This is a genomic window from Rubellimicrobium aerolatum, from assembly GCF_017872975.1.
Classification (GTDB): domain Bacteria; phylum Pseudomonadota; class Alphaproteobacteria; order Rhodobacterales; family Rhodobacteraceae; genus Rubellimicrobium; species Rubellimicrobium aerolatum.
Genome location: NZ_JAGGJP010000006.1, coordinates 1 through 109,763 on the forward strand (window position 1 = coordinate 1; position 109,763 = coordinate 109,763).

110 protein-coding genes, 3 tRNA genes and 2 pseudogenes (1 of these 115 running past the window's edge) are annotated in these 109,763 nt (G+C 71.2%); 69 read left to right on the plus strand and 46 right to left on the minus strand.

The features are described from left to right. Positions 1–416: 416 nt before the first annotated feature. Positions 417–1,670, minus strand: coding sequence for a DUF6538 domain-containing protein (locus tag J2Z33_RS08450; RefSeq protein WP_209839869.1), 1,254 nt, complete (start codon positions 1,668–1,670; stop codon positions 417–419). Positions 1,671–2,018: 348 nt separating this feature from the next. On the opposite strand from J2Z33_RS08450, the gene J2Z33_RS08455 reads away from it, so the two are divergent. Both J2Z33_RS08455 and J2Z33_RS08460 read left to right on the plus strand, forming a co-directional pair. Further along, positions 2,019–2,252, plus strand: a complete 234-nt coding sequence (locus J2Z33_RS08455; protein WP_209839870.1) for a helix-turn-helix transcriptional regulator — start codon at positions 2,019–2,021, stop codon at positions 2,250–2,252. 147 nt (positions 2,253–2,399) lie between these two features. After that, positions 2,400–3,191: a helix-turn-helix domain-containing protein gene (locus J2Z33_RS08460; protein ID WP_209839871.1), complete on the plus strand. Its 792-nt coding sequence runs from the start codon at positions 2,400–2,402 to the stop codon at positions 3,189–3,191. Positions 3,192–3,798: 607 nt separating this feature from the next. Here J2Z33_RS08460 and J2Z33_RS08465 read toward each other — a convergent pair. Genes J2Z33_RS08465 through J2Z33_RS08475 form a run of 3 tightly spaced genes read right to left on the minus strand, consistent with a single transcriptional unit; the run spans position 3,799 to position 9,510 of the window. After that, positions 3,799–7,134, minus strand: coding sequence for an error-prone DNA polymerase (locus J2Z33_RS08465; protein WP_209839872.1), 3,336 nt, complete (start codon positions 7,132–7,134; stop codon positions 3,799–3,801). 5 nt (positions 7,135–7,139) lie between these two features. Beyond that, positions 7,140–8,840 (minus strand): Y-family DNA polymerase, encoded by a 1,701-nt coding sequence (locus J2Z33_RS08470; protein ID WP_209839873.1) that lies wholly within the window; start codon positions 8,838–8,840, stop codon positions 7,140–7,142. A 4-nt stretch (positions 8,841–8,844) separates the two neighbouring features. After that, entirely contained in the window at positions 8,845–9,510 is a 666-nt protein-coding gene (locus tag J2Z33_RS08475) for a hypothetical protein (RefSeq protein WP_209839875.1), read from the minus strand. A 726-nt stretch (positions 9,511–10,236) separates the two neighbouring features. On the opposite strand from J2Z33_RS08475, the gene J2Z33_RS18680 reads away from it, so the two are divergent. Continuing rightward, positions 10,237–10,365 carry a hypothetical protein gene (locus J2Z33_RS18680; RefSeq protein WP_280922890.1) on the plus strand — a complete coding sequence of 43 codons (129 nt, stop codon included), beginning with the start codon at positions 10,237–10,239 and terminating at the stop codon, positions 10,363–10,365. Then, positions 10,346–10,609: a hypothetical protein gene (locus J2Z33_RS08480; protein WP_209839876.1), complete on the plus strand. Its 264-nt coding sequence runs from the start codon at positions 10,346–10,348 to the stop codon at positions 10,607–10,609. The genes J2Z33_RS18680 and J2Z33_RS08480 overlap by 20 nt, the downstream gene beginning before the upstream one ends. Before the next feature lie 196 nt (positions 10,610–10,805). Here J2Z33_RS08480 and J2Z33_RS08485 read toward each other — a convergent pair whose 3' ends face one another. Then, positions 10,806–11,273: a CreA family protein gene (locus J2Z33_RS08485; RefSeq protein ID WP_209839877.1), complete on the minus strand. Its 468-nt coding sequence runs from the start codon at positions 11,271–11,273 to the stop codon at positions 10,806–10,808. Between the two features lie 201 nt (positions 11,274–11,474). On the opposite strand from J2Z33_RS08485, the gene J2Z33_RS08490 reads away from it, so the two are divergent. The 13 genes from J2Z33_RS08490 to J2Z33_RS08550 all read left to right on the plus strand — a co-directional run bounded on the left by J2Z33_RS08490 (position 11,475) and on the right by J2Z33_RS08550 (position 19,946). Further along, positions 11,475–11,870 carry a hypothetical protein gene (locus J2Z33_RS08490; protein ID WP_209839878.1) on the plus strand — a complete coding sequence of 132 codons (396 nt, stop codon included), beginning with the start codon at positions 11,475–11,477 and terminating at the stop codon, positions 11,868–11,870. Between the two features lie 54 nt (positions 11,871–11,924). Then, complete coding sequence (locus tag J2Z33_RS08495; RefSeq protein WP_209839879.1) at positions 11,925–12,344, plus strand: VOC family protein; 420 nt, start codon at positions 11,925–11,927, stop codon at positions 12,342–12,344. Beyond that, positions 12,344–12,757 carry a DUF1622 domain-containing protein gene (locus J2Z33_RS08500; protein ID WP_209839880.1) on the plus strand — a complete coding sequence of 138 codons (414 nt, stop codon included), beginning with the start codon at positions 12,344–12,346 and terminating at the stop codon, positions 12,755–12,757. The genes J2Z33_RS08495 and J2Z33_RS08500 overlap by 1 nt, the downstream gene beginning before the upstream one ends. Before the next feature lie 115 nt (positions 12,758–12,872). Further along, positions 12,873–13,241 carry an NADH-quinone oxidoreductase subunit A gene (locus J2Z33_RS08505; protein ID WP_342454153.1) on the plus strand — a complete coding sequence of 123 codons (369 nt, stop codon included), beginning with the start codon at positions 12,873–12,875 and terminating at the stop codon, positions 13,239–13,241. 158 nt (positions 13,242–13,399) lie between these two features. Continuing rightward, complete coding sequence (locus tag J2Z33_RS08510; protein WP_209840176.1) at positions 13,400–13,873, plus strand: NuoB/complex I 20 kDa subunit family protein; 474 nt, start codon at positions 13,400–13,402, stop codon at positions 13,871–13,873. Positions 13,874–13,884: 11 nt separating this feature from the next. Continuing rightward, complete coding sequence (locus J2Z33_RS08515; protein WP_209839882.1) at positions 13,885–14,580, plus strand: NADH-quinone oxidoreductase subunit C; 696 nt, start codon at positions 13,885–13,887, stop codon at positions 14,578–14,580. Positions 14,581–14,594: 14 nt separating this feature from the next. Beyond that, on the plus strand, positions 14,595–15,878 hold the full coding sequence (locus J2Z33_RS08520) for an NADH-quinone oxidoreductase subunit D (RefSeq protein ID WP_245218719.1): 1,284 nt from the start codon (positions 14,595–14,597) through the stop codon (positions 15,876–15,878). A 38-nt stretch (positions 15,879–15,916) separates the two neighbouring features. After that, positions 15,917–16,222, plus strand: a complete 306-nt coding sequence (locus J2Z33_RS08525) for a hypothetical protein (RefSeq protein ID WP_209839883.1) — start codon at positions 15,917–15,919, stop codon at positions 16,220–16,222. Between the two features lie 85 nt (positions 16,223–16,307). Continuing rightward, positions 16,308–17,513 carry an NADH-quinone oxidoreductase subunit E gene (locus J2Z33_RS08530; RefSeq protein WP_209839884.1) on the plus strand — a complete coding sequence of 402 codons (1,206 nt, stop codon included), beginning with the start codon at positions 16,308–16,310 and terminating at the stop codon, positions 17,511–17,513. A gap of 5 nt (positions 17,514–17,518) precedes the next feature. After that, positions 17,519–17,857 carry a DUF5337 domain-containing protein gene (locus tag J2Z33_RS18295; RefSeq protein WP_209839886.1) on the plus strand — a complete coding sequence of 113 codons (339 nt, stop codon included), beginning with the start codon at positions 17,519–17,521 and terminating at the stop codon, positions 17,855–17,857. A 4-nt stretch (positions 17,858–17,861) separates the two neighbouring features. Then, positions 17,862–19,157: an NADH-quinone oxidoreductase subunit NuoF gene (gene nuoF / locus J2Z33_RS08540; RefSeq protein ID WP_209839888.1), complete on the plus strand. Its 1,296-nt coding sequence runs from the start codon at positions 17,862–17,864 to the stop codon at positions 19,155–19,157. Then, entirely contained in the window at positions 19,154–19,543 is a 390-nt protein-coding gene (locus J2Z33_RS08545; RefSeq protein ID WP_209839890.1) for a hypothetical protein, read from the plus strand. Before nuoF ends, J2Z33_RS08545 begins: the two co-directional genes overlap by 4 nt. Before the next feature lie 64 nt (positions 19,544–19,607). Then, entirely contained in the window at positions 19,608–19,946 is a 339-nt protein-coding gene (locus J2Z33_RS08550; RefSeq protein ID WP_209839892.1) for a hypothetical protein, read from the plus strand. Here J2Z33_RS08550 and J2Z33_RS08555 read toward each other — a convergent pair. Further along, on the minus strand, positions 19,940–20,164 hold the full coding sequence (locus tag J2Z33_RS08555) for a hypothetical protein (protein WP_209839894.1): 225 nt from the start codon (positions 20,162–20,164) through the stop codon (positions 19,940–19,942). The two genes, J2Z33_RS08550 and J2Z33_RS08555, sit on opposite strands and share 7 nt — an antisense overlap. Positions 20,165–20,449: 285 nt before the next feature. Between J2Z33_RS08555 and J2Z33_RS08560 the strand changes: the two genes are divergently transcribed. From J2Z33_RS08560 to J2Z33_RS08625, 14 genes are all read left to right on the plus strand, one after another. Further along, positions 20,450–20,863, plus strand: a complete 414-nt coding sequence (locus J2Z33_RS08560) for a DUF5333 domain-containing protein (protein ID WP_209839896.1) — start codon at positions 20,450–20,452, stop codon at positions 20,861–20,863. Between the two features lie 143 nt (positions 20,864–21,006). After that, positions 21,007–23,031, plus strand: coding sequence for an NADH-quinone oxidoreductase subunit NuoG (nuoG, locus tag J2Z33_RS08565; RefSeq protein WP_209839898.1), 2,025 nt, complete (start codon positions 21,007–21,009; stop codon positions 23,029–23,031). 149 nt (positions 23,032–23,180) lie between these two features. Then, entirely contained in the window at positions 23,181–24,221 is a 1,041-nt protein-coding gene (gene nuoH, locus J2Z33_RS08570) for an NADH-quinone oxidoreductase subunit NuoH (RefSeq protein ID WP_209839900.1), read from the plus strand. 91 nt (positions 24,222–24,312) lie between these two features. Continuing rightward, entirely contained in the window at positions 24,313–24,810 is a 498-nt protein-coding gene (gene nuoI, locus J2Z33_RS08575) for an NADH-quinone oxidoreductase subunit NuoI (RefSeq protein ID WP_209839902.1), read from the plus strand. Between the two features lie 4 nt (positions 24,811–24,814). Further along, positions 24,815–25,216, plus strand: a complete 402-nt coding sequence (locus J2Z33_RS08580; protein ID WP_209839904.1) for a carboxymuconolactone decarboxylase family protein — start codon at positions 24,815–24,817, stop codon at positions 25,214–25,216. Then, a complete protein-coding gene (locus J2Z33_RS08585; RefSeq protein WP_209839906.1) occupies positions 25,209–25,433 on the plus strand; it encodes a hypothetical protein in 225 nt (74 codons plus the stop codon). Before J2Z33_RS08580 ends, J2Z33_RS08585 begins: the two co-directional genes overlap by 8 nt. Beyond that, positions 25,430–26,062, plus strand: coding sequence for an NADH-quinone oxidoreductase subunit J (locus J2Z33_RS08590; RefSeq protein ID WP_209839908.1), 633 nt, complete (start codon positions 25,430–25,432; stop codon positions 26,060–26,062). Before J2Z33_RS08585 ends, J2Z33_RS08590 begins: the two co-directional genes overlap by 4 nt. Further along, on the plus strand, positions 26,059–26,364 hold the full coding sequence (gene nuoK / locus J2Z33_RS08595) for an NADH-quinone oxidoreductase subunit NuoK (RefSeq protein WP_209839910.1): 306 nt from the start codon (positions 26,059–26,061) through the stop codon (positions 26,362–26,364). The genes J2Z33_RS08590 and nuoK overlap by 4 nt, the downstream gene beginning before the upstream one ends. A gap of 4 nt (positions 26,365–26,368) precedes the next feature. Continuing rightward, a complete protein-coding gene (gene nuoL, locus J2Z33_RS08600; protein WP_209839912.1) occupies positions 26,369–28,627 on the plus strand; it encodes an NADH-quinone oxidoreductase subunit L in 2,259 nt (752 codons plus the stop codon). Further along, positions 28,627–30,177, plus strand: coding sequence for an NADH-quinone oxidoreductase subunit M (locus J2Z33_RS08605; RefSeq protein ID WP_209839914.1), 1,551 nt, complete (start codon positions 28,627–28,629; stop codon positions 30,175–30,177). The genes nuoL and J2Z33_RS08605 overlap by 1 nt, the downstream gene beginning before the upstream one ends. Further along, complete coding sequence (gene nuoN / locus J2Z33_RS08610; protein ID WP_209839916.1) at positions 30,174–31,604, plus strand: NADH-quinone oxidoreductase subunit NuoN; 1,431 nt, start codon at positions 30,174–30,176, stop codon at positions 31,602–31,604. Before J2Z33_RS08605 ends, nuoN begins: the two co-directional genes overlap by 4 nt. Further along, complete coding sequence (locus J2Z33_RS08615) at positions 31,594–32,358, plus strand: biotin--[acetyl-CoA-carboxylase] ligase (protein WP_280922891.1); 765 nt, start codon at positions 31,594–31,596, stop codon at positions 32,356–32,358. The genes nuoN and J2Z33_RS08615 overlap by 11 nt, the downstream gene beginning before the upstream one ends. Further along, entirely contained in the window at positions 32,358–33,131 is a 774-nt protein-coding gene (locus tag J2Z33_RS08620) for a type III pantothenate kinase (protein WP_209839918.1), read from the plus strand. Before J2Z33_RS08615 ends, J2Z33_RS08620 begins: the two co-directional genes overlap by 1 nt. Positions 33,132–33,162: 31 nt before the next feature. Then, on the plus strand, positions 33,163–34,833 hold the full coding sequence (locus tag J2Z33_RS08625) for a ribonuclease J (RefSeq protein ID WP_209839920.1): 1,671 nt from the start codon (positions 33,163–33,165) through the stop codon (positions 34,831–34,833). Positions 34,834–35,022: 189 nt separating this feature from the next. Here J2Z33_RS08625 and J2Z33_RS08630 read toward each other — a convergent pair whose 3' ends face one another. Both J2Z33_RS08630 and J2Z33_RS08635 read right to left on the minus strand, forming a co-directional pair. Continuing rightward, positions 35,023–35,643, minus strand: a complete 621-nt coding sequence (locus J2Z33_RS08630) for a hypothetical protein (protein WP_209839922.1) — start codon at positions 35,641–35,643, stop codon at positions 35,023–35,025. Beyond that, positions 35,640–37,127 carry a DEAD/DEAH box helicase gene (locus J2Z33_RS08635; RefSeq protein WP_209839924.1) on the minus strand — a complete coding sequence of 496 codons (1,488 nt, stop codon included), beginning with the start codon at positions 37,125–37,127 and terminating at the stop codon, positions 35,640–35,642. Before J2Z33_RS08635 ends, J2Z33_RS08630 begins: the two co-directional genes overlap by 4 nt. A 197-nt stretch (positions 37,128–37,324) precedes the next feature. Here J2Z33_RS08635 and J2Z33_RS08640 point away from each other — a divergent pair, with 197 nt between their 5' ends. Beyond that, a complete protein-coding gene (locus tag J2Z33_RS08640) occupies positions 37,325–37,756 on the plus strand; it encodes an OsmC family protein (protein ID WP_209839926.1) in 432 nt (143 codons plus the stop codon). Positions 37,757–38,278: 522 nt separating this feature from the next. Here the strand turns inward: J2Z33_RS08640 and J2Z33_RS08645 are convergent. Continuing rightward, entirely contained in the window at positions 38,279–39,265 is a 987-nt protein-coding gene (locus J2Z33_RS08645; protein ID WP_209839928.1) for a sialate O-acetylesterase, read from the minus strand. 473 nt (positions 39,266–39,738) lie between these two features. After that, positions 39,739–41,340, minus strand: coding sequence for a peptide chain release factor 3 (locus tag J2Z33_RS08650; RefSeq protein WP_209839930.1), 1,602 nt, complete (start codon positions 41,338–41,340; stop codon positions 39,739–39,741). 134 nt (positions 41,341–41,474) lie between these two features. Here J2Z33_RS08650 and J2Z33_RS08655 point away from each other — a divergent pair, with 134 nt between their 5' ends. Continuing rightward, positions 41,475–42,566, plus strand: coding sequence for an ABC transporter ATP-binding protein (locus tag J2Z33_RS08655; RefSeq protein WP_209839931.1), 1,092 nt, complete (start codon positions 41,475–41,477; stop codon positions 42,564–42,566). Here the strand turns inward: J2Z33_RS08655 and J2Z33_RS08660 are convergent. After that, positions 42,548–43,219, minus strand: coding sequence for a helix-turn-helix transcriptional regulator (locus J2Z33_RS08660; RefSeq protein ID WP_209839932.1), 672 nt, complete (start codon positions 43,217–43,219; stop codon positions 42,548–42,550). The two genes, J2Z33_RS08655 and J2Z33_RS08660, sit on opposite strands and share 19 nt — an antisense overlap. Before the next feature lie 128 nt (positions 43,220–43,347). Here J2Z33_RS08660 and J2Z33_RS08665 point away from each other — a divergent pair, with 128 nt between their 5' ends. Genes J2Z33_RS08665 through J2Z33_RS08680 form a run of 4 tightly spaced genes read left to right on the plus strand, consistent with a single transcriptional unit; the run spans position 43,348 to position 45,852 of the window. Next, on the plus strand, positions 43,348–43,563 hold the full coding sequence (locus J2Z33_RS08665) for a twin-arginine translocase TatA/TatE family subunit (protein ID WP_209839933.1): 216 nt from the start codon (positions 43,348–43,350) through the stop codon (positions 43,561–43,563). Positions 43,564–43,601: 38 nt separating this feature from the next. Continuing rightward, positions 43,602–44,102: a Sec-independent protein translocase protein TatB gene (gene tatB / locus J2Z33_RS08670; protein WP_209839934.1), complete on the plus strand. Its 501-nt coding sequence runs from the start codon at positions 43,602–43,604 to the stop codon at positions 44,100–44,102. Further along, positions 44,099–44,989 carry a twin-arginine translocase subunit TatC gene (gene tatC, locus J2Z33_RS08675; RefSeq protein WP_209839935.1) on the plus strand — a complete coding sequence of 297 codons (891 nt, stop codon included), beginning with the start codon at positions 44,099–44,101 and terminating at the stop codon, positions 44,987–44,989. The genes tatB and tatC overlap by 4 nt, the downstream gene beginning before the upstream one ends. Next, on the plus strand, positions 44,986–45,852 hold the full coding sequence (locus J2Z33_RS08680) for an ATP-binding protein (RefSeq protein WP_209839936.1): 867 nt from the start codon (positions 44,986–44,988) through the stop codon (positions 45,850–45,852). Before tatC ends, J2Z33_RS08680 begins: the two co-directional genes overlap by 4 nt. 130 nt (positions 45,853–45,982) lie before the next feature. Here J2Z33_RS08680 and J2Z33_RS08685 read toward each other — a convergent pair whose 3' ends face one another. The 12 genes and pseudogenes from J2Z33_RS08685 to alr form a co-directional block, all read right to left on the minus strand. Continuing rightward, the gene (locus J2Z33_RS08685) at positions 45,983–47,155 is read right to left on the minus strand and encodes a LysM peptidoglycan-binding domain-containing M23 family metallopeptidase (protein WP_209839937.1); all 1,173 of its coding nucleotides are present in this window, start codon (positions 47,153–47,155) and stop codon (positions 45,983–45,985) included. 51 nt (positions 47,156–47,206) lie between these two features. Beyond that, positions 47,207–47,851, minus strand: coding sequence for a protein-L-isoaspartate(D-aspartate) O-methyltransferase (locus J2Z33_RS08690; protein ID WP_209839938.1), 645 nt, complete (start codon positions 47,849–47,851; stop codon positions 47,207–47,209). Further along, positions 47,848–48,633 carry a 5'/3'-nucleotidase SurE gene (gene surE / locus J2Z33_RS08695; RefSeq protein WP_209839939.1) on the minus strand — a complete coding sequence of 262 codons (786 nt, stop codon included), beginning with the start codon at positions 48,631–48,633 and terminating at the stop codon, positions 47,848–47,850. Before surE ends, J2Z33_RS08690 begins: the two co-directional genes overlap by 4 nt. Positions 48,634–48,698: 65 nt before the next feature. After that, the gene (locus J2Z33_RS08700; protein ID WP_209839941.1) at positions 48,699–49,337 is read right to left on the minus strand and encodes an SDR family NAD(P)-dependent oxidoreductase; all 639 of its coding nucleotides are present in this window, start codon (positions 49,335–49,337) and stop codon (positions 48,699–48,701) included. A gap of 78 nt (positions 49,338–49,415) precedes the next feature. Further along, positions 49,416–49,784 (minus strand): hypothetical protein, encoded by a 369-nt coding sequence (locus tag J2Z33_RS08705; RefSeq protein WP_209839943.1) that lies wholly within the window; start codon positions 49,782–49,784, stop codon positions 49,416–49,418. A gap of 162 nt (positions 49,785–49,946) precedes the next feature. Continuing rightward, positions 49,947–51,419, minus strand: a complete 1,473-nt coding sequence (gene purF, locus J2Z33_RS08710; protein ID WP_209839945.1) for an amidophosphoribosyltransferase — start codon at positions 51,417–51,419, stop codon at positions 49,947–49,949. 146 nt (positions 51,420–51,565) lie between these two features. Then, positions 51,566–52,138, minus strand: coding sequence for a CvpA family protein (locus J2Z33_RS08715; RefSeq protein WP_209839947.1), 573 nt, complete (start codon positions 52,136–52,138; stop codon positions 51,566–51,568). Between the two features lie 18 nt (positions 52,139–52,156). Then, positions 52,157–53,512, minus strand: a complete 1,356-nt coding sequence (radA, locus tag J2Z33_RS08720; protein ID WP_209839949.1) for a DNA repair protein RadA — start codon at positions 53,510–53,512, stop codon at positions 52,157–52,159. A 66-nt stretch (positions 53,513–53,578) separates the two neighbouring features. Continuing rightward, positions 53,579–54,364 (minus strand): DNA repair protein, encoded by a 786-nt coding sequence (locus tag J2Z33_RS08725; RefSeq protein WP_209839951.1) that lies wholly within the window; start codon positions 54,362–54,364, stop codon positions 53,579–53,581. A gap of 153 nt (positions 54,365–54,517) precedes the next feature. Next, positions 54,518–54,865 (minus strand): annotated as a pseudogene (locus tag J2Z33_RS08730) (ATP-binding cassette domain-containing protein); the annotation flags it as partial. 46 nt (positions 54,866–54,911) lie between these two features. Further along, positions 54,912–55,420 (minus strand): annotated as a pseudogene (locus J2Z33_RS08735) (MlaE family ABC transporter permease); the annotation flags it as partial. Further along, complete coding sequence (alr, locus tag J2Z33_RS08740; protein ID WP_209839955.1) at positions 55,417–56,451, minus strand: alanine racemase; 1,035 nt, start codon at positions 56,449–56,451, stop codon at positions 55,417–55,419. The gene alr and the pseudogene J2Z33_RS08735, both read right to left, overlap by 4 nt. Positions 56,452–56,609: 158 nt before the next feature. Here alr and J2Z33_RS08745 point away from each other — a divergent pair, with 158 nt between their 5' ends. After that, entirely contained in the window at positions 56,610–57,137 is a 528-nt protein-coding gene (locus J2Z33_RS08745; RefSeq protein ID WP_209839957.1) for a YcnI family protein, read from the plus strand. 17 nt (positions 57,138–57,154) lie between these two features. On the opposite strand, the gene J2Z33_RS08750 is transcribed toward J2Z33_RS08745, so the two are convergent. From J2Z33_RS08750 to pyrC, 4 genes are all read right to left on the minus strand, one after another. Beyond that, positions 57,155–57,307 (minus strand): hypothetical protein, encoded by a 153-nt coding sequence (locus J2Z33_RS08750; RefSeq protein ID WP_209839959.1) that lies wholly within the window; start codon positions 57,305–57,307, stop codon positions 57,155–57,157. A gap of 137 nt (positions 57,308–57,444) precedes the next feature. Continuing rightward, entirely contained in the window at positions 57,445–58,932 is a 1,488-nt protein-coding gene (locus J2Z33_RS08755) for a replicative DNA helicase (RefSeq protein ID WP_245218720.1), read from the minus strand. Between the two features lie 588 nt (positions 58,933–59,520). Beyond that, entirely contained in the window at positions 59,521–60,189 is a 669-nt protein-coding gene (locus J2Z33_RS08760; RefSeq protein WP_209839961.1) for an orotate phosphoribosyltransferase, read from the minus strand. Between the two features lie 197 nt (positions 60,190–60,386). Beyond that, a complete protein-coding gene (gene pyrC / locus J2Z33_RS08765; protein WP_209839963.1) occupies positions 60,387–61,445 on the minus strand; it encodes a dihydroorotase in 1,059 nt (352 codons plus the stop codon). Between the two features lie 112 nt (positions 61,446–61,557). On the opposite strand from pyrC, the gene J2Z33_RS08770 reads away from it, so the two are divergent. Both J2Z33_RS08770 and J2Z33_RS08775 read left to right on the plus strand, forming a co-directional pair. After that, positions 61,558–62,163, plus strand: a complete 606-nt coding sequence (locus tag J2Z33_RS08770; RefSeq protein ID WP_209839965.1) for a hypothetical protein — start codon at positions 61,558–61,560, stop codon at positions 62,161–62,163. A 1-nt stretch (position 62,164) separates the two neighbouring features. Then, positions 62,165–63,010: a class I SAM-dependent methyltransferase gene (locus J2Z33_RS08775; RefSeq protein WP_209839967.1), complete on the plus strand. Its 846-nt coding sequence runs from the start codon at positions 62,165–62,167 to the stop codon at positions 63,008–63,010. Between the two features lies 1 nt (position 63,011). Here the strand turns inward: J2Z33_RS08775 and J2Z33_RS08780 are convergent, their stop codons facing one another. Continuing rightward, entirely contained in the window at positions 63,012–64,262 is a 1,251-nt protein-coding gene (locus J2Z33_RS08780; protein WP_209839969.1) for an acyl-CoA dehydrogenase, read from the minus strand. Between the two features lie 199 nt (positions 64,263–64,461). Between J2Z33_RS08780 and J2Z33_RS08785 the strand changes: the two genes are divergently transcribed. The 4 genes from J2Z33_RS08785 to J2Z33_RS08800 all read left to right on the plus strand — a co-directional run bounded on the left by J2Z33_RS08785 (position 64,462) and on the right by J2Z33_RS08800 (position 69,006). Next, the gene (locus J2Z33_RS08785) at positions 64,462–66,567 is read left to right on the plus strand and encodes an OmpA family protein (RefSeq protein WP_209839971.1); all 2,106 of its coding nucleotides are present in this window, start codon (positions 64,462–64,464) and stop codon (positions 66,565–66,567) included. 83 nt (positions 66,568–66,650) lie between these two features. Next, positions 66,651–67,010, plus strand: coding sequence for a HesB/IscA family protein (locus J2Z33_RS08790; RefSeq protein WP_209839973.1), 360 nt, complete (start codon positions 66,651–66,653; stop codon positions 67,008–67,010). 59 nt (positions 67,011–67,069) lie between these two features. Further along, a complete protein-coding gene (tpiA, locus tag J2Z33_RS08795; RefSeq protein ID WP_209839975.1) occupies positions 67,070–67,834 on the plus strand; it encodes a triose-phosphate isomerase in 765 nt (254 codons plus the stop codon). Beyond that, positions 67,834–69,006, plus strand: a complete 1,173-nt coding sequence (locus J2Z33_RS08800; protein WP_209839977.1) for a cytochrome P450 — start codon at positions 67,834–67,836, stop codon at positions 69,004–69,006. Before tpiA ends, J2Z33_RS08800 begins: the two co-directional genes overlap by 1 nt. A 152-nt stretch (positions 69,007–69,158) precedes the next feature. Here the strand turns inward: J2Z33_RS08800 and J2Z33_RS08805 are convergent, their stop codons facing one another. Then, positions 69,159–69,620 (minus strand): Lrp/AsnC family transcriptional regulator, encoded by a 462-nt coding sequence (locus J2Z33_RS08805; protein ID WP_209839979.1) that lies wholly within the window; start codon positions 69,618–69,620, stop codon positions 69,159–69,161. A gap of 143 nt (positions 69,621–69,763) precedes the next feature. Between J2Z33_RS08805 and cysG the strand changes: the two genes are divergently transcribed. The 6 genes from cysG to J2Z33_RS08835 all read left to right on the plus strand — a co-directional run bounded on the left by cysG (position 69,764) and on the right by J2Z33_RS08835 (position 75,264). After that, positions 69,764–71,161 (plus strand): siroheme synthase CysG, encoded by a 1,398-nt coding sequence (cysG, locus tag J2Z33_RS08810; RefSeq protein WP_209839981.1) that lies wholly within the window; start codon positions 69,764–69,766, stop codon positions 71,159–71,161. Beyond that, the gene (locus J2Z33_RS08815) at positions 71,158–71,505 is read left to right on the plus strand and encodes a DUF2849 domain-containing protein (RefSeq protein WP_209839983.1); all 348 of its coding nucleotides are present in this window, start codon (positions 71,158–71,160) and stop codon (positions 71,503–71,505) included. Before cysG ends, J2Z33_RS08815 begins: the two co-directional genes overlap by 4 nt. Further along, on the plus strand, positions 71,498–73,168 hold the full coding sequence (locus tag J2Z33_RS08820) for a nitrite/sulfite reductase (RefSeq protein WP_209839985.1): 1,671 nt from the start codon (positions 71,498–71,500) through the stop codon (positions 73,166–73,168). The genes J2Z33_RS08815 and J2Z33_RS08820 overlap by 8 nt, the downstream gene beginning before the upstream one ends. After that, positions 73,158–73,940, plus strand: coding sequence for a phosphoadenylyl-sulfate reductase (locus J2Z33_RS08825; protein ID WP_209839987.1), 783 nt, complete (start codon positions 73,158–73,160; stop codon positions 73,938–73,940). The genes J2Z33_RS08820 and J2Z33_RS08825 overlap by 11 nt, the downstream gene beginning before the upstream one ends. 10 nt (positions 73,941–73,950) lie before the next feature. Then, positions 73,951–74,364, plus strand: a complete 414-nt coding sequence (locus J2Z33_RS08830; protein WP_209839989.1) for a DUF934 domain-containing protein — start codon at positions 73,951–73,953, stop codon at positions 74,362–74,364. Between the two features lie 75 nt (positions 74,365–74,439). Further along, positions 74,440–75,264, plus strand: coding sequence for a ferredoxin--NADP reductase (locus tag J2Z33_RS08835; RefSeq protein WP_209839991.1), 825 nt, complete (start codon positions 74,440–74,442; stop codon positions 75,262–75,264). Between the two features lie 67 nt (positions 75,265–75,331). On the opposite strand, the gene J2Z33_RS08840 is transcribed toward J2Z33_RS08835, so the two are convergent. Continuing rightward, the gene (locus J2Z33_RS08840; protein WP_209839992.1) at positions 75,332–76,336 is read right to left on the minus strand and encodes a hypothetical protein; all 1,005 of its coding nucleotides are present in this window, start codon (positions 76,334–76,336) and stop codon (positions 75,332–75,334) included. 218 nt (positions 76,337–76,554) lie between these two features. On the opposite strand from J2Z33_RS08840, the gene infC reads away from it, so the two are divergent. Further along, complete coding sequence (gene infC, locus J2Z33_RS08845) at positions 76,555–77,070, plus strand: translation initiation factor IF-3 (protein ID WP_342454154.1); 516 nt, start codon at positions 76,555–76,557, stop codon at positions 77,068–77,070. Between the two features lie 66 nt (positions 77,071–77,136). On the opposite strand, the gene J2Z33_RS08850 is transcribed toward infC, so the two are convergent. The 3 genes from J2Z33_RS08850 to J2Z33_RS08860 all read right to left on the minus strand — a co-directional run bounded on the left by J2Z33_RS08850 (position 77,137) and on the right by J2Z33_RS08860 (position 78,454). Then, the gene (locus J2Z33_RS08850; RefSeq protein ID WP_209839993.1) at positions 77,137–77,523 is read right to left on the minus strand and encodes a hypothetical protein; all 387 of its coding nucleotides are present in this window, start codon (positions 77,521–77,523) and stop codon (positions 77,137–77,139) included. An 81-nt stretch (positions 77,524–77,604) separates the two neighbouring features. Beyond that, on the minus strand, positions 77,605–77,967 hold the full coding sequence (locus tag J2Z33_RS08855; protein ID WP_209839994.1) for an SUF system Fe-S cluster assembly protein: 363 nt from the start codon (positions 77,965–77,967) through the stop codon (positions 77,605–77,607). A gap of 76 nt (positions 77,968–78,043) precedes the next feature. Beyond that, positions 78,044–78,454, minus strand: coding sequence for a hypothetical protein (locus J2Z33_RS08860; RefSeq protein WP_209839995.1), 411 nt, complete (start codon positions 78,452–78,454; stop codon positions 78,044–78,046). A gap of 110 nt (positions 78,455–78,564) precedes the next feature. Between J2Z33_RS08860 and tgt the strand changes: the two genes are divergently transcribed. Next, entirely contained in the window at positions 78,565–79,713 is a 1,149-nt protein-coding gene (gene tgt / locus J2Z33_RS08865) for a tRNA guanosine(34) transglycosylase Tgt (protein WP_209839996.1), read from the plus strand. A gap of 18 nt (positions 79,714–79,731) precedes the next feature. Here tgt and J2Z33_RS08870 read toward each other — a convergent pair whose 3' ends face one another. Next, positions 79,732–80,298: an Npun_F0296 family exosortase-dependent surface protein gene (locus J2Z33_RS08870; RefSeq protein ID WP_209839997.1), complete on the minus strand. Its 567-nt coding sequence runs from the start codon at positions 80,296–80,298 to the stop codon at positions 79,732–79,734. Between the two features lie 279 nt (positions 80,299–80,577). Here J2Z33_RS08870 and lon point away from each other — a divergent pair, with 279 nt between their 5' ends. Continuing rightward, complete coding sequence (gene lon / locus J2Z33_RS08875; RefSeq protein ID WP_209839998.1) at positions 80,578–82,986, plus strand: endopeptidase La; 2,409 nt, start codon at positions 80,578–80,580, stop codon at positions 82,984–82,986. A 47-nt stretch (positions 82,987–83,033) separates the two neighbouring features. On the opposite strand, the gene J2Z33_RS08880 is transcribed toward lon, so the two are convergent. Beyond that, entirely contained in the window at positions 83,034–83,939 is a 906-nt protein-coding gene (locus J2Z33_RS08880) for a 5'-methylthioadenosine/S-adenosylhomocysteine nucleosidase (RefSeq protein WP_209840000.1), read from the minus strand. A 117-nt stretch (positions 83,940–84,056) separates the two neighbouring features. Between J2Z33_RS08880 and J2Z33_RS08885 the strand changes: the two genes are divergently transcribed. From J2Z33_RS08885 to J2Z33_RS08900, 4 genes are all read left to right on the plus strand, one after another. Next, positions 84,057–84,131: transfer RNA gene (locus tag J2Z33_RS08885), tRNA-Val, on the plus strand. Positions 84,132–84,144: 13 nt separating this feature from the next. Continuing rightward, complete coding sequence (locus J2Z33_RS08890; protein ID WP_209840002.1) at positions 84,145–84,786, plus strand: histidine phosphatase family protein; 642 nt, start codon at positions 84,145–84,147, stop codon at positions 84,784–84,786. After that, positions 84,777–84,852: transfer RNA gene (locus tag J2Z33_RS08895), tRNA-Val, on the plus strand. Before J2Z33_RS08890 ends, J2Z33_RS08895 begins: the two co-directional genes overlap by 10 nt. A gap of 18 nt (positions 84,853–84,870) precedes the next feature. Continuing rightward, positions 84,871–85,623, plus strand: a complete 753-nt coding sequence (locus tag J2Z33_RS08900) for a glycosyltransferase family 2 protein (RefSeq protein WP_209840004.1) — start codon at positions 84,871–84,873, stop codon at positions 85,621–85,623. Here J2Z33_RS08900 and J2Z33_RS08905 read toward each other — a convergent pair. The 3 genes from J2Z33_RS08905 to J2Z33_RS08915 are packed head-to-tail and all read right to left on the minus strand — an operon-like array spanning position 85,620 to position 88,505. Beyond that, a complete protein-coding gene (locus J2Z33_RS08905) occupies positions 85,620–86,477 on the minus strand; it encodes a glycosyltransferase family 2 protein (protein ID WP_209840006.1) in 858 nt (285 codons plus the stop codon). The genes J2Z33_RS08900 and J2Z33_RS08905 overlap by 4 nt on opposite strands. Next, the gene (locus J2Z33_RS08910; protein WP_209840009.1) at positions 86,470–87,597 is read right to left on the minus strand and encodes a glycosyltransferase; all 1,128 of its coding nucleotides are present in this window, start codon (positions 87,595–87,597) and stop codon (positions 86,470–86,472) included. The genes J2Z33_RS08905 and J2Z33_RS08910 overlap by 8 nt, the downstream gene beginning before the upstream one ends. Then, positions 87,594–88,505, minus strand: a complete 912-nt coding sequence (locus tag J2Z33_RS08915; protein ID WP_209840011.1) for a glycosyltransferase family 2 protein — start codon at positions 88,503–88,505, stop codon at positions 87,594–87,596. The genes J2Z33_RS08910 and J2Z33_RS08915 overlap by 4 nt, the downstream gene beginning before the upstream one ends. A 257-nt stretch (positions 88,506–88,762) precedes the next feature. On the opposite strand from J2Z33_RS08915, the gene J2Z33_RS08920 reads away from it, so the two are divergent. Together J2Z33_RS08920 and J2Z33_RS08925 are read left to right on the plus strand one after the other, a co-directional pair. Next, complete coding sequence (locus J2Z33_RS08920) at positions 88,763–89,812, plus strand: histidine kinase dimerization/phosphoacceptor domain -containing protein (RefSeq protein ID WP_209840013.1); 1,050 nt, start codon at positions 88,763–88,765, stop codon at positions 89,810–89,812. A gap of 138 nt (positions 89,813–89,950) precedes the next feature. Then, positions 89,951–90,027: transfer RNA gene (locus J2Z33_RS08925), tRNA-Asp, on the plus strand. A 788-nt stretch (positions 90,028–90,815) separates the two neighbouring features. On the opposite strand, the gene J2Z33_RS08930 is transcribed toward J2Z33_RS08925, so the two are convergent. Then, the gene (locus tag J2Z33_RS08930; RefSeq protein WP_209840015.1) at positions 90,816–92,183 is read right to left on the minus strand and encodes a M20/M25/M40 family metallo-hydrolase; all 1,368 of its coding nucleotides are present in this window, start codon (positions 92,181–92,183) and stop codon (positions 90,816–90,818) included. A gap of 217 nt (positions 92,184–92,400) precedes the next feature. Between J2Z33_RS08930 and hemA the strand changes: the two genes are divergently transcribed. The 3 genes from hemA to ispG all read left to right on the plus strand — a co-directional run bounded on the left by hemA (position 92,401) and on the right by ispG (position 96,273). Further along, entirely contained in the window at positions 92,401–93,624 is a 1,224-nt protein-coding gene (gene hemA, locus J2Z33_RS08935) for a 5-aminolevulinate synthase (RefSeq protein WP_209840017.1), read from the plus strand. A gap of 118 nt (positions 93,625–93,742) precedes the next feature. Next, entirely contained in the window at positions 93,743–95,059 is a 1,317-nt protein-coding gene (locus tag J2Z33_RS08940) for a helix-turn-helix domain-containing protein (protein WP_209840019.1), read from the plus strand. Between the two features lie 77 nt (positions 95,060–95,136). After that, the gene (gene ispG / locus J2Z33_RS08945) at positions 95,137–96,273 is read left to right on the plus strand and encodes a flavodoxin-dependent (E)-4-hydroxy-3-methylbut-2-enyl-diphosphate synthase (protein WP_209840020.1); all 1,137 of its coding nucleotides are present in this window, start codon (positions 95,137–95,139) and stop codon (positions 96,271–96,273) included. Positions 96,274–96,296: 23 nt separating this feature from the next. Here ispG and J2Z33_RS08950 read toward each other — a convergent pair whose 3' ends face one another. Both J2Z33_RS08950 and J2Z33_RS08955 read right to left on the minus strand, forming a co-directional pair. After that, complete coding sequence (locus J2Z33_RS08950) at positions 96,297–96,827, minus strand: rhodanese-like domain-containing protein (RefSeq protein WP_209840022.1); 531 nt, start codon at positions 96,825–96,827, stop codon at positions 96,297–96,299. Between the two features lie 197 nt (positions 96,828–97,024). Continuing rightward, positions 97,025–97,777, minus strand: a complete 753-nt coding sequence (locus tag J2Z33_RS08955) for a DsbA family protein (RefSeq protein WP_209840024.1) — start codon at positions 97,775–97,777, stop codon at positions 97,025–97,027. Between the two features lie 122 nt (positions 97,778–97,899). Here J2Z33_RS08955 and J2Z33_RS08960 point away from each other — a divergent pair, with 122 nt between their 5' ends. Then, a complete protein-coding gene (locus tag J2Z33_RS08960) occupies positions 97,900–99,075 on the plus strand; it encodes an N-acetylmuramoyl-L-alanine amidase family protein (protein WP_209840025.1) in 1,176 nt (391 codons plus the stop codon). Between the two features lie 31 nt (positions 99,076–99,106). Here J2Z33_RS08960 and J2Z33_RS08965 read toward each other — a convergent pair whose 3' ends face one another. Continuing rightward, a complete protein-coding gene (locus J2Z33_RS08965; RefSeq protein WP_209840028.1) occupies positions 99,107–99,991 on the minus strand; it encodes a hypothetical protein in 885 nt (294 codons plus the stop codon). A gap of 205 nt (positions 99,992–100,196) precedes the next feature. Continuing rightward, positions 100,197–100,802 carry a class I SAM-dependent methyltransferase gene (locus tag J2Z33_RS08970; RefSeq protein ID WP_209840030.1) on the minus strand — a complete coding sequence of 202 codons (606 nt, stop codon included), beginning with the start codon at positions 100,800–100,802 and terminating at the stop codon, positions 100,197–100,199. Positions 100,803–100,952: 150 nt separating this feature from the next. On the opposite strand from J2Z33_RS08970, the gene J2Z33_RS08975 reads away from it, so the two are divergent. The 5 genes from J2Z33_RS08975 to J2Z33_RS08995 all read left to right on the plus strand — a co-directional run bounded on the left by J2Z33_RS08975 (position 100,953) and on the right by J2Z33_RS08995 (position 106,273). Next, positions 100,953–103,454, plus strand: a complete 2,502-nt coding sequence (locus J2Z33_RS08975) for a penicillin-binding protein 1A (RefSeq protein WP_209840031.1) — start codon at positions 100,953–100,955, stop codon at positions 103,452–103,454. 66 nt (positions 103,455–103,520) lie between these two features. Next, positions 103,521–104,648, plus strand: a complete 1,128-nt coding sequence (gene prfB, locus J2Z33_RS08980) for a peptide chain release factor 2 (RefSeq protein ID WP_209840033.1) — start codon at positions 103,521–103,523, stop codon at positions 104,646–104,648. A gap of 51 nt (positions 104,649–104,699) precedes the next feature. Then, entirely contained in the window at positions 104,700–104,924 is a 225-nt protein-coding gene (locus tag J2Z33_RS08985) for a hypothetical protein (RefSeq protein WP_209840035.1), read from the plus strand. A gap of 135 nt (positions 104,925–105,059) precedes the next feature. Continuing rightward, positions 105,060–105,335, plus strand: a complete 276-nt coding sequence (locus tag J2Z33_RS08990) for a hypothetical protein (RefSeq protein WP_209840037.1) — start codon at positions 105,060–105,062, stop codon at positions 105,333–105,335. A gap of 140 nt (positions 105,336–105,475) precedes the next feature. After that, positions 105,476–106,273, plus strand: a complete 798-nt coding sequence (locus J2Z33_RS08995; RefSeq protein ID WP_209840039.1) for a DUF2189 domain-containing protein — start codon at positions 105,476–105,478, stop codon at positions 106,271–106,273. A gap of 53 nt (positions 106,274–106,326) precedes the next feature. Here J2Z33_RS08995 and J2Z33_RS09000 read toward each other — a convergent pair whose 3' ends face one another. From J2Z33_RS09000 to J2Z33_RS09010, 3 genes are all read right to left on the minus strand, one after another. Continuing rightward, positions 106,327–106,821: a bactofilin family protein gene (locus J2Z33_RS09000; protein ID WP_209840041.1), complete on the minus strand. Its 495-nt coding sequence runs from the start codon at positions 106,819–106,821 to the stop codon at positions 106,327–106,329. Beyond that, complete coding sequence (locus J2Z33_RS09005; protein ID WP_209840043.1) at positions 106,811–108,115, minus strand: M23 family metallopeptidase; 1,305 nt, start codon at positions 108,113–108,115, stop codon at positions 106,811–106,813. Before J2Z33_RS09005 ends, J2Z33_RS09000 begins: the two co-directional genes overlap by 11 nt. 267 nt (positions 108,116–108,382) lie before the next feature. Beyond that, on the minus strand, positions 108,383–108,859 hold the full coding sequence (locus tag J2Z33_RS09010; RefSeq protein ID WP_209840045.1) for a peroxiredoxin: 477 nt from the start codon (positions 108,857–108,859) through the stop codon (positions 108,383–108,385). A gap of 92 nt (positions 108,860–108,951) precedes the next feature. On the opposite strand from J2Z33_RS09010, the gene J2Z33_RS09015 reads away from it, so the two are divergent. After that, on the plus strand, positions 108,952–109,763 hold the 5' end (the start) of the coding sequence (locus J2Z33_RS09015) for an AsmA-like C-terminal region-containing protein (protein WP_209840047.1). The gene runs 2,554 nt beyond the window's last position; 812 of the gene's 3,366 nt are visible here — the first part of the coding sequence; it begins with the start codon at positions 108,952–108,954; the stop codon falls past the right edge of the window.

Sequence of the window (109,763 nt, forward strand, 5' to 3'; positions counted from 1 at the left end):
CACCCCCACCGGGCGCTCGGATACAGATCACCCCGCGAGTTCATCGCGGATCAGACAACAACCTGATCCTGTCCGGTCATTCAGGGGCAACAACAAGTCCCCTGAGCCCCCCGCTGATGGACGCTTGAGCCAATCCAATCGGAGGGGGAGCTACACGATCCCTCAGTATAGGGTGCAGAGGCTTAGGAGGGCCGCTGAGGGGAGGTGTGTAGCTTGGCTGCGGCAAGGGGGCGGCTAGACCGATAGGGCGCTGTGTGGGGCTCTCTAAGGCATGGAGCGAGGGGCGGAGGCTGTCGCAGAGGGGCGTAACTCTCTTCGGCCACCTTCCCCTGTCCCCACCCATGAAGATCGCTGTATGGCCCGCTCCGGGGCTGGAAACGGCTACTATGCTGCGGGATGGTTGGTGCCCTTGTGGGTCATGTCGTCCAGCTTACCTTCTCCATCGTCTCTTGTAGGCGTTTGAAGCTCAATTTCCCTGAGTAGTGACCATACGACATCGTAGCTATCCTGTGCCCAAGTAATCTAGCAGAGAAGTTCTCAAGCACTTCTGCATCCTCTAGTTGTTGCGCAACGCTCTTCCTGAATGAGTGGAATACATGGGAACGCCCGAACCCTAGGCTCTCCTTCAAACGTCCGAACTTCTTGCCAATGGCATTTGATCTGTCTCCATACTTGTTGAAGGTCAGACCTGACATGAGAAAACCGTCTTTGCTCTCTTCTTTCAATTTGGCTACAAGCTGCTTGATTTCTGAATGAATGGGTATTTCACGAACGCCCTCTTCAGTTTTTGACTCTACGATCTTGAGGCGATCCTTCGTGACGTTCTCAGTTGTGAGGCTACAAAGCTCCTCTATTCTTGCTCCTGTGTGGGCACCAAGGACAATCAAATCGCGTAGAGCGTCGTCATTCTCTGGGACGGCATTGAGAAGCTTATGATAGTCTTCCACCGAAAACTCAGCTCTCTTGTTTCCCGCTGTCCGTCTATCTTTGCTTGCATATTTCTTAGGCACCACCTCAGAAGTGAACGGGGAGGCAACCTTGAGGCTTTTGTAGCGAGCTAGCCACTTCCAATAATCCCGACAGGCAGACATGATGCGACGGCAAGTGGCGGGAGCAAGTCCATCCTTATCAATCAGGGTTTCTTCCACCCAAAGCATGACGGAATGTTCTGTGGCCTTGAATGCATCCGGGAAAGTTTTAACAAATCGTTGAACATCGGCCTTCTTCATTTCTTTGGTTTTGGCTTCATTCTTCAGGGAGGAATACCAATCTTCTATGTAGGTTTCGAGGGGAAAGACTTCTTGGATGGCTACAAGAAACTTCTTCTCATCCTCTTCTGTGGTAAAGCCTGACTGTCCCTGATCGTTGATTGTGACCAGAGCATCATAAGCAATGTCCATAATATCTTCGTTTGTGATTCCTTGGCGTCTGAATTTATCGGCCTCTCTATGTGCATCTTGAATGCTATTCGCAGGGAAGCCCTTTCGGACGCGATCAATCTCTCGTTGCCATTGAACGATAAGGGGCAGAACTCGCTTCTCAGCTACAGTAAGACTGTCGGTTTTCAGGGTTTCCTTGAACCGGCTCTTCCTGAAGTGCTTGTGGAGGTCTTTGGGTATCTCCAACACAGCATACCACCCCCGACGACGCTGGATCAGGTATCTCGGCATCAGAGCCCCCCGCAGAGCGATTCCACCCACGTCTACCACCCACGCTAGGGCTGCTACAACCCAATATTCCAATGGTTATGGCTAGTTGTCCTCCTTAAGCAGAGAATCCCACCTCCTCCGCCATCATCCCATTGGAATGACAATGGAAAACATAACTCCTTGGGCGCTCCCCACGCATCACCCTATCATCAGAGGTGCTGGTTGTTTGTCGACGGGTCCTGCTTGCCAGTTGCTAGGTCGCCCAAGGGCCCGGTCATTCACGACGCCGTGAACTCCGGGGCGTCCCGTGAAGATCTTGCTACAAGAGGTGGTCGGCAGGATCGCCACCACTCCAAGCGGGATCGCACGGTGACGAACACCCTCTACCTCTCCGACAAGCAGGCCGCCGAGCGCTACGGCGTGGCGCGCGAGGCCATCTGGCGCTGGAAGCGCGACGGCGACTTCCCCAAGGCGGTGAAGCTCAGCCGGGGCATGACGCGCTGGCAGGTCCCCGACCTAGGGGAATGGGAGCGCTCGCGGGAGATGCACTTCGCCATCATGTTGCCGGTCGGGTCCGGCAACCTCTTCGGCCGCATGACCTGACGCACGCGGAACGCATCGACGGGGACCCAAGGGGACAAGACATGACGGCCGGCTCGCCGCCGGGTTCGCCAGCATCACCCCGTCGTCGTGTCGCTATAACTCAAGTGCAGCGACGAGATCGCTGCGCTTCAGCATCAGGACACGACCATGACCAACAAGCTGGGCCACCACGGCCACGGCCGCCTCGCCACGTTCCTTCGCGCCCGCCTCGCGGAGCTCGCGCCCACCAAGACCCAGACGGAGGTCGCCCGCGAGGCGGGCTTCCCCAATCCCAACATGATCTCGATGCTCAAGAACGGGCAGACCAAGCTCGCCCTCGACCGCGTGGCGGCGCTGGCGCGGGCGCTCGAGGTGGACCCGCGCCGGCTTTACTTGTTGGCGCTCGACCAGGAGGGCCACGCCACCACGGCGCGCGAGATCGAGGAGATCTTCAACGCCATCGTGACCCGCAACGAGGCCGAGTGGCTGGAGGCCCTGCGCGAGGCGTCCGACCATCGGGGGCCGGCAGTCTGCCCCGGACCCCACCACGAGGACGGTCGTCGCGGGCTTCCGCGTCCCCGACGACCGCCCGCTGACCAGGAACGAGTGGGGCTGGGTCGAGTGCCTGCGCGCCATCGTCGGCGACCGGGATCCGCCACCGACGCTCCTTGCGGTCCAGGCGCTCCGCCGGGCGCTGACGGACGGGTAGACCCACCACGACGCGCCCATCGACCAGCTCGTGCCCGTCCAGACGCAGACCTCGACCGCCGCGAGCACGTCGCGCCGGTGGAGCGCTCCTTGATGAGCTGCGCGTCCAGCAAGGGCGGCCCGAACAGGGCGATCCATGCGCCCGGAAGCCCGCCCTGCCGATCGCCGGATCGAGCCCTGCGCGCCGGTGTCGTCGAGCATCTCCGCCGCCGCGAAGGACAACGTCTCCGCCAATATGGACAGCATGACTGACATAGATGGGACCTGCGTGTTGACGCACTGGAGGGCCTCACCTGACCGATCCCGGTCAGGTCCTGCTCCACCAGCGGATCCGGGGGAACAGGATCATGACCGCCTGCGCCGGAAACGGATCATCTGCTCGGGGTCGGGCCGCAGCTCGCCCGAGTGCGCCACCCACCGCGCGCACCGGACCTCCGGATCCGGGAACGCGCCCACGCAAAGCCGCCACTTCGGGCAGGAGGCAAAGACCCCTGAAGAGCGCCAAAGCGCAAGCCGCCGACCTGCAGGGGGATGGAAGCATGGCGCGAGAAGCCCGTCCACGGGGGGCCTGACGCCGCCGGGGGCACGCCACCAAGCCCAGCAGCGCCGTGGGGAACCATCCGGGCGCCGGATCCCGAACCATGTCGAGGGGAACGGGAACGGCGCGATGCTGATGGCGGGACTCGTCGTTGGTCGGAAAGATCGGTGTCGTCGTAGATCCGGTGCTCGGGTCTGATGCACCGCCTGGAGGAGCATCGAAGTCCTAGACGGCCCCGTGCTGCTCGATCCGGATCCGTCCAGTGCCCGGTCAGTCCCGGGGATGGATCCCTCCAGATCCGTGCCTGCCGGTCCAGCCGATCTAGCGGAAATCCCGGCTCCCCGGCACGACTCGGACATCCCTCGGGTGCCCCGGCTGGGGGCTGCGCGCGCTGCCCTGGACGGGTCGGACCACCTCGTCGGCGTGGGACAGCGTGGGGGCGAGGCCTTCGGGGGCGAGGCGCAGCAGCGCGTCGGTGCGGTCGACGAGCCGCTCGGCCACGACGTGGACGATCTCGACCTCGCGCTGGACGTGGCCTTCGACGGCCAGGAGGCGGGCCTGCATGACGACCTTGCGGTAAGTCTCCATGACCTTGGGCCAGATCACGAGGTTCATGGTGCCGGTCTCGTCCTCCAGCGTGATGAAGCAGGTGCCCTTGGCCGAGCCGGGGCGCTGGCGGACGAGGACGAGGCCCGCGAGCCGGACCTTCTGGCGGTCGCGGGCGGTGGCGAGGTCCTGCGCCGTAAGGTAGCCCTGGGCGTCGAGCGAGCGGCGCAGGAAGCTCAGGGGATGCGCCTTCAGCGACAGCCGGAGCGTCTGGTAGTCGGCGACGACCTGCTCGGGCAGGGCCATGGGCGGCAGGGCCACGGCGGGTTCCTCGCCCTCGTCGGGGCCGCCCTGGAACAGCGGCAGGTCGGGGGCGTCGCGCAGGCCGCCCACTGCCCACAGGGCCTGCCGGCGGTCGAGGCCGAGCGAGCGCAGCGCGTCGGCCTCGGCCAGGCGGCGCAGGACGGCGACCGGGAGGCCTGCGAGAGCCCGGAGGTCGGCGAGGTCGCGGAAGGGCTCATCGCGGGCGGCCAGGAGGCGGGTGGCAACGCCCTCGGCGAGGCCGCCGATCTGGCGCAGGCCCAGCCGCACCACTACGCCGCCCCGCCCGTCGGAGACGAGCGTCGTGTCCCAGTCTGAGTGGTTGATGTCGGGCGGGCGCATCTCGACCCCGTGCTCCTGCATGTCGCGCACGATCTGGGCGGGGGCGTAGAAGCCCATGGGCTGGGAGTTGAGGAGCGCCGCGCCGAAGGCTGCAGGATGGTGGCACTTGAGCCAGGCCGAGGCGTAGACGAGGAGCGCGAAGCTCGCGGCGTGGGACTCGGGGAAGCCATACTCGCCGAACCCTTGGATCTGGTCGAAGCAGCGCTTGGCGAAGGCGGGATCGTAGCCGCGCTCCACCATGCGGCCCACCATCTTCGCCTCGAGCCGGTCGATCTGGCCGCGCGAGCGGAAGGTGGCCATCGCTTTCCGCAGCTCGTTCGCCTCGGTGGGGGAGAAGCGCGCGGCCTCGATGGCGATCTTCATCGCCTGCTCCTGGAAGATGGGCACGCCCAGGGTGCGCCCGAGGATCCGCTTGAGCTCGTCGGGCGGGTGGGGTGGGGCGGGCGAGGGGTAGCGCACCTCCTCCTGGCCTGCGCGCCGGCGCAGGTAGGGGTGGACCATGTCGCCTTGAATCGGGCCGGGGCGGACGATGGCGACCTCGATGACGAGGTCGTAGAAGGTGCGCGGGCGCATGCGGGGCAGCATGTTCATCTGCGCGCGGCTCTCGACCTGGAACACGCCCACCGAGTCGCCCCGCGACAGCATGGCGTAGGTCGCGGGGTCCTCCTGGGGAATGGAGGCGAGGTCGAGGTCGCGCCCGTGATGGGCGCGCACGAGGTCGAGCGCCTTGCGCAGGCAGGTGAGCATCCCCAGCGCCAGGACATCGACCTTCATGATGCCGAGCGCGTCGATGTCGTCCTTGTCCCATTCAATGAAGGAGCGCCCGAACATGGCGCCGTGGCCGACGGGCACGGTCTCGGTCAGCGGGCGCTCGGTCAGGACGAAGCCGCCGACGTGCTGGCTCAGATGCCGGGGCATCCCGATGAGTTGGGAGGCGAGCCGGATGGCGAGGCGCAGCGTGGGGTCGGCGAGGTCGAGGCCCGCCTCCTTCACGTTCCGCTCGGCCACCTCCGTCCCCCAGGAGCCCCAGACGGTCCTGGCCAGCGCGCCGGTCACGTCCTCCGAGAGGCCCAGGACCTTGCCCACCTCGCGGATGGCCGAGCGCGGGCGGTAGTGGATCACCGTGGCGCAGAGCCCGGCGCGGTCGCGGCCATACCTGGCGTAGATGTGCTGGATCACCTTCTCGCGCCGCTCGTGCTCGAAGTCCACGTCGATGTCGGGAGGCTCGCCCATGCGGGCGTCGCTGATGAAGCGCTCGATGAGGAGGTGGTGGGTGGCGGGGTCCACGGCGGTGATGCCGAGGGCGTAGCAGACGGCGGAGTTCGCGGCCGAGCCGCGCCCCTGGCAGAGGATGGGCGTCCAGGGGGCGCCCGAGCCGTCCCCCTCGCGGGCGAAGCGGACGATGTCGTGCACGGTCAGGAAGTAGCGGGCGATCTTGTGCCGCGCGATCAGGTCGAGCTCCGTCTCCAGCGTGGCCTGCACCTCGGGCGGCACCCCCCCGGGATAGCGCCGCGCGGCGCCCGCCCGGGTCAGCGCCTTGAGGTGCGACTGCGCCGTCTCGCCCGGGGGGACGACCTCGTGGGGATACTCGTAGCGCAGATCGTCGAGCGAGAAGGCGCAGGCGTCGGCCACCTCGCGCGCGGCGCGGATCGCCTCGGGCCATTCGGCGAAGAGACGGACCATCTCGGCGGGGGACTTCAGGTGCCGCTCGGCGTTGGGCTCCAGCAGGAACCCGGCCTCGGCGAGGCGCACCCCCTCCCGGATACAGGTCATCACGTCCTGGAGCGGGCGGCGCGTGGGGGTGTGATAGAGCACGTCGCCCGTGGCGAGGATCGCAAGGCCCTCGCGCGCGGCGAGGCGAGCGAGCGCGTTGATCCGCGCCCGGTCGTCGCCACGATACAGGTAGGAGGCCGCGACGTGCCGCAGGCCGGGCAGGCGGCGGGCCAGGTCGCGGAGACGCTGGGGAAGGCCGTCGAGGTCGGCGGGTGGGATCAGGATGAGGTGCAGCCCCTCGGCGTGGGCGGCGAGGTCGTCGAGAGTGAGGTCGCAGGCGCCCTTGCGCTGCCACGCGCCCTCGGGCGTGGCCATCTTGCCCTTGGACAGGAGCCGCGACAGCCGCCCGTAGGCGTCGCGGTCGCGGGGGTAGGCCAGGATCTCGTCGCCCGAGACGAGGACAAAGCGGCAGCCGATCAGGGGGCGCAGGCGGGCCTTCTTGGCCTCCACGTGCAGGCGGACGGCCCCGGCGAGGCTGTTGCGGTCGGCGCAGCCCAGGGCGTCGTAGCCCAAGGTGTGAGCGGTCGTGGCGAGGTCCACCGCGTCCGAGGCGCCGCGCAGGAAGGAGAAGCAGGTGGCCACCCCCAACTCCACGAAGGGCGCGCGGGGGTTGGGGGAAATGTCGCTGTCCTCCGACAGCGTCCGCTTGGGGTGCTGGTGGTCGTTGAGGGGCATGGGCGTCAGGCGAAGAGGCCGTGGAGGAACCAGCGCGGGGCGCCGCCCCGTCCGTCGCCCGGCCGGCCCTCGCGAAAGAGCCAGAAGCGCCGGCCCTCGCCGTCCTCGACGCGCCAGTAGTCGCGGGCGCGCGTGCCGGGCGGGTCGCGCCACCATTCGGGGCCGATGCGCTCGGGCCCCGAGAAGCGGGCGACGCGGTGGGCGGCGCGCCGCCAGGTGAACTGCGCGGGCGGGCCGTCGGGAAGGCCGTAAAGGACGCGGACCTCCTCGGGCGGGTCGAGGAGCAGGAGCGGGCGGGGCGCGCCCGGCGATGGAAAGGGCGGCGCGCCCGGTGGCGCAATGGGCGACGATCCGGCGGGCGGCTCGCTCCCCAGCGCCGGCACCCAGACCAGCGCGCGCTCGGGGATGTGGCTCTCGCGCGGCACGGGGCGGCAGAGCGCGCGCGGGCCGAAGCGGGCCCCCAGGCGATCCAGCAGGCGGGCGAGATCCTCGGCCTCGTCGCGCGCGCCGTCGAGGCCGGGCTGGCGCACGTCCAGCGGCTCCGCCTCGGTCGCGGCGAGGGTGGCGAGGTCGAAGCCGAAGCCGGGGTCGAGCCCCGCGAGGCGGCCCTCGAGCAGGCGGACGAGGTGGGCGGCGTCGCGGGTGGGTCGGGCGGTCGCGGCCTCGACCCCGGCCACGGTGCCGTCGGTGCGGAAGAGCGCGAGCCGAAGGCGCCGGGCGCCGAAGCCCTTCGCCTCCAGCCTGGCGCAAAGCTCCTGCGCAAGGCGCGGCAGGAGCGGCGCGGGGTCCTGCACCGGCTCGGAGAGCGTGGCCCGGGCGACGAAGCGGGGCGGCTCCTTGGGCCAGGGGAGCGGCTCGGGCAGCCGCCCGGTGAGCTGGTCGAGGCGCAGGAGCGGGTTCTCCTCCGGCGCAGCCCGGGCGAAGCGGCGCGCGAGGGCCGGGCGTGGCACCGCGAGGAGGTCGCCCACGGTCCCAAGGCCCAGGCGCTGGAGGAGGAGCGCCGTCCCGGGCGAGAGCCGCAGCGCCCGCACGGGCAGCGGCGCCGTCAGGGGCTCGATCTCCCCGGGCCCGCAGATCGCCCGCGGCCCGGCGAAGCGCGCCAGGGCCCAGGCCGCGCCCCGCGTGGGCGCGAGGGCGACACGCGCGCTCAGCCCCAGGCCCGCGAGCCGCGTCTCGATCTCCCGCAGGAGCGCGACCTCCCCGCCCCAGAGATGCGCGGCGCCGGTCACGTCGAGGACGAGCCCCGGCCCGCCTGTTTCCTCCACCGCCGTCCAGGGACACCAGCGGCGGGACCAGAGCATGAGCGAGGTCAGCGCTTGCGCGTCACCTGCGAGATCGGCCTCCTCGACACGCAGAACAGGACAGACGCTGCGGGCGTCCCCCACGCGCAGGCCGGGCGTCGCTCCCGCCGCATCGGCCGCCCGCGTGGCGGCATGGATGACGGGGCCGTGGGGACCGAGGGTGGCAAGGGCGAGGAGCGCGTCCTCGGAGGCGCCTACGAGGCGCAGGTGGCGCTCGATGGCGAAGCGGGGCAGCGCCAGAGACAGGAAGCGGCGGCCGGGCGGCCTAGCCGGGTTCCGGCCCGGGGGCTCGAAGCCGGGCCGCGCCGGGAGGGGGGCGGTGCCGGGCGGGGCGGCGCCGGGTCGTCCCTGGGCCGCCCGGAGGGGGAAGGGCAGGATCGCGGCGCCGGACCGGGGGCCTGCCATGGCGTCAGGCGCTCCGGCGGTCGGGCCGCGCGGCCTGCGCCCCCAAGGCCTCCCACCCGTCCCCCGGGCGCAGGAAGGCGATCCCCCTCTGCACCGGGTCGCGGCGCGCCAGCCACTCGCCCAGCGCCCCCCGGCGGCTGCGGAACCGCGTCGCGCGCCAGAGCGCCTCGCCGGGGGCATGGGGGTCGTCGGGCGCGGGCGGCGAGGGCATGGCGGCCACCCGCCAGCGCTCCCGCGCGGCGCTCAAGGCCGGCGCGGCGGCGCGGCGCAGGAGCCAGGCCCGCCCCCCGCCCCGCTCGGCCCGCAGCGCCAGCCGCTTGGTGGCGGTGAGGTCGAGCGCGGCAGGCTCGCCCCAGACCTCGCCCACCACAGCCGACAGCGCGGCGCAGCCCAGCGCCTGCTCCAGGGCCCAGAGCACGTCGACCGCGCGCGGCACCTCCAGATGCAGCAGCTCGAGCGGCCCCCCGAGCAGGCCCGTGAGTCCCGGCAGGTAGGGCCGCCCGCCCTCGCGCCGCGACAGCCGGTCCTGCACCCAGAGCACCCGCGCCCCCGGCGTCAGATGGGCGAGCACGAAACCCGGGGCCGCCCCGTCCGTCCCCATCGCGAAGACCTCGGCAAGGGCCGCAGGCGGCTCGGCGGCGAAGGAGGGCGAAGCGGTCCAGAGGTTCACGGGCGACTCACAGGGCTGTGTTCATGCTTTGTTCTATCGCGCCCGCGCCAAAGGTCAAAGGCGAGCCGTAGGGTCGAACAACAAGAAGACGGTTCTTCGTCGAGCGTGAGGAACCTGCTCTGATCTCCGTTGAAGGAGACAATCTCACCGACTCGATTGTCATCGATGAGTCGAGCGATCTGGCTTCAACATGGCCATCTTGTTCGCTCTGCTCATTGCAAACGGTGAGACGGGCACTTAGCTCAAGCCAGAGTCGAGCTTGCGCGTCTTGGGCATGCTCTGCTCCCCGAGCTTCGGGTCGTTCCCGGCCTCGTGGCATACCGGCCTCGTTCGTACCTGAACGGCAGCACGACGAACTGGGCGCTGGTGTTGCGCCGCAAGGACCCCGACAGCTTCGACACCTTGCTGGCGAAGTCCATCCCGCCTTGCGCGCACCTTCTGAAGCCCCCTGCGATCTAGCTCTGCCGCAGCGGGCCGCCGCCTTGGGCCACAGTTGGGAAGAGCGCGAGTGCGGGCGTGCATGAAGGCGACCCCGACGAGGTGGCGCTCTGCCGCCAGCTCGGGCTCCCGCCCGGCTCGCTGCGCCCCTGACGCCCCCGTTCCTCCGGCGGTGCGATCCGCCGCCGGTGGCTCCCCCCGCGCCCGAGGGCCGGTCCGGTGTCCCCGGCGGGCCGGTCCGGGCGCGGGGCAGCTGATCCACATCCCCACGCCCAGGAGCCCCTACCCATGGACGACGCAAAGGCCGAGCCGCGCCGCGCCAAGGCGCTGGCCGAGGAGGCCGGGGCCGCCGTGGCACGGGCCGAAGCCGCCTTGGAGCAGCCTCCTGCGCGCCGCGATGCTCGACGCCGGGCGTGACGAGCTCACCCGCTCCGACAACGACATCGTCGCCGCCGAGCTCGACGTGAGCGGCACGTGGGTCCGCAAGCTCCGCAACCTGCTCCAGGCCGAGCGCTACGGCGAGCGGGTGCGCCAGGGTCCCGGACGACCGCGCGGGCGACAGGGGAGTTGCGAAGCGTCCACAGGTCCCGGCTCCAACGTCCGAGCCTCTCCCAGTCATGGGCCGGGCGAGTCCACGCCCCTGCGGACCGGCACGGGATAGCCGTCCAGCCGGTCCGCGCCAAGCCTTCGAGCACCTCGCACCGGAGCCCGATCGCAGGATGCTGGCTCTCCTCAGATGATCCCATGATTCGGGCCGCCCTCCCGGCTCAACCCGACCCAGATCGGGACTTCATGCTGACTGAGAGCACCCAGGGTGCCTGAAGGGCGGGGCCCCCTCGGCGGCGGACGCGGAGCGGTCAGGGCGCGGGGGGGCCGGGGGTCCAGAGGGGAACGCTGGAGATGGACATCTTGGCGGAGCCCTCGGTCACCTCGTTCGCATGGACCAGGTAGATGAGGACCTGGTTGGCCTCGTCGTGGATGCGGGTGATGCGGAGGGACTTGAAGATGATCGACTGGCGTTCGGAGAAGATCTCCTCGCCCTCGGGGCCGCGCGCGATGTCGCCGAGGGTGATCGGGCCGGTCTGGCGGCAGGCGATGGAGCTGTTCGACGGGTCCTCGAACCAGTTGCCCTGGGACAGGCGGTCGATGAGCGACCTCTCGAAGTAGGCGACGTGGCAGGTGACGCCCTCGACGCCGGGATCGGGCAGGGCCTCGACCAGGATGTCGTTGCCGACCCAGTCCACGCCGACGCGGCCCACCTCCTGCGCGGCAAGGGAGGAGGCGAGGAGCAGGGCGGGAATCACGGGAAGGAGAGCGGGGCGCATGGGCCGGGAACGCGGGGGCCGCGGGGCGGTTCCCCCTGCAACCGGCGCGAGTCCCGCGCCCAAGTCCACATCGGGTCGCTCCATGTCTGCCGCATTTCCGGGCATCGACGTTCGCGCCATCGGCTCCCGCCGCCGGTCGGCGAACCGCCGCGCCGCACCCGGGTTGCGGCGGCAGGACCCTGCCATCCCTGGAGAACCGTCATGCCGCCACGCCTCCGGGCGCCCCGCCTCCTCGGGGCCGCCTTCCTGCTGATCCCCCTCGCCGCCTTCGCCGGGGAAGGCTATGTCGAGGGCGGCCGCACCGCCTGGGCCTGGGGCAGCACCAGCACCGCCTTCGTGGAGCTCTCGCCCGGCGAGGACCACCCGGCCGACGTGGTGTTCACCAACCGTCTGACGCACGGCAACTCGATCCAGATGGACTTCGTGCTGGAGATCGATGGGATGCGCGTCGGCGTGGCGGTGGTGAACGGCGTCGGCGAGGCGCCGGACGTGGTGACCGTGCGGCCGCCGGCGGGCTTCGTGGCGGAGCCTGCGACGATCGAGGTGGACGAGGGCGAGGTCGGGCGCATCCGCATCCTTCCCGCGCTGCTGAGCTAGCTTGACAGGACGCGCGGGCGGGCCAGCCTGTCGGGGAACCCGGAGGAGGCCCCCATGCCCAAGCCCGAGCCGCCCGCCCTGATCCTGGAAACGGCGATCTACGCCGAGGACCTGGCGGCCGCCGAATCGTTCTACGCGGGCGTGATGGGGCTGGAGGTCGTCGGGCGGCAGGCGGGACGGCACCTGTTCCTGCGCTGCGGGGCGGGGATGCTGCTGGTCTTCGACCCGCGCGCCACCGCCGTCGTGGATCCCGAGGCGCCGCTGCCGGTGCCGCCCCATGGCGCGACGGGGCCGGGGCACCTCTGCTTCGCGGCCGAGCCGCTGGGACTCGAGACGTGGCGGGCGCGGCTGGAGGCGGCGGGCCTGCCCATCGAGGCGGTGGTGGACTGGCCGCGCGGGGGACGGTCGATCTACCTCCGCGACCCGGCCGGCAACTCCCTGGAGGTGGCCGAGGCGCGGATCTGGGGCGGCTGATGGAAGCGCTGGCACGGATCGGGCGCGGCGAGGGGGTGCTCCACCGGGACTTCGGCTGGCTGGTCGAGGCGCTCGAATACGTGGCGGCGGGGATCGACCTTTTCGCGATCCTGCTGCTGCTGGTCGGCGCGCTGCGCTTCGTGGGCGGAGTGACGCGGGCCGAGCTGTCGGGGGACGACGCGCGGCGGCTGCGGGGCACCAACCGCGAGCGGGTGGAGCTGGGGCGCTACATCCTGGCGGGGCTGGAGCTGCTGATCGTCTCGGACATCATCCACACCTCGCTGAGCCTCGCCCTCGCGGACCTCGCGTATCTCGGGCTCCTGGTGCTGATCCGGTCGCTGATCTCGTTCTTTCTCGACCGCGAGCTGGGGGAGCTGCGGCGGGAGCTGGAGGGCGGACCGGGGGACAGGTAGGGCCGGGACGCCCCGTCCTCCCCAAGGCGTGATGCGGCTCGGTTGACCGCGCCGGGGGCGGGCGCTAAGCCCCCGGATGGACGCAAGGGCGTCCCGTTACCGACCGGAGGCGCGCGTGGACGACGGCTTTCTGAGGGAATACCTTCCCATCATCATCTTCCTCGGCCTGGCGGTCGCGCTGGGGATCGTCCTGATCCTCGCGGCGGTGGTCCTGGCCGTGCGGAACCCGGACCCGGAGAAGGTGTCCGCCTACGAATGCGGCTTCAACGCCTTCGACGACGCCCGCATGAAATTCGACGTGAGGTTCTACCTCGTGTCCATCCTGTTCATCATCTTCGACCTGGAGGTGGCGTTCCTGTTCCCCTGGGCCACCGCCTTCGGGGAGCTGTCGATGGCGGCCTTCTGGTCGATGATGATCTTCCTCGCCGTCCTGACCGTCGGCTTCGCCTACGAATGGAAGAAGGGAGCCCTGGAATGGCAGTGAAGGACGACACCCGCCCGCAGGTCATCCTCCCCACCGAGGAGGAGATGAACCGGGGCAGCCTCGTGCAGGGCGGCCCCCAGACGGGCGGCCTGTCCGTGCAGGGGGTCCAGACGGGGCTCTACACCGCCGGGGCCGACCGCGAGGTGACGGTCCGCGAGATGAACAAGGACCTGCAGGACCAGGGATTCCTTGTCACCTCGACGGCGGATATCATCAACTGGGCGCGCACGGGCTCGCTCCACTGGATGACCTTCGGGCTTGCGTGCTGCGCGGTCGAGATGATGCACACCTCCATGCCGCGCTACGACCTCGAACGCTTCGGGACGGCGCCCCGCGCGAGCCCGCGCCAGTCGGACCTCATCATCGTGGCCGGGACGCTGACCAACAAGATGGCGCCCGCCTTCCGCAAGATCTACGACCAGATGCCCGAGCCGCGCTACGTGATCTCCATGGGGTCCTGCGCGAACGGGGGGGGCTACTACCACTTCGGCTATTCGGTGGTACGCGGCTGCGACCGCGTGGTGCCGGTGGACGTCTACGTGCCCGGCTGCCCGCCCACCGCCGAGGCGCTGCTTTACGGCATCCTGCAGCTCCAGCGGAAGATCCGCCGGACCGGCACCATCGTCCGCTGAGGGGACCAAGCATGGCCGACACCACCGCCCCGACCGAGTCCGCGCCGCAGGTGCCCGAGGTTCCCGTGGACCCCCTGGACGCGCTGGGCGCGGCCATCGTCGCGCGCGGCAAGGGCGCGGTGCTGGGGCACGAGGTCGCCTACGGGGAGCTGACGATCCACGTCGAGCCCCGGTCCATCGTGGACACGCTGGCTTTCCTGCGGCACGACTCGGCCTGCCGCTTCGCGGTGTTCATCGACGCGACGGCGGTGGACTGGCCGGGGCGGGCCAAGCGGTTCGACCTGGTGTATCACCTGCTGTCGCTGGTCCATAACCGCCGCATCCGCATCAAGGCGCAGGTCACCGAGGAGGAGATGGTCGCCTCGGCCACCGGGGTCTTCCCCGGCGCGAACTGGTTCGAGCGCGAGATCTTCGACATGTTCGGGATCGTCTTCTCGGGCCATCCGGACCTGCGGCGCCTCCTGACGGACTACGGCTTCCGGGGGCATCCGCTCCGCAAGGACTTCCCGCTGACCGGCTTCAACGAGGTCCGCTACGACGAGGTGCAGAAGCGCGTCGTCTACGAGCCGGTGCGGCTGACGCAGGAATGGCGGCAGTTCGACTTCCTGAGCCCCTGGGAGGGCGGAGCCTTCGCGCTTCCGGGCGACGAGAAGGCCGGCGCGACCCCGCAGCAGGGCAAGCCCCCGACCCCCAACACCAACCGCTGACCCGAGGAGACGCGATGATGGACGGCGATCTGAAGGGCGACCTGCGGCCGAACCTGCGGGGCACGGACCTCGAATACGGCGGGCACGTCAACGGCAAGGGGTTCGAAGACACCCTGACCGGCGAACAGAAGATCCGCAACTTCAACATCAACTTCGGCCCGCAACACCCTGCGGCGCACGGGGTCCTTCGCCTCATCCTCGAACTGGACGGCGAGATCGTGGAGCGCTGCGATCCGCATATCGGGCTGCTGCACCGGGGGACCGAGAAGTTCCTGGAGCACAAGACCTACCTCCAGGGCCTGCCCTACTGGGACCGGCTCGACTACTGCTCGCCCATGGCGATGGAGCACGTCTGGTGCCTCGCCATCGAGAAGCTGACGCAGGTGGCGGTGCCGCGCCGGGCGTCGCTGATCCGGGTGCTGTATTCCGAGATCACGCGGGTGCTGAACCACCTCCTGAACGTCACAACCTGGGCGATGGACGTGGGCGCGCTGACGCCGCCGCTCTGGGGCTTCGAGGAGCGGGAGAAGCTCTTCACCTTCTACGAGCGGGCGTCGGGCGCGCGGATGCACGCGGCCTACTTCCGGCCGGGCGGGGTGCACCAGGACCTGCCCGACGACCTGCTCGACGACATCGACGCCTGGGCGGAGCAGTTCCCGCAGGTGCTCGACGACGTGGACACGCTGCTGACCGAGAACCGCATCTTCAAGCAGCGCAACGTGGACATCGCGACCGTCACGCTCAAGGACGTGGAGGACTGGGGCCTGTCGGGGCCGATCGCGCGGTCGGCGGGGCTGCCTTGGGACCTGCGGCGGTCGCAGCCCTACGAGTGCTACGACGAGTTCGACTTCCAGATCCCGGTCGGCAAGAACGGCGACAACTACGACCGTTACCTGATCCGCATGGCCGAGATGCGGGAGTCCACCAGGATCATCCGGCAGGCCATCGCCAAGCTGCGGGTGGAGAAGGGCGACATCCTGGCGCGCGGCAAGCTCACCCCGCCCAAGCGCGGCGAGATGAAGACCTCGATGGAGGCTCTCATCCACCACTTCAAGCTCTACACCGAGGGCTTCCACGTCCCGGCGGGCGAGACCTACACCGCCATCGAGGCGCCCAAGGGCGAGTTCGGGGTCTATCTGGTGGCCGACGGCACCAACAAGCCGTATCGCGCCAAGATCCGGGCGGCGGACTACGCGCATCTTCAGGCGATGGACCACCTCGTGAAGGGGCATATGCTCGCGGACGTGTCGGCGGTGATCGCCACGCTCGACATCGTGTTCGGCAGCATCGACCGCTGAGGCGCGGCGATTCCCGGGACCGGCAAGGGAGGGCACCGATGAAGGCCAGGACGTTGACGCTTATGGCCCTGGGCACGCTGGCCCTGGCGGCCTGCGCCGGGACGCCGCCCCGGCCGCCGCAGCCGGTGGGCGCCCCGGCCTCGGCCGCGCCGGCCGACCGCTTCGTGGCGGCCATCGAGTCGGAGGGCTGCGTCCTCACTTCGGCGAACCTCGGCGCGGTGCTGCTGCGGTCGGGGCTCACGCAGGCCGAGCTGCCGGGGCTGACCACGCAGCTGGAGGCGCAGGGGCGGCTGGAGCCGTCGGCCAACGACGCCATCCGGGTGCTGTCGGACAACTGCATCTGACGCCCCGTGGCCCGGGGCCTGTTCCGGGCCGCCTTGAACCTGTATAGGGCGCGACGACGCCCAAGATGACCTGATCGGACCCTTCATGCTCCGTCGCCTGCACCACGACCAGCCCGCCTCCTTCGACTTCACGCCCGCGAACCTCGCCTGGGCCGAGGCGCAGATCCAGAAGTACCCGGAGGGCCGGCAGGCCAGCGCCGTGATCCCGCTGCTGTTCCGCGCCCAGGAGCAGGAGGGCTGGCTGCCCAAGCCCGCCATCGAGGCGGTCGCGCGGATGCTGGGCATGGCCTATATCCGCGTGCTGGAGGTGGCGACCTTCTACTTCATGTTCCAGCTCTCCCCGGTGGGGTCGGTCGCGCATATCCAGATCTGCGGGACCACGCCCTGCATGTTGCGGGGGAGCGAGGAGCTGCTGGACCTCTGCCAGCGCCGCATCAGCGCCGAGCCGCACCATCCCTCGGCCGACGGCAAGCTGTCCTGGGAGGAGGTCGAGTGCCTGGGGGCCTGCGCCAACGCGCCGATGGCCCAGATCGGCAAGGACTATTACGAGGACCTGAGCGTCGAGAGCCTGACGCGGATCATCGACGAGCTGACGGCGGGCCGCGTGCCCCGTCCGGGGTCGCAGATCGGACGCTATGCGTCCGAGCCGGAGGGCGGCGTGACCTCCCTGGCCCAGTGGGTCGAGGGACGGAACGCCCACAACGCCAGCGTGGATCTTGCCGTGACCATCGGCGACACGGTCAAGCGCATCGACGGGACCGAGGTGCCGCTGCGCGCGCCCTGGCTCAGGACGGCGCAGCCCGAGGAGCTGCCGGCGGTTCCGGTCGAGGAGGTCCAGGCGGCCACGCCCTCGGACGGCGAGCCCGGCGAGTCCCCGCAGGCGATGGACCAGCAGCACACGGCGCGGCCCGCCGGGGTGCGCCACCCGCTGCCGGGCGGCGAGACGGTGGCGCCGGAGCCGGAGGGCGAGCCCTCGGGCGTGGTGCCCGCGCATGGGCTGGGCTCGTCCGACGCCGCCGGGGTGGCCGCAGCGCCGCTCGCGCCCGAGGCCGCGCCGCCGGTGCTGGACGCGCCGCGCGGGGGAATGGGCGACGACCTCAAGCGCATCACCGGCGTCGGGCCGAAGATCGAGGCGCTGCTGCACGAACTGGGGATCTGGCACTTCGACCAGATCGCGGCCTGGGGGCCGGGCGAAGTGGCCTGGGTCGATTCGCGGCTGGGCCAGTTCCACGGGCGCATCCAGCGCGAGGACTGGATCGCGCAGGCGCGCAAGCTCGCGACTGAGGGGTGACGGGGATGGCCACTGGCCCAGGTCCGCGCGTCCTGAACGGGCACCAGCGGCTGGTGCCGCGCAAGGGGCATCCCGTCGCGCCGCCCCCGCCGCTGGCCGATCCGCGCGCCTCCGCGCCCAAGCCCCGGCCGCAGGATCCGAGGGTCGCGGCCCTGGGGCGTCGCGCGGGTCTGGTGCTGGCCGGGGTGGGGCTGTTCTGGATCGCCGCCACCTGGGCGGGGGACAGCCTGGGCTGGCCCGTCCGGGTGCGGGCGCTGATCGATCTCTTCGCTCTCGCGGGCTTCGGCTTCGCGCTCTATCTGACATGGCAGGTCTGGCGCCTGCGCCGGACGCACAAGGGATAAGCCCATGCTTGAGGACAAGGACCGCATCTTCACCAACATCTACGGGATGCACGACCGATCCCTCGCCGGGGCGCGGGCGCGCGGCCATTGGGACGGGACGCGGGACATCCTGCTGAAGGGCCGCGACTGGATCGTGAACGAGATGAAGGCGTCGGGCCTGCGGGGCCGGGGCGGCGCGGGCTTCCCGACGGGGCTCAAGTGGTCGTTCATGCCCAAGGAATCGGACGGGCGGCCCGCCTACCTGGTGGTCAACGCCGACGAGTCGGAGCCCGGCACCTGCAAGGACCGGGAGATCATGCGCCACGACCCGCACACGCTGGTCGAGGGCTGCCTGATCGCCTCCTTCGCGATGGGGGCCCATGCCGCCTACATCTACATCCGGGGCGAATACGTCCGGGAGAAGGAGGCGCTCCAGCGCGCGGTGGACGAGGCCTATGACGCCGGGCTGATCGGGCCGAACGCCTGCGGGTCGGGGTGGGACTTCGACCTCTACGTGCACCACGGCGCGGGGGCCTACATCTGCGGCGAGGAGACGGCTCTCCTCGAATCGCTGGAGGGCAAGAAGGGGATGCCCCGGATGAAGCCGCCGTTCCCGGCGGGGGCGGGGCTCTATGGCTGCCCGACGACGGTGAACAACGTCGAGTCGATCGCCGTCGCGCCGACCATCCTGCGGCGCGGCGCGGGCTGGTTCGCCTCCTTCGGGCGGCCGAACAACGCGGGCACCAAGCTGTTCGCCATCTCGGGGCACGTGAACCGGCCCTGCGTGGTCGAGGAGGCCATGTCGATCCCCTTCGTGGAGCTGATCGACAAGCATTGCGGCGGCATCCGGGGCGGCTGGGACAACCTCAAGGCGGTGATCCCCGGCGGGTCCTCGGTCCCGAACGTCAAGGCCGACGTGATGAAGGAGGCCATCATGGACTTCGACTGGCTGCGCGAGCAGCGGTCGGGCCTGGGCACCGCCGCCGTCATCGTCATGGACCAGAGCACCGACATGGTGAAGGCGATCTGGCGGCTGGCGAAGTTCTACAAGCACGAGAGCTGCGGCCAGTGCACGCCCTGCCGGGAAGGCACCGGCTGGATGATGCGCGTCATGGAGCGGCTGGTGAAGGGCGAGGCGGAGGTCGAGGAGATCGACATGCTCCTCGATGTCACCAAGCAGGTCGAGGGGCACACGATCTGCGCGCTGGGCGACGCGGCGGCCTGGCCGATCCAGGGGCTCATCCGCAACTTCCGCGACGAGATCGAGGACCGGATCCGCGCCAAGCGGACGGGGCGCATTACGGCGGTCGCGGCGGAATGAGAACGCTCGGCGCGGCGCTCCTCGCGGTCGCGCTCTCCGGCTGCGTGGCCGGGGGCTTTGTCCTGCCCGCGCCGGGAGCGGACCGCGTGAGCTACCAGGGCCGCACCTGGGAGGTGCGGCGGGTGGCCGAGGAGCCTCGGCCGGACCTGTCGCCGGAGGCGCTCGACGAGTTGCCGGACGGCGGCCTTGCCGTGCCGCAGGGCGCGGCGTTCACGGGCACCGGCCCGGCGATCCGGGTTCATGGCGGCGTGACCCGGCAGGGGGCGAGCGATGTGCTCGCCATCTGGTGCCGGGGGCGGGGGCGCGACGTGGCGCCGGGCTGGCGCGGGGCGCCGGTGCGATTCGACGACACGGGCGCGGAGTTCGTCTTCTACACGGATTGCTGAGCCGACGTGCCCCGAGGGCGGGGCGGGCTAGGTCACGCCGCGATCACGGATCGGAGGCGGTGGCATGAGGTGGATCGCGGGGCTGGCGGTGGCGCTGGCGGTGCCGGCGGGGGCCTGGGCGCAGGCGGGGCGGACGGAGGTCGTCCGCGAGGTCTTTCCCGAGGTGGGACGGCAGGTGGTCGCGAGCACCCCGAGGGGGCCGGTCGCGACCATCGAATGGCGGCAGCGAGTCGAGGTCCGCGCCCGCACGGCGACAGGCGCGGCGTTGTCGCCGCAGGCACGGGCCGAGGCTCTGGGCCGGGCCTTGGCCACCTGCCGCCGGGGCGAGCCCCGGGGCGCGGTCGAGGTGGTCGAATTCAACGGGACGTATGTCGTCGGGCTCGACTGCGTGCGGCTTCAGTAGGTCGTGACGGGGTCGGAGGCGGGAAATGTCTCGTCCAGCGCCTCGTCCACCTTGTCCCATCGGCGCATGGGGAGGGTCATCTCCTCGCGGCCGGCGTTGCGGACGGGCTGGTAGGGGGACTTCGTGCCGCTGGACCGCGACGGGGTCCGGCGCAGGGCATAGGCCGCCCCCGCGAGGCCGATGGCCAGGAGGGCGAGGGCCGGGCGACTGAAGGTCATGGACGGGTCTCCGATGCGGATGGATCGCGGAGGCAACGGCGGCCGGGCCGGGGATGTTCCCTGCGGCCGCAGACCTGCCGCCGTGCCGCGAGTTGACAGCTGTCAACTTTCCGCCTGATCCGTTCGGAAGGTCCGGCCCCCGGCCTTGCAGCGAATCGCGGGGTCCGGCAGTCCTCCGCCCGCTGACGGGGCGCTGATATGGCATAGCCGGATGGTCGCCCCCATATCCGGGCGGAGCAGCGGCCGGAGGGGAGCCCCCAGTCGGCCCCGGTCAGGAGGCTCCGAATGAACCGATCATGCCGAATCGCGGCGCTGGCCGCCTGGGCCTGGGCCTGGGCAGGCGGGGCGGCGGGGCAGGAGCGTCCGCCGCTGGGCGAGGTGCCGTCCATCACAGAGGGGCTGATCGATACCGCCATCGCCTACGAGATCGGGCGTCGCTGCGACACGCTTGATGGGCGGCGGCTCCAAGGGATCGCGTTCCTGCTGTCGCTGCGGGCCGAGGCGCGGCGGCTCGGCTATTCGGCGGAGGAGATCGACGCCTTCGTCTCCGAGGGACCGGAGAAGGAGCGGCTGGAGGGAATCGCGCGGGAGCGGCTGCGGGCCTTGGGCGCGGTTGAGGGGGAGTGGGAGACCTATTGCACCGTGGGGCGGGCGCAGGTGGCGGAAGGGACGCGGATCGGCGGGCTGCTGACCGACTAGCCGGGTTCGTCAACTTCGCGCGACGCCGGTCCCGGCGCGGCGGCGGGCGTTCGTCGCATCTGGCCCTCCCTCCGGTCCCACGCTAGAACGCCGGGCAAACCGGGGCGCCAGCGCGCGCCCCCGAGCCCGGAGGTTTGCCCGCGATGCCCGACCTGAAGCCCATCATGATCGACGGCACGGTCTACGAGGTGCCGGCCGCGATGACGATCCTCCAGGCCTGCGACATGGTGGGGATCGAGATCCCGCGATTCTGCTACCACGAGCGGCTGTCCATCGCCGGCAACTGCCGGATGTGCCTCGTGGAGGTGGTGGGCGGGCCGCCGAAGCCCACCGCCTCCTGCGCGCAGCAGGTCAAGGATCTGCGCCCCGGCAAGGACGGGCAACCGCCCGAGGTCAAGACCAACTCGCCCATGGTCAAGAAGGCGCGGGCAGGGGTGATGGAGTTCCTGCTCATCAACCACCCGCTGGATTGCCCGATCTGCGACCAGGGTGGCGAGTGCGACCTTCAGGACCAGGCGCTCGCCTATGGGCTGAGCTATTCGCGCTACCGCGAGCCCAAGCGGGCGACCGAGGACCTGGACCTCGGCCCGCTGGTCGAGACGCACATGAACCGCTGCATCTCGTGCACGCGCTGCGTCCGTTTCACCACCGAGATCGCGGGCATCACCCAGATGGGGCAGACGGGGCGGGGCGAGGACAGCGAGATCACGTCCTACCTGAACCAGACGCTGAGCTCGAACCTGCAGGGGAATATCATCGACCTGTGCCCGGTGGGGGCGCTGGTCAGCAAGCCCTACGCCTACAAGGGGCGGCCTTGGGAGCTGGTGAAGACCGATTCCATCGACGTGATGGACGCGCTGGGGTCGAGCATCCGGGTGGACAGCAAGGGCCGCGAGGTCATGCGGATCCTGCCGCGCAACCATGACGGCGTGAACGAGGAATGGCTGTCGGACAAGGCGCGCTTCGTCTGGGACGGGTTGCGGCGGCAGCGGCTGGACACGCCTTATGTCCGCGAAGGCGGGCGGCTGCGGAAGGCCACCTGGACCGAGGCGCTGTCGGTCGCGGCGCGGGCGCTGCGGTCGGGGAGGGTGGCGGGCCTCGTGGGCGACCTCGCGCCGACCGAGGCGGCCTTCGCTCTCAAGGACCTGATGGCGCGGGTCGGCGGCACGGTGGAGTGCCGGGTGGACGGGGCGCGGCTCTATACTGCGCTGCGGGGCGGCTATGCCGGCAACGCGCGGATCGAAGACCTCGCCACCGCAAAGCGCATCGTCATCGTGGGCTCGAACCCGCGTGTCGAGGCGCCGGTGCTGAACGCCCGCATCCGGGGGGCCTGGCTCAAGGGCGCCGAGGTGACGGTGATCGGCGAGACGGCGGACCTCACCTACGATTACGCCCATGCGGGGACGGATCGCGCGGCGCTGGACGCCTTCCGCGAGGGGGCCGCGCCGTCCGAGAACGCGGTCGTCATCCTAGGGCAGGGCGCGCTGCGCGAGGCCGACGGGGAGGCGGTGCTGTCCCACGTGCTCGGGATCGTCGAGGCGATGGGGGCGAAGCTGCTGGTGCTGCACACCGCCGCGTCGAGGGTGGGCGCGCTGGACGTGGGCTGCGTCACCGAGGGCGGGATGCCGGCCGCCGTCGAGGGGGCCGAGGTCATCTGGAACCTGGGCGCCGACGAGATCGAGATCGCGCGCGACCAGAACGGGGGTCCGTTCGTGATCTATCAGGGGTCGCACGGCGACCGGGGGGCGCATCGCGCCGACCTTATCCTGCCGGCGGCCGCCTGGACCGAGGAGAACGGGCTCTTCGTCAACACCGAGGGGCGGCCGCAGCTCAGCCTGCGCGCCGGGTTCGCGCCGGGCGAGGCCAAGGAGAACTGGGCCATCCTGCGCGCGGTGTCGGGGGCGCTGGGATCGGCGCAGCCCTGGGACAGCCTCGCGCAGCTCCGGCAGGCGATGGTGGCGGCGCATCCCCACCTTGCCGAGATCGACTCGGTGCCCGCAAACCGGCTGCCCCACCTGGCGCCGCGCAAGATGGGCGAGGCCACCTTCCGCAACGCGCTCCGGGACTACTTCCTGACGAACCCCATCGCGCGGGCGAGCCAGGTGATGGGCGAGCTGTCGGCGCTTGAGGCGCAGCGGAACCAGACGCCCCGCCTCGCGGCGGAGTGAGGCCCGTCCGCCCGCGTCCGAACGGGTCCGGGCGACGAACGAGTGAATCGGCTGGAAACCGGCGGGGAGTTGCTGTTTACAGCACCTCGCCGGGACCGGCCCCCCGGCGCCGTGGCGCGAGCGGCGAAACGACGGTCTAGAGGAACGCGATGGTCGATTTCTTCACCAACAACTGGCTCGGCATCGTGCTCCTCGTCCTGGGGCAGTGCCTGCTGATCCTGGTGCCGCTGCTCGTGGCGCTGGCCTTCCTCCTTTACGCGGACCGGAAGATCTGGGCGGCGGTGCAGCTTCGGCGGGGGCCCAACGTGGTGGGGCCGTTCGGGCTGTTCCAGAGCTTCGCCGACTTCCTGAAATACATCGTGAAGGAAGTGGTGATCCCGGCGGGCGCCGACAAGTCCGTGTTCCTGATCGCGCCGCTCATCTCCTTTGTGGTGTCGGTGATCGCCTGGGCGGTGATCCCCTTCAACAACACCTGGGTCCTGGCCGACGTGAACGTGGCGATCCTGTATGTCCTCGCGATCTCCTCGCTGGGCGTCTACGGGATCATCATGGGGGGCTGGGCGTCCAACTCCAAGTATCCGTTCCTGGGGTCGCTGCGGTCGGCGGCGCAGATGATCTCCTACGAGGTGTCGCTCGGTCTCATCATTATCGGGGTCATCATCTCCACGGGGTCGATGAACTTCGGCGACATCGTGCGGGCGCAGGACACCAACGCCGGCATCTTCGGCTGGTACTGGGTCGTCCACTTCCCGATGGTGTTCCTGTTCACCATCTCGGCGCTGGCCGAGACCAACCGCCCGCCCTTCGACCTGCCGGAGGCCGAGTCGGAGCTGGTGGCGGGGTATCAGGTCGAATACTCGTCCACGCCGTTCCTGCTGTTCATGATCGCCGAATACATGGCGATGGTGCTGATGTGCACGCTGACGGCGATCCTGTTCTTTGGCGGCTGGCTGTCGCCCATCCCCGGCCTGCCCGACGGCGTGCTGTGGCTGGTGCTCAAGATCCTGATCTTCTTCTTCATCTACTCGATGGTGAAGGCGATCACCCCCCGCTACCGCTACGACCAGCTCATGCGGCTCGGGTGGAAGGTGTTCCTGCCGTTCTCGCTCGTGTGGGTGGTGCTGGTGGCATTCCTGGCGAAATTCGAGGTCCTGGGCGGCGCCTGGGCCCGCTGGACCTGGGGAGGCTGAGGATGGCGACCCTCCCCCTGAGCTTCGGCCACCAGATCCGCCCCACCGACGGGCGCGTCGAACACATCGAACAGACGATCGGAGGTCCGGCATGAGCACGCAGTTCGACTACGGCCGCGCGGCGAAGTACTGGCTGCTCGCCGACTTCTTCAAGGGCTTCGGCGTGGGGATGAAGTACTTCTTCAAGCCCAAGACCACGCTGAACTACCCGCACGAGCGCGCGCCGCTGTCGCCGCGCTTCCGGGGGGAGCACGCGTTGCGCCGCTACCCCAATGGCGAGGAGCGGTGCATCGCCTGCAAGCTCTGCGAGGCGGTCTGCCCGGCCAACTGCATCGTGATCGACGCCGAGCCGCGCGAGGACGGGTCGCGCCGGACGACGCGCTACGACATCGACATGACGAAGTGCATCTACTGCGGCTTCTGCCAGGAGGCCTGCCCGGTGGACGCCATCGTGGAGACGCCGAACCAGAACTTCTCGACCGAAACGCGGGAGGAGTTGTTCTACGACAAGCAGAAGCTCTTGGACAACGGCGACCGCTGGGAGGTCGTGGTGGCCAAGAACCTCGAACTCGACGCGCCGTATCGGTGACGTCATGACCGAGCAGAACCCCTTCGCCGCAATGATGAAGATGGGCCAGGACTGGGCCCGTGCCGTCAATCCCGCGCTCGAAAGCTTCACGCCCAAGGGCTTCGAGGCCCTGATCCCGACGATGCCCAAGAACGTCCTGGAGATGTTCATGGGCAAGACCATGAACCCCGAGGGGCTGGACGCGAAGACGCGGCTGCTAATCACGCTGGCCGGGCTGACGATTCAGGGCGCGCAGGCCGAGCCGCAGGTGCGGCTGACCGTGCGCCACGCCCGCGAGGCGGGGGCCAGCAAGCAGGAGATCGCGGAGACCATCGCGGTCGCCGGGCTCTTCGGTGGGGTGCCGGCGATGACCAAGGCGATGGAGCTCGCCACCGAGGCGATGAAGGAGGACAAGGACCGTGGCTGAGGCGACGAACGAGCTCCTCCTTCAGGTGCTGCGGCAGGTGCAGGTCGATCTGACCGACCTCAAGAAGGGCATGGACGACTTGCGGGACGAGGTCCGGTCGGGCCTGGGCGAGGTCAACCAGAAGGTGGACGGCCTGACCGTCATCGTCGGCCTGCTGGCCGGCCATGTCCACCATGTCGAGCAACGGGTCGAAGCGTTGGAGAGCCACAGATCATGACCGCCGCCGCTCTTGCCTTCTACGCCTTCGCGATCGCCACGATCGCGGGCGGCCTCATGACCGTGGTGAGCCGGAACCCGGTCCATTCGGTACTCTGGCTGATTCTGTCGTTCCTGTCCTCGGCCGGGTTGTTCGTCCTGCTGGGGGCCGAGTTCGTCGCCATGCTGCTCGTCATCGTCTACGTGGGGGCGGTCGCGGTGCTGTTCCTGTTCGTCGTGATGATGCTCGACGTCGATTTCGCCGAGCTGAAGGCCGAGATGGCGAAATACATGCCGCTCGCGCTGCTGATCGGGCTCATCATCATCATGCAGCTCACCATCGCCTTCGGCGTGTGGGAGGTGGACGCGGGCGCCGCCGGGCGGATCGCCGCGCCCATCGGGGCGGACGACAACACGCGGGCCATCGGGCTGCTGCTGTACGACCGCTACTTCCTGCTGTTCCAGCTCGCGGGGCTGATCCTGCTGGTCGCCATGATCGGAGCCATCGTGCTGACGCTGCGGCACCGGGTGGACGTGAAGCGGCAGGACGCGCTGACGCAGATGTTCCGCGACCCGGCCAAGACGCTGGAGTTGCGCGACGTGAAGCCGGGGCAGGGCATCGCGGCGCCAATCGAAGGAGCCCGCCGATGATCGGTCTCGAACACTACCTCACCGTCTCGGCGGCGCTGTTCGTCGTCGGCATCTTCGGGCTGTTCCTCAACCGGAAGAACATCATCATCCTGCTGATGTCGCTGGAGCTCATCCTCCTCGCCGTCAACATCAACTTCGTGGCCTTCTCGTCCTATTCGGGCGATCTCGTGGGCCAGATCTTCACCCTCTTCGTGCTCACGGTCGCGGCGGCCGAGGCGGCCATCGGGCTCGCCATCCTGGTCTGCTTCTTCCGCAACCGGGGCACGATCGAGGTCGAAGACGTCAACGTCATGAAGGGCTGAGCCGGTGTCCACGATCATCCTCTTCGCGCCGCTGGTCGGCGCCCTGGTCTGCGGCTTCGGCTGGCGGCTGATCGGCGAGGCGGCGGCCTGCTGGCTGGCCACCGCGCTGCTCGGCCTCGCGGCGGTGCTGTCCTGGGCGGTGTTCCTGGGCCTGGGCCCCGAGACCCAGCACGTCGAACTCCTGCGCTGGATCCAGTCGGGCACGCTCGATTCGGCGTGGTCGATCCGGCTGGACCGGCTGACGGCGATCATGCTGATCGTCATCAACACGGTCTCGGCGCTCGTGCACCTTTATTCGGTGGGCTACATGGCCCATGACGAGAACTTCCATCATGGCGAGAGCTACAGGCCGCGCTTCTTCGCCTACCTGTCGCTGTTCACCTTCGCGATGCTGATGCTGGTGACGGGGGACAACCTCCTCCAGATCTTCTTCGGCTGGGAAGGGGTGGGCCTCGCGTCCTACCTGCTGATCGGGTTCTACTTCCGCAAGCCCTCGGCCAACGCGGCGCAGATCAAGGCCTTCGTGGTGAACCGGGTCGGCGACTTCGCCTTCCTGCTCGGCATCTTCGCGCTCTACTTCCTGACGGATTCGATCCGGCTCGACGACATCTTCGCGGCGGTGGGGGAACTGGCGACGACGCAGATCACCTTCGCCTGGAGCACGTTCAACGCGGCGGAGCTGGTGGCCTTCCTCTTGTTCTTCGGCGCGATGGGGAAGTCGGCGCAACTGTTCCTGCACACCTGGCTGCCGGACGCGATGGAGGGGCCGACGCCGGTCTCGGCCCTGATCCACGCGGCGACCATGGTGACGGCGGGCGTGTTCCTGCTGTGCCGGATGTCGCCCCTGTATGAGGTCGCACCCTACGCCAAGAACTTCATCCTCTATGTCGGCGCGGCGACGGCGTTCTTTGCCGCCACGGTCGGCCTCGTGCAGAACGACATCAAGCGGGTGATCGCCTATTCGACCTGCTCGCAGCTCGGCTACATGTTCGTGGCCGCCGGCGCGGGGATCTATGGCGCGGCGATGTTCCACCTGTTCACGCACGCCTTCTTCAAGGCGATGCTGTTCCTGGGGGCGGGGTCGGTGATCCACGCCACCCACCACGAGCAGGACATGAGGAACTACGGCGGGCTGCGGAAGCACATCCCCTACACGTTCTGGGCGATGGTGATCGGGACGCTGGCCATCACGGGCGTCGGCATCCCGCTGACCTATATCGGCTTCGCGGGCTTCCTGTCGAAGGACGCCATCATCGAGACGGCTTGGGCGTCGGGCAACGGCTTCGCCTTCTGGGCGCTGGTCATCGCCGCCTGCTTCACGGCGTTCTATTCGTGGCGGCTGATCTTCCTGACCTTCTTTGGCGCCCCGCGCTGGGGGCAGGCCGAGCACGCGCATGATCCTCATGCATTCGTGCCGGCTGACGCGACCGGCTCCGCTCCGCTGGTGGGGACCGAGGCCACGCCGCACGGGCACGACGACCACGGGCACCACCATGTCCCGCACGAGAGCCCGGCGGTGATGCTGATCCCGCTTGGCGTACTGGCCTTGGGCGCGGTGTTCGCCGGGATGATCTGGCACAACCAGTTCTTCGGCGACCACGCGCGGATGGTGTCGTTCTTCGGGATGCCCGAGCACCACGCCGAGGAGAGCAGCGAGGCGCGGGCGGGCGACGGCGAGCCCGAGCCCATCGCGGAGGCCGGGGCGACCCCGGCCGAGGCGGCGGACGAGCACGGGGCGGCCTCGGAGGCCGCGCCGGAGGAGGCCACGGCCGTCCCCGGCGAGGAGGCGAACCCGCTGGTGCCCGAGCTAGGCGGCGCCATCGCCATGAACGAGGCGAGCAACGAGGTGCTGGAGGCGGCCCACGCCTCGCCGGCCTGGGTCAAGGTCTCGCCCTTCCTCGCCATGCTGATCGGGACGGCGCTGGCCTACCTGTTCTACATCCGGCGGCCGGACCTGCCGGGGCGGATCGCGGCGACCAACCGGCCGCTCTACGAGTTCCTGCTCAACAAGTGGTACTTCGACGAGATCTACGACTTCGTCTTCGTCCGCCCGGCCGTGGCCATCGGCCGCTTCCTCTGGCGGCGCGGCGACGGGACGGTGATCGACGGGACCATCAACGGCGTCGCCATGGGGATCGTCCCGACCCTCACCCGCGCCGTCAACCGGGCGCAGTCCGGTTACGTCTTCCACTACGCCTTCGCCATGGTCATCGGGATCGCGCTGATCCTGACCTGGTTCACGATCACCGGAGGAGCCGAGTGATGCTTCTTTCGCTCGTCACCTTCCTGCCGACCCTCGGGGCGCTGGCGCTGCTCCTGCTGCGCGGCGACGACGCGGCGTCGCGCCGGAACGCCAAGTGGATCGCCTTCGCGACCACGGTCATCACCTTCGTCGCGTCCCTGTTCATCCTGGGCCGCTTCGACGCCGCGAACCCCGGCTTCCAGCTCGTCGAGGACCGGGAGTGGCTGCTGGGCCTGCGCTACAAGCTGGGCGTGGACGGCATCTCGGTGCTGTTCGTGCTGCTGACCACGTTCCTCATGCCGCTGGTGATTGCCTCGGCCTGGGACGTGGAGCACCGGCTGAAGGAGTACATGATCGCCTTCCTGCTGCTGGAGACGCTGATGATCGGCGTCTTCGTGGCGCTGGACCTCGTGCTGTTCTACCTGTTCTTCGAAGGCTCGCTGATCCCGATGTTCCTCATCATCGGCATCTGGGGCGGATCGAACCGCATCTACGCGGCGTTCAAGTTCTTCCTCTACACCTTCCTCGGCTCGCTCTTCATGCTGGTCGCGATGGTTGTGATGTTCGCGCAGGCGGGCACGACCGACATCCCGACGTTGATGGCCTTCGACTTCTCGACCGCGCCGTTCAACATCCTGAACATCCAGGTCGTGGGCGGGCTCCAGACGATGCTGTTCATCGCCTTCTTCGCCAGCTTCGCGGTGAAGATGCCGATGTGGCCGGTGCATACCTGGCTGCCCGACGCGCACGTGCAGGCGCCGACGGCAGGCTCGGTGGTGCTGGCGGCGATCCTGCTGAAGATGGGCGGCTACGGGTTCCTGCGCTTCTCTCTGCCGATGTTCCCGGTGGGGTCGGAGGTGATGGCGCCGCTGGTGCTGTGGCTGTCGGCGATCGCGGTCGTCTATGGGTCGCTGGTCGCGCTGGTGCAGACCGACATGAAGAAGCTGGTGGCCTATTCGTCGGTGGCGCACATGGGCTTCGTCACAATGGGCATCTTCGCGGCGAACCAGCAGGGCGTGGACGGCGCGGTGTTCCAGATGCTGAGCCACGGCTTCATCTCGGGGGCGCTTTTCCTCATCGTGGGCGTGATCTACGACCGGATGCACACGCGCGAGATCGCGGCCTATGGCGGGCTGATGAACCGGATGCCGGCCTACGCGGCGGTGTTCCTGCTGTTCACCATGGGCAACGTGGGCCTGCCGGGGACCTCGGGCTTCGTGGGCGAGTTCCTGACCATGGCCGGCACCTTCCAGGTCAACACCTGGGTCGTGGCGGTCGCCTGCACCGGGGTGATCCTGTCGGCGTCCTACGCGCTCTGGCTGTATCGCCGGGTGGCGCTGGGGCCGCTGGTCAACACGGCGCTGCGGGGGATCACCGACATGACGGGCCGCGAGAAGGCGATCTTCGCGCCGCTGGTGGTCATGACGATCCTGCTCGGCGTCTATCCGTCGCTCGTCACCGACATCGTGGGACCCGCCGCCGAGGCGATGCTGGTCCCCGTGCACGAAGCCCAGGCGGCCTTTGGGGTGGAGCCCCAGGTCGCGCAAGTTGAGGAAGGGGCCGCGGAATGACCGGCGACTTCGACGTGATCCGGCCCGAGGTCTACCTCGCGCTTTATGCGATCCTGGCGCTGCTGGTCGGCGTCTTCACCATCAAGGACCGGGCGACGCCGATCCTGCTGTGGCTGACGGCGGCCGTCATGGCGCTGATGGCCTGGTGGATCGGCACGCGGTCGGGGACGGACGTGGCCTTCGCGGGCCTGTTCGTGGACGACGGCTTCTCGCGCTTCGCCAAGATCCTGATCCTGGCGGCGGGGGCGGTGACGCTGCTCCTGAGCGGCGACTACCTGACCCGGTCGGGGACGCTGCGGTTCGAGTATCCGATCCTCGTGGCGCTGAGCGTGCTGGGCATGATGGTCATGGTCTCGGCCAGCGACCTCATCGTGCTCTACATGGGGTTGGAGCTGCAGGCGCTGGCCGCCTACGTGCTGACCTCGATCCGGCGCGACTCGGTACGCTCCACCGAGGCGGGGCTCAAGTTCTTCGTGCTGGGGGCGCTGTCGTCGGGGCTGCTGCTTTATGGCGCGTCGCTGACCTACGGCTACGCGGGGACGACGTCGTTCGCGGGCGTGGTGCAGGCCACGCAGGACGGGGCCTCCTTGGGGCTGATCTTCGGGCTGGTGTTCGTGGTGGCGGGGCTGGCGTTCAAGATCTCGGCCGCGCCGTTCCATATGTGGACGCCGGATGTCTACGAGGGCGCGCCGACGCCGGTGACGACCTTCCTCGCCACGGCGTCGAAGGTGGCGGCGATCGGGCTGCTGGCGCGGGTGGTGCACGACGCCTTCGGCTTGGTCGCGGGGGACTGGCAGCAGATCGTCGCCTTCCTGTCGCTGGTGTCGATGTTCGTGGGCTCCATCGCGGCCATCGGGCAGACCAACATCAAGCGGCTGATGGCCTATTCGTCGATCTCGCACATGGGCTTCGCGCTGATGGGCCTGGCCTCGGCCACCGCCTTCGGGGTGCAGGCGATGCTGATCTACATGGCGATCTATGTCGCCATGAACCTTGGCACCTTCGCCTTCATCCTGTCGATGGAGCGGAACGGTCAGCCCGTCACCGACATCCGGTCGCTGAACATGTACTCGCGGCGGGAGCCGTTGCGGGCCTTCGCGCTGCTGCTGCTCATGTTCTCGATGGCGGGCGTGCCGCCACTTCTCGGGTTCTTCGCGAAGCTGGAAGTCCTGCGCGCGGCCGTTGGGGGAGGGATTGTGTGGCTTGCCATCGCGGGGATGGTGGCCTCGGCGATCTCGGCGTTCTTCTACCTGCGGCTCGTCTATTTCATGTACTTCGGCGAGGAGAAGGACGTTCTCGACAGCCGCATGGGCGGGGTGCAGTGGACGGTGCTGATGGTCTCGGCGGCGGCGATGCTGCTGGGCGTGATCAACCTGTTCGGGATGGAGCCGCTGGCGGCGGCGGCGGCGGCGACCCTTGTCAACTGACTCGGTCATCCCGCCGGCCCCCTGGCCGCAGACCTACGGGCTCGTGATCCTCGACGAGGTGGACAGCACCATGGCCGAGGCGCGGCGGCGCGCGTCCGGCCTTGATCGCCCGACCTGGGTCATGGCGCGGCAACAGACCAACGCCAAGGGGCGGCGGGGGCGGACCTGGCTGGGGGGCAACGGCAACCTCGCCGCGACGCTGGTCTACAAGCCCTGGTGCACGCCCGCCGAGGCGGCCGCGCGATCCTTCATGGCGGCGAACGCGCTGCTCGAAAGCCTTGCGCTGTATATCGACCGGGGCGCGCTGGCGTTGAAATGGCCGAACGACGTTCTGCTGAACGGCGGCAAGGTCGCGGGCATCCTGCTGGAGAGCGCGTCCTCGGGGGGGCCGCTGGTGGACTGGCTGTCCATCGGCGTGGGGGTGAACCTGTCCCGCGCGCCCCACGACGTGCGGACCGAGTTCGCGCCGGTGTCGCTGGCCGGGGAGGGGGGCGAGGCCGTCGCGCCCGAGGACTTCCTCACCGTGCTGGCGGGGCACTTCGCCACGCAGGAGGGCAAGCTCGCCGCGATGGGGTTCCCGCGCATCCGCGAGGACTGGCTGGCGAACGCCGCCCGGCTGGGCGAGATCGTCACCGCGCGGACCAGCAAGGCCGAGATCACCGGCGTCTTCGAGACCGTCGATCAGGCGGGGAACCTGATCCTGCGGGTCGAGGGGCGTGAGGTCCTGATCCCGGCCGCCGACGTGTATTTCTGATGCTGCTGGCCATCGACTGCGGCAACACCAACACCGTCTTCGCCGTGTGGGACGGGGCGCGGTTCCTGGGGACCTGGCGCATCGCGACGGACTGGAAGCGGACGGCGGACGAATACTTCGTGTGGCTGCGGTCGATCATGCGGCTGGCGGATGTCGAGGCGACCATCGACGCGGTGATCGTCTCCTCCACCGTGCCGCGCGTCGTGTTCAACCTGCGGGTCCTGGCCGACCGCTACTTCGGCTGCCGGCCACTGGTGGTGGGCAAGCCGGAATGCCGGCTGCCGCGCGCGCCGCGCGTGGACGAGGGGACGCAGGTCGGGCCGGACCGGCTGGTGAACTCGGCCGGGGCCTTTGACCGGCACGGGGGCAACCTGATCGTCGTGGACTTCGGCACCGCGACCACCTTCGACGTGGTGGACGACGACGGGGCCTATGTCGGCGGCGTCATCGCGCCGGGGGTGAACCTGAGCCTGGAGGCGCTGCACATGGCCGCCGCCGCGCTGCCCCACGTGGACGTGACCAAGCCGCAGCGGGTGATCGGGACCAACACCGTCGCCTGCATGCAGTCCGGCATCTTCTGGGGCTATGTGGGCCTTGTCCGGGGCATCTGCGAGCGCATCAAGGCCGAGCGCGAAAGGCCCATGCGGATCGTCGGAACCGGCGGCCTCGCGTCCCTGTTCGGACAGGGAGACGTTCTATTTGACCGGGTCGAGGACGACCTCACCATGCACGGCCTGACCGTGATCCACGCCTTCAACAAGGAGACGGCATGACCGTCATTGCGACCCCTGCCGAGGCCCGCGCATGAGCGGCGAACGGCTCATCTACATGCCGCTCGGCGGCGCCGGCGAGATCGGCATGAACGCCTATGTCTATGGCTATGGGCTACCCGGTCAGGAGCGGCTGATCGTCGTGGACCTGGGCGTGACCTTCGGGGACATGGACGGGACGCCGGGGATCGACCTGATCCTGCCGGACGTGGCCTGGCTCGCGGAGCGGCGGGACCGGATCGAGGCGATCCTCGTGACCCATGCCCATGAGGACCACGTGGGCGCGCTGGGGCTCGTGTGGGACAAGCTGCGCGCGCCGATCTACGCCCGCAAGTTCACGGCGGCCATCGCGCGGCTCAAGCTCGACGAGCGCGGCGGGGTGCCGGACTCGGCGCTGAACGTCGTGGGCGCCTGGCCGGAGGTGCTGGAGTTCGGTCCCTTCAAGGTGGGCTTCGTGCCGATCAGCCATTCCATCCCCGAAAGCGCGGGGCTGGTGATCGACACGCCGGCGGGGCGGGTCGTCCATTCGGGCGACTTCAAGATCGACCCGACCCCGGTGGTGGGCGAGGCCTTCGACCCGGCGCTCTGGGCCGAGATCGCGCGGCCCGGCGTGCGGGCGCTGGTCTGCGATTCGACCAACGTCTTCTCGCCGCATCCGGGGCGGTCCGAGGCGACGCTGGCCGACAACCTCGCCGCGCTGCTGCGCGAGGCGAAGGGGATGGTGGTCGCCACCACCTTCGCGTCGAACCTCGCGCGGCTTCAGACTCTGGCCAACGCCGCCGAGGCTTCGGGGCGGTCGGTCTGCCTGCTGGGCCGGGCCATGCGGCGGATGGTGGAGACGGCCATCGCCACCGGGCTGCTGACGCAGTTCCCCAAGACCATCTCGCCCGAGGACGCGGGGCAGATCCCGCGCGAGAACCTGCTGCTGATGGTCACCGGATCGCAGGGCGAGCGGCGGGCGGCGGCGGCGCAGCTTTCGTCGCAGGGCTACATGGGGCTGTCTCTCAAGGAAGGGGACACGTTCCTGTTCTCGTCCCGGACCATTCCGGGCAACGAGCGTCCGGTCGCGCGGATCATGAACCAGCTCTCGGAGAAGGGCGTGGACGTGCTCGACGACGCGGGCGGGCGCTATCACGTGTCGGGCCACGCGAACCGGCCGGACCTGGAGACCTTCCACGACATCATCAAGCCGCAGTTCCTGATCCCCATGCACGGCGAGCACCGGCACCTGCGCGAGCACATGAAGCTGGGCGAGGCCAAGGGGCTGCGCGGGATCATCGCCACCAACGGAATGATGATCGACCTGTCGGGCAACGCGCCCAAGGTGGCCGAATTCGTGGAGGCGGGGCGGACCTACCTCGATGGCGGCGTGCTGATCGGCGGCATGGACGGCGTGGTGCGCGACCGGATGCGGATGGCGCTGAACGGGCACGTCACGGTGACGCTGATCGTGGACGAGAAGGACGAGCCGCTGGGCGAGCCCTGGTGCGAGCTGATGGGGCTGCCGTCGAAGGGGCGGTCGAACGCCGATCTCGTGGAGACGCTGGAGGCGGAGCTGGGTCAGTTCATCAACCGGGCCGAGAAGCGGACGCTGCGCGACGACGAGAAGCTGGAGCGGGAGCTGATCCGCATCGTGCGGCAGACCTCGCAGGCCGAGATCGGCAAGAAGCCCGAAGTGACGGTGGTGGTGTCGCGGCTGGCGTGAGGCGGGGTGGGTGAGGCTCGGCGCGGCCGGGGTTCGCCCATCGGAAGCGCGGTTCTTGGTGGGTGGTTCCACGCGCGCGGCGCGTGGAACCACCCACCCTACGGTGATCGACGTAGGGCGAGCTTCAGCTCGCTACTCGGTTCCACGGCCCTAAGATGGCGGGCTGAAGCCCGCCCTACGGGGCAGGTCTCAGGAGCAGAGATAGATCGCGCCGCCGACGCCGATGACCGTGACGGCGGCGGCTCCGGCGGCGACGGGGGCGCTGAGGGCGGTGCCGAGCGCCGTCGCGGAGGGGCCGAGCGCGGTGGCGACCGCGGGCGCCTGGCCGGTGACAAGCACCGCGCCGGTGCCGTGGGCCACGGCCGTCACCGCCTCGGCGTCGCTGTCCACGCGGCGGCCGGTGACGAGGCCGGTCATGGCGAGGCCGAGCGACTCCATGCCGTCGGCCACGACGTTCACGCGGTCGCAGACCGTCTTGGTGCAGCGGCCCCGGTAGTTGCGGGCGCCCGGGACCAGGAGCCAGCCATTCGCGTCGTCGGCGGCGAGGCAGTAGCCCTCGGTCTCCTCCAGGCGCATCGTCGTGGCCAGGAAGTGCGTGACGGCGGCGCTGTCGCAGGCGACCCGCTCGCCCCAGGCGCGGTCCCAGGAGCGGGAGGGCCACATCCGCAGCCTTTCGCGCAGGCCGGGCGCGGGGGCGCCCATCGCCTCGGGGACGATGATGAGCTCCTGCGCGTTGACGCGGGCGACGCAGCTTTGGGCCGTCGCCTCGGTGCCGAGGAGCGCGAGAAGGATCGCGAGGACGAGTCTCACCCGGCGCGACGCTCCGCGAAGCTCTTCAGGATGAAGGACGGGGCGTCGTCGCCCATGCCGACGATGCGTTCGTCGCGCGGCTCGCCGCGCGGGCGGCGGTCGCGGTCGGAGCGGTCACGCTCGGGATGGTCACGCTCGGGGCGCGGGGCGCGTTCGGGCCGGGGTTGCTCGGCGGTCGGGGCAGCCTCTGCCAGCGCGGGCGCTGGGACGGGAGCCTCCTCGCGACGGTCGTCCCGGCGGGGGCCGCGCACGCGGGTGCGACGCTCGCCCCGCTCCTCGGTGCGGCGCTCCTCGCGGCGGGGACGATCCTCGCGGACCTCTTGCGGGGGGGCGTCCTTGAGCGGGTTCTCCACGCGCGGGATGGGCTTGGCGATCAGGGCCTCGATGGCGGCGAGGTATTTGTCGTCGCGGGGGGCGCTGATGGTCAGGGCCTTGCCGGAGCGGCCGGCGCGGCCGGTGCGGCCGATGCGGTGGACGTAGTCCTCCGAATGGGACGGCACGTCGAAGTTGAAGACGTGGCTGACGGCCGGGATATCGAGGCCGCGCGCGGCCACATCGGAGGCGACGAGGAGCCGCAGCTTGCCGTCCCGGAAGGCGTCAAGCGTGCGGGTCCGCTGCGACTGGTCGAGGTCGCCGTGGATCGCCTCGGCGTCGTAGCCATACTTCTTGAGCGACTTGGCGACGATGTCCACGTCCACCTTGCGGTTGCAGAAGACGATGGCGTTCGAGCAGGCCTCGCCCTCGCCGTCGATGAGCGCGCGGAGCACGGCGCGCTTCTCGGCGGCCTCGGTCTCGCGGCGGGTCGGCTTGAACTCCACGAGGCCCTGGGCGATGTTCTCGCCCGTCGTGGCCTGGCGGGCGACCTCGACCCGGGCGGGGTCCTTGAGGAAGGTCTTGGTGATCCGCTCGATCTCCTTGGCCATGGTGGCCGAGAAGAAGAAGGTCTGCCGCGACGGGGGCACCAGGCCGAAGATCCGCTCGATGTCGGGGATGAACCCCATGTCGAGCATCCGGTCGGCCTCGTCCACCACCATGATCTGCACGCCGGTCAGCAGGAGCTTGCCGCGCTCGAAGTGGTCGAGCAGGCGGCCGGGGGTGGCGATCAGCACGTCCACGCCCCGGTCGATCAGGGCGTCCTGGTCCTTGAAGGACACGCCGCCGATGAGGAGGGCCTTGGTCAGCTTGAGGTGCTTGGTGTATTTGTCGAAGTTCTCGGCCACCTGGGCCGCCAGCTCGCGCGTGGGGCAGAGGACGAGGGAGCGGGGCATCCGGGCGCGGGCGCGTCCCTGGGCCAGCCGGGTGATCATCGGCAGCACGAAGGCCGCCGTCTTGCCGGTGCCGGTCTGGGCGATGCCGAGGATGTCGCGCCCTTCGAGCGCGGGGGGGATGGCGTCGGCCTGGATCGGCGTCGGCGTCACGTAGCCCGCGTCGGTGAGGGCCTGAAGAACGCGGGGGTCGAGGTTGAGGTCGGAGAACTGGGTCAAGCGCTGTCCTAGCGATGGGGATGTTGCGGCGTTGTTGGCCGCATCCTGTCGCGCGGCCCGGCCCGGCCGGATTGCCGGGGCTCTGACGTATCAAATCCCTTCGGCGTTATCGGGGAAACCCGGAAAGGTCAAGCTGGGCCGCGCCTTGAGGGTGCGGCATGATGACCTATCTGGCGCGGCGGACCAAGGAGGGACCGATGATCCAGAAACATGGGCAGGCGAACTGGCGGGGCGGGCTTCGCGACGGGCAGGGCACGCTGTCGGTCGAATCCGGCGCGATGCGGGACCAGGGCTACAGCTTCGCCAAGCGCTTCGGCGACGAGGCCGGGACCAACCCCGAGGAGCTGATCGGCGCGGCCCACGCGAGCTGCTTTGCCATGGCGCTGAGCGCCGACCTGGAGCGGGCGGGGCTGCGGGCCGACAGCATCGACGCCCGCAGCACCGTCACGCTCGACATGAGTTCGGGCGCCCCGGTCATCAGCCGCGTCCATGTCGAGGTGGCAGCGCGTGTGCCGGGCGCCGACGACGAGCGGTTCCGCGAGGTCGCCGAGGGGACCAAGCAGAACTGCCCGGTGTCGAAGGTGCTGTCGGGCGGGGCGCAGATCACCATGACGGCGCGGCTGGAGTGAGGCCGGCCCGCCGGTTCAGCGGAGCGGGCGGCGCCCCGTGACCTTCATCGTGATGTAGCGGATCGCGTAAAGCGCGGCGAGGCGGACCAGGGTCTTCTTCATCGGGGCTCTCCGTGGGTGGGTGTCGGAGAGGGGACGCGCGAAGGCCGCGCCGGGTTCCGGCGCGTCGCGCGCGCCGGGGGTGGCCCGTCGCCGCAGGGCGATGCCGCGCGACGCCGGTGGCGGCCGCGGGCAAGCGCGTGCACGACGCGCGGCGGCTGGGTCTTTGCGGCCCCGTCCCGGCGCAATCCTGCGCGGGGGCGGGTCCTCCCAGGGGGGCTGCCGGCCGCTCGGCGTCCCTTCAAACAGCGCATGGCCCAGCGGCGAGGATGGCTCCGGACGCGCGACGGGGGGTCCCGGCGGGCGCCCGGTCCTTGGGGCCTGTGCGAGCAATGTGCCCGGGAAAGGTGAACGACCTCTGACAGCACCGGGCGTTGCGTGTTGCATGGGATTCTAGGGATCGGGGGCGCGTGGTGGGGCGCGTCAGTGGGAGCGGTCGGGCCCGGAGCGGTCGGGGCCGTATTGGTCGGGGCCGAATTGGTCGGGGCCGGTCGCGAGGACGGGGCTTTCGGCGAGGAGCGGGTCCAGCTCGACGAGCAGGCGCTCCACCAGCCAGGTCCGGCCCAGGCTGTTGAAGTGGCAGCCGTCCCGGCGCAGGTCCTCGTCCATCTGGTCGGTGTCGAGGCCGACCGTCACGCGGTCGAGGCCGGCGGCGGCCCGTCGGATCGCCTCGGTCGCGGCGGGGTGGAACCTCGGCCCGCAGCGCGAGCCCTGGAGCAGGTAGATGGAGGCATCGGGGATGCGGTCGAGCAGCAGGGCGAGCAGGGCTCGGACGGCCGGGACGGTGTCGCGGCCGTCGGGGTCGATCTCGGCGTCGGTCTCGCCCTGGTGCCAGATCACCAGGGGGTCGCGGTAGCCCTGGGCGAGCGCGCCCGAGGCGGTGGCGACCAGCGCGTCGAGATAGCCGGAGCGGGGATCGACCCAATCCGCGAACTGCGTGGAGCCGATGGCGCCGTGGACGAAGACGATGGGCCGGTCGAGCCGGGCTTCGAGCCGCGCGCCGAACTCCACCCAGAGGCTGCCGCCCTGGCCGGCGGCGCCGAGGACCGGATCGGCCTGCGGGTAGCAGCGGCCGTCGTAGAAGGTGACGACGCGGCTCCCCTCGCGGGCGGGGAGGAGGCTGGAGTTGCTGTTGGCGGCGTTGGACTGGCCGCCAGTGACGATCAGCACCGATTCGCCGGGCGGCGGGCAGGGGACGGGCGCGGGCGGGTCGTAGTCGGCGAGCCGGGGCACGGGGACCCAGTCCTTGGGCAGGCCGAGGGAGACGCGGATCAGGCGCTTGCCTTCGAGCACCGCATCGCGCAGCGCGGGCGACATGGTGGCCGTGACCGCGCCCGCCTGGAACGCGGCGAGCAATGCCACCAGGACGAGGGCCAGCCCCCGCCACCCGCGAAGCCGTCGGTTGAACATCCGAATCCCCTGCCGACCCCGTTGCAGGACTCGTATTGTTTCCATCCTGGGGTTGAAAGGCTCCACTTGGTTGAAACTGGCGACGGGTGTGCGACCGCCGCGTTCCTGATCGCCGGGGTGGCGGCTTGGGCGGATTGTGCGCGCGCCGCCGACGGCGGGGCTGGCGGAGCGGTGCCTCGGGCCCGGGCCTCGCGACGGACCCCACGGCGGAAGCGATGCGGCGTCGGGCGGAGCCTGCACGGGGAGGGGGGCCGGCCCGGGTGGGGGACGACGCCACTCGGGGGTGGGGTGCGAGGGTGAGGTCGCGGCGGCGCTTCCTGCCGAGCGCATCGGAGTCCGGGCCGGCTGCGGACGGCTCGCCCCGTTTGGCCGGACGGCCTCCGGGCGCGCGGGTTGCCGTTCCGCGTGCCGTCCCGCGCAGGGCCCGGGACGGGTCGGGCGGCGCGAAGGACCACGCAACGGCCCGGGCGCGGTCAGGCGGCCGCCATCATCTCCTTGGTGGCGGTGAGGCGCACGTCGGGGTGGTCGCGCACCACGCGGTCGATGTCCCATTGCAGGCGGGTCAGGAACACCACGTCGCCGTCGTTGTCGTGGGCGATGTGCTGGCGGTTCTTGGACACGAGGTCCTCCACCGCGTCCTTGGGGCCGTTGACCCAGCGGGCGGAGTTGAACTGCGTGGATTCGAAGCGGACGGGGAGGCCGTATTCGAGCTCGATCCGGCTCGCGAGCACCTCGAACTGGAGCTGGCCCACGACGCCGACGATGAAGCCCGAGCCGATCATGGGCTTGAAGACCTTGGCGGCCCCTTCCTCGGCGAACTGCATGAGGGCCTTTTCGAGGTGCTTGGCCTTCATGGGGTCGCCGGCGCGGACGGTCTGGAGGAGTTCCGGCGCGAAACTCGGGATGCCGGTGGCGCGCAGGGCCTCGCCTTCGGTCAGGGTGTCGCCGATGCGGAGCTGGCCGTGGTTGGGGATGCCGATGATGTCGCCGGCCCAGGCTTCTTCCGCGAGCTCGCGGTCGGCAGCGAGGAACAGGACGGGGTTGGTGATCGCCATGGGCTTGCCGGCGCGGACGTGGTGCAGCTTCATGCCGCGCTCGAAGTGCCCCGAGGCGAGGCGGACGAAGGCCACGCGGTCGCGGTGCTTGGGGTCCATGTTCGCCTGGACCTTGAAGACGAAGCCGGAAACCTCTGATTCCTCGGGAGAAATCTGGCGGGGGGTGGCGCGCTGGGGCTGGGGCTCGGGGCCGTAGTCGCCGATGCCGTCCATCAGTTCCTTGACGCCGAAGGAGTTGATGGCGGAGCCGAACCAGATGGGGGTCATGTGGCCCTCGAGGATCGATTGGCGGTCGAAGGCGGGGAGGAGGCCGCGCGCCATCTCCACCTCCTCGCGGAGCTTGGCGAGGAGGTCGGCGGGGACGTGCTTCTCGATCTCCGGGTCGTCGAGGCCGTCGATCTGGATGGATTCCGCCACGCGGTTGCGGTCGGCGCGGTCCATGACCTCGATGCGGTCGCGGAGCATGTCGTAGGCGCCGAGGAAGTCGCGCCCGACGCCGATGGGCCAGGAGGCGGGCGTCACGTCGATGGCGAGGTTCTCCTGGATCTCGGAGATGATCTCGAAGGTGTCGCGGCTCTCGCGGTCCATCTTGTTGCAGAAGGTCAGGATGGGGAGGTCGCGCAGGCGGCAGACCTCGAAGAGCTTGCGGGTCTGGGATTCGACGCCCTTGGCGCCGTCGATGACCATCACGGCGGCGTCCACGGCGGTCAGCGTGCGGTAGGTGTCCTCGGAGAAGTCCGAGTGGCCGGGGGTGTCCACGAGGTTGAAGCGGAAGCCGCCGTAGTCGAAGGACATGGCGGAGGCGGAGACGGAGATGCCGCGCTCCTTCTCCATCTGCATGAAGTCCGAGCGGGTGCGCCGCGCCTCGCCCTTGGCGCGCACCTGCCCGGCCATCTGGATGGCGCCCCCGAAGAGGAGGAACTTCTCGGTCAGGGTGGTCTTGCCGGCGTCGGGGTGCGAGATGATCGCGAAGGTCCGGCGGCGGGCGATCTCGGGCGGGAGCTGGGGGCGGTTGGTCATGGCCCGGCCCACATAGGCGAGGGGGAGCCCTGGGGCAACCGGGGCGGATGGCCGCAAGGGACGGCGCGGTGACGCTTGCTCCGGGCGGGTCGGGGGCCTAGAAGCCCCAGGGTTTTCGTCGGGATCGGGTGGGCATGGAGCCGAGGCTGGAGGTCGGGGGACTCACGCGGCGCTTCGGCGGGCGGGAGGTGGTGCGGGACGTGTCCTTCGCCATCGCGGCGGGGCAGGTGAGCTGCCTGCTGGGACCCTCGGGCTGCGGCAAGAGCACGACGCTGCGGCTGATCGCGGGCGTGGACCTGCCGGACGGGGGGACGATCCGGGTGGACGGGCGGCCGATGGTCGAGGGCGCGGTGCGGGTGCCGCCCGAGAAGCGCGGCATCGGGCTGATGTTCCAGGACTTCGCGCTGTTCCCGCACCTGACGGTGGCGCAGAACGTGGGCTTCGGGCTGCCCAAGGGGACGCCGGGGCGGGCGGAGCGGGTCGCCGATCTGCTGGAGCGGGTGGGGATGACGCGCCACGCGGGCAAGCATCCGCACGAGCTGTCGGGGGGCGAGCAGCAGCGGGTGGCGCTGGCGCGGGCGCTCGCGCCCCGGCCCCGGATCATGCTGATGGACGAGCCCTTCTCGGGGCTGGACGACCGGCTGCGGGACGACATCCGCGACGAGACTCTGGCGGTGCTGAAGGCCGAGGGGACGGCGGTGCTGCTGGTCACGCACGAGCCCACCGAGGCGATGCGGATGGCGGACGAGATCCTGCTGATGCGGGACGGGCGCATCGTGCAGGCGGGCGCGCCCTACACGATCTACAACAACCCGGTGGACCTTCGGGCGGCGGCGTTCTTTTCCGACCTCAATGTGATCCGGGGACGGGTGGAGGGCGCGCTGACCGAGACGGCATTCGGGCCGTTCCTGGTGCCGGGCGTGCCCGACGGCGGCGAGGTCGATATCGCCATCCGGCCGCAGCACCTGAAGATCGACTTCGACCGCGCGGGCAAGGGGCCGCTGCCGACGCCGTCGCATGGGGATGCCGCGCGGGGCGTGGTGGAGCGGGCGCGGTTCATGGGGTCGGAAAGCCTCGTGGAGTTCCGCATGGACTTCGACGGATCGGTGCTGCGCGCCAAGGTGCCCTGGGTGTTCCTGCCCAAGCCCGGCACGCCCTTGTGGCTGATGTTCCGGCGCGACCGCTGCTTCGTCTTCCCGCGCGAGGGTCAGCCCAGGGTGGCCTGATAGTCGGCGAGGGTCCGGCCCGGCTCGTCCACGAAGAGCTGGGGGAGGGCCGTGACCTCCTCGATCAGGTCCACGCGGTGGAGGTCGAAGCCGCCGCCGGTCTCGTCCCAGCAGGTGACCGTCCAGACCCGGCCCCAGTAGTCGAGCCGGAGGGGCCGGACGATCCGGCGCGGCGGCGTGGCAGGGGGGAGGTGGAGGCGGAGCTTCTGCCGGGCGCGGATGGCGGCACGGATGACCGGCATGTGGCGGAAGCCGCGCGAGGCCTCGGCGAAGGCGTGGGTGGCGAAGCCGAAGGCCACCTGCGGGGCGGAGCGGTCCTCGGGGAGCACGGCGTCGATCTTGGCGGACAGGCTGCGGGCGGCCTCCTTCAGCTCCTCGTCGCCGGCCTCGCCCACCACGGCGAGGCCGAGATGGAGGGCCTCCAGCTCGGGCAGGGACAGGTTGAGGGGCGGGAGCGTGACGGGGGAGGTGGCGGCGTAGCCCAGGCCGCGCTCGCCGGCGATGGGGACGCCGCTGGCGATCAGCGTGTCCATGTCGCGGTAGATGGTGCGGGGGGAGACGCGCAGGCGGCGGGCGAGGTCCTCGGCCCGGTGGAGGCGGCCGTCGGACAGGAGGCGCACGAGGTCGAGGAGGCGGTCGGTGCGGGGGGGCATGGGGCCTCCTGACAGGTTCGTGTCACGAAATACGACATCGCGGCGCGTTTTCCCAGGATGAGGCGTTCCCGCAGAGGCACGGACGCGATATGACACCGGCCTGAACCCGATGTCCGCTGGAGGGACAGATGCTGAACAATATCGGCCCGATGGGCTTTATCATCATCGCGATCGTGATCCTCGTGCTGTTCGGGCGCGGCAAGATTTCCGGCATCATGGGCGAGGTCGGCAAGGGCATCACCTCGTTCCGCAAGGGCATGGACGAGGGCCGCCGCGAGATCGACGACACCAATGCCGCCGCCGCCCGCGACGTGACCCCCTCGGAGGAGCGCGACCGGGTCTGAGCCCCGTCCGCGCCGCCCCGACCTGAGAGGAGCTGGCCATGTTCGACCTGGGCTGGACGGAGATGATGCTCGTGGGCGTGGTGGCCCTGATCGTCGTCGGCCCCAAGGAGCTGCCGAACCTGTTCCGCGCCGTGGGGCAGGCGGTCGGCAAGGCGCGCGGCATGGCGCGGGAGTTCAGCCGCGCCATGGAGGCCGCCGCCGACGAGGCCGGGGTCAAGGAGATCAACCGGACGATCCAGGCGGCCACCCGGCCCGTGCAGTTCGGGACCGACAGCCTGCGGAAGTCGGTCATGGGAACGCCGGGGGGGACGGCGGGACGGCCGGCCGCCCCTCTCGATCCCGGCACTCCGCTGGAGCCGGGAGCCCCGGCGCCGGGCCCCGCGACCAAGGGCTTCGCCGCCCAGCGCGCCGAGGAGCATAGCCGGCGGCTGGCCGAGGCGGCGAGCCGCGCCGAGGCGCGGGCCGCCGCGGGCGGCGTTCCGGGCGGCGCGTCCGGCCCGGCCCTTCCCGATCACGTGCCTTCCGACGGAACCCCATGACCGCCAAGACCTCTCCCCTGGCCGACCCCATCGACGAGGTCGAGGCCTCCTCCGCGCCGCTGATCGAGCATCTGGCCGAGCTGCGGACCCGGATCATCTGGTCGCTCCTCGCCTTCGTGGTGGCGATGACGGCCTGCTTCGTCGTCTGGGAGCCGATCTACGATTTCCTGACGGTGCCTCTCTGCACGGCGCTGAACGCCAACGGGCAGCCCTGCGAACTGGTGTTCCTGTCGCTGCAGGAAGGGTTCTTCCTGGCGCTGTCCATCTCGATGATGGCGGGGCTGGTGCTGTCCTTCCCGGTGATCTCGTACCAGCTCTGGCGGTTCGTGGCGCCGGGACTCTACAAGAACGAGAAAGGGGCGTTCCTGCCGTTCCTGCTCGCCTCGCCGATCATGTTCTTCCTGGGGGCGGCCTTCGCCTACTGGGTCATCGCGCCGATGGCGTTCAGCTTCTTCCTCACCTTCCAATCGGCGGGGACGCTGACGGGGGCGGAGGCGGTGCAGGAGGGGGGCGCGGCGTCCGTCGTGTTCCAGGGGTCGGCCAAGTCCTACCTGTCGCTGACGATGGCGTTCATCGTGTCCTTCGGGCTGTGCTTCCAGTTGCCGGTGCTGCTGACGCTGCTGGGGCGGGCGGGGATCGTGACGGGGGCGGGGCTGGCGCGGATGCGGAAGTACGCGCTGGTGGGCATCCTGATCCTTGCCGCCATCGCCACGCCGGGGCCGGACGTGATGAGCCAGGTGATCCTCTTCGCGGTGGTCTATCCGCTCTACGAGGTGTCGATCTGGCTGGTGCGTCGGCACGAGCGGCAGGTCGAGGCGAAGATGCGGGCCGAGGGGCTGCTGCGGCCGGACGAGACGCTCTATGACGACGACGAGGCAGCGTCGTGAGCTTCGACGGACGGGCCGACGGGCCGGCGGCGGACCCGCTGCGCCGGATTGCCGAGGCGCTGGAGCGGCTGGCCCCGCCGCCACCGCCCGCGCCGGACTTTCGCGGCACGGCCTTCGTCTGGCATCCCGACCCCGACCGGATCGAGCCGGTCAGGGCGGTGAGCCGGGTGGAGTTGGGGCTGCTGCTGGGCGTGGAGCGGGCGCGGGACACGCTGCTGGCGAACACGCGGGCCTTTGCCAAGGGGTTCCCGGCGAACAACGCGCTGTTGTGGGGCGCGCGGGGGATGGGGAAGTCGAGCCTTGTCAAGGCCGTGCACGCAGCGGTGCAGGCCGAGGAGCCGAGCCTCAAGATCGTGGAGGTGAGCCGGGAGGACCTGGGGAGCATCGGGCGGTGCCTGGGGCTGCTGCGCGGCGCGCCGGGGCGGTTCATCCTGTTCTGCGACGACCTGTCGTTCAGCCATGACGACGCGCATTACAAGTCGCTGAAGGCGGTGCTCGACGGCGGCATCGAGGGGCGGCCCGACAACGTGGTGCTGTATGCCACCAGCAACCGGCGGCACCTGATGCCGCGCGACATGATCGAGAACGAGCGGTCGAGCGCGATCTCTCCATCGGAGGCGGTGGAGGAGAAGGTGTCGCTGTCGGACCGCTTCGGGCTGTGGCTGGGGTTCCATCCCTGCTCGCAGGACGAGTTCCTGGCGATGATCCGGGGGTATTGCGACGCCTACGGGATCGGGATCGACGACGCCACGCTGCGGGCCGAGGCGGTTGAGTGGCAGGCCACGCGCGGCGCGCGGTCGGGGCGCGTGGCGTGGCAGTTCATGACGGACCTCGCGGGGCGCAGGGGCGTCCGGCTGGCCTGACGGCGCGATGACCCCCTAGGGTGCGGGGTTCCGCGCCCGCGCGGGGTCATGCACCGTCGGTCCGTCAGGGTGCGTGAAGCTCCGCGTCCCGCGGAAAGCCACGCACGCGACAGAGCCGCCGGGAATGCCGTTATGGCAGGAAGTCGGTGGGGTCCTGGCTCGCCATGCCTTGGCGCACCTCGAAGTGCAGGAAGGCGGGGTCGCCGGCGCGGACCTTGCCGATGGCCTGGCCGCGCGCGACGCTGTCGCCCTTGGCGACGGTCAGGTTGTCCACGTGGGTGTAGACGGTCAGCAGGTCGCCCGCGTGCTTGACGACGACGATCTGCACCCCTTCGGTGTTGGTGGTGATCGCCGCCACGGTGCCGGCATCGGCGGCCCGCACCTCCGAGCCGGCCGCCGCGCCGATGTCGATGCCTTCGTTCCGGCCGGGCGCGTAGTCGCGGATGATCGAGCCGGAGGCGGGCATCGCCAGCCGGGCGTCTGAGGGCTGCGTCTGCTGCGCGCCGACCTCCTGGTTCGGCGCGGGTGGCGGCGGCTCGGCGGCGGCGGGCGCGGGGGCGTCCTCGGGAAGGGGGGCGGCGGCGCTGGGCGGGATCGGCGTGGGGCTGCCCTGGCCGGGCTGCGCGACCGGCGTGGGCGCGGTCGCCGCGCCGGTGCTGGACGGGACGAGGAGCTGCTGCCCCTCGCGCACCATGAGATCGGGTCCGAGGTTGTTCAGCTCGGCGATGGAGCGGACGGGGACGCCGTAGAGCCGGGCGATGGAATACGCCGTCTCGCCGCGCTGGACGGGGTGGCGGATCGGCTCGGCGGAGGAGGCGGGCGCGGCGGGAGTCGCCGCCGGGGCGATGGGGGCCGCGACGGGGGCGAGCGCCGTGGTGGTGACGGGGCCGGCGCGGTCGATGGCGGCGGCGGCCGAGGCGACGAGGGTGCCCGTGGGGTTCGCGGCGGCCGGGGACTCGGGCAGGCGGCCGGGCAGGGCCACGACCTCCTGGTCCCGCAACGGCGAGTCGGGGGTGAGGCCGTTGTAGCTCGCCAGCTCCTGCGCGGGGATGCCGAGCCGGCCGGCGAGGGTGCCCACGGTGTCGCCCCGCTGGGCGACGGCGACCTGATAGGTCGGGTAGGTGATGACGCCCCGGGCGTCGGGTTCGGGCCGCTCAAGCGCGCTGAGCGCGGCGTCGGTGGTCGAGAAGCCGGTCCCGAGCGACCGCATGTCCATGTCCACCGGCCGCTGGCAGGCCGCCAGCGCCCCCAGCGCCAGGGCCGCGCAAGCCGCGCGTCGCAGGCCGTGCTGTCCGATCGTCATGCCGCTGCCCTCACTCGTTCCGGCCCGGGTCCGTCCCGGTGTCTTGGCGCCTCATTCCTGCCCGATCCCCGGAAGGAGGGGGACGAAGCGGACGGGGCGCAGCTCGTCGTAGTCGAAGCCCTTCTCGGCGGTGCGCGTGACGCGGATCAGGCTTTGCACCGCGTCGCTCTGGCCGACCGGCAGGACCATGATGCCACCGATGCGCAACTGGGCCAAGAGGGGCGAGGGCGGGTCCTCGGCGGCGGCGGTCACGAGGATGCGGTCGAAGGGCGCCTGCTCGGGGAGGCCGTGGCTGCCGTCGGCGGCGAGCGCGGTGATGTTGTGGAGGCCGAGGGACTCGAAGATTTCCCGCGCCTGGAGGACGAGGCTGCGGAAGCGGTCCACCGTGTAGACGCGCCGGGCGAGGAGCGACAGGATGGCGGCCTGGTAGCCGGAGCCGGTGCCGACCTCGAGCACCTTGTCGCGGGGGCTCACCTGGAGCGCCTGGGTCATCAGCGCCACCACCGAGGGCTGGCTGATGGTCTGGCCGCAGGGGATCGGCAGGGGCACGTCCTCGTGCGCGCGGGTCGCGAAGATGCCCCGGATGAAGTGGTCGCGCGGGATGCGCTCCATGGCCGAGAGCACGCGCTGGTCGGTGACGCCCGCGCTGCGGAGCGCGTAAAGGAGCTGCATGGTCCGCTCGGCCTCGTCGGTCATGCCAGCGCGGCGGCCAGGGCGTCGAGGGCGTCGTGCGCGGTGAGGTCGGCGCGGCAGGGCTGGACGGAGATCAGGCCGTCGAGGTTGGCCTCCACGTCGGTCCCCGCGCCGGTGCGGATGTCTTGGCGGCCACCCTTGACCCACAGGAAGCGGCGGCCCGAGGGAGCGACGTGCGGCTCCACCCCGTGCTGCTTGGTGCCCCGGAACCCCTGCCGCGAGGCGGCGACGCCCTTGACCTCGGCGGCGGCGACGGGCGGGAAGTTGACGTTGTAGAAGAGGCGATACGGGCCGTCGTCCCAGGGGGCGCGGTCGAGGAGGAGGCGGACCACGGCCGCGCCGTGCCGGGCGGCAGCCTCGAACGGGTCGGCGAGGGCGGCGGTGCCCGGCCCCATGAACTGGGAGAGCGCGATGGCGGGGAGGCCCTGGAGCGCGGCCTCCATCGCGCCGCCGAGTGTGCCGGAATACATGGCGTTCTCGCCGGAGTTGTTGCCCCGGTTCACGCCGGACAGCACGAGGTCGGGGCGCGCGTCCACCAGCACGTCATGGAGACCCGCCAGCACGCAGTCGGCGGGCGAGCCCTCGGCGGCGAAGCGGCGCTCGGACAGTTCCACGATCATGGTCGGGTGGGTGTAGCTGATGCAGTGGGCGACGCCCGACTGCTCGAAGGCGGGGGCGACGGTCCAGACCTCGCCGGCGTCGCCCGCGATCTCGGTGGCGATGGCGTGGAGGATCGCGAGGCCGGGCGCGTTGATCCCGTCGTCGTTGGTGATGAGGATGCGCATGGAGCCCCCGGCAAGTGCCCGCCCCTCCTAGGGCAGGCGGCGGGCACGGGCAACCCAGGGAGGGGTCAGCCGAGGATGAGGGGGAGGAGGCGCGCGGCTTCCTCGGTGGGCGTGGCCAGCGCCGCGCGGTCCTCGCCGGGGAAGAAGCGGGCGCGGGTGCCGGTGGGCATGGGTCGCGGCTGGAGGATCAGGACGCGGGGGCCGATCCGTTCAGATTCGGCCTGCCAGGAGCGGGCCAGCGCGATCTGGGCGGCCTTGGTGGAGCCGTAGTGGCCGAAGAACCTCTCGCCGCCGCGCGGGTCGTCGAGGAAGACGGCGCGGCTGGCGGGCGCGAGGAGGGGGGAGAGGGTGCCGATCAGGTCGGCGGTGGCGCGGAGGTTGACGGCGATGGACTTGTCGAGATCCTTGGCGGCGAGGTGGCCGGCGGGAGCGAGGGGGCCGGCGTGGATCGCCGTGTGCACCCAGAGGTCGAGGGTGCCCCAGCGGTCGTGGATGGAGCGGGCGAGCTGGCGCATCGCGTCGGGAACCGTGATGTCCATGGGGGCGAGGGTGGCCTGCCCGCCCTGCGCCTGGATGGCGTCGTCGAGTTCCTCCAGCGCGCCCACCGTGCGGGCGACGGCGATGACGTGGTGCGTCGGCACGAGGGCCAATGCGAGGGCGTGGCCGAGCCCGCGCGAGGCGCCGGTGACGAGGGCTGTGGGCATCGGGCGGGCTCCGGGGCTGATGAGTCGGGCGGCCTTCTGCCCCGTCCGGGGCGGCCCCGCAAGGCGGAGGGTCCGTCCCTAGCTCGGCATCGTGAGGAGGACGACCTCTCTGCCGCGCCGCAGGCGCAGGCCACGTTCGTCGATGGCTATGACCTCGGCGCCGTCAACGGCCTGCCCTTCCGCGACCTTGACCACCGCGCCGGAGGCTAGGCGGACGAGGGCGGCGTTGCCCTGCGGCCCCTGGAGAAGGCCGATCAGCGCCGTGCGGTCGAGCGGCAGGGCGTCGCGGAGGGTGGCGTCGGATTCGGCGGCGGCCGGGATGTGGCCCTTCGACTTGGACACGAGGGGGTCGAGGTCGGCGGGTCGGGCGCGCGGACGCTCGGGCCCGAGGCCGTCGGGCCGCAGGTGCGGGCGCAGGCGCGCGAGGAGGTCCCAGGTGTCGGCCATGCCGGTCTCCGCCGTGGTGGAAGGCGGAGGGAATGGCATGGGCGCGGCGTTCGGGGAACGGCGTCGCAGCGGGAGGGGCGATCTCGGCGGATGCTTGCGAGGCGAAGGGCCGCGCATCGGCGGAACCCAGCCCGTCGGGTGCGGCGCGTGGCCGCTCCCTCATTATTCGGCGGCGGTCTTCATCTCGAAGCCCTGGTCGAGCATGTCGGCCGGGGCCACGGGGTAGTCGCCCGAGAAGCAGGCGTCGCAGTAGCGGGGGCTGAGTGGGTCGCGGCCCCCGGCCTCGCCCACGGCGCGATACAGGCCGTCGAGCGTGATGAAGCGCAGCGAGTCGACGCCGAGGTGGCTCCGCATCTCCTCCTCGCTCATGTTCGCCGCCAGCAGCTTCTCGCGGTTGGGGGTGTCCACGCCGTAGAAGCAGGGCCAGGCGGTCGGCGGGGAGGCGATGCGGAAGTGGACCTCGCGGGCGCCGGCGTCGAGGACCATCTCCTTGATCTTGCGCGAGGTGGTGCCGCGCACGACCGAGTCGTCCACGAGGATCACTCGCTTGCCCTGGATCAGGGCCCGGTTGACGTTCAGCTTGAGCCGCACGCCCATGTTGCGGATCTGCTCGGTCGGCTCGATGAAGGTGCGGCCGACATACTGGTTGCGGATGATCCCCATGCCGAAGGGGATGCCCGAGGCCCGCGCGTAGCCGATGGCGGCGGGGGTGCCCGAGTCGGGGACGGGGCAGACGAGATCGGCGTCCACGGGCGCCTCTTGGGCCAGCTCGATCCCGATGGCCTCGCGCGTCTCGTAGACGGAGCGGCCGCCGATGAGGGAGTCGGGGCGCGAGAAGTAGACGTGCTCGAAGATGCAGAAGCGGGGCTTGCGGGGGCGGAAGGGGAAGAAGCTTTCCAGGCCCTTGTCGGTGGAGATGACGACCATCTCGCCCGGCTCCACCTCGCGCAGGAAGTCGGCGCCGACGATGTCGAGGGCGCAGGTCTCGGAGGCCAGGACCCAGCCGGAGCCGAGGCGGCCCACGACGAGGGGACGGATGCCCAGGGGATCGCGGACGCCGACGAGCTTGGTCCGGGTCATGGCGACGACGGAGAAGGCCCCCTCGACCTTCCGTAGGGCGTCCTCCATCCGGTCCACCAGCGTTCGGCCCATGGAGCGGGCCATGAGGTGGATGATGCATTCGGTGTCCGAGGAGGACTGGAAGATCGAGCCACGCTCGATCAGCTCGCGTCGCAGGGCGACGGCGTTGGTGATGTTGCCGTTGTGAGCGATGGCCGCGCCGCCGATGGCGAACTCGCCGAAGAAAGGCTGGACGTTGCGGATGACGGCGGGGCCCTTGTCGCCCGAGGTCGAGTAGCGGACATGGCCGATGCCGAGCGTGCCGGGCAGGGTGTCCATCACGTCGCGCGAGGTAAAGTTGTCGCGGACGTAGCCCATGCGGCGGGCCTGATGGAAGCCGCCTTCGGGGTCGTAGGTGACGATGCCGCCCGCCTCCTGCCCCCGGTGCTGGAGGGCGTGGAGGCCGAGGGCCACGAAGCTGGCCGCGTCCGTGACGCCGATGACGCCGAAGACGCCGCACTCCTCGCGCAGCTTGTCGTCGTCGAAGGGGTGGGCGTAGTGGACCTGTTCGGCCATGAGTTCGGGCTCCGTGGCGGCACGCTGGGCGCTGGCGCCCGGATAGCGGAATGGTCGGGGGGTGTCACGGGCCTGTAACGTGTCCAGCCGCCGCGTGCGAGGGGACGGGGCGTCGCAGCCCAGGGATCAGGCGGCCCGCCCGGCGATCAGGCGGCTCCGCCGGTGGGCGCGGAGCAGGTGCTCACCAGTTGCTCGTATTGCCGCGTGACCCAGCCGAGCGCGGCCTCGGGGTCCTGCTCGGCGATCTGGCCGGTGAGGCGCGAGAAGACGGCGGCCGCGCGGCTGTCCTCGACCATCGGGATCGCCTGGGCCGAAAGGACGGTCTGGTAGACGAAGAAGGCCACGGCCACGAGGAGGACGCCGCGCGCGACGCCGAAGAGGAAGCCGAGCCCCTGGTCGAGGCCGCCCAGCGCCGACCGCTGCACCGCGCCCGAGAAGAGCGGCGTGAAGATGGAGAAGAGCACCAGCGCCACGGCGAAGACGGCGGCGAAGGCGGCGATGACCGACAGCTCGCACGAGTCGCCGATGGCGTCGCCCACCACGGGGATCTGGCGCACCAGCGGCTGCACCTGGTCGGCGAAGATGAAGGCGAGGATCGTGGCGCCGATCCAGCCGGCGATGGCCAGCGCCTCGCGCACGAAGCCGCGCGAGTAGGCCAGGAGGGCCGAGACGACGATCACGATCGCCACGATGCCGTCGATGATGGTGAAGCCTTGCATCGGTCCCCGTTTCCGCCGTCAGGTCTGGCCGATCTGGTCGGCCACGGCGGTCGCCAGGTCGGGCTTCTCCCGGAGGGTCAGCGCCGGCCCGGCCGCGCGCTTGGGCAGCACCGGCAGGATGGCGGTGGTGAAACCAAGTTTCTGCGCCTCCTTCAACCTGTTTTCGGTCTGGGAGACGGACCGGAGCGCGCCCGAGAGGCTGATCTCGCCGAAGACGACCGTCTGCGGGTCGAGCGGCCGCTGCGCCTGGGCGGAGACGAGGGCCATGGCCACGGCGAGGTCGGCGGCGGGTTCGCCGATCCGCAGGCCGCCGGCGACGTTGAGGTAGACGTCGAGTCCGGCGAAGCTGAGGCCCGCGCGGGCGTCGAGCACGGCGAGGATCATGGCGAGGCGGCCGCCGTCCCAGCCGACGACGCTGCGGCGCGTCTGGCCAGGGGCGGCGGGGGCGACGAGGGCCTGGATCTCGCAGAGGATCGGGCGGGTCCCCTCGATGCCGGCGAAGACGACGGAACCGGGAACGGGCGTGCCCCGGTCGGCCAGGAACAGCGCCGAGGGGTTCTTGACCTCGATCAGGCCCTTGCCGGTCATCTCGAAGACGCCGATCTCGTCCGCCGGACCGAAGCGGTTCTTGACGGCGCGCAGGATGCGGAACTGGTGGCCGCGGTCGCCCTCGAAGTAGAGGACCGTATCGACCATGTGCTCGATCACGCGGGGGCCGGCGATGGCGCCTTCCTTGGTGACGTGGCCGACCATGACGACGGCGATGCCGCGCCGCTTGGCGAAGGCGGTCAGCTCGTGCGCCGCCGCGCGGACCTGGGAAACGGAGCCGGGGGCCGATTCGACCGTGTCGAGCCACATGGTCTGGATCGAGTCGATGATGGCAAGCTGGGGCTGCTCGGCCTCCAGCGTCGCGAGGATGTCGCGGAGGTTGGTGTGGGCGGCCAGCTTCACCGGGCTCTCGGTCAGGCCGAGGCGCTGGGCGCGCATCTGGACCTGTCCGGCCGATTCCTCGCCCGTCACGTAGACGACCTTGAGGCCGTTGCGGGCGAAGCGGGCGGCGGCCTGGAGGAGGAGGGTGGATTTGCCGATGCCGGGATCGCCGCCGACGAGGATCGCGGAAGCCGGCACGAGGCCGCCGCCGAGGACGCGGTCGAGTTCCGCCACGCCCGCCTCGGTGCGGGGGGGCGGCGGCTCTGCGGTGGCGAGGTCGGTGAGGGCAAGGCTCGCGCCGCGCTTGAGGGGCTTGCCGGGGCCGGTGGCCAGGGGCACCTCCTCGACGATGGTGTTCCAGGCCCCGCAGGCGTCGCAGCGGCCGGACCACTTGGATTGCGTGGCCCCGCAGACGGTGCAGGAGAAGATCGGCTCGCGTCCCATGATGGGCCCGATGTGGGCCAAGCGGGGCGGCGGCGCAAGCCGTGCCGCATCACGGGCGCGAGGGATCTATTCGGCGGCCGGGAGCTGGCCCAGGGAGACGACGTTGCCGGCATGGGCGGCCGGGCCGTGCGACGCGGGCGCGGGGTCGCGGCGATAGCCCAGGGCCGGGAGGAGCGCCGCGAGCTGGCCGTCGAGCTGCTGGATCTGGGTGGTCACGGTGGCCTCGTCGAGCTCGACGCGGGCATTCCAGTCCATGATCTCGCGGCAGATGGCCATGGCCTCGGCGATGCGCTTGCGCTGCGAGTCCACCTCCTGCTGGCGCTGGGCCAGCACGTCCTTGGCGCGCGTCACGCGCTCGTCGCTGTAGATCTCCGCGAGCTTATGGGACTGCTGGGACATCTGGGCGGCGAGGGTCAGCACGTCGGCCTCCAGGAGCCGGAGGTCGGGGTGCTGGCGGAGGTGGTCGAGCCGTTCGCACACCTGGTCGAACTGGGAGGCCATGGTGAAGGCGCCCTGCCGGTCGGCGGCATGGGCCACATGGTAGGCGCGGGCCACGTCCTCCATGGAGACGCGGAAGTCGCGGTGGCCGCGTTCGAGCGCGAGGACGCGGGAGGAGGCGGGCACGAAGGCGGCCATTAGCGCCAAGAGGAGGGTCAGGGCGACCTGCGCGATGGGGCCGGCCTGGGGCAGGGACTGGCCGCCGAGGGAAGCCTGGAGCTGGAGCCAGGGCAGGACGCCCAAGGCGGAGAGGAGCGTGAGGGCGGCCATCGCGAGGGCCGCCGCGACGACCGCATGGAGGGCCGCCGCGTGGAGGATGCGCGCAAACGTCGCCGCCGTGGCGCGGACTTGCATCGACGCCTTCCTTTCGGGCCGGAGCCCCTTGATTTCCCCCACCAAACGCCGTGGGTCGGGAAGCCAATGGAGTCCCATGCGGGTCGGTTCCCCGCGCCCGGTCATCCTAGCACGGATCGCGTGGCGCGGGGATCAAATCGTGGCCGTTCCGCCTCAGCGGAGCGTGGCGATCGGGCCTTCGGCGCGGCCGTGGGTAAAGTTCTCGATGTAGGGGGCGCCGCTGCGGGCGAGGTCGGCGGCGTGACCCGTCCAGCGAAAGCGCCCGCCGTGGAGGAGCGCCACGCGGTCGGCGACGGTTCGCACGGTGGTCATGTCGTGCGTGATGGTGATGGCGGTGGCGCCGAGGCCGGTCATGGCTTCGCGGATCAGGCGATTGATGACGCCCGCGAGGATCGGGTCGAGGCCCGCCGTGGGCTCGTCGAAGAGGATCGCGGCGGGGCTGGCGGCGATGGCGCGGGCCAGCGCCGCGCGCTTCTGCATCCCGCCCGAGAGCTCGGCCGGGGTAGGATTCGGAGGCGAAGCCTAGCCGCTGCACCGCCAGGAGTCAGCCGCCGGTCACGCCGATCACGTCGCCCACGCCGACGAGGAGCGGCACGGTGAGGAGGCCGGCGAGGACTCGGGGCAGGACCGGATGCTTCATCGGGTCGGTCGAGAGCGTCACCAAGGCGTCGATCCGCTCGGTCACCTTCATGGTCGCGATCTCGGCGGCGATGGAGGAGGTGACGCGGGCGGCGATCATCCGGCCGACGAGGACGGGGCCCAGCTCGCGCACCATGCCGATGGCGACGATCTGGGGGACCACCTCCTCGGCCCCGAAGCGGTTGCCGCCGGCGTGGATCTGGAGCGCGAGCGCGCCGCCGGTGAGGAGCGCAGCAAGGCCCACGACGGGGAGCGAGAGCCAGCCGATCTGAAGCAGCGCCGCCGCGATCTCGCGCCCGCGGAAGGGGGGCGCAGCGCATGGCTGAAGGTCCGGGCGGTGAGGATCGGGAAGCGGCCGAGGCCCGCGAGGAGGCCCAGCGCCCAGGCGTCGAGCCGGGCCAGGGCCGCGAGGATCATCCCCGATAGGCGCGGGCGTAGCGGGAGCCCAGCGAGGTCAGCACCTCGTAGCCGATGGTGCCCGCCGATTCGCCCAGGCGGTCGATGCCCTGCTTGGGGCCCAGGATTGTCAGGGCCTCGGGCGTCCCGTCGAGGTCGGTCACGTCCACGATCAGGAGGTCCATCGAGACGCGGCCCACGGCGGGGCAGGGCTTGTCGCCATTCCAGAGGGTGAGCCGGTGGCTGAGGCTGCGGAGGAGCCCGTCGGCGTAGCCCGCCGCCACGGTGGCGAGCCGCGAGGGCCGCTGCGCCTGCCAGGTGTTGCCGTAGCCCGCGACCTCGCCCTCCTGCAACTCGCGGACCTGGATCACGGGGAGGTCGAGCGCCACCACGGGTTGCGCGTGCTCGAAGGGGAGGCCGCCGTAGAGGCCGATGCCGGGGCGCACGAGGTCGAAATGGTAGTCGGGCCCGAGGAGGATGCCGCCCGTCGCCGAGAGCGAGCGCGGCACGTTCAGCCCGTCCGTCATCTGGCGGAAGAGGTCGAGCTGGTAGGGGTTCATCGGGTGGTCGGGCTCGTCCGCGCAGGCGAGGTGGCTCATCAGCAGGACGGGGGCCTGCGAGAGCGCGATCTCGGCCACGGCGGCCCATTCGGCCCACTCGAAGCCGAGGCGGTTCATGCCGGTGTCGAGCTGGAGGCCGAAGGGCTGCTCGGGCATCGATTCGAGGTGGCGGGTGAGCTGCTCCACGGAGTTGAGCATCGGCGTCAGGCCGCATTCGGCGAGGAGGCGGGCGTCGCCCTCCATGTGGCCGCCGAGGACCAGGATCTCGGGCCCCGGACCCAGCGCGCGGCGGAGCGCGAAGCCTTCCTCGGCGTAGGCGACGAAGAAGCGCCGCGCCCCGGCCTCGGCCAGCGCGCGGGCCACGGGGCCGACGCCCAGGCCGTAGGCGTCGGCCTTGACGACCGGCGCGGCCTCGGTGCGCGCCAGGGAGGCCAGCGCCTTCCAGTTGGAGACGATGGCGGAGAGATCGATGGAGAGGCGGCCAGTTCCCATGGGCGGCGTCATGGCAGGAGAGGCGCGGGGCGGCAAGGGGCGGCCCCGCGCCGGAAGGTTGCGGCGGGACAAATTGCCCGACGGCGGGGCGGGGTAGGAGCGGGGCGTGTTCCCTGATTGCCCACGCGGTCCCGAGAGGACCCCAGACGGAGACGACGATGACCCCCAGGACCTTGGCCCTCGCGGGCGCCTTCCTTGCCACGCTCGCCGCTCCGGCGCTGGCGCACGTGAGCTTCGAGACTGCCGAGGCGGCGGCGGGCAGCACCTACAAGGGGGTCCTGCGCGTGGGGCACGGCTGCGACGGGGCGGCGACCACGGCGCTTCGCGTCCGCATCCCGGACGGGGTGGTCAACGTGAAGCCGATGCCCAAGCCGGGCTGGACCTTGGAGACGGTGGTCGGCTCCTACGCCGAGCCGGCGGTGCTGCACGGCGAGACGGTGACGGAGGGCGTGCGCGAGGTGGTCTGGAGCGGCGGCGCGCTGCCGGACGAGTGGTTCGACGAGTTCGTGATCCGCGCCGTGCTGCCCGAAGGGGAGACGGGGCGCCCGCTCTACTTCCCGGTCGTGCAGGAGTGCGGCGCGGCGTCGGTCGAGTGGACGGAGATCCCGGCCGAGGGGCAGGACGCGCACGACCTGGAGGAGCCCGCGCCGGTCGTCACGCTGACGGGCGCGGCGCATACGCACTGAGGAGGGCGGGCCGGCGGTCAGACCCTCGGGTCGAGCGGGTCGAGGTCGGGGTCCACGCCCTGCTTGTCGCCTTCGCCCGCCTGGCCGGGAACCGTGTCGCGGGCGAGGTGGGCCGCCGAGGTGCCCTCGCCCACGTCCGGCAGCCCCGTCTTCAGGGTCTCGGACGGCACGTCGGCGTTGACGATGCTCTGGCGTTGCTCCTGGGGCGGCGTGGTCGGGTCGGTGGATATGGGCGCGGCTCCTGCGTGGCGTCGATTCCGTCCCAACGGCGGGGCTGGCGGGAGCGTTCCGCAGGCTGCGCCGCGACCTACCGATCCTCGCCCTGCCAAGCCTTCGCCAGATTGCCGAAGCGGGTGAAGCGGCCTTCGAACGAAAGCTCTACGGTGCCGATGGGGCCGTGGCGCTGCTTGCCGATGACGACCTCGGCCCGGCCGTGGAGACGCTCCATCTCCTCCTGCCACTTGGCCATCTTTTCGAGCTCGTGCTCGCCGGGCTTCTCGCGCTCCTTGTAGTATTCCTCGCGGAACACGAACATCACCACGTCGGCGTCCTGCTCGATGGAGCCGGATTCGCGGAGGTCGGAAAGCTGCGGGCGCTTGTCCTCGCGGTTCTCCACCTGGCGGGAGAGCTGGGACAGGGCGACCACGGGGATGTCGAGCTCCTTGGCGATGGCCTTGAGGCCTTGCGTGATCTCGGACACCTCGTTCACCCGGCTGTCCTTGGCGGTCGCGGGGCGGATGAGCTGGAGGTAGTCCACCATCAGCACGTCGAGGCCGTGGGTCCGCTTAAGGCGGCGGGCGCGGGCGGCGAGCTGGTTGATGGGGATCGCGGCCGTGTCGTCGATGAAGAGGGGGCAGGCTTCGAGGTCCTTCGCCGCTTCCACGAAGCGACGAAATTCCGCTTCCGTCATGTCGCCGCGGCGGATCTGCTCGGAGGGGACCTCGGAGGCCTCGGAGAGGACGCGGGCGGCGAGCTGCTCGGCGGACATCTCCAGGGAGAAGAAGCCGACGACGCCGCCGTTGACCGTGCCCTCGGTGCCGTCGGGGCGACGGCCGCGGCGGTAGGCCTTGGCGATGTTGAAGGCGATGTTGGTGGCGAGCGAGGTCTTGCCCATCGAGGGGCGGCCGGCGAGGATCAGGAGGTCCGAGGGGTGGAGGCCGCCGAGCTTCTTGTCGAGGTCGATGAGGCCCGTCGAGATGCCGGCGAGGCCGCCGTCGCGCTGGTAGGCGGCGTTCGCGGACTGCACGGCGTCGGTGACGGCGCGGAGGAAGGACTGGAAGCCGGTCTCGGACTTGCCCTGCTCGGCCATCTTGTAGAGGGCCGATTCGGCCTGGATGATCTGCTCGGCCGGGGGGCTTTCGACCTCGACGGTCGCGGCGCGGTCGGCGATCTCCTTGCCCAGCTTGATGAGCTCGCGCCGGATGGCGAGGTCGTAGATCAGTTGGGCGTAGTCGCGGGCGGCGAAGCCGGAGATGGCGGCGGCGGCGAGGCGGGCGAGGTAGGCGGGGCCGCCGAGTTCCTTGAGGCCCTCGTCGGCTTCGAGGAAGGCCTTGAGGGTGACGGGGGAGGCCAGCGCGTTCTTGAGGATGCGGGATTTCGCGACCTCGTAGATGCGGGCGTGGACGGGGTCGTAGAAGTGCTCGGGCCCGACGATCGCGGAGATGCGGTCGAAGATGTCGTTGTTCGTCAGGATCGCGCCGAGGATCTGCTGCTCGGCCTCGATGCTGTGGGGCATCGCTTCCTGGATGGCAGGCTCGGCGGGCTGGCGCGGCCGGAAGGGCGCGATCTCGGTCATCACTCGGGCCTCGTGTTCGTCTTCTGTTTTCTTAGCTCCTATGCCGAGTCGGGCACAGCGACAAACGGTGAATCCTGTGGGCGGCCCTGTGGATGAATCGAAGGGGCCTGGGGACAACAGCCCCGGGGGCCGGTTGGCGCGTATTCGACGCGTGGCGGGCGGGTCTTTGCGGCCCCGTCCCGGCGCAATCCAGCGCGGGGGTGGGTCCTCCCGGTCGGGCGCCGGCCGCACGGCGTCCTGTCAAACAGCGGTTGTCGCCCCGGCGGCGAGGAGTCCGAAGGCGCGACAGGTGGTCTGGTCGCGCGGGCGGTCCCGGGGCGTCGTGTGCGAGGAGGATCGCACGCAGGCGTTAACGCCGTCCGACAGCAACGAACGCTCAGGCGCGATTCGCGCAACACCCCCGGGCCGGAGCGCGGGTGGGGGCGTCGCTTGCGTATTTGGGCCAAGTTGAGGGGGCAGGCGCGGGCGGCGGGGCTGGCGCGGGGGCCGCTGGCGCAAGGTGGGGTGGAACCCCCCTTCCGAGGGGCGCGCGTGGGATGGCGCCTGACCCCGAGGCCTGTGGCCCGGAAGCACGCGCCCGAGGCGGGCTCAGGCGGGGTGCCAGCCTTCGGGGTCGTGGAGGTAGGATTCGACGGCCGCCAGGGTCTCGGCGTCGAAGGCCCCGCAGCGGCGGGCCTCGGCGAGGACGTCCCACCAGGTGCAGAGGGAATGGAGCGCGACGCCCTCGGCGGCGAGCCGCGCGTGCATCTCGGGGAAGATGCCGTAGGCGAAGATCACCGCCGTGTGGGCGCAGGTCGCCCCGGTGTCGCGGATGGCCTGCACGAAGGACAGCTTGGAGCCGCCGTCGGTGGCGAGGTCCTCGACCAGCAGGACGCGCTGGCCCTCGGTCATCACGCCCTCGATGCGGGCGTTCCGGCCGTAGCCCTTGGGCTTCTTGCGGACGTAGGTCATGGGGAGGGCCATGCGCTCGGCGACCAGGGCGGCGAAGGGGATGCCCGCCGTCTCGCCGCCGGCGATGTTGTCGAAGGCCTCCAGCCCGGCTTCGCGCATCACCGTCACGCAGAGGAAGTCCATCAGCGCCGCGCGGATGCGCGGGAAGGAGATCAGGCGGCGGCAGTCGATGTAGGTGGGGGCCTTGCGACCGCTCGCGTGGGTGAAGGGCTCGCGGGCGTTGAAGTGGACGGCGTTCACCTCCAGCAGCATGGCGGCGGAGAGGCGCGCGATCTCCTCGCGCGGGGGGAAGCTGGTGGGGATCATGGCGGCGGCTCCTGCGGCGGTCGGGGGCCGCATAGGACGGATGGGCGGGGGACGGAAGGGGGACAGGGGCGCGGTGGGGAGGAGCCCCGCCGCGTGGGGGCGGGCGTGGGATGGTGGCGCAGGGCGGGGTTCATTTCGCCAGCGTTGCGCCTCGTGGCGGGGTGAACCCCGCCCTACGGAGGCGAAATGGCGGGGCGTCAGCCCTCGACGCGCCAGTGGAGCGGGAAGCCGGGGTCGAACACCGTCACGGGGCCGTCGTCGGTGGGGATGCTCGCGGGAGGGGTCCAGGGCTCGCCCTTGGTCAGCGTGATCCGCTCCTCGTTGGGGGGGAGGCCGTAGAAGCGGGGGCCGTTCAGGGAGGCGAAGGATTCGAGGCGGTCCAGCTCCTCGGCGGCCTCGAAGACCTCGGCCAGGATGGGGAGCGTCACCGGGGCGGTGAAGCAGCCGGCGCAGCCGCAGGGCTGGAGCTTGGCCGCGTCGGTGTGCGGGGCGGAATCGGTGCCGAGGAAGAACCGCTCGTCGCCCGAGATGGCGGCTTGCACCAGGGCGATGCGGTGCGATTCGCGCTTGGCGACGGGGAGGCAGTAGTAGTGGGGGCGGATGCCGCCGGCGAGGATGGCGTTGCGGTTGATGACGAGGTGGTGGGTGGTGATCGTCGCCGCCATGTTGCGGGGCTGGTCGCGCACGAAGTCCACGCCGTCCTGGGTGGTCACATGTTCAAGCACGATCCGCAGGTCGGGGACGCGGCGGCGCAGGGGCTTGAGCACGCGGTCGATGAAGGCGGCCTCGCGGTCGAAGATGTCCACCTGGGGGTCCGTGACCTCGCCGTGGAGGCAGAGGGGCATCCCGATCTCGGCCATCCGCTCCAGCACCGGGCGCACGCGGTCGAGGTCGCGGACGCCGGCGTGGGAGTTGGTGGTGGCGCCGGCGGGGTAGAGCTTCACCGCTTGCGCGACCCCCGACAGGAAGGCGCGGGCCACGTCGTCGGGGTCGGTGGATTCGGTGAGGTAGAGGGTCATCAGCGGCTCGAACCGGGCGCCCTCGGGGAGGGCGGCGCGGATGCGGTCGCGGTAGGCGCTCGCCTGCGCGCCCGTCACCACCGGCGGGACGAGGTTCGGCATGACGATGGCGCGGGCGAAGTCGCGGGCCGAGTGCGGGGCCACGGCGCGGAGCATGGCGCCGTCGCGCAGGTGCAGGTGCCAGTCGTCGGGGCGGCGGAGCGTGAGGCGGGTCGGGGCGGGGGCGCGGTGCGGCATGGCGGCGGGGTAGCACGGGCGGCCCCTTGCCGCCAGAGCGGGGCGGCGGGGGTCGGGGGTTGCGAGGGCGGCCGGGCGGGTATTACGACGGGATGTCCGACGGAGATCCCCCATGCGCCTGCCGATTCTCCTTGCCCTCCTGACCCTGGGCGGTCCCGTCGCGGCCGGTTGCCTGGGGTCGGCGGACCTGGGGGCGGGGGTGGTGGCGCGCTTCGCCAGCGGCGATTCGGCGTTGCTGCGGCGGGGGGGCGACGGGGCGATCGTGGTCGAGGAGCGGCGGGCGGACGGTCGGCCGGGGATGCGGCTGCGGGCGGCGCATGGGGTCTACGTCTTCGAGGAGGTCTCGCTCGACGCGCAGGGCGGGCCGCTGCCCGAGACGCTGGTGGGCGTGGTCTATCCGCAGGCGCCGCTGACGCTGCCGCCGCCCGCGCCGGGGCGGGGCTGGTCGGGGATGACGACGTTGCGCCACGCCACCGGGCCGGCGCGGTCGGAGCTGACGACCGTCGGCTTCTCGCAGGTGCCGCCGCTGGAGATCGGCGACTGCGCCTATCGGGCGGTCGGGGTAGAGGTGCGCTACGACTGGGGCAAGTCCGGGGCGCTGCGGCTGCGGATGGCCTACCTGCCCGAGCTAGGGGCGGCGCTGCTGCTGTCGCGGGAGCCGGAGGGCCGGCCGGCGCGCGGCGCGGTGCCGGTGGCGCTGGAGCGGATGGGGGAGTGACATGGCGAACGAGGATCAGGCGGAGTTCTGGAACGGCGAGGTCGGGCGGCTCTGGACGGTCCACGAGCGGGCGCTGGAGGGGCTGACGGCGGAGGTCTCGGACCTCCTGCTCGGGCGGGCGGCGTCGGGGCCGGGCGAGCGGGTGCTGGAGGTGGGCTGCGGCGGCGGCGCGCTGTCGGTCCGGCTGGCGCGGGCGGTCGCGCCGGGCGGGTCGGTGCTGGGGCTCGACATCTCGGGGCCGCTGCTGGCGCGGGCGGAGGCGCGACGGGCGGCGGAGGGGGTGACGGGGCTGGCGTTCCGGCGGGACGACGCGCAGGTGGCGGCGCTGCCCCCGGCCGGGTTCGACCTCGTGGCGTCGCAGTTCGGGTCGATGTTCTTCGCGGACCCGGTGGCGGCGTTCCGCAATCTGCGGGGGGCGCTGCGGCCCGGCGGGCGGATGGTGCTGGTCGCCTGGGGGCCGCTCTCGGGGAACCCGTTCTTCACGCTGGCGCGCGACGCCGCCGTGCGGCGGGTCGGGCCGCCGGTGGAGGTCACGCCGGCGGGCGCGCCGGGGCCCTTTGCCTTCGCCGACGCGGGCCGGGTGGTCGGGCTGCTGGAGGCGGCGGGCTTCGCGGAGGTCCGGGGCGAGGGCGTGGCGCTGCGGCTGCACCCGCCGGGCGGGGCGGAGGAGGTGGCGGGGCTGGCCACCTCGCTCGGCCCCGCCGTCCGCATCCTGGCGGCGGCGGAGGCCACCGAGGCGGACCGGCGGGCGGTGCGCGAGGAACTGGCGGCGGCCTACCGGGCCTTTGCCACGCCCGAGGGCATCCGCATCCCGAGCGTGGTGAACCTGTTCGATGCGCGGGCCTGAGCTACTGGAAGGCCTGGAGCCCGGTCTGCGCGCGCCCGAGGATCAGGGCGTGCACGTCGTGGGTGCCTTCGTAGGTGTTCACCGTTTCCAGGTTGATCATGTGGCGCATCACCGGGAAGGCGTCGGAGATGCCGTTGCCTCCCAGCATGTCGCGGGCGGCGCGGGCGATGTCGAGCGCCTTGCCGCAGTTGTTGCGCTTCATCAAGGAGACGGATTCGGGCGAGGCGGTGCCCGCCTCCATCATGCGGCCAAGCGCGAGCGCCCCCTGGAGGCCAAGGGCGATGTCGGTCTGCATGTCGGCGAGCTTCTTCTGGAAGAGCTGGGTCTGGGCGAGGGGGCGGCCGAACTGCCGGCGGTCGAGGCCATACTGGCGGGCGGCGTGCCAGCAGGCCTCGGCCGCGCCCATCACGCCCCAGGCGATGCCGTAGCGGGCGCGGTTGAGGCAGCCGAAGGGACCCTTGAGGCCCTCGACGCCCGGAAGGAGCGCGTCCTCGGGGACCTCCACGTCGGCCAGGACGATCTGGCCGGTGGGGGAGGCGCGCAGGCTGAGCTTGCCGTCGATCCGGGGCGCGGAGAGGCCGGGGGTGCCCTTGTCGAGGACGAATCCCCGGATGCGGCCGCCATGCGCCTCGGACTTGGCCCAGACCACGAAGACGTCGGCCATCGGCGCGTTGCTGATCCAGGTCTTGGTGCCGTTCAGCAGATAGCCGTTCGCGGTCCTGCGGGCGCTGGTCCGCATCCCGCCGGGGTCGGAGCCGGCGTCGGGCTCGGTCAGGCCGAAGCAGCCGATCAGGCTTCCGGCGGCGAGGCCGGGCAGGTAGCGGGCGCGCTGGGCGTCGGTGCCGTAGGCGTGGATCGGATACATGACCAGCGAGGACTGGACGGACATCATCGAGCGGTAGCCGGAGTCGACCCGCTCCACCTCGCGCGCGACGAGCCCGTAGGACACGTAACCCGCGCCGAGGCCCCCGAAGGATTCGGGGATGGTGACGCCGAGGAGGCCGGCCTCGCCCATCTCCGCGAAGATCGCCGGGTCGGCGGACTCCTCGGCGTAGGCCTGGCGGACGCGGGGGGCGAGGCGTCCTTCCGCGAAGCGGCGGGCGGCGTCGCGGAGCATCCGCTCGTCCTCGGAGAGCTGGTCTTCCAGCCGCAAGGGGTCGGTCCAGTCGAAGGAGGACAGGCCGGGGCCGTGGCCGGACGGGTCGGGGCTCGACGGGTTGGCGGGGGGGGCGATCCGCGTGGTCTCGTTCATGGCGCGTCCTCCTGTTCGCGGGGAGGAGGGTAGGGACTGCAAGGCGGGGCCGCAATGGCGGGCGGGTGGGCCGGGTTATGCGCCGGGGGCGCGGCGCTATTGCCTAGCGGCGCGGGGGAAACCACGTGGGCTGCCATGCGTTGATCGCGGATCGCGCCGCCGCGCCGTCGGCGCGCGTCCGCCGGGAGGAAAGCAGTTCATGACGACACGACCCATCCGCGCCACCACGGCGCTGATCGCCACCCTGTCGCTCCTCGTGCCGCCGGGGCCGCTGGTGCCCGAGGCGCGGGCCCAGGAGGGCGAGCAGCAGGCCTGCCCCGACGGCTCGGCGCCGCCCTGCGCCGAGGCGGAGGCGGGGCCCGAGGGCGGCGAGGCCGAGGCAGCGCCGGAGATCGAGGAGCCGGAGGCGGCGGCGGAGGAGGCTCCGGCGGAGGAAGCGCCCGCCGAGGAGGTCGAAGCCCCGACCGAGGCCCCGACCGAGGCCCCGACCGAGGCCCCGACCGAGGCTCCGACCGAGGCCCCGACCGAGGCGGAGGACGATGCGGCACGGGCCGAGGAACAGGCTGCGGCTCAGGCGGAGGCCGAGGCTGCGGCGGAAGCGGAGTCTCGGGCCGAGGCGGAGCGGCAGGCGGCCGAGCAGGCGGCTGCGGCGGAAGCGCAGGCTCAGGCGGAAGCCGAGGCGGCGGCCGAGGCCGAGCGGCAGGCGGCGGATGACGCCGAGCGGCAGGCCGCCGAGGAGGCCGCCCGGGCCGAAGCGGAGGCGGCGGCTCAGGCCGAAGCCGAGGCGCAGGCGGCGGAAGCGGAGGCGGCGGAGGAGGCTGCCCGGGCCGAGGCGGAGGCCGAGGTGGCTCCCGCTGAGACGGGCGAGGAGCCGGCCGGGGCGGAGCCCGAGGCGCAGGCGGCCGAGGAGTCGGTGCCGGAGGCGGCTGCGGAGGACGCCGCCGATGTGGCTGCGGACGAGGCGGCGGATGAGTCGGCTTCGGACGAGGCGGCGGCTGCGGCTGCGGAAGCCGAGGCGACGGAATCGGAGAACCTGGAGGAGGCCGACCGCCGGGCCATCGCCGAGGCCGAGGCGCAGGCCCGCGCCGAGGCCGAGGCGGCCGCCGCCGAGGACGCGGCGGCTCGGGCCGGGGCGGAGGAGAGCGCCCGCGCCCAGGCCGACGAGGAGGCCGCCGAGGAGATGGCGCGCGCCGCCGAGGCGGAGGCGGAGGCCGAGGCGGCCCGCGAGGCGGCGGAAGCGGCCGAGGAGCGCGCCGTCGAGGCCGCCTCGGCCGAGGAGGAGCAGCCCGAGGGGGCCGAGGTCGAGGTCCGCACCATCGGCGCGGACGAGGTGCGCTCGGCCACGGAGGACTTCGCCACCGACCTGTCGGGCGAGGCGCGCAACGACGGCGACGACGAGGGCCTGAGCAACCTGGAGAAGGCGCTGCTGCTGGGCCTCGGCGCGGCGGCGGTGGGGACGTTCCTAGGCAACGGGCGCGAGGAGGTGGTGGCGAACTCGGGCGACCGGGTGGTGACGCGCAACGACCTGACCGGCGGCTACGAGGTCTATCGCGACGACGACGCCATCCTGCGGCAGGCGGGGTCGCAGGTGCGGACCGAGAGTTTCCGCGACGGGTCCACGCGGACCTTCCTGACGCGCGAGGACGGGACGCAGGTCGTCACCGTCCGCGACGCCGAGGGCCGGGTGCTGCGGCGGGCGCGGGTGCTGCCGGACGGCAGCCAGGTGGAGCTGTTCAACGACCTGGAGGCGTCGGAGCCTGTGGACGTGCGGCGGCTGCTGGACGAGGCGCCGCCGCCGGTGGTGGTGTCGTCGGGCGATCTCGACGTGGCGGAGCTGCGGGCGCTGCTGGACCGGGAAAGCGGCTACGATCCCGGGCGGCGCTTCACGCTCCGGCAGGTGCGCGAGATCGCGGCGGTGCGGAACCTCGTGCCGGCCATCGACCTGCAGGTGAGCTTCCCGACGGGCTCGGCGGCGATTCCGGGGAACGAACTGTCGAATCTCGTGCGGATGGGGGTGCTGATCGAGGACTCGCTGGAGGCGAATCCCGGCGAGGTGTTCCTGATCGAGGGGCACACGGACGCGGTGGGCTCGGAGGCGGCGAACCTGGCGCTGTCGGACCGGCGGGCGGAGTCGGTGGCGCTGGCGCTGGCCGAGAACTTCGACATCCCGCCGGAGAACCTGGTGGTGCAGGGCTATGGCGAGGAGTTCCTGAAGGTGCGGACCGAAGGGCCGGAGGGCGACAACCGGCGGGCGACGCTGCGGCGGATCACGCCGCTCCTCGGGCTGGCGGTGGCCTCGCGCTGAACGGGTGGGGGGTCGCGGGCGCGGCCCCCTTTTCACGCGCGGGTCGGGGCCTTATCTGTGGGGCCTGACCTGGAGGCCCCCCGATGTTCTCGATCCCCGGAAAGCAGGCCGTGACCCTGACCCCCGCCGCCGCGCGGCAGATCGCCCGCATGATGGAGCGGGAGGGGCGGACGGGCCTGCGCGTGGGCGTCAAGAAGGGCGGCTGCGCGGGCATGGAATACACCATGGACTGGGCCGAGACGGTCAACCCGCTCGACGAGGTGGTGGAGCAGGACGGCGCGCGGGTGATGATCGCGCCCATGGCGCAGATGTTCCTGATCGGCACGGTGATCGACTACGAAATGTCGCTGCTTGAGGCCGGGTTCCGGTTCCGCAACCCCAACGTCGTGGAGGCCTGCGGCTGCGGCGAGTCGGTCAAGTTCGCGGACGCGCCCGCGCGCTGACCCTTCCCGCCGTCCGGGCCCGCTGCTAACCCTGTCCCGCCGCCAACGGAGGGATCGGGATGCGCCGCAAGCTTGCCGCCGGGAACTGGAAGATGAACGGGACGGCCGCGAGCCTGTCCGAGGTGGAGGCGCTGATCGCCGCTCATCCTTCGCCGGGAGTGGAGATCCTGCTTTGCCCGCCGGCGACGCTGGTCGGGCGGCTGGCGGCTCTGAAGGGGCAGCATTCGCTGATGGTCGGCGGGCAGGACTGCCACGCCAAGGCCTCGGGGGCGCATACGGGCGACGTGGCGGCGGCGCAGCTCGCCGATGCCGGGGCAACCCATGTCATCGTCGGCCATTCGGAGCGGCGGGCGGACCATGGCGAGAGCGACGAGGCGGTGGCGGACAAGGCGCGGGCGGCCTGGAGCGCGGGGCTCGTCGCGGTGATCTGCCTGGGCGAGACGCTGGCCGAGCGCGAGGCGGGGCGGACGCTGGAGGTCGTGGGGCGTCAGCTCGACGCGAGCGTGCCAGAAGGGGCGACGGGGCTCAACACCGTGGTCGCGTATGAGCCGGTGTGGGCCATCGGGACCGGGCTCACGCCGACGAGTGAGCAGATCGCCGAGGTGCACGACTTCCTGCGGTCGCGGCTGTCGGCGCGGCTGGGAGCGGACGCGGCCCATGTGCGGCTGCTCTATGGCGGCAGCGTGAAGGCATCGAACGCCGCCGAGATCTTCGCCATCCCCGAAGTGGATGGGGCGCTGGTGGGGGGCGCGAGCCTCAGGGCCGCCGACTTCTCGCCCATCGTCAAGGCGTTGGAGCAGGCGGCGGAGATCGAGCTGCCCTGATGCTGCGGCTGTCGCAGGCGCCGACCGATCCGGCCTTCGTCCAGGACCCTTATCCGTTCTACGACCGCGCGCGGGCAGGGGGCGACCTGTTCTGGTGGGAGGAGTACGGCCTTCCCTGCGCCGTGTCGCACCGGGCGGTGGCGGCGCTGCTGCGCGACCGGCGGCTCGGGCGGGAGGCGCCGGCGGAGATGGCGACGGGCTGGCCCGGGCACGTCCGGCCCTTCTACGACATCGAGGCCCATTCGATGCTGGAGCTGGAGCCGCCCCGGCACACGCGGCTGCGTGGGCTGGTGCTGCGGGCCTTCACCTCGCGGCGGATCGCGGCGATGGGACCAGAGATCGCGGCGCTTTGCGATCGGCTGATCGACGGGTTCCCGGAGGGGACGTTCGACCTGCTCGACGCCTATGGGCGGGTGATCCCGGTGGTGGTGATCGCGCGGCTGCTGGGGGTGCCGGAGGAGCGCGCGGGCGATCTGCTGCGCTGGTCGAACGCTATGGTGGCGATGTACCAGGCGCGGCGGACGCGGGAGGTCGAGGACGCGGCGGTGGAGGCGGCGCTCGCGTTCCGGGGCTTCGTCGAGGAGACGATCGCGGCGCGGCGGACGCGGCCAGGGGACGACCTGCTGACGCACCTGATCGCGGCGGAGGAGGCGGGGGAGCGGCTCTCGACCGACGAACTGGTGACGACCTGCATCCTGCTGCTGAACGCCGGGCACGAGGCGACCGTGCACACGATGGGGAACGGCGCCAAGGCTCTGCTGGAGCATGAGGTTCGGGATGTAACCGAAGCTGCCGTCGAGGAGATCCTGCGGTTCGACCCGCCGCTGCATATGTTCACGCGCTGGGTCTACGAGGACGTGGAGCTGTTCGGGCATCCGTTCCGGCGGGGGGATCGGGTGGCGCTGCTGCTTGGGGCGGCGAATCGCGATCCGCTGGCCTATGCCGGGCCGGGGCAGTTCGACCCGGCGCGGGAGGGGCCGGCGAACGTGGCCTTCGGCGGCGGCATCCACTTCTGCGTGGGGGCGCCGCTGGCGCGGCTGGAGTTGGTGATCGGACTCGGGCGGCTGTTCGAGCGGTGTCCGGGGCTGCGGCTGGCCGAGGCGCCGCGCTATGGGGACGTGTATCACTTTCGCGGGCTGGAGCGGTTGGTCGTGACGACCGGCGGCGCGTGAACCTTGGGCCGGTGGCTGGAGAGCCGCGCACCCTACGGAGGCCGTCGCTGGCCGGAGAGCGAAGGGCGGGCTTCAGCCCGCCATGGGGGCGCTGGCGGCGCGGTCGTGTAGCGGGCTGAAGCCCGCCCAACGGCGGATCGGGGTGGTGGTCGTCACAGCGGCAGGGCCGCCGTGCTCTTGATCTCCTCCATCGACAGCAGCGCGGTCACGGTGTGGATGCGGACCTCGGAGATGAGGGCCTGATAGAAGGTGTCGTAGGCGCGGGCGTTCCTGACCCGCACCTTCAGGATATAGTCGATGTCGCCGGCAAGGCGGTGGGCCTCCTGCACCTCGGGGCGGGCGCGTAGGGTGGCGAGGAAGCGGCGCTGCCAGTCGGCCTCGTGCTCCGACGTGCGGATGAGGACGAAGAAGGTCGCCTCGAAGCCCAGCGCCTCGGCGTCGAGCAGGACGGTCTGCTGGCGGATGATCCCGGCCTCGCGCATCCGCTTGATGCGGTTCCAGACGGGGGTCTTGGAGGAGCCCACGGCGCGGGCGATCTCGTCGAGCGAGCGGCCCGCGTCGGCCTGCATCTCGCGCAGGATTTTCCGGTCGGTGTCGTCGGGGGAGAACGTCATTCTCGGCTCCGGGGGAAAGCGGGACATATGTCCTGGCTGGCGTGCTGGGGCGAACGTATGTCCTTATCTGCTACGCACAATGGCAATTTTGCGGGACAAAGTTCTATATTGGGCGAACGATAGAGACGTGGCGGAGTCGGCCGATGCAGCATTTCCCGGTCTTCATGGCGGTCAAGGGGCGGCGGATCGTCGTCTCGGGCGGCGGCGACGCGGCGCTGGCCAAGCTGCGGCTGCTGCTGAAGACGGAAGCGCGGATCGAGGTCTATGCGCCCGAAGCCGAGCCGGAAGTCGAGCATTGGGCGGCCGAGGGGCGGCTGTCGCTCTACCGTCGTCCCATCGAGGCCGCCGACCTGATGGGCGCGGTGCTGGCCTATGGCGCGGACGAGGACGATCTTCTCGACGCGCGGCTCGCGGCCCTCGCCACCGAGACTCGGGTGCCGCACAACATCGTGGACAACCTGGAGGATTCCGCCTTCATCACGCCGGCCATCGTGGATCGCGACCCGGTGGTGGTGGCGATCGGGACCGAAGGCGCGGCCCCGGTGCTGGCGCGGTCGATCAAGGCCGATCTGGAGGCGCGACTGCCGTCGTCGCTGGGGCTGCTGACGCGGGTCGGGCGGTCCTTCCGGCAGGCGGCGGAGCGGTTGCCTTTCGGGCGGCGGCGGCGGGAATTCTGGGCGGAATATTACGCGAGCATCGGGCCGCAAGCCCATGCGAAGGGCGGAGAACAGGCCGTCGCGCCGGCACTCGCGCAGCTTCTGGCGGACCACCTGACGGCTTCGCCCAGCAAAGGGCACGTGGATTTCGTGGGCGCGGGGCCGGGCGACCCGGACCTCCTCACCGTGCGGGCGCGGCGGGCGCTGGACGGGGCCGACGTGGTGATCCACGACCGGCTGGTGACGCCCGCGATCCTCGACCTCGCGCGGCGCGAGGCGCTGATCGTGGACGCGGGCAAGGAGGGGTTCGGCCCCTCGACCCCGCAGGCCGAGATCGACGCCCTGATCGTGCGGCACGCCCGGAAGGGGCGGCACGTCGTGCGGCTCAAGGCGGGCGATCCGACGGTGTTCGGGCGGCTGGACGAGGAGGTGGAGGCGGTGGAGGCGGCCGGGATCTCCTTTGCCATCGTGCCGGGGATCACGGCGGCGTCGGCGGCGGTGGCCGCGATTGGTCAGTCGCTGACGCGGCGGGGGCGCAACGCCTCGGTGCGGCTGCTGACCGGGCATGACGTGAAGGGCTTCGCTGACCACGACTGGAAGGCGCTCGCGCGGCCCGGCGAGGTCGCGGCGATCTACATGGGCAAGCGGTCGGCGCGATTCGTGCAGGGGCGGCTGCTCATGCACGGCTGCGACCCGGAGACGCCGGTGACGGTGGTGGAGAACGCCTCGCGCCCCGAGCAGCGGGTGCTCGTCACGACGGTGTCGCAGATGGAGCCCATGATGTCCGAGGCGCGGCTTGACGGCCCCGCCCTGACCTTTATTGGCTTGGCGCCTCGCGCCGCGCAGGCCGCCGTTCGCAACCTTGCCCAGGAGGCCGTGTCATGAGCCGCCGATTCACGCCGAAGGTCGTGTCCGCCAACCACCTCCTGGAGGGGGATGCCGTCTGGCTGACCGAGGACGACCGCTGGACCCGTGACATGGCCGAGGCCGAGCTGATCGAGGACGAGGCGCACGCGGCGATCCGGCTGCTGTTCGCCAAGGGGCAGCCGGGCGTCGTGGTCGGGGCCGAGCTGGTGGACGCCTCCGCCGGGGCGGGCGGGCCGGTGCCAACGCATTTCCGCGAGGCCTTCCGCACCCATGGCCCCACCAACTATCATCACGGCAAGCGCGCCGAGGGCCTGACGCCCCGCGGCAAGATTCCCGGCAACGAGACGCTCTCCAATGTATAGATACAACGAATTCGACGAGGCCTTCGTCCGTTCGCGCGTGGCGCAGTTCCGGGGGCAGGTGGAGCGGCGGATCGACGGCTCCTTGACCGAGGACGAGTTCCGGCCGCTGCGGCTGATGAACGGGCTGTATCTGCAACTGCACGCCTACATGCTGCGGGTGGCGATCCCCTATGGGACGCTGCGCGTGGATCAGATGCGGCGGCTCGCCGACATCGCGGAGCGGTGGGACCGAGGCTATGGTCACTTCACCACGCGGCAGAACATCCAGTTCAACTGGCCGCGCCTGAAGGACGTGCCGGACATCCTCGACGCGTTGGCGGACGTGGGGATGCACGCGATCCAGACCTCGGGCAACTGCGTGCGGAACGTGACGGCGGACCACTTCGCCGCCGCCGCCGCGGACGAGATCGCGGACCCGCGCCCCATCGCGGAGCTGCTGCGGGAATGGTCCACCGACCACCCGGAGTTCCAGTTCCTGCCGCGCAAGTTCAAGATCGCCATCACCGGGTCGCCCAACGACCGGGCGGTGACCAAGGCGCACGATATCGGGCTTCGGATGGTGCGGAACGAGGCGGGCGAGCCCGGCTTCGAGGTGCTGGTGGGCGGCGGTCTGGGACGGACGCCGATGCTGGCGCAGGTGATCCGGGACTTCCTGCCGCAGGCGGACCTGCTGCCCTACATCGAGGCGATCCTGGGGGCGTACAACCTCAAGGGCCGGCGCGACAACAAATACAAGGCGCGCATCAAGATCACCGTCTTCGAGAACGGGCTGGACGCCTTCAAGGCGGACGTGGAGGAGCGCTTTGCCCGCCTGCGGTCGCAGTGGTCGGGGGCCGACCAGGAAGTGCTGAAAGAGATCGAGGCGCAGTTCGTGCCGCCGGCTTTCCGCAACGTGCCGGTGGACGAGTTCGAGGCCTTCCGCGCAGGGAACGCCGTGTTCCGCGCCTGGGCCGACACCAACCTCCATCCGCACAAGGTGGACGGCTACGCCATCGTGTCGATCTCGCTCAAGAAGCATGGGGACACGCCGGGCGACGCCACGGCCCATCAAATGCGGGTCATGGCCGACCTGGCGGAACGCTATGGCCATGGCGAGCTGCGGGTGAGCCACGAGCAGAACATCATCCTGCCGCATGTCCACAAGTCGGACCTGCCGGCGGTTTGGGCCAGCTTGCGCGAGGCGGACCTCGCGACGGCGAACATCGGGCTGGTCAGCGACATCATCGCCTGCCCCGGCATGGACTACTGCGCGCTCGCGACGGCGCGGAGCATCCCCATCGCGCAGCAGATCGCCATGCGCTTCGAGGAGATGCAGGTCGAGCACGAGGTCGGGCCTCTCAAGATCAAGATCTCGGGCTGCATCAACGCCTGCGGGCACCACCATGTGGGCCACATCGGCATCCTGGGCCTGGATCGGGCGGGGGTGGAGAACTATCAGGTGACGCTCGGCGGCGACGGCACCGAGACGGCGGCCATCGGCGAGAAGATGGGCCCCGGCTTCCCGGCCGAGGAGATCGTTGGCGCGGTGGAGCGGCTGGTGCTGGGCTACCTGGAGATCCGGCGCGACGCCGAGGAGACGTTCCTTGAGACCTTCCGCCGTGTGGGACCGGAGCCGTTCAAGGGCTTCCTCTATGGAACGGAGGAAACGGCGGATGCGGCCTGAACCGATCACCAGGATCGACGCCGTGCCGGTGAGCGGCGCGAACCTTCGTCCCGTGGCCGAGCGGGTGGCGGAGCTGAACGCCCGCTACAAGCACCACGCGGCAGCGGACGTGATGCACCACGCCATGACCGATCCGCAGGTGGGGCGGCTGGCGATGGTGTCCTCCTTCGGGGCCGAGTCGGTGGTGCTGCTGCACATGGCGGCGGTGACGAACCGGCACGTGCCGGTGCTGTTCATCGACACCGAGATGCTGTTCGCCGAGACGCTGGCCTATCAGTTGGAGCTGACCGAGCGGCTGCGGCTGACCAACGTACAGGTCATCAAGCCCGATCCGGCCGAGGTCGCCGCAAAGGACCCGTTCGGGCTCCTCCACAAGGGGAACCCCGACGCCTGCTGCGACCTTCGCAAGACCCTCCCGTTGCAGACCGCGCTGCTGGGCTACGACGCCTGGATCACCGGGCGGAAGCGGTATCAGGGCAAGACGCGGGCCGCGCTCGACTTCTTCGAGAACGAGGGCGACATCCGCATCAAGGTCAACCCGCTCGCCCATTGGACGAGCGAGGACCTGAGGGACTACATGAACGAGAACCGGCTGCCGCGTCATCCGCTGGTGGCCAAGGGCTATCCGTCCATCGGCTGCGCGCCCTGCACCACGCCCGTCAGGGAGGGCGAGGACCCGCGCGCCGGGCGCTGGCGGAACACCCAGAAGGAAGAATGCGGCATCCACATCGTCGACGGCAAGATCGTGCGCGGCTCGGTCGCGGCGGGCTGAGGAGACAGGCATGAGCATCATCGTCACCGACACCGGCTTCGCGACCGACGACTTCCCCGGCGTGGTCCGGCCGCTGGCCGAGATCGCCGAGGTGCAGGAGGGCGACGGGGTGGAGATCGGCCCCGCCGACGACCCGCGCGTGCTGGTGGGCGTGCTGGGGCAGGTGGCGCTGATCCGCGTCCGCTTCCCGGCCTTCAACGACGGGCGAGGGTTCAGCCACGCCCGCGACCTCCGCAGCTTCGGCTTCACCGGGCGGCTGCGGGCGGTGGGGCACGTGCTGGCCGACCAGTATGCCATGGCCCGCCGCGTGGGCTTCGACGAGGTGGAGATCGACGAGGCGCTGGCCGCCCGCCAGCCCGAGGCGCAGTGGCTCGCCCGGGCCGACTGGCGCGAGAACTGGTATCAGGCCCGCCTGCGCGCCTGAGCCGCATTCCCTTGTGGCACCGAACCTTTACACGGAGCGCTTCACGAGGAGCGCAGCATCCCCAGGACGTTTCAGATGACCGATCAGACCCCCGTCGTTGAGAAGGCCGCGTCGCCCGTCACCCTGCCGGACGCGCAGACCGTCACCTCCGTCAGGCACTTCACCGACCGGCTCTTCGCGTTCCGCGTGACGCGGCCGCGCTCGCTCCGGTTCCGCTCGGGCGAGTTCGTGATGATCGGGCTGCTGGGTGAGAACGGCAAGCCGCTGCTGCGCGCCTATTCCATCGCCTCGCCCGCCTGGGACGAGGAACTGGAGTTCTACTCGATCAAGGTGCCGAACGGGCCGCTGACCTCCAGGCTCCAGCACATCCAGCCGGGCGACGAGATCATCCTGCGGCCCAAGCCGGTGGGGACGCTGGTGCACGACGCGCTGCTGCCGGGCAAGCGGCTGTGGATGTTCGCGACGGGAACGGGCTTCGCGCCCTTCGCCTCGCTGCTGCGCGAGCCGGAGACCTGGGAGAAGTACGACGAGGTGATCGTCACCCACACCTGCCGCGAGGTGGCCGAGCTGACCTATGGGCGCGAGATCGTGGAATCGCTCAAGGACGACGAGCTGATCGGCGAGATGGTCGGGGACAAGCTGAAGTATTATCCGACGACGACGCGCGAGGAGAGCCCCAAGATGGGGCGGATCACCACGCTGATCGAGAGCGGGGAGGCGTTCCGCGACCTCGGCATCCCGCCGCTCGATCCGGCGGTGGACCGTGCGATGGTCTGCGGGAGCCTCGCCTTCAACCTCGACATCAAGGCGCTGCTGGAGAAGGCGGGCCTGCGCGAGGGTGCGAACAGCGATCCCGCCGAGTTCGTGGTCGAGAAGGCCTTCGTCGGCGACGGCGTCTGAGCCGTCGCATTCGGGACATGGGAAGGGCGCATGACCGGGGTCATGCGCCCTTTTCGGTTTCTGGGTCTCAGCCTTCCGTCAGTGCCGTGCGGATGCGGGTCAGCACGTCGGGCAGAAGGCCGGGAAAGCCCTGCGCCCGCTCCAGCGCGGTCTTGAGCTGGGTCTTGAGCGAAGCGTCGAGCGACGAGGCGTCGATGGCCTGGTTCACCGCGGCGACGTCGAGGCTCGCGGGGTCGAGCAGGGTGTCGAGGTCGGCAGGAGCGGTCGGCACGGCGGCGTCCTCGGGCGTGGGGGTCGCGGTGCCGGCGGACTCGCTGTTCGCCGTGCCGTCGGTCGTGGCCGGATCGACGGCAGGCGCGCCGGTCGCGACGTCGCCGCCGGCCGCGGCCGGAGCGACGGTGCCGCCTGCCGCCGCGCCCTGGTCGCCCGTGGCGGCGTCGGTGCCCGCCGCGTTGCCTGCGTTGGTGCCCTCCGCCGACGGGTCCACTGCGTCGGCGGCCTGCGGCGCGTTCTCGTTCGTCGTCTCAAGGCCGGGCGGGGTCTGGCCAGGGTCGGCGCTCTCCTCTGTGGTCGAGCCATCGATGGCTGCGCCGTCGGTCGCCGTCCCGGCGCCGTCCTCCGTCGTGGTCTCCGTCGCTGGGGCTTCCTCTCCGGCGGTGGCGGCAGGCTCGTTCGTGTCGGCGGTGATGCCCTGCGCGCCCGCGCCGTCCGTCTCCTCGGCAGTGGAGGTCGCGCCCGGCCCCGTGGCGGGTTCCTCGGCGGCGGGGCCGTCCTCGCTGGGCTCGGTCTCGGAGGTGTTGGCGGAGGCTCCCGCCTCGCCGGCGCCCTCGGCCTCCTCGGTGCCGGTCGGCTCCTCGCCGGAGGTGGCGGCATCGGCGGCGTTCTCTTGGGCGGGATTGGTCACGGCGGGCTCGACTGCGCCGGTGTCGGGCGTCGTGGCCCCGCCGTCGCCTGCGGGCTCGGTCGAGGTGGCGACCCCGTCCTGGCCGACAACGACGTCGTCGCTGCGGCTGTACATGTAGGCGACCACCGCCGCGACGACCACCACGACGATGGCTATGATGCGTGTCATCACATCTGTCCTTCAGAATGCTTGCGCCGGCGCGTGAGGCGCCCGGCTTCGGAGGTCATATGTCACGATCGCGTGTGGCGGCAACGCCGCTCGCGGTCGCGTGACGGCCGCCGCGCGGGGTTGAAGGAACGCGCCGCTCCCCTTATGTTGCCCCGCGCATTCCCCGACACTGCCAAAGGACCGCAGCCATAGGACGCAGACCCCACAACGCACCCCCGGTGCGCGAAACCGGCCCCCGGATCAACGAGCGCCTCCTGCGCGGCGGCGACATCCGCCTGATCGGGGCCAGCGGCGAGAACCTGGGCGTCGTCTCGCCCGAGCGGGCGCTCGGCCTCGCCGAGGAAGCCGGGCTGGACCTCGTAGAGATCTCGCCCACCGCGGTTCCGCCGGTCTGCAAGATCATGGACTTCGGCAAGTTCAAGTACGAGACGCAGAAGAAGGAAGCCGAGGCGCGGAAGAACCAGAAGGTCATCGAGATCAAGGAGGTCAAGTTCCGTCCAGGGACCGACACGCATGACTACGAGGTCAAGATGCGGTCGGTGTTCAAGTTCCTGGAGGAGGGCGACAAGGTCAAGGTGACGCTGCGCTTCCGGGGCCGTGAGATGGCGCATCAGGATCTCGGCAAGGCGCTGCTGGACCGCGTGGCCGATGACGTGAAGGCCCAAGGCAAGATCGAGTCGTTCCCCCGCCTGGAAGGGCGGCAGATGGTGATGATGATCGCGCCGGCGAAGTAAGGCTGCCCCCGACAGACGTCCGAAGGATCGGGCCCGGACCTCGCGTCCGGGCCTTCGTCGTTCAGGTCACCAGGGGCGCGCGGCCTCGAGCAGCGCCACGCAGCCGTCCCGGCCGTCGCCGCCCTGGAGGATGTCGCGGAGGAGCGCGCCGGGGTCGCCCTCGGCCGAGGGAACGCCATAGGCGGCGACGATCCCCATGGCCGCCATGCAGGCGGGGTCGCTCAGCCCCTCGCCATAGCCGGCCCCCTCCAGATAGTCTCGGCAGGCCACGCCGTCGCCCCCATCCACCAAGGCCGAGAAGTCCGAGGTGTCGCCGTCGATGCCACCGTCGATCAGGCCGTAGATCAGCAGCGACTCGGCCGCCGCGCATTCGAGCGGGGCAGCCGTGAGAACGGTTTCCTGCGCCAGCGCGGGGTTGGCGGTCAGGACGAGCAGGGCAAGCAGGCGCAGCATGGGACTCCTCGGGCGTGACGCGTCGGTCCAGGACCGGGTCCCGTGGGACTCAGCACACGGCGGGCCCGACGGGAAGTCCCCTCACATGAAGCCGAGCTCGAGCCGCGCCTCGTCGGACATCATCTCCATGCCCCACTGAGGCTCGAAGGTCATCTGCACGTCCACCTGACGGACACCGGGGACGGCGTTCACGGCGTCGGCGACCCAGCCCGGCATCTCGCCCGCGACGGGACAACCGGGCGCGGTCAGGGTCATCACGATGGCGACCACGCCCGCGTCGTCGATCCGGATCGTGTAGACCAGCCCGAGGTCGAAGATGTTGACCGGGATCTCGGGGTCGTAGACGGTCCGGCAGGCCTCGACCACGCTGTCGTAGAGGGGGTGGTCGATGGTGGACGGCGCGATGAGCGGCGTGCCTTCGAGGCTGGCTTCGGCGATCGACATGCAAGGTCCTCGGCTGAAATCCTGAGCGAAGATATAGGAAATCCAAGCCGGCGGGTAAAGGTCGCCGGTCGGACAGCTAGTCGCAGGCCCGCGCCTCGCCTCGGGCGATGAGGCGCGAGGCCTCCACCCGCGCGAAGCGGGGGGTGTGGCGCCAGTCGTCGAGGAAGCGCCGGGCGATGCGCGGCGGGTAGTAGGCGGCCATGGTCCGGGTGACCGCCTCGAACGTGGCGGGCGTCATCGGCAGGCCCCAGGCGAGGCGCGGGCCATGGAAGCCCAGCACTGCGTCGGGCTCGAAGCAGGCGGTCGAAAGGCCGAGATACATCGTGCAGGCCGATAGGCAGTCCCCGGCGACGCGCTTCTCCTCCCCTCGCGCCTCCAGGGCCGCGATCTCCAGGACGCGGAGGGCCACCGAGCCGCCCGGGTCGCGCGGCCTGTCCGCGAGAGCCGGGCCGGCGGCGAGCAGCAGGAGAAGGACGAGGCGAATCATGTGGACGCTCCGGGCCGGTTCATGATGCACGGCGTCGCGAGGCCGTCCACCGGGACGGGTTCCGTCCGGCGCGGCGCGGCGCTAGGGAGGCCCATCAGGAGGCGCCCCGCATGGCCACAGGCTTTTCCTTTACCCTTCATGCAACCGACGGGCGGGCGCGCACGGGCGTCATTGCTACGCCGCGCGGCGAGATCCGCACCCCCGCCTTCATGCCTGTGGGCACCGCCGGCACGGTCAAGGCCATGCTCCCCGAAAGCGTGCGGGCGACCGGGGCCGACATCCTGCTCGGCAACACCTACCATCTGATGCTGCGGCCGGGGGCGGAGCGGGTGGCGCGGCTGGGCGGGCTGCACCGCTTCATGAACTGGGAGCGGCCGATCCTGACGGACTCGGGCGGGTTCCAGGTGATGAGCCTGTCCGGGTTAAGGAAGCTGACGGAGGAGGGCGTCACTTTCTCCTCGCACATCGACGGGTCCAAGCATCACCTGACACCCGAGCGGAGCATGGAGATCCAGAAGCTCCTTGGCTCCGACATCGTGATGGCCTTCGACGAATGCCCGGCGCTGCCTGCGGCCGACGAGGCGGTAGCGGCGTCGATGCGGCTGTCGATGCGCTGGGCGCGGCGGTCGCGCGAGTCCTTCGGGGACCGGCCGGGGCACGCGCTGTTCGGAATCGTGCAGGGGGGCGTGTCGAGGGATCTGCGCGAGGAGTCGGCCGCGGCCCTGACGGCGATCGGCTTCGACGGCTACGCGGTGGGGGGCCTTGCGGTGGGCGAGGGGCAGGCGGCGATGTTCGGCGTGCTGGACTATGCCCCGGACCTGCTTCCCGAAGACAGGCCGCGCTACCTGATGGGCGTGGGCAAGCCGGACGACATCGTGGGAGCCGTGAAGCGCGGGATCGACATGATGGACTGCGTGCTGCCCTCGCGCTCGGGGCGGACGGGGCAGGCCTGGACGCGCCGGGGTCAGGTGAACCTGCGGAACGCCCGCCATGCCGACGACCCCCGTCCGCTCGACGAGGAGTGTCAATGCCCGGCCTGCCGGGGCTATTCGCGCGCCTATCTCCACCACGTCGTGCGTGCGGGCGAGATGATCGCGGGGATGCTGCTCACTTGGCACAACCTGCATTATTTCCAGGAGATCATGGCGGGGATGCGCGAGGCCATCGCCGCCGGGCAGTTCGAGGATTGGGAGCGCGGCTTCCATGTGCTGCGGGCCGAGGGCGACATCGAGCCGCTGGGTCGGCCGGGCGCCGCCTGACGCCCGGCCCGGGGCCCGTCAGAGCGCGCGACGGCGACGCAGCAGCAGAAGGCCGCCCAGCGCCGAGGAGAGGAGCACCGCGCCCGCCGGGACCGGCACCGACGCCACCGACAGGTTGGCGTATTCGAAGGCCGGCTGGCTCGAGGCCAGGGTGACGCGGTCGAAGACGCCCTGCGACCCGATGTTCGTGAAGGTCGCCAGCGATTGCGACAGGTTGGTCCCGTTCACGCCGGAGGGCGTGTAGGAGTCGACGAGCGAGCTGCCGAGATAGAAGCTGATCGTGTTCCAGGTGTCCGGCGACCCCCAAAGCAGGCTGAGCGAGCGGGACCGGCCGACGTTGTAGCTGACCAGCCCGCTGACGGCGCTGTAGATCCCCGTCGCGGCGAGGGAAGTGCCGGCCCAGGGGCTGAGGCGCACGTTGGTGACCGAGCCGGTGACGTTGTGGGCGAAGGCGCCTTGGATCAGGTCCGGGGCGGGGTTGACCGAGGCGGTGGTCGGCGCGGTGGAGAAGGTCAGGGTCGCGGCCGGGGCCGCGCCCGCCGCAAGGCAGAGCGCCAGCGCGGCGGCGGTGAGTGTCCGAAGCATGGATCGTCCCTCATGGATTGTGGTTGTGTGCGAAAGGCACGACCGGGACGCTGCGTCAGGGAATGCTGCCAAGGTGTTAACAGTCGGAATTGATGAAAGTTATTGGTCGTCCACGGGAAACGGCCGGTAGTCGGGAGGACGACCCCGGATCGGTCGGATGCGACGGAGGGGCCGGTTGACACCCCGGAACAGAATCCCCAACTATGCCCTACCGACCGGGGAGGGCCGAGCGCCGCCGATGACCGGGGCCAGAGCCTTCCTGCCTACGAGGAATCCCATATGACCGAACCTCTCGCGACCAGCTATCCCGTCCTGCCGCTGCGCGATATCGTGGTCTTCCCGCACATGATCGTCCCCCTCTTCGTGGGACGCGAGAAGTCCGTGCGCGCGCTGGAGGAGGTGATGGGCGACGACAAGCAGATCCTGCTGTCGTCCCAGGTCGATCCGGGCGTCGATGACCCCGGCACCGATGGAATCTACACGTCCGGCGTGCTCGCCAACGTGCTCCAGCTCCTCAAGCTGCCCGACGGGACCGTGAAGGTCCTCGTCGAGGGCAAGAGCCGCGTCCGCATCACCGAGTTCCTGAAGAACGACCGCTTCTTCGAGGCGCGCGTCCAGCCCCTCGCGGAGTCGCTGGGCGACCCGGAGATCGTGACCGCCCTGAGCCGCTCGGTCGGCCAGGAGTTCGAGAAATACGCCAAGATCAAGAAGAACATCCCCGAGGAGGCGATCGCCGCCGTCACCGAGGCGACGGACCCCGCCAAGCTCGGCGACCTGATCGCGGGCCATCTCGGCATCGACGTCAAGCAGAAGCAGGACCTCCTTGAGACGCTCGTGGTGTCCGAGCGGCTGGAGAAGGTCTATGGCCTGATGCAGGGCGAGATGTCGGTCCTTCAAGTCGAGAAGAAGATCAAGACCCGCGTGAAGTCGCAGATGGAGCGGACGCAGCGCGAGTACTACCTGAACGAGCAGATGAAGGCGATCCAGCGCGAGCTGGGTGACGGCGAGGACGGGCAGAACGAGCTCGCCGAGCTCGAGAAGCGCGTCGCCGAGACGAAGTTCTCCAAGGAAGCTCGCGAGAAGGCCGAGGCGGAGCTGAAGAAGCTCAAGTCCATGTCGCCGATGTCCGCCGAGGCGACGGTGGTGCGGAACTACCTCGACTGGCTGCTGGGCGTGCCGTGGGGAACCAAGTCCAAGGTCTCCAAGGACATCGTAAAGGCCGAGGACATCCTAAACGCCGACCACTACGGCCTGGAGAAGGTCAAGGAGCGGATCGTCGAGTATCTCGCCGTGCAGGCGCGCAGCCAGAAGCTGAAAGGGCCAATCCTCTGCCTCGTCGGTCCTCCCGGCGTGGGCAAGACCTCGCTCGGAAAGTCAGTGGCCAAGGCCACGGGGCGCGAGTTCATCCGCATCTCGCTCGGCGGCGTCCGGGACGAGTCGGAGATCCGCGGCCACCGGCGGACCTATATCGGCTCCATGCCGGGCAAGATCATCCAGGCGCTGAAGAAGGCCAAGACCACGAACCCGCTCATCCTGCTCGACGAGATCGACAAGATGGGGCAGGACTTCCGGGGCGACCCGGCGAGCGCCATGCTGGAGGTGCTGGACCCGGAGCAGAACTCCACGTTCGTGGACCACTATCTTGAGGTGGAATACGACCTGTCGAACGTGATGTTCCTGACCACGGCCAACTCGTACAACATGCCGGGGCCGCTCCTCGACAGGATGGAGATCATCTCGCTCGCGGGCTACACCGAGGATGAGAAGCGCGAGATCGCCAAGCAGCACCTCGTGCCCAAGGTGATGAAGAACCACGGCCTCAAGGCCGGGGAGTTCGAGATCAGCGACGGCGCGCTGAACGAGATGGTGCGGACCTACACCCGCGAGGCGGGCGTGCGGAACCTGGAGCGGGAGATCGCCAAGGTCGCGAGGAAGGTCACGACCAAGCTGGTGAAGCGCGAGGAGACCAAGGTCGTCGTCACCGAGCATAACCTCGACGACTACCTGGGCGTGAAGAAGTTCCGCTACGGCCTTGCGGAGCAGGAGGACCAGATCGGCGTTGTCACGGGCCTCGCCTGGACGAGCGTCGGGGGGGACCTGCTGTCCATCGAGGCGCTGAGGCTGCCGGGCAAGGGCCGGATGAAGACCACCGGCAAGCTTGGCGACGTGATGAAGGAGTCCATCGAGGCGGCGGCCTCCTATGTGCGGAGCATCAGCCCGCAGATCGGGGTCAAGCCGCCGAAATTTGACAAGATGGACATCCACGTCCACGTGCCCGAGGGGGCGACGCCCAAGGACGGCCCGTCGGCGGGCCTCGCCATGGTGACGTCGATCGTGTCGGTGCTGACGCAGATCCCCGTTCGCAAGGACATCGCCATGACCGGCGAGGTCACGCTGCGGGGCAACGCGCTGGCCATCGGTGGCCTCAAGGAGAAGCTGCTGGCGGCGCTCCGGGGCGGCATCAAGACGGTGCTGATCCCCAAGGAGAACGAGCGCGACCTGCCGGAGATCCCGGAGAACGTGAAGCAGGGGCTGGAGATCATCCCCGTGTCGCACGTCTCGGAGGTCCTGAAGCACGCCCTCGTGCGGCAACCCGAGCCCGTGGAATGGGACGAGGTGGCCGAGGAGGCGGCGGCGCTGGCCAAGGCCAAGGCCACCGAGGAGGTCTCGGGCGCGGTCGCGCACTGAGGCTTGAAAAGATTGGAAAGGGGCGCGGCGTGGGCCGCGCCCCTTTCTCATTCCGGCAGGGCGGCGAGGAAGGCTGTCACCACAGCGGCCGAGTTGCCGGCGGCCAATCCCATGAAGGTCGCCATCTCGTTCGCGCCCTCGCCCCCGCCGGCGAGGTCGGACAGGCTGCGGAAGGCGATGAAGGGCACGCCGTTGGCGTAGGCGACATGGGCCACCGCCGCGCTCTCCATGTCGAGCACGCGCGCCTCGAAGGTGGCGTGGGTCCATTCCCGGAACTCGGCGTTGTCCACGAAGGCCTGCCCCGACACGCCCCGGCCACCGACGACGATGCGGGGGACATGGCTCAGGCAGGCGCCTTCGGGCGGGCAGTCCTCCAGAATCGTGCCGGCCGCGACATCCTCGGCCACTCGGAGCCAGTCGGGGTCGGCGGGAAACCAGACCTTCTGCTCCACGCCTTCGGAGCCTTCGCGAGTGACGCCCACCGGCTGCGGGTGGATCATGCCGAAGTTCGGCAGGCCGCTCGGCTCCATCCAGGGTGGCAGGGCGAAGCCGTCCGGCGTCTCGCGGGCGAAGACCGATTCGAGATACTGGCTCCACTCGGCCGCCACGACCACGTCGCCGATGGCGAGCGACGGGTCCACGCCGCCGGCGATGCCGGAGAAGACGACGCCCTCAATGTCGAAGCGGTCGATCACGAGCTGCGTCGTCATCGCGGCGTTGACCATGGAGACTCCGGTCAGGAACAGCACCACCGATCGCCCGGCGAGCGTGCCGGTGACGAAGCGGATGCCGTTCACGACGTGCTCCTCCGGCCGCTCCATCGCGGCGAGGAGGGTGGTCCATTCCGGCGGGAAGGCGGACATGACGGCGATGCGCGGCTCGGGGTCGAGCGGCTGGGCGAGGGCCAAGGTGGGGGCGAGGCAGAGAGCGAGGGCGAGACGGGGCAGGGGCAAGGCAGGGCTCCGGTTGGGATCGGGGCGAGGGTCCGTCGCGGGAGCCGCCAGGTCAAGCACGCCCATGCGGAAGACGGCTTGCGCCCGCCGGGCGGAGCCGCTAAACGGCGCGGCGTCGGGCGATTAACTCAGTGGTAGAGTGCTTCCTTCACACGGAAGAAGTCGGGGGTTCGAATCCCTCATCGCCCACCATCCTCCTGCATTCATGATGGACCTGCCTGAGATCCTGCTGGCCCGCCACGGCGAGACCGAATGGAATCGCGAGGGCCGCTTCCAGGGTGCGCGCGACTCGGACCTGACCGAGCGGGGGCGGGCGCAGGCACTGGCCATGGGCGAGGCGCTGCGGAGCTGGGGCGTGGACGCCCGGTCGCACGGCGCTTGGACCAGCCCGCAGGGCCGCGCCCGCGACACCGCCCGCCTCATGCTCGATTCCCTCGGGGTCGCCGCCGAGGAGGAACCGGACCTCGTGGAGATCGGCATGGGCGCTTGGACCGGCCTCCTCCGCACGGAGGTCGAGGTCCGCTGGCCGGGGCCGGCGGGCGAGTCGCTGCTCGAGTTCTATGCCCGCTGCCCCGGCGGCGAGCCGTTGGCGGAGGTTGCGACGCGGGCGGCGCGGGTGCTGGCGCGGGTGCGGCGGCCTACGGTCCTCGTCACCCACGGGATCACGCTGCGAGTCCTCTGCTCGCTGGCACTGGGGCGGCCCCTGACCGAGGCGGGCGGTTATCCGCTGCGGCAAGGCGACCTCGTGCGGATCGCCAAGGGCCGGATGGAGATCGTGCCCGGCGGGGCGGCGCGCTTGCCAGGCCCGGCTCCAGCGGCTAACCACGATCTCACGCCGGGTGGTTAGCTCAGTTGGTAGAGCGTCTCGTTTACACCGAGGATGTCGGGGGTTCGAGCCCCTCACCACCCACCAGACCGCCCACGGGGACACATGGACCGACCGCTCTTCTCCGTGATCCTGCCGGTTCGCGACGCCGCGCTGACGCTGCCTGCGACGTTGGCCTCGCTCCTGGCCCAGACCCTGGGCGACTGGGAGGCGCTGGTGATCGACGACGCCTCAACGGATGGCGGCCTCGCGCGCGTGCGCGAGCTGGCTGGGAGCGATCGCCGCCTTCGGCTGCTGGGCGAGGGCGGCGCAGGCCCACGCGGCGCGGCGGAGACGCGCAACATCGGCATCCGCGCGGCGCGCGGGCGTCATGTCGCCTTCCTCGATTCCGACGACCTCTGGCTGCCCGCCAAGCTGGAGCGGCAGGCCGAGGCCTTCGCCGATGGCGCGACGATCGTCTTCTCCTCCTACCGGCGCATCGACGCCGAGGGGCGGCCTCTGTCGGTGGTGCGGGCGGCCCCGCGCGTGGCCTGGGACGACGCGCTGGGGGGCAATCCCATCGGCTGCCTTACGGCGGCCTACGACACCGAAGCCTTCGGGAGGGCCGAGATGCCTCTCCTGCCGACGCGGCACGACTACGCGCTCTGGCTGCGGCTCCTGCGGACCGGCGCGGTGGCCCATGGCCTGCCCGAGGTGCTGGCCGAATATCGCGTGCGGCCGGGGTCGCTCTCGTCCAACAAGCTGAAGGGCGCGCTGGCCGTGTGGCGGCTCCTGGGCGACGAGGGGGTGGGGCCGGCGCGGCGCACCGCCGGCTTCGCGCGTTACGCCGCGCGATCCGTCGTGCGCCGCCTGACCTAGCGGCGCTCGGGCGCGCCGCCCGTCAGCAGGCGCGCGACCTCGGCCAGCTCGACCCGCCAGAGCGACAGGCGCACCCCGCTCGCCACGAGCCGCCAGCGCCAGGGATGCCGGCGCGAGCCGAGGAACCGAGCCACCTCGCGCACCGGCGGCGTCAGGCTGCGGATCGTCCAGGCGAGGCGACGGCGGCGCGGGCCGGCGGCGACCTGCCCGCCCTTGATGCGGCGGGCCTTGGTCTCGACCTCCTGGCGCCGCGCGCGGGCGGGGTGGGCGACCACGGCCTCGGGTACCAGCGCCAGCGGCACGCCCTGTGCGCCGGCGCGGCGGCAGAACTCCGCGTCGCCGCCCGACAGGCGCGCCGGGTCGAAGCCGTCGAGGCGGCGCAGCACCTCGCGCGGGACGCAGAGGTTGGCGGTGGTCGCATAGCCACGCCGGACGTAACCTTCCTGCGGGATGCCACGCAGGGCGTCGTAGATCTCCCAGCGGTTCGGGCAGGGGCCGGGCTCGACCCGGACGGGGCCGGCGAGGAGGCCCGACCCGCCGGCGGCCGCGAAGGCGGCGAGCCAGCCCGGTGCAGGCCGGCAGTCCGCGTCGGTGAAGGCGAGCACCTGGCCGCGCGCCTCGGCCGCGCCGGCGTTGCGGGCGGCGTAGGAGCCGGGGCGGGGGCAATGCAGGACGCGCGTGCGGGACCGGAGCGCCGGCGGCAGGTCCGGGGGGGCGGGCGGCTCGGGGCCGTTGTCCACGAGGATCAGCTCGAAGTCGTCGAAGGTCTGCCCGGCCAGCGCCGCGAGCAGGACCGGCACGCGGTCCCAGTCGCGGAACACCGGGACGATGACAGAGAAGGCGGGCTCAGCCATCGAGGCCCACCGCCGCGAGGTAGGCGCGCGCCGCCCCGTCCGAGCCGAAGCGGAGCCCCGCCTCCTTGCGCGAGCGGGGATCGCCGGGGGTGTCCAGGGCGCGCGCCATGGCGGCGGCCAGCGCCTCGGGGTCGCCAGGGGGCACCAGCGGCCCGAGCCGGCCGGCCTCCAGGATCTCGGCGGGGCCCGAGGGACAGTCGGTCGAGACCACCGCGCAGCCGCAGCCCAGCGCCTCCACCAGGGCGAGCGAGAAGCCCTCCCAGCGCGACGACAGCGTGAAGAGGTCGGCGCGGGACAGGTAGGGCAGGGGGTCGGGGACATGGCCCGGCAGGTCCACCGCTCCGGAGAGGCCGAGGTCGCGGATCAGCCCCTCCAGCTCGGACCGGCGGTCGCCGTCGCCGAGGATCAGGAGGCGCGCGGCCGGACGGGCGGCGCGGAGCCGCGCGAAGGCGTGGAGCAGCGTCGGGAAGTCCTTCTGCGGCGCGAGCCGGCCGATGCCGAGGATCACCGGGGCGAGCGGGTCGCGCCCGCCGGGGAGCCGGCCGGCAAGCCAGGGATGCGGGCAGGGATCGTCGCGCCGCGCCAGCCGGGCCGGCGTCCAGACCGGGTTACCGATGACATCCACCGCGCCGGGCGGCAGGGCGAGCCGGGCTTCGAGGTCGCGGGCGACGCCCTGGGACACGGCGACGCGCGCCTCGGGCCAGCGGATCAGCCGTTCGCCGATCCATCCCGCGAGCCGGGCGGTCCGCCCGGCCCCAAGGCGGTGCTGGCTGGCGGCGTGGGTGTGGTAGGTCCAGACGAGCCGGCTCCGGCCCTGGAGCCCGGCCAGCCGCCGGCCCGCCAGCAGCAGCAGGTTCACGTAGTCGCGCGCCGATACGATGAGGTCGGGCGGGCTCTCCCGCAGGTGCCGCGCGACGGCCGGGAGCGCCTGCCGCGCCCGTGCGCCCACCCGCACGACGCGGGCGCCCGCCGGGGCCGGCCGGCCCTGCGCCTCGTCGAGGAGGAGCAGGTCCACGGCGTGGCCCCGGGCGAGGAGGCCCTCGGCGAGGTTGAGCATGACCACGCCGATCCCGCCGCCGCCCAGCGTGCCGGGGGCGAGGCAGATGCGGAGGGGCGTCACGGCGCGGGCTCCGGGCGCAGGCCCAGCCGGGCCAACGCGGCGCGGGATGCGAGGCGGGGGTGGCGCAGCGCCGCGCCCGCGAGGTAGCGCGCCGCCGCGAGCCGCCGGCCGTTGGCCCGCGCCACCCGCGCGGCCAGCCGGTCGGCGCGGTAGTCCAGCTCGGGCAGGAGGTCCGCCGCGTCGGCCGCGTGCCGGGCCAGCACGATCCGCTGGCAGGCGCGGATCTCCTCGGCGCTCCGGCCCCGGTGCGACTTGGCGTAGCGGCAGAGCGGGCGGTGGTCCTCGGGCGCCTCGATGCGGCCGCCGGCGCGGACGAAGGACAGGAACAGGTCGAGATCCTGCAGCCGCGTCAGCCTCTCGTCGAAGCGTCCCGCGAGCCGGAACGCCTCTCGGGGCGCGAGGATCGTCCACAGGTAGGCGCGCAGGGACCGGCCGAGCAGGAGCGCGCGGTGCTGGTCGCCGCCGACCTCCTGCCGGCAGGCCTGGACGCGGGCGCCCTGCGCCATGTCGTAGCCGCAGGTGATCCAGGTCCGGGCCGGGTCACGGCCCTGGGCGAGCAGCTCCTCCAGCCGGGCGGACTGGCGGGCGATCTTGTCGGGATACCACTCGTCCCCGGCGTCGAGCCAAGCGAGGCGCGGCGCCTCGGCGGCGTCGAGCAGGCGGTTGCGGCTGCGGGGGCGCCCCTCGTTGACCGGGTTCCGCAGCAGGAGGAGGCCGAGCCGCCCCTCGGCCCGGACCCTCTCGGCCAGGGCCTCGACGCGGGCGAGGTCGGCGGGCGGCGAGCCGTCGTCGAGGACCACCGCCCGGACCGGCCCCGCCCAGGTCTGCGCCGCGACCGAGGCGAGCGACCGCGCGAGCCCCTCGGGGTCGCGGTGATGCGGGAGCAGCACGTCGAGGGCGACGGTCATGCGAGCGGTCCCCGCCCGGAGCGGGGCGGCCGTCCCTGGCGCGCGGCGGCGATGGTCATGGGCGGCCCGTCCTCCAGCGCAGGCGATCCGGCGCGCGCCGGCCGGCACGCGGGCCGGTGTTACCGGGCCCGGCCCCGCCGCGCAACCGAGGCTCCGCCGAACCGTGGCGCGATTGCGGCAAAGCGTTGGTTTCCGTGCGGCGCCGCGCTAGGAAGAGGGCGCGGGAACAAGGGGACCCGCGAGCTTGGGGGCGAGACGTGACTGCATCCGAGACCTTCCCGCCCGAGGCCGGGCCGCGGGGGCATGGAATCGTGGACCGGGTGGCCGACTGGACCATGGCGCCGCGCGGGCCGCTGTTCCGCTGGGGCTTCGTCGCGGCGGCCTTCGTCCTGGCGACGGCGGCCCGCTTCGTGCTGGACCCCTACCTGCCACCGGGCTTCCCCTACCTCACCTTCTTCCCGGCCATCGCCCTGACCGGCTTCCTGGCGGGCTCGGGCCCCGGGGCCGTCCAGGCGATCCTGTGCGGCGTCGTGGCGTGGTTCTTCTTCATCCCGCCCACGCAGAGCTTCGCCCTCACCTCGGGCAAGGCCATGGCGCTCCTGCTCTACCTCGTGGTGACGGGGACGGAGCTCGGGCTCATCTACGCGATGCGGCGGGCGCTGGAGCGGCTGGCGCTGGCCGAGGCGCGGGCGCGCGAGCTGGCGCGGGCCCGCAGCCTGATGTTCGCCGAGCTGCAGCACCGGGTGTCGAACAATCTCGCGGTGGTGGGGGCGCTGCTGTCGGTGCAGCGGCGGGGCGTGAAGGACCCGGCCGCCGCGCGGGCGCTCGACGACGCGGTGGCGCGGCTCAACGTCGTCTCGCGGCTGAGCCGGCTCCTGCGCGATCCCGGCGCGCAGGAGATCGACTTCGCCGCCTTCCTGCGGGCGATGGTCCCCGACCTCGTGGCGGCGAGCGGCGTGGGCGACCGGATCTCGGTCCGGGTCACGGCCGAGCCGGTCGTCGTCCCCGCCGACAAGGCCGTGCCGCTGGGGCTGGTGGCGACGGAGCTGCTGTCCAACGCCATCGAGCACGGCTACCCGGGCGAGCGGCGGGGGGTGATCCAGGTCGGACTGGAGGCGCGCGACGGCGGGCGGGCGCGGCTCACCGTGCGGGACGACGGGCCGGGGCTGCCGCCCGGCTTCGACCCGCGCCGGTCGCCGAGCCTGGGCCTGACCATCGCCCGGCAGTTCGCCGACCAGATCGGGGCGGAGCTGGACATGGTGGACGACGGAGGGGTGGTGTCGCGCCTGGAAGTGCCGCTGGCCTGAGGCGCGGGGCCTTGTGGGTGACGCAAGGACAGCGGCCGGCGATGCAAATCCGGGGGGTGAATCGGCTTGACGGCGGCAAGGGGCGCCCGTAGAAGCCCCCTTGTCCGACGCAGACAAGACAGCGTCGGCGGCAGACGCGCGGTTGTAGCTCAGTCGGTTAGAGTACCGGCCTGTCACGCCGGGGGTCGCGGGTTCGAGCCCCGTCAACCGCGCCACTGCTGCCCTTCGGGAACGAAAGAGGCGCTCCTTCGGGGGCGCCTTTTTCGTTTCGGAGAGGGGCTCTGCCCCTCGCCCCTTCGGGGCTTCACCCCGGGATACTTGGAGCCAAAGAAGGGGGGTCTCGGACAGACTAAATCCCCGCGAGGCCTCCGGGTTCACTCCCGGGCTCGCGGGGACCAGGGGCGCGCGAGCGGGAGCACCGGCCGCTATTTAGCGGGCTGGGTCCAAGGGCATCGAGGGCGGAGGCGTGCCGGAGGCTGCGTCTCTCCCACCCTGGCCGGATATCTGGCCGCTCCTGGCCCATCGCGTGTGTCTCGCGCCCGGCCTTGTCGGGGCCGGGCTCGCTCTTCGTCTCTCGTCTCTCCTTTCCGCCCCCCGCCGTCGGTGCCGGCCGGCCGCCCCTGCGGGAGGGCCGGGCCGTGCGGCGGGGGAGCCGCTGCGTGTGGTCGTGCGGGGGAGAGAGTCGCACGCAGGCGTTAACGCCGCCTGACGGCAACGGGCGCGCAACGCCCCGCTCGCGCAACACCCCCGCCCGCCGTGCCACGCGCGCGAGGGCGGGGCGAGTCGGATCGGAGGCCCAGCGCAGGGCTGGACGCCGGGGGGACGGGCCGCCCGCTCCGCCGGCGCGGCCGTGATGGGCGGACGCCCGCCCGGCGGGACAGCACGGGGCCGCCCCGCCGCGCGCCGCGCCGCCCCGCGCACCCCTGACCTTCTTTGGCTCCAAATATCCCGGGGGGAGGCTCCGCAGGAGACGGGGGGCAGAGCCCCCCTTCGTCGGGGGCCGTCAGGACAGGGCGGCGAGGATGCGGGCCCAGCTTCGGATGCCCTTGTGGAAGCTCCTCACGTCATATTTCTCGTTGGGGGAATGGATCAGGTCGTCGTCGTTGCCGAAGCCGATCAGCATCGAGTCCATGCCCAGGATCGCCTTGAAGTAGCCCGCGACCGGAATGGAGCCGCCCGAGCCGGTGAAGGCGGCCGGGCGGGGCCATTCGTCGGTGAGAGCGGCGCGGGCGGCTTCGAAGGCGGGGCTGGAGGTGTCCATGACCGAGGCAGGCGAGGCGCCGTGGTCGTGGAACTCGACCGTGCAGTCGGCGGGCACCTGGGCGCGGACCATGGCGCGGAACGATTCGCGGATCTTGAGCGGGTCCTGGCGGCCGACGAGGCGGAAGCTGATCTTGGCGGTGGCCCGGGACGGCAGAACCGTCTTGAAGCCGTCGCCGGCGTAGCCGCCGGAGATGCCGTTGACCTCGGCCGTCGGGCGCGCCCAGATCGATTCGAGCACCGAGCGGCCCTGTTCGCCGGCCGGGACGGACAGGCCCACGTCGCCCAGGAAGGCCTCGGCATCGAAGCCCAGGGACTCCCACTGGGCGCGGAGATCGGGGGGCAGCTCCTCGACGCCCTCGTAGAAGCCGGGGACGGTGACGCGGCCGGCCTCGTCGTGGAGGCCGGCTATGATGCGGGACAGCACCCGGATCGGGTTGATGGCCGCGCCGCCATACATGCCCGAATGAAGGTCCATGCGGGGGCCGGTGATCGTCACCTCCTCGCCCAGGAGGCCGCGCAGCATGGTGGTGATGGCGGGGGTGTCGCGGTCGAAGAGGCCGGTGTCGCAGATCAGCGCCACGTCGGCGCGCAGCAGGTCGCGGTTCGATTCCATGAACGGGATCAGGGAGGGGCTCCCCGATTCCTCCTCCCCCTCGAAGAACATGGTCACGCGGGCGGGGAGCTTGCCATGGACGGCGATCCAGGCGCGGCAGGCCTCCACGAAGGTCATGAGCTGGCCCTTGTCGTCGGCGGCGCCCCGGCCGCGGATGACGGGGCCGGCGGGGGTCTCCTCGACGGCGGGCTCGAAGGGCGGGCTGCGCCAGAGGTTGAGGGGGTCCACCGGCTGCACGTCGTAATGGCCGTAGAAGAGGAGATGGCGGTCGCCCTCGCCGCCGCTCCCCACGACCATGGGGCGGCCGGGGGTCGGGTGCTTGGCCGCGCGGAAGCCCATGTCGGCGAGGTCCTGCACGAGCCAGTCGGCGGCGGCCTCGCAGTCGGGCGCATAGGCGCGGTCGGTGGAGATCGACGGGATGCGGAGCAGCGCGAGCAGGCGGTTCGTGGCCTGCGGGAGGTCGGCGTCGATGCGGGCCAGGACGGGATCGAGCATGGGGAGCCTCGGGATGGGAGTCGGGGCGAGGCTAGGGCGCGGGCCGGGCGGCGGCAACCGGCCCGAGCGATGCGCCGGGCGCGGGTCCGGTATTCCGACCTTTGGCGGGGCGACGAATTGTGCCATTTTCCGTGGCAGCCGTTTGATCTAGGACAAGGTGCCGGAGGGGGGGACTGTCCTACATCCCGTCCGGCAAGGCACCGCAAGGACTTCGACCGTGGATTACGACGCCCAACTCGACTCGGCCCTCGACCGTCTCCATCAGGAGGGGCGTTACCGCACCTTCATCGACATCGCGCGCGACAAGGGCCATTTCCCCCACGCCGTCTGGCACCGCCCCGACGGGCGGGAGCAGCCCATCACCGTCTGGTGCGGCAACGACTACCTGGGCATGGGGCAGCATCCGGTCGTGATCTCGGCCATGCACGAGGCGCTGGACGCGGTGGGCGCGGGGTCCGGGGGCACGCGCAACATCTCGGGCACCACGGTCTACCACAAGCGGCTGGAGGCGGAGCTCGCCGACCTGCACGGCAAGGAATCGGCGCTGCTGTTCACCAGCGCCTACATCGCCAACGACGCGACGCTCTCCACGCTCAAGGTGCTGTTCCCCGGCCTCATCATCTATTCGGACGCGCTGAACCATGCGTCCATGATCGAGGGCATCCGGCGCGGCGGCGGCCTCAAGCGGATCTTCCGGCACAACGACGTGGCGCACCTGCGCGAGCTGCTGGAAGCGGACGACCCGGCCGCGCCCAAGCTCATCGCCTTCGAGTCGGTCTATTCGATGGACGGCGATTTCGGGCCGATCAAGGCGCTGGTGGAGCTGGCCGAGGAGTTCGGGGCGCTGACCTACCTCGACGAGGTGCACGCGGTGGGCATGTACGGCCCGCGCGGCGGCGGCGTGGCCGAAGAATTGGGGCTGATGGGGCGCATCGACATCATCAACGCGACGCTGGGCAAGGCGGTCGGCGTGGTGGGCGGCTACATCGCGGCCTCGGCCAAGATGTGCGACGCGATCCGGTCCTACGCGCCGGGCTTCATCTTCACAACCTCGCTGCCCCCCGTCATCGCGGCGGGCGCGGCGGCGTCGGTGGCGCACCTGAAGACGGACCGGGCTCTGCGCGAGAAGCACCAGACCCAGGCCAAGATCCTGAAGCTGCGGCTCAAGGGGCTGGGGCTGCCGATCATCGACCACGGCTCCCACATCGTGCCGCTGATCGTGGGCGACCCGGTGCACACCAAGATGATCTCGGACATGCTGCTGTCGGACTTCGGCATCTACGTCCAGCCGATCAACTTCCCCACCGTGCCGCGCGGGACGGAGCGGCTGCGCTTCACGCCCTCGCCCGTCCACGGGCCGAAGGAGATGGACGCGCTGGTGCGGGCGCTGGACTCGCTTTGGAGCCACTGTGCGCTAAATCGCGCCGAACTGGCGGGCTGAGATCACGATCCGATGATGCAGGCCGGCCACGGTCGTGATAGACCCGCGTCCAAGGGCTTCCATGGTCTCCGAATCATGAATGAAGCCACGGGGGCGGGACGGAACGCGGGACGGGTTCATGATCGGGCGGGGCTTTCTGCGCGGCAAGGCGGCTGAGGACTCGGACCCCCAGGGGTTCGATGCCTACGACCTGCGCCTGGGCGACCTCATGCGAGGGGAGCGCGCGACGATGGGCAAGTCGCTCATCGACGTGCAGCGCGAGCTGAAGATCAAGGCCGCCTACATCGCCGCCATCGAGAACGCGGACCCGTCGGCCTTCGACACGCCGGGCTTCATCGCGGGCTACGTGCGATCCTACGCGCGCTACCTGAACATGGACCCGGACTGGGCCTTCGAGACCTTCTGCCGCGAATCGGGGTTCACCACCGCGCACGGGATGTCGGTCGCCGCCTCGCCCGCGCGGGCGCAGCGCGAGGACAAGGCCCCGGTCACGGCGCTGGGGCGCGACATCTTCGCGGGCCAGGGGACGCCGTTCCTGCCGGCCTCGCCCTCGGTGCTGTCCAGCGTGGAGCCGCGGGCGGTGGGATCGGTGCTGGTGCTGGTCGCGCTCCTGTCGGGCCTGAGCTATGGCGGCTGGACCGTGATGCGCGAGATCCAGAAGGTCACGCTCGCCCCGGTGGAGCAGCCGCCGACGGTGGTGGCCGAGGTGGACCCGCTGGCGGGCGGCGCGCGGCCGGACGGCGAGGGGGAGCGCTTCGCCTCCATCGAGGTGCCCTCGGCCGAGGCGCTGGACCGGCTGTATCGGCCCGAGGCGCTGGAGGTGCCGGTGCTGGTGCCGCGCGACGGGCCCATCGCCGCGCTGGACCCCGCGACCGTCGGCACGCTGCCGGCCCCCGGCGCAGAGGCGGCCCCGCAGGCGCCCGTCGCGGTCGCGCAGGCCGCGCCGGTCCAGGGCCCGCCGCCGCCGGGCGCGGTGGACGGGGTGGAGCAGGCGCTCGCCGCCGCGCTGGGCGCGGATGCGGACGGGGTGCTGGTCACGACCGGCCCGGCGCCCAGGGTGGAGCTGGTGGCGGTGCGCGACGCCTGGGTGCGGGTGAACGCGCCCGACGGCTCGGTGCTGTTCGAGGGCATCCTGGGGCCGGGCGACACCTTCGAGGTTCCCGCCACCGAGGAGCCGTCGAAGCTGCGCGTGGGCGAATCCGGCGCTCTGTTCATGGCGGTGAACGGCGTGCCTTTCGGGCCGGTCGGTCCGGCGGGGCAGGTGACGAAGGACGTGGCGCTGTCGCCCGAGGCGATCACCACGACCTACGCCCAGGCGGACCTGAGCCAGGAGGAGGAGCTGGCCGACTACGTGGCGGTCGCCTCGGCCGAGGGGGCGGACCCCGCCGACCTGCCCGCCGGCGCGGTGCTGCCGGGCGACGCGCCGAGCCAGTGAGGGGCGCGGCGCTCCGCCCGGTTGCGGGCGGGTCGCCGGGCGATTAGGTGGGAGGCACCCCCGCCGAGGAGTCCCCCATGTCGCACAATCCCGTCCGCCCCTGGCGCAGCATCGACCGCCGGCCGTCGCGCCGGATCATGGTCGGCAACGTCCCCGTGGGGGGCGGCGCGCCGATCACCGTGCAGACGATGACCAACACGCTGACGACCGACGTGGCGGGGACCGTCGCGCAGGTGCTGGCGGCGGCCGAGGCCGGGGCGGACATCGTGCGCGTCTCCGCGCCCGACGAGGACAGCACGCGGGCGCTGCGCGAGATCGTGCGGGAAAGCCCGGTGCCCATCGTCGCCGACATCCACTTCCACTACCGCCGCGCCATCGAGGCGGCCGAGGCGGGCGCGGCCTGCCTGCGGATCAACCCCGGCAACATCGGAAGCCCCGAGCGGGTGCGCGAGGTGGTGAAGGCCGCGCGCGACCACGGCTGCTCCATGCGGATCGGGGTCAACGCCGGGTCGCTGGAGCGGCACCTGCTGGAGCGCTACGCCGAGCCCTGCCCGGAGGCGATGGTGCAGTCGGGGCTCGACCACATCAAGCTGTTGCAGGACGAGGACTTCCACGAGTTCAAGATCAGCGTGAAGGCGTCGGACGTGTTCCTCGCCGCCGCCGCGTATCAGCAGCTCGCCGAGGCGACGGACGCGCCGCTGCATCTGGGGATCACCGAGGCCGGGGGCCTCATGACCGGCACGGTCAAGAGCGCGATCGGGCTGGGGAACCTGCTCTGGATGGGGATCGGCGACACGATCCGGGTGTCGCTGTCGGCGGACCCGGTGGAGGAGGTGCGCGTCGGCTTCGAGATCCTCAAGGCCTTGGGGCTGCGGCACCGGGGGGTGAACATCATCTCCTGCCCGTCCTGCGCGCGGCAGGGCTTCGACGTGATCCGCACGGTCGAGGCGCTGGAGACGCGGCTGGCGCATATCCGCACGCCGATGTCGCTGTCGATCATCGGCTGCGTGGTGAACGGGCCGGGCGAGGCGCTGATGACCGACGTGGGCTTCACGGGCGGCGGCGCCGGGCACGGGATGGTCTACCTCGCGGGGAAGCAGAGCCACCGCCTGGACAACGACCGGATGATCGACCACATCGTCGAGCAGGTGGAGCGCAAGGCCGCCGAGATCGAGGTCGGGATCGCGGCGACCGCCGCGCAGGCCGCCGAATAGGCGGCCCCGGCCGGCCCGGGCGGTCAGTCCGCGGCCAGCCCCGACGGCCGGTTCCAGGGCATCCGGCGCAGGGCGGCGGCGACCGAGCATCTCCCGGTGAGGCCCGTCCAGACCAGCGAGCCCCCGGCCAGCGCGGGCAGCGCGAAGAAGGCCGGCGTGACCTCGGCCCCCAGTGCGACGCCCAGGAGCGCCAGCGTGCCCCAGAGAAGGTCCACCTGCCGCCCGATGGCGAGGAGCGGCCAGCGATGCTCGATCACCGGCAGGCCGGCGCGGCGCCAGGCGGCGAGGCCGCCGTCGAGCCGGTAGGCGGGCGCGGAGGTGACGGCCTGGAGCCGCGCGGCGTTCTCGTGGCTCAGGTCGCCGCAGGAGCAGAGGAAGACCACGGCCGGCAGGCCGGGGCCGCCGATGCGGCGGGGCAGTTCGCTGAGCGGCGCATGGAGCGAGCCCGGAACATGGGCCTGGGCGCGCTCGTCCTCCTCGCGGATGTCCACGAGGAGCGCGCCCTGGTCGAGGAGGCGCAGGACCGCAGGGCTGTCGATGGGAGAAAGGCTCATGCGGGGGGGGTCCTGCGGGGCGGGATGGGGAAGGGGGGCGCGAGGCGCGCCGTCGGGCCCAGGCTCCGGTCCGGCGCGGTCTGAACGAATGTTCACGGTGCGCTTGCTTTAGCCGGGCTCGCCCGGCCCGGTCAATACGCGCAGAGGGTAAGCCAGGGGCCGGTCACGCAACCTTGCGTAGAAGAAGGGCCAGCCTCTCAGCCGGCCCGTTCCTCGGCGACGATGGCCTCCATCGCGGGGAGGGGGACGTAGCCGCGCAGCATCCGGTCGCCCATGACGAAGGTCGGGGTGCCGGTGATGCCGAGCGCGCGGGCGAGATCGTGGTTGGCGGCGATGACCGCCGTCACCTCGGGCGAGTCCATCGCGGCGAGGAGGGGCGCGGGGTCGAGGGCGAGCCCTTCGGCGAGGCGGGCGAGCGAGCCCTCGTCCACGTCGGATTCGAGGAGCATCAGGGCGTCGTGGGCGTCCTTGTAGGCCTGATCGCCATGGACCTGCCGGACGGCGATGGCGAAGCGGGAGGCCAGCTCGCTCTGCGGCCCGAGGATCGGGAACTCCTTGAGGACGAACCGGATGTTGCCGTCGGTGGCGACCAGCTCCTCCACCTCCTCGAAGGCGCGGCGGCAGTAGCCGCAGCGGTAGTCCATGAACTCGACCACGGTCACGTCGCCGTCGGGGTTGCCGCCGGTCCAGGAGCGGCCGTCCTGCGCGATGGCTTGGAGGTTGTCGCGGACCAGCGCGGCGTCGGCCTCGGCCTGCTGCTCCTCCTGGCGGGAGTCGAGGACGGCGATGGCCTCGGACAGCACCTCGGGGTTGTCGAGGAGATAGGCCCGGACCTCGGCGCGGAAGGCCTCGCGCTCCTCGGGGGTGAGGGCCTGGAGGTCGAGCGCGGCGGCGGGAAGGGCGGTCGCGAGGAGAAGGGCGGCGGCGGGGAGGGCGCGGCGGAGGGGCATGGCGGGGCTCCGGGTGGGGGTGGGCCATCCATGCACAAGGGCGGGCGGTTTTCCAAGGGGCCGCATTGACGGGTTCCCCGCGCCGATGGGACATGGAGGCCGAGGCAGGACGCGGGGACGCCATGGGGATCTGGAAGGGGGCGGCGCTGGCCGCCTGGCTCGCGGGGGCTGTCTGGGGGGCGGCCTGGGCGGGCGAGGGCGCGGTGCTGGACGCCGGGGCGAGCCGGGTCGCGGATCGGGGCCGGGGGATCGAGGTGGTGCTGGGCCTGAGCCGGGTGGCGCCGTGGCGGCTCTACACGCTCGACGCGCCGTGGCGGCTGGTGCTGGAGGTCGAGGGGCTGGACTGGGGCGGCGCGGCGGCGGCGGCGATGCTGGACGGGGACAACGCGACGGGGCTGCATCTGGGCGCGGGCGATCCGGGCTGGTCGCGGCTGGTGGTGGACCTCGGGCGGCCCCTGGCGGTGGACGAGGCGGGGATGACGGTCGGCGAGGGCGGCGCGGCGCTGCGCGTCACCCTGCGCGCCACCGATGCGGAGAGCTTCGCCGCCGAGGCGCGCGCGCCGGAGGCGGCCGTGGCGCCGTCTGCCGCGCCGGGCGGGGACGGGCGCTTCGTGGTGGCGGTCGATCCCGGGCACGGCGGCGTCGATCCCGGCGCGGAGCGGGCGGGGCTGCGCGAGGCGGCGCTGATGCTCGCGCTCGGGCGGGAGCTGGCCGAGGCGCTGGAACGGGCGGGGCTGGTGGCGGTGCTGACGCGGGAGGGGGACGAGTTCGTGTCCCTTCAGGAGCGCATCACGCGGGCGCGGGCGGCGGGGGCGGACGTGCTGGTGTCGCTGCACGCCGACGCGCTGGAGGGCGAGGGGGCGGCCGGCGCCTCGATCTACACGCTGACGGCCGAGGCCGAGGGGCAGGCCTCGCGCCGCGTGGTGGAGCGGCACGGCGGCGGCGACCTTCTGGCCGGGCTGGACCTGTCGGGGCAGGACGACGCGGTGGCGACCGCGCTCCTGGACCTCGCGCGGGGGGAGACGGGGCCGAGGTCGCGTGCGCTCGCCGTCGCGCTGGAGCGGGAGCTGGCGCGGGCCGGGGCGCGTATGAACGGCCGGCCCCTGCGCGAGGAGCCCCTGGCGGTGCTGAACGCCGCCGACTTCCCCAGCGTGCTGGTGGAGACGGGGTTCCTGTCGGACGAAGGCGACCGGGCCCGGCTGGCGACGCCGCAGGGCCGCGCGCCGATCGTGGCAGGGATCGCCGCGGCGCTGCGGGCCTGGGCGGCCCAGGAGGATGGGCGGGCGCCGGTCCGCTGAGCCGGGCGCGGCCCCGGGCGCTGGCAGGTGGTCAGCGGGCCAGCTTCGGGAGGTTGCGCCCGAATTGGCCAGCCAGCGCCCGGGTCACGCCCCTCCTGACCCGGAGGACTCGCTTGCCTACGGCTGGCCAGAGGCCGGAGAGGCTCGGGTTCCCCAGCGCGAGGCAATGATGCAGCCATGCCCGTTTCGAGCGTCCGTCGAGCCAGCCTCGCTCGTCGGGAGAGAGATTCTCCCGGTAAGGCTCTGCAGCGTAGCGGTAAGGATGAACCTCGATGTACAAGGGTGAGTGAGCGTTGCCGCGCCAAGGCTTTGAGCCCAAGGCATGGACGAGTGGCGGCAGCCGTCGAATGTTTCGCAGCCGGCCCCATGGGCCGAAGCCATCTTCGTAGAGACACTGCGCGATCTCGCGGTCGCGTCGCAGGAACCGGACCGGAATATGAGCGAAATCGTGGCTGCCGAGAAGCGCGGCCATGGCATCCTGATCGCCCACCATGTGGAACGGACGTTCCAGCTTGGGCAACTGCTGTGCGCTTTTGTAATCCGGCCGATCTAAAAGGTTCTGCCACGCAGCGAGAAGCCCACGATGTGCCTGCGTGACACGAACGACGCAGCTGTTGGTCATATGTGGGAGATCGCGGCTCGCGGTCAGCCCCCAAGCGCTAGCCCGACGTGTTAGAAACCTGACCTCATTGAAGTAGGGCTCTTCGGTGACCAGGAGACTTTGCTCATCCAAGCCCGCGAAGTGCTCCCGGATGGGCCGGGTCAGGATCACGTCGGAGTCGATCCACACGACCTCCGGCAGGCCGCGGTCCAGCAGCGCCGACAGGAGCATCGGCTTGATGTTCCAGCCCAGTTCCGGCGCGATGCGGTGGTCCTCGACGACGACGTTGCCCTGCTGACCGAGCCAGCGCTTCATGCCGTCGCTCAGCCCATCGACGAACAGGTGCAGGACTCAGTCCGGTTCGTGCCGGCGCAGGCTGAGGACCAGGAGCTTGACGCCGGTCTCGTCGCAGACGCGATTCTCGGCAATGCAGACATGTAGGGCCACGAGGACTCTCGGGGTTGCCGACGGGATTTCAGCTCGCCCTACTACGTCGATGTTAACGAACAGTTAATACTGCTTAACGCCGCCGGGCCATCCATATGGTGCGGTTGCCACAGGCGGGTTCCTCGGGCCAGTAGCCCAGCTCCTCGAAGCTCCAGTCGTCGAGGAGGGCGCGGTAGTCGGTGGGGTCGAGGCTCGCGTGGTAGAGGGACGATCCGCCGATGACGCCGATGCGCTCGCCCACCTCGGGGCCGGCGGTGAAGAGCAGGACGCCCCCCGGCGCGGCATGGGAGGAGAAGATCCCGAACATCGCCCGCTGGTCCTCGGGGGGCAGGTGGAACAGGCTGTCCCAGGCGAGGATCAGGTCGAAGGTGTCCGACAGGCGCAGCGTCCGCATGTCGGCGTGGAGCGCGACGGCGCGGGGGACGACGCGGGCGAAGAGCTCGATCATCGGGCGCGAGGCGTCCACGCCCGTCACCATGCAGCCCCGGTCGATCAGGTATTCCGCGATGGGCCGCCCGGCGCCGCAGCCGAGGTCCAGCACCCGCCGGCGTCCCCGCCCGTGCGGCGCGAGCATCAGCGCGCGATCCAGCCAGGGCCTCTCGATCAGGCGGCGGTCGCGGGTCGCGGCCCAGGCGGGGCCCTCGCGGTCGTAGGTGGGGATCACGTCCTCGGGCTTCATGGCCCCTCGCTCCTATGGGCCGGTCACGGCCGCACGTCCTTTTGACGAGGCTTCGGGCGCATCGACGCCGATTGCAAGCCATCCGCTTTTGACCGCGCGGGCCGCCGCGCCTATAAGCGTCGGGTTCCCCCAGCCGTGAGGACGGACCCCGTGCTGCGATTTCTCATGTCCTTCCTTGGCGGGATCTTCTCGGCGCTCTGCCTCGGGCTCGTTCTGGCGGCGGTCACGGTGGGGGCGGTCTTCCACGTCTACGGGCGCGACCTGCCCTCGACCGAGGTGCTGTCGCAGTACGCGCCGCGCACGATCAGCCGCGTCTACAACGCGGAAGGCCGCATCATCGACGAGTTCGCGACCGAGCGGCGGCTGTTCACGCCGTCGGAGGAGATCCCCGACCTCGTGAAGAACGCCTTCGTCGCGGCGGAGGACCAGAACTTCTACACCCATCCCGGCTTCGACCTGCAAGGCATGGCCGCCGCCGGGCTCGACGCGGTGCGGTCGCGGGGGGCGGACCTGCGGGGGGCCTCCACGATCACGCAGCAGGTGATGAAGAACTTCCTGCTCGACGGCTCAAGGTCGGCGGAGCGGAAGATCAAGGAGTTGATCCTCGCCACGCGCATCGAGAAGGCGATGAGCAAGGACGACATCCTTGAGCTGTATCTCAACGAGATCTTCCTGGGCGAGAACTCCTACGGGGTGACGGCGGCGGCGCTGAGCTATTTCAACAAGCCGCTCTCGGCGCTGTCACCGGGCGAGGTGGCCTATCTCGCCTCGCTGCCCAAGGAGCCGTCGAACCTGCACCCCGTCCGCGACTACGCCCGCGCGGTGGAGCGGCGCGACTACGTGCTGCGGCGGATGGCGGAGGACGGCTACATCGACGGGCCGACCCTGGAAGCCGAGATCGCCGCGCCGCTGCTGACCGTGCAGTCGGGGGCCTATCCGAGCTTCCGCTCCACGCTGCCGCCGCGCGACTACTTCACCGACGAGATCCGGCGGCAGTTGTCGGCCAACTTCGGGGAGGAGGAGTTCTTCTCGGGCGGGCTGTCGATCCGCGCCACCATGGACCCGGAGTTGCAGGTGGAGGCGGCGCAGGCGCTCCAGCGGGCTTTGGAGGACTTTGACCGGGGTCTCGGGCACTGGCACGGGACGCTGGGGCAGTTGCCCGCCGAGGCGTTGGGCGACGAGGTGCTCTGGCGCGAGGCGCTGGCCGGGTTCGAGGCCCCGCGCGACATCGCGCTGGGCGGCCAATGGTATCCGGCGGTGGTGCTGGAGGTCGGCGAGGCCGAGATGCGGCTTGGCATCGAGGGGGAGCACGCCGAGGCGCCGATGGTGCCGCGCGCCGACATCGGCTGGATCCCGGGGAGCTTTGCCGAGACCTTCGCGCCGGGCGACGTGGTGCTGGTCCGCAAGCTGCTGGAGGACGGGGCCTTCGCGCGCTGGACGCTGCGGCAGGTGCCACAGGTGCAGGGCGGCTTCATGGCGATGGACGTGAACACGGGGCGCGTGCTGGCGATGCAGGGGGGCTTCTCCTACCAGTCGTCGGTGTTCAACCGGGCGACGCAGGCGCGGCGGCAGCCGGGGTCGAGCTTCAAGCCCTTCGTCTACGCGGCGGCGCTGGATTCGGGCTATACGCCCGCGACCATCGTCGTGGACGCGCCCATCGAGATCGACACGCCCCAGGGGCTCTGGGTGCCGCAGAACGCCTCGAACACCTTCTACGGGCCGACGCCGCTGCGGACGGGGATCGAGCAGTCGCGCAACCTGATGACCGTCCGCCTCGCGCAGGAGGTGGGGATGGACACCGTCGCCCGCTACGCCGAACGGTTCGGGGTCTACGACGAGTTGCAGCCCTTCCTGTCGAACGCGCTGGGCGCGCAGGAGACGACGCTGTTCCGCATGGTCGCCGCCTACGCCATGTTCGCCAACGGCGGCGAGAGGGTGGAGCCGACGCTGGTGGACCGGGTGCAGGACCGCTACGGCCGGACGATCTACCGCCACGACCAGCGGGTCTGCATCGACTGCGGCAATCCCCGGCTGCCCCAGGGCCAGGCCCCGCACGTCCAGAGCGACCGCTCGCGCATCATGAACGCCGTGACGGCCTACCAGCTCACCTCGATGATGGAGGGCGTGGTCGAGCGGGGGACGGCGGCCAAGGCGATCAACCTCCCCGTGCCGATCGCCGGCAAGACGGGGACCACCAACGAGGCCAAGGACGTGTGGTTCATCGGCTTCTCGTCGAACGTGGTGGCGGGCTGCTACATCGGCTACGACACGCCGCGCCCGATGGGCGGGGCCACGGGCGGCGGCGTCTGCGCGCCGGTGTTCCAGGAGGTCATGGAGCAGGCGGTCGCGCGCTACGGCGGCGGTCCCTTCGCGGTCCCGTCGGGGTGCAGCTTCATCAAGATCGACCGCTTCTCGGGCGCGCGGCTGCCCGACGACGCGGCGGGCGAGAACGTGGTGGCCGAGTGCTTCCGCGCCGGCGAGGAGCCGATCTTCGGCGTGACCTACGACGGCGGCTTCGAGATGGTGGGCGACCTGCCGCTGGTGGACGAGGTGCGGGCGTCGTCCCGGAACGTCACCACCTCGACCGGGGGGACGGCCACGGTGGGGCCGAGCGCGGGCTTCGGCACGCTGTCGTCGGGCGGGCTCTACTAGGGACCCCGCCTTGCCCGGCCTGACCGGCCGGGCTATGAGCCGCCGATCATCTCCGAGGGACGAGCCATGCGAACCGAGACACAGAACATCGTGGAGGCGATCCGCTCCTCGGTCGAGCTGGTGAGCCGCCGCATGGACCGCGAGACGGCCCGCCACCGGCTGGAGGAATTCAACGCCCGCGTCGAGGACCCGACGCTCTGGGACGACCCGGAGGCGGCCCAGAAGCTCATGCGCGACAGGCAGGTGCTGCTCGACAAGCTCGGCAACGTCGAGTCGCTCGAGCGGGAGCTGAACGACAATGTCGAGCTGATCGAGATGGGCGAGGCCGAGGGCGACGAGGAGATCGTCGCGGAGGCCGAGGCGTCCTTGCGCGCGCTGCGCGACCGCGCGGCGGGGCAGGAGCTGGAGGCGCTGCTCGACGGCGAGGCGGACGCCAACGACACCTTCCTGGAGATCAACGCGGGCGCGGGCGGCACCGAGAGCTGCGACTGGGCGTCGATGCTGGCGCGGATGTATGTCCGCTGGGCGGAAGGACACGGCCACAAGGTGGAGCTGCAGTCCGAGACGCCGGGCGAGGAGACGGGCATCAAGTCGGTGGCCTACAAGATCTCGGGCCACAACGCCTATGGCTGGCTCAAGAGCGAGTCGGGCGTGCACCGGCTGGTGCGGATCAGCCCCTTCGGATCGGGCGACAAGCGCCAGACCTCGTTCGCGAGCGTCTGGGTCTATCCGGTGGTGGACGACGCCATCGAGATCGAGGTTGCCGACAAGGACATCCGCATCGACACCTATCGGTCGTCGGGCGCGGGCGGGCAGCACGTCAACAAGACCGACTCGGCCGTGCGGATCACCCACTTCCCGACCGGGATCGTGGTCACGTCCTCCGAGAAGTCGCAGCACCAGAACCGCGACATCGCCATGAAGGCGCTGAAGTCGCGGCTGTATCAGATGGAGCTGGACAAGCGGAACGCTGCGATCAACGCCGCTCACGAATCCAAGGGCGATGCGGGCTGGGGCAACCAGATCCGGTCCTACGTGCTGCAACCCTACCAGATGGTGAAGGATTTGCGGACGGGCTACGAGACCTCGGACACGCAGGGCGTGCTCGACGGCGACCTCGACGGCTTCATGGCGGCGACGCTGGCGGGGAACGTGGCGGGCAAGAGCCGGGCCGAGGCGCTCGCGGAAGATTGACGAGGGGTCGGGGGAGCCTAGCTCCGCCTTGGATAATCAAGGAGTTCCCCCATGAACCTTCGCTTCCCCCTCCTGCTTGGCGCGGGCGTGGTCCTGCTGGCCGGATGTCAGCCGCCGCCGCCCGCGACGACCGTGACCGTGGATCCGGCCGGCGGCGGCGCCTCGGTGACGACCACGCCCGGCTCGCCGGCGGTGGCCATCGTCCCGAACGCCGGCGGCACCGGCGCGACCGCCGTGGGCGTGGCTCCGCCGCCGTCCCCGCCCGCCGGATCCTGAGCCTTCCGGGCCGCGCGGCGGGCCGGTCCCCTCGCGCGGCGCCCGGGCCACGGAGGCGCCACGGCTCGCTCGCGAAAGATTGACCCAGGGACAAACAGGTCTAGCTCGTGGCCAGCAACCCAAGGAGGCCACACCATGATTTCGAGACTGACCGTCGTCGCCATTCCCGCGCTGCTGCTGCTGGCGGCCTGCGAGGAGGGCGGCGTCCTCGGGACCGGGACCAACACCGGCATCGGCGCGACCGACGCCCAGACCGCGGGGACGACGCCCGAAGGGATCCTGAGCTCGCAGATCAGCGCCCCGAGCAATGCCGGCACCTGCGAGAACCTGGCGCTCCGCATCGAGAACTCGGAAACCAACGAGGTCGAGCGTCAGGCTTCCATCGAGGAGCGCGAGCGCCTGGGCTGCTGAGCCAAGCGCGGACCGCGCGGGGCCGGGGGGCGCGAGCCCGTCCCGGCCCTTTTCATGTCATGGAGGCCGAACGCGCGAAGGGGCTTCCCCGAAGGCCCGCGCCGCGCGAGGATCGGCCCCGGGGGAAGGAGGAGCCCGCCATGACATCCAGCGCCGACCCGACCGGGGCCGACCGGCCCGCGCCCGCATCCCCGCTGCCCGCGATCGCGCGCCTGACCTGGGCGGACCTGCGGGCCGCCCTGTCGGCCGGCGCCGCCGACTTCCGCGCCGCGCCGCGCTTTGGGCTGTTCTTCAGCGCGGTCTACGTGCTGGGCGGCTTCCTGATGATCTGGCTCGGGGCGGGGACGGTGGCCTGGACCCTGGCGACCTCGCTGGGCTTCCCGCTCCTTGCGCCCTTCGCGGCCGCCGGGCTCTACGAGGTGAGCCGCCGGCTGGAGCGGGGCGCGCCCCTGCGCTGGGGCGAGGTGCTGGGCGTCGTCTGGGCCGAGCGCAACCGCCAGCTTCCCTGGGCGGGGGCGATCATCGTCATCTACTTCTTGTTCTGGACCTTCCTCGCCCACATGATCTTCGCGCTGTTCATGGGGCTGTCCACCATGACCAACATCAGCACGAGCTGGGAGGTCCTGCTGACCGCCGACGGCCTGACGATGATCGCCGTGGAGTTCGTGGTGGGCGGCGTGCTGGCCTTCCTCCTGTTCGCGCTGACGGTGGTGAGCCTGCCGCTCCTGCTCGACAAGGAGGTGGACTTCGTGAGCGCCATGATCCTGAGCGTGAGCTGCGTGGCCGCGAACCCGCTGGCGATGGCGGCCTGGGCGGCGCTGATCGCGCTGGCGACGCTGCTGGCGCTCCTGCCGTGGTTCCTGGGGCTGGTGGTGGTCCTGCCGGTGCTGGGCCACGCAACCTGGCACCTCTACCGCCGGGCGCTGGTCGCGCCATGAGAAAGGGGGCGCCGCGACCGGATCGCGACGCCCCCGATGCCGTGCCGCCGGGCTTACTGCGCTTCGGTCGGGAGGGTCGGCTTGGGCAGCACCTTGGTCGCCGCGTTCAGCGGATCGTCCTGCCGCTGGACCGAGCCCTCGAAATGCGCGCCCGATTCGATGGCGATGGTCTTGTGGATGATGTCGCCCTCGACCCGCGCGGTGGAGGTGAGGCGCACCTTGAGGCCGCGCACCCGGCCGATGATGCGGCCATTGATGACCACGTCGTCGGCCACCAGCTCGCCGCGCACGGTCGCGCCCTCGCCGACGGTCAGCAGGTGGGCGCGGATGTCGCCCTCGACCTGCCCCTCGATCTGCACGTCGCCGCTGGTCTTGATGTTGCCCTTGATGTGCAGGTCCGAACTCAGGATCGAAGCCGGGGGCTTCGCCTTCGGAGCCTGGGGCCGATAGTCCGCGGCCTGACCGACGGCCGTGCCGGGCGCTGGCGCAGGCTGCGGCTGCGGCGCGGCGCCGGGACCCGGCTCGTTGATCTTGGACTTAGAGAACATCGTTGCCTGCTCCGATGTAGATCATGGGGTTGATGGGCTCGCCCCCGACCCGGATCTCGTAGTGGAGATGGGGGCCGGTGGAGCGTCCGGAGTTGCCCATATCACCGATCCGATCCCCGCGCGAGACCCTTTGCCCGACCTCCACCCGGATCTGGTTGAGGTGGCCGTAGCGCGTCTCGATGCCGAACTCGTGCTGGATCTTGATGAGCCGTCCGTAGCCCGAGGCCCAGCCGGCGAAGACCACCACGCCATCGGCGGTGGCGCTGATCGGCGTGCCGATGGGGCCGGCCATGTCCACGCCCTCGTGCATCCGGCCCCAGCGCTGGGCGAATCCGGACGTGTAGCGGAACGAGTCGTTGACCGGCAGGACGAAGGGCACCTTCTCCACCGCGACGCGATACAGGTTGATGCGGTCCAGCTCGTCCAGAAGCCGATTCGCCCGCAGCGTGCCGTCGTCGGCCGAGGCCTGTCCCATGGTGGACATCTGGATCGGCGTCAGCGGCCCGCCCTGGCCGGAATAGCCGCGCCGCACCTGTTCGATCAGGTGATCGGGGTCGAGCCCGGCGCTGCGGAACAGGTTGTCGAGCGGCTCCACGGAGATCTGGAGCGCGTCCTCCAGCTGCCGGAAGATCTCGTCGCTGTGCTCCCGGGTCAGGCGCAGTTCGAGGTCGAGGTCGCCGGCGAGCTGGGTCGCCTCCTCGGCCTCGGAGCGCAGGCCGTCCCGCTCGGCGGCGGCCTGGGCGAGGGCCCGGGTCACGAAGTCAAGCGTGCGGGCCATGTCCTCGGGGTCCGCGCCGGGGGCGTCCTGCTCGCTCCGCAGCGCGGCGACCTGCTCGCGGGCCGCCTGCCTTTCGGTCATGGCGCGGCGCAACGTCGCCTGCACCACGTCGAGGCCGGTCTCCAGCTCGCGCCGGGCCTCCTCGGAGGCGAGGAGCTGGCCCTGCATCTCGGAGATCTGGCGGAGCGCGGCGGAGAAGCGCTCGCGCGCGGCGACGGCCTCCTGCGCGCGCTCGTCCCGCTCGGCCGAGAGGGCGTTGAGCCGATCCTCGTAGATGAACTTGTCGCGCTGCGCCTGGTCCCGGTAGTTGCCCGACCCGATCGTGTCCATGAGCACGATGGCCGTGGCGACGATGCTCCAGGCGACGACCGCGGTCCCGCCCATCCAGGCGGCGAGCTGGGTCTCGGGCTTGAGCCGGATGAAGCGGGTGTGGTCCTCGGACTTCAGGAAGAGCCGGCGCTCAGGGAAGCGGCGTTCGAGGGCCGCGTGCGCCCGCTGCTTGAGTGAAGGAATCAATGGTTCCGCCCCGTTCTGCCGGGGCCTCTCCGGCCCCCTGTCCCGGCCACAGCGCTAGCGGCGGGGGGGCGGGCCCGCAACCGCGCAGGTGCCGCAAGCGAACCGCAGGACCGGACGAGACCGGCCGAATGGCGGGATTCTGCCGATCGGGAATCGGATTCGGAACGGTTTTCGGCCGAAAGGTGGCGGCACCGAGGCGGGATGGTGGCGGGGCTTGACGGGCCTGGACGGGTCTTGACGGGCCCGGGGCGATTCCCGGGTTCCCTCTCAGGACGGCGCGCGCAGATCCTCCGCCGCCTTGGCGACCTGCTCCGCGTGGCCCTTCACGCCCCGGACGGTCCAGGTGCGGACCACCTTGCCCTCCGCGTTGAGAAGGACGGTGGTGCGGATCAGGCCGGTGTAGGTCTTGCCGTACATCGACTTCTCGCCCCAGGCGCCATAGGCGCGGATGACCTCGCCGCCCTCGTCGGCGAGAAGGGGCACGCCAAGGCCCGCCTTGGCGATGAACTTCTCCTTCGCGGCGACGGTCCCGCCCGAGATGCCGAGCACCGCCGCGCCCGCCGCCTCCAGCCGGGGGAGGAGGGCGGTGAAGTCCTGCGCCTCGGTGGTGCAGCCGGGGGTGTCGTCGGCGGGGTAGAAGAACAGCACGACGGCGCGGCCGCGCAGGTCGGCGAGGGACACGGCGCCGCCGCCGTCGCGGGGCAGGGTGAAGTCGGGGGCGATCTGGCCGGGGGAAAGGGTCATGCGCCGTTCTTCGCGCAGGCGTGACCGTTGGGGAAGGGTTTCGGCGACGCCGCGCCTTCCGTTCGCGCAAGCGTGGCGCGATGATGACACCGATGAGAGCGTGGACGGCCCCCAGCCCCGATTCCCCCGACGCATCGGAGGCCACCGCCGCCGTCGCCACCGCCGACGCGCGCCCGTCTCCGCCCCGCTGGCGCCCGTCTCCGCCCCGCTGGCGGCCGTCTCCGCCCCGCTGGCGGCCGGGCCGCTGGATCGCGGGGGCCGTCCTGCTCCTCGCGCTGGCGTCGCCCGCCCTCCTGATCGGGCGCGAGGTGACGGCCCCCGACTGGGTGCGCGCACGGATCGAGCAGGCGGCGGCGCAGGCGCTGGGCGGGGGGGCGCTGCGGTTCGGCTCCATCGCCCTGCGCCTGCCGGCCGACCTGCATCCGGAGGTGCGGCTGCTCGACGTGACGCTGGCCGATCGCGACGGGCGGCGCATCGCCCGCGTCCCCGAGGCGCGGGTCCAGGTCTCGCCGCGCGGGCTCCTGTTCGCCCGCAGCCTCCTCGTGCAGGAGATCGACCTCGTGGGGGCCGAGCTGTCGCTCGCCCGCGCGGCGGACGGCAGCGTCGAGGTGGCCTTCGGCCGCGACGGGAGCGCGCCGCCCCAGGGCCGCGTCCGCGGCCTCGCCTCGCTCCCCGACCAGTTCGAGCGGCTCTTCGAGCGTCCGGCGCTCGCGGCGCTGCGGACGGTGCGGGTCGAGGGGCTGATCGTCAACTACGAGGACGCGCGGGCGGGACGGACCTGGACGCTCGACGGCGGCGCGCTGTCGCTCGACCTCGGCGGCGGGACGACGCGGCTGCGCGGCGACGTCTCGGTCCTGTCGGGCCGGTCCTACGTGTCGCGGGCCCGGCTCGACTACGAGAGCCC

Bases quoted from the DNA above. Each gene is read 5' to 3' on its own strand.
- J2Z33_RS18295 (WP_209839886.1), top strand. From the start codon at position 17,519: ATGGCCACTGGCCCAGGTCCGCGCGTCCTGAACGGGCACCAGCGGCTG.
- tatB (WP_209839934.1), top strand. From the start codon at position 43,602: ATGTTCGACCTGGGCTGGACGGAGATGATGCTCGTGGGCGTGGTGGCC.
- J2Z33_RS08655 (WP_209839931.1), top strand. From the start codon at position 41,475: ATGGAGCCGAGGCTGGAGGTCGGGGGACTCACGCGGCGCTTCGGCGGG.
- J2Z33_RS08660 (WP_209839932.1), bottom strand. From the start codon at position 43,219: ATGCCCCCCCGCACCGACCGCCTCCTCGACCTCGTGCGCCTCCTGTCC.
- J2Z33_RS18680 (WP_280922890.1), top strand. From the start codon at position 10,237: ATGGACGACGCAAAGGCCGAGCCGCGCCGCGCCAAGGCGCTGGCCGAG.
- J2Z33_RS08605 (WP_209839914.1), top strand. From the start codon at position 28,627: ATGCTTCTTTCGCTCGTCACCTTCCTGCCGACCCTCGGGGCGCTGGCG.
- J2Z33_RS08775 (WP_209839967.1), top strand. From the start codon at position 62,165: ATGGCGAACGAGGATCAGGCGGAGTTCTGGAACGGCGAGGTCGGGCGG.
- ispG (WP_209840020.1), top strand. From the start codon at position 95,137: ATGTCGCACAATCCCGTCCGCCCCTGGCGCAGCATCGACCGCCGGCCG.
- pyrC (WP_209839963.1), bottom strand. From the start codon at position 61,445: ATGCCGCACCGCGCCCCCGCCCCGACCCGCCTCACGCTCCGCCGCCCC.
- J2Z33_RS08700 (WP_209839941.1), bottom strand. From the start codon at position 49,337: ATGCCCACAGCCCTCGTCACCGGCGCCTCGCGCGGGCTCGGCCACGCC.
- J2Z33_RS08970 (WP_209840030.1), bottom strand. From the start codon at position 100,802: ATGAAGCCCGAGGACGTGATCCCCACCTACGACCGCGAGGGCCCCGCC.
- tatC (WP_209839935.1), top strand. From the start codon at position 44,099: ATGACCGCCAAGACCTCTCCCCTGGCCGACCCCATCGACGAGGTCGAG.
- lon (WP_209839998.1), top strand. From the start codon at position 80,578: ATGACCGAACCTCTCGCGACCAGCTATCCCGTCCTGCCGCTGCGCGAT.
- J2Z33_RS08780 (WP_209839969.1), bottom strand. From the start codon at position 64,262: ATGAACGAGACCACGCGGATCGCCCCCCCCGCCAACCCGTCGAGCCCC.
- J2Z33_RS09000 (WP_209840041.1), bottom strand. From the start codon at position 106,821: ATGTTCTCTAAGTCCAAGATCAACGAGCCGGGTCCCGGCGCCGCGCCG.
- J2Z33_RS08560 (WP_209839896.1), top strand. From the start codon at position 20,450: ATGAACCGATCATGCCGAATCGCGGCGCTGGCCGCCTGGGCCTGGGCC.
- J2Z33_RS08590 (WP_209839908.1), top strand. From the start codon at position 25,430: ATGACCGCCGCCGCTCTTGCCTTCTACGCCTTCGCGATCGCCACGATC.
- J2Z33_RS08715 (WP_209839947.1), bottom strand. From the start codon at position 52,138: ATGCAAGGCTTCACCATCATCGACGGCATCGTGGCGATCGTGATCGTC.
- J2Z33_RS08815 (WP_209839983.1), top strand. From the start codon at position 71,158: ATGAGCCGCCGATTCACGCCGAAGGTCGTGTCCGCCAACCACCTCCTG.
- surE (WP_209839939.1), bottom strand. From the start codon at position 48,633: ATGCGCATCCTCATCACCAACGACGACGGGATCAACGCGCCCGGCCTC.
- nuoH (WP_209839900.1), top strand. From the start codon at position 23,181: ATGGTCGATTTCTTCACCAACAACTGGCTCGGCATCGTGCTCCTCGTC.
- J2Z33_RS08555 (WP_209839894.1), bottom strand. From the start codon at position 20,164: ATGACCTTCAGTCGCCCGGCCCTCGCCCTCCTGGCCATCGGCCTCGCG.
- purF (WP_209839945.1), bottom strand. From the start codon at position 51,419: ATGGCCGAACAGGTCCACTACGCCCACCCCTTCGACGACGACAAGCTG.
- J2Z33_RS08790 (WP_209839973.1), top strand. From the start codon at position 66,651: ATGTTCTCGATCCCCGGAAAGCAGGCCGTGACCCTGACCCCCGCCGCC.
- J2Z33_RS08495 (WP_209839879.1), top strand. From the start codon at position 11,925: ATGCCCAAGCCCGAGCCGCCCGCCCTGATCCTGGAAACGGCGATCTAC.
- J2Z33_RS08520 (WP_245218719.1), top strand. From the start codon at position 14,595: ATGATGGACGGCGATCTGAAGGGCGACCTGCGGCCGAACCTGCGGGGC.
- J2Z33_RS08510 (WP_209840176.1), top strand. From the start codon at position 13,400: ATGAACAAGGACCTGCAGGACCAGGGATTCCTTGTCACCTCGACGGCG.
- J2Z33_RS08905 (WP_209840006.1), bottom strand. From the start codon at position 86,477: ATGGCTGAGCCCGCCTTCTCTGTCATCGTCCCGGTGTTCCGCGACTGG.
- J2Z33_RS08985 (WP_209840035.1), top strand. From the start codon at position 104,700: ATGAACCTTCGCTTCCCCCTCCTGCTTGGCGCGGGCGTGGTCCTGCTG.
- J2Z33_RS08930 (WP_209840015.1), bottom strand. From the start codon at position 92,183: ATGCTCGATCCCGTCCTGGCCCGCATCGACGCCGACCTCCCGCAGGCC.
- J2Z33_RS08965 (WP_209840028.1), bottom strand. From the start codon at position 99,991: ATGAAGCGCTGGCTCGGTCAGCAGGGCAACGTCGTCGTCGAGGACCAC.
- J2Z33_RS08470 (WP_209839873.1), bottom strand. From the start codon at position 8,840: ATGGCAGGCCCCCGGTCCGGCGCCGCGATCCTGCCCTTCCCCCTCCGG.
- nuoN (WP_209839916.1), top strand. From the start codon at position 30,174: ATGACCGGCGACTTCGACGTGATCCGGCCCGAGGTCTACCTCGCGCTT.
- J2Z33_RS09010 (WP_209840045.1), bottom strand. From the start codon at position 108,859: ATGACCCTTTCCCCCGGCCAGATCGCCCCCGACTTCACCCTGCCCCGC.
- J2Z33_RS08960 (WP_209840025.1), top strand. From the start codon at position 97,900: ATGGGGATCTGGAAGGGGGCGGCGCTGGCCGCCTGGCTCGCGGGGGCT.
- J2Z33_RS08940 (WP_209840019.1), top strand. From the start codon at position 93,743: ATGATCGGGCGGGGCTTTCTGCGCGGCAAGGCGGCTGAGGACTCGGAC.
- J2Z33_RS08870 (WP_209839997.1), bottom strand. From the start codon at position 80,298: ATGCTTCGGACACTCACCGCCGCCGCGCTGGCGCTCTGCCTTGCGGCG.
- J2Z33_RS08990 (WP_209840037.1), top strand. From the start codon at position 105,060: ATGATTTCGAGACTGACCGTCGTCGCCATTCCCGCGCTGCTGCTGCTG.
- J2Z33_RS08640 (WP_209839926.1), top strand. From the start codon at position 37,325: ATGATCCAGAAACATGGGCAGGCGAACTGGCGGGGCGGGCTTCGCGAC.
- J2Z33_RS08745 (WP_209839957.1), top strand. From the start codon at position 56,610: ATGACCCCCAGGACCTTGGCCCTCGCGGGCGCCTTCCTTGCCACGCTC.
- prfB (WP_209840033.1), top strand. From the start codon at position 103,521: ATGCGAACCGAGACACAGAACATCGTGGAGGCGATCCGCTCCTCGGTC.
- J2Z33_RS08530 (WP_209839884.1), top strand. From the start codon at position 16,308: ATGCTCCGTCGCCTGCACCACGACCAGCCCGCCTCCTTCGACTTCACG.
- J2Z33_RS08550 (WP_209839892.1), top strand. From the start codon at position 19,608: ATGAGGTGGATCGCGGGGCTGGCGGTGGCGCTGGCGGTGCCGGCGGGG.
- cysG (WP_209839981.1), top strand. From the start codon at position 69,764: ATGCAGCATTTCCCGGTCTTCATGGCGGTCAAGGGGCGGCGGATCGTC.
- J2Z33_RS08830 (WP_209839989.1), top strand. From the start codon at position 73,951: ATGAGCATCATCGTCACCGACACCGGCTTCGCGACCGACGACTTCCCC.
- J2Z33_RS08515 (WP_209839882.1), top strand. From the start codon at position 13,885: ATGGCCGACACCACCGCCCCGACCGAGTCCGCGCCGCAGGTGCCCGAG.
- J2Z33_RS08580 (WP_209839904.1), top strand. From the start codon at position 24,815: ATGACCGAGCAGAACCCCTTCGCCGCAATGATGAAGATGGGCCAGGAC.
- nuoI (WP_209839902.1), top strand. From the start codon at position 24,313: ATGAGCACGCAGTTCGACTACGGCCGCGCGGCGAAGTACTGGCTGCTC.
- J2Z33_RS08825 (WP_209839987.1), top strand. From the start codon at position 73,158: ATGCGGCCTGAACCGATCACCAGGATCGACGCCGTGCCGGTGAGCGGC.
- J2Z33_RS08485 (WP_209839877.1), bottom strand. From the start codon at position 11,273: ATGCGCCCCGCTCTCCTTCCCGTGATTCCCGCCCTGCTCCTCGCCTCC.
- J2Z33_RS08460 (WP_209839871.1), top strand. From the start codon at position 2,400: ATGACCAACAAGCTGGGCCACCACGGCCACGGCCGCCTCGCCACGTTC.
- J2Z33_RS08840 (WP_209839992.1), bottom strand. From the start codon at position 76,336: ATGACACGCATCATAGCCATCGTCGTGGTGGTCGTCGCGGCGGTGGTC.
- tgt (WP_209839996.1), top strand. From the start codon at position 78,565: ATGGCCACAGGCTTTTCCTTTACCCTTCATGCAACCGACGGGCGGGCG.
- tpiA (WP_209839975.1), top strand. From the start codon at position 67,070: ATGCGCCGCAAGCTTGCCGCCGGGAACTGGAAGATGAACGGGACGGCC.
- J2Z33_RS08760 (WP_209839961.1), bottom strand. From the start codon at position 60,189: ATGATCCCCACCAGCTTCCCCCCGCGCGAGGAGATCGCGCGCCTCTCC.
- J2Z33_RS08995 (WP_209840039.1), top strand. From the start codon at position 105,476: ATGACATCCAGCGCCGACCCGACCGGGGCCGACCGGCCCGCGCCCGCA.
- J2Z33_RS08950 (WP_209840022.1), bottom strand. From the start codon at position 96,827: ATGAGCCTTTCTCCCATCGACAGCCCTGCGGTCCTGCGCCTCCTCGAC.
- alr (WP_209839955.1), bottom strand. From the start codon at position 56,451: ATGGGAACTGGCCGCCTCTCCATCGATCTCTCCGCCATCGTCTCCAAC.
- J2Z33_RS08525 (WP_209839883.1), top strand. From the start codon at position 15,917: ATGAAGGCCAGGACGTTGACGCTTATGGCCCTGGGCACGCTGGCCCTG.
- J2Z33_RS08685 (WP_209839937.1), bottom strand. From the start codon at position 47,155: ATGACGATCGGACAGCACGGCCTGCGACGCGCGGCTTGCGCGGCCCTG.
- J2Z33_RS08625 (WP_209839920.1), top strand. From the start codon at position 33,163: ATGAGCGGCGAACGGCTCATCTACATGCCGCTCGGCGGCGCCGGCGAG.
- J2Z33_RS08850 (WP_209839993.1), bottom strand. From the start codon at position 77,523: ATGCTGCGCCTGCTTGCCCTGCTCGTCCTGACCGCCAACCCCGCGCTG.
- J2Z33_RS08805 (WP_209839979.1), bottom strand. From the start codon at position 69,620: ATGACGTTCTCCCCCGACGACACCGACCGGAAAATCCTGCGCGAGATG.
- J2Z33_RS08820 (WP_209839985.1), top strand. From the start codon at position 71,498: ATGTATAGATACAACGAATTCGACGAGGCCTTCGTCCGTTCGCGCGTG.
- J2Z33_RS08690 (WP_209839938.1), bottom strand. From the start codon at position 47,851: ATGACCGACGAGGCCGAGCGGACCATGCAGCTCCTTTACGCGCTCCGC.
- nuoG (WP_209839898.1), top strand. From the start codon at position 21,007: ATGCCCGACCTGAAGCCCATCATGATCGACGGCACGGTCTACGAGGTG.
- J2Z33_RS08800 (WP_209839977.1), top strand. From the start codon at position 67,834: ATGCTGCGGCTGTCGCAGGCGCCGACCGATCCGGCCTTCGTCCAGGAC.
- J2Z33_RS08755 (WP_245218720.1), bottom strand. From the start codon at position 58,932: ATGACCGAGATCGCGCCCTTCCGGCCGCGCCAGCCCGCCGAGCCTGCC.
- J2Z33_RS08770 (WP_209839965.1), top strand. From the start codon at position 61,558: ATGCGCCTGCCGATTCTCCTTGCCCTCCTGACCCTGGGCGGTCCCGTC.
- J2Z33_RS08650 (WP_209839930.1), bottom strand. From the start codon at position 41,340: ATGACCAACCGCCCCCAGCTCCCGCCCGAGATCGCCCGCCGCCGGACC.
- J2Z33_RS08450 (WP_209839869.1), bottom strand. From the start codon at position 1,670: ATGCCGAGATACCTGATCCAGCGTCGTCGGGGGTGGTATGCTGTGTTG.
- J2Z33_RS08725 (WP_209839951.1), bottom strand. From the start codon at position 54,364: ATGCAAGTCCGCGCCACGGCGGCGACGTTTGCGCGCATCCTCCACGCG.
- J2Z33_RS08620 (WP_209839918.1), top strand. From the start codon at position 32,358: ATGCTGCTGGCCATCGACTGCGGCAACACCAACACCGTCTTCGCCGTG.
- J2Z33_RS08915 (WP_209840011.1), bottom strand. From the start codon at position 88,505: ATGACCGTCGCCCTCGACGTGCTGCTCCCGCATCACCGCGACCCCGAG.
- J2Z33_RS08955 (WP_209840024.1), bottom strand. From the start codon at position 97,777: ATGCCCCTCCGCCGCGCCCTCCCCGCCGCCGCCCTTCTCCTCGCGACC.
- J2Z33_RS08490 (WP_209839878.1), top strand. From the start codon at position 11,475: ATGCCGCCACGCCTCCGGGCGCCCCGCCTCCTCGGGGCCGCCTTCCTG.
- J2Z33_RS08500 (WP_209839880.1), top strand. From the start codon at position 12,344: ATGGAAGCGCTGGCACGGATCGGGCGCGGCGAGGGGGTGCTCCACCGG.
- J2Z33_RS08890 (WP_209840002.1), top strand. From the start codon at position 84,145: ATGATGGACCTGCCTGAGATCCTGCTGGCCCGCCACGGCGAGACCGAA.
- J2Z33_RS08480 (WP_209839876.1), top strand. From the start codon at position 10,346: ATGCTCGACGCCGGGCGTGACGAGCTCACCCGCTCCGACAACGACATC.
- J2Z33_RS08900 (WP_209840004.1), top strand. From the start codon at position 84,871: ATGGACCGACCGCTCTTCTCCGTGATCCTGCCGGTTCGCGACGCCGCG.
- J2Z33_RS08465 (WP_209839872.1), bottom strand. From the start codon at position 7,134: ATGCCCCTCAACGACCACCAGCACCCCAAGCGGACGCTGTCGGAGGAC.
- J2Z33_RS08705 (WP_209839943.1), bottom strand. From the start codon at position 49,784: ATGGCCGACACCTGGGACCTCCTCGCGCGCCTGCGCCCGCACCTGCGG.
- J2Z33_RS08835 (WP_209839991.1), top strand. From the start codon at position 74,440: ATGACCGATCAGACCCCCGTCGTTGAGAAGGCCGCGTCGCCCGTCACC.
- J2Z33_RS08545 (WP_209839890.1), top strand. From the start codon at position 19,154: ATGAGAACGCTCGGCGCGGCGCTCCTCGCGGTCGCGCTCTCCGGCTGC.
- radA (WP_209839949.1), bottom strand. From the start codon at position 53,512: ATGGGACGCGAGCCGATCTTCTCCTGCACCGTCTGCGGGGCCACGCAA.
- J2Z33_RS08785 (WP_209839971.1), top strand. From the start codon at position 64,462: ATGACGACACGACCCATCCGCGCCACCACGGCGCTGATCGCCACCCTG.
- J2Z33_RS08860 (WP_209839995.1), bottom strand. From the start codon at position 78,454: ATGATTCGCCTCGTCCTTCTCCTGCTGCTCGCCGCCGGCCCGGCTCTC.
- nuoK (WP_209839910.1), top strand. From the start codon at position 26,059: ATGATCGGTCTCGAACACTACCTCACCGTCTCGGCGGCGCTGTTCGTC.
- J2Z33_RS08645 (WP_209839928.1), bottom strand. From the start codon at position 39,265: ATGTTCAACCGACGGCTTCGCGGGTGGCGGGGGCTGGCCCTCGTCCTG.
- J2Z33_RS08855 (WP_209839994.1), bottom strand. From the start codon at position 77,967: ATGTCGATCGCCGAAGCCAGCCTCGAAGGCACGCCGCTCATCGCGCCG.
- nuoF (WP_209839888.1), top strand. From the start codon at position 17,862: ATGCTTGAGGACAAGGACCGCATCTTCACCAACATCTACGGGATGCAC.
- J2Z33_RS08665 (WP_209839933.1), top strand. From the start codon at position 43,348: ATGCTGAACAATATCGGCCCGATGGGCTTTATCATCATCGCGATCGTG.